Source organism: Burkholderia sp. Bp9099 (assembly GCF_003857805.1).
In the GTDB taxonomy this organism is placed as follows: Bacteria; Pseudomonadota; Gammaproteobacteria; order Burkholderiales; family Burkholderiaceae; genus Burkholderia.
The window spans coordinates 113,650-226,870 of sequence record NZ_QTPU01000007.1; the positions used below are offsets into that span (position 1 = coordinate 113,650).

The 113,221-nt window shown below is 67.6% G+C and carries 103 protein-coding genes, 3 tRNA genes and 1 pseudogene (2 of these 107 running past the window's edge); 64 read left to right on the top strand and 43 right to left on the bottom strand.

The window, feature by feature from the left end:
- Together DIE17_RS09690 and ompR are read right to left on the bottom strand one after the other, a co-directional pair.
- A protein-coding gene (locus tag DIE17_RS09690) for an ATP-binding protein (protein WP_044843721.1) crosses the window boundary here: on the bottom strand, positions 1-999 show its 5' portion. Its footprint begins 363 nt before the window's first position; 999 of the gene's 1,362 nt are visible here — the first part of the coding sequence; it begins with the start codon at positions 997-999; its stop codon lies beyond the left edge, outside the window.
- 40 nt (positions 1,000-1,039) lie between these two features.
- The gene (gene ompR, locus DIE17_RS09695) at positions 1,040-1,774 is read right to left on the bottom strand and encodes a two-component system response regulator OmpR (protein WP_004192636.1); all 735 of its coding nucleotides are present in this window, start codon (positions 1,772-1,774) and stop codon (positions 1,040-1,042) included.
- Between the two features lie 258 nt (positions 1,775-2,032).
- Between ompR and DIE17_RS09700 the strand changes: the two genes are divergently transcribed.
- The 3 genes from DIE17_RS09700 to DIE17_RS09710 all read left to right on the top strand — a co-directional run bounded on the left by DIE17_RS09700 (position 2,033) and on the right by DIE17_RS09710 (position 5,234).
- Positions 2,033-2,311, top strand: coding sequence for a hypothetical protein (locus DIE17_RS09700; protein ID WP_124486222.1), 279 nt, complete (start codon positions 2,033-2,035; stop codon positions 2,309-2,311).
- Positions 2,312-2,431: 120 nt separating this feature from the next.
- Positions 2,432-3,937, top strand: coding sequence for a DUF1800 family protein (locus DIE17_RS09705; RefSeq protein ID WP_124520049.1), 1,506 nt, complete (start codon positions 2,432-2,434; stop codon positions 3,935-3,937).
- Positions 3,938-4,013: 76 nt separating this feature from the next.
- Positions 4,014-5,234 (top strand): DUF1501 domain-containing protein, encoded by a 1,221-nt coding sequence (locus DIE17_RS09710; protein ID WP_124486224.1) that lies wholly within the window; start codon positions 4,014-4,016, stop codon positions 5,232-5,234.
- Positions 5,235-5,258: 24 nt separating this feature from the next.
- Here DIE17_RS09710 and hpnD read toward each other — a convergent pair whose 3' ends face one another.
- A complete protein-coding gene (gene hpnD, locus DIE17_RS09715) occupies positions 5,259-6,092 on the bottom strand; it encodes a presqualene diphosphate synthase HpnD (RefSeq protein WP_124520051.1) in 834 nt (277 codons plus the stop codon).
- Positions 6,093-6,337: 245 nt separating this feature from the next.
- Here hpnD and DIE17_RS09720 point away from each other — a divergent pair.
- Positions 6,338-6,424: transfer RNA gene (locus tag DIE17_RS09720), tRNA-Leu, on the top strand.
- A 194-nt stretch (positions 6,425-6,618) separates the two neighbouring features.
- Positions 6,619-6,912 (top strand): hypothetical protein, encoded by a 294-nt coding sequence (locus DIE17_RS09725; RefSeq protein ID WP_124520053.1) that lies wholly within the window; start codon positions 6,619-6,621, stop codon positions 6,910-6,912.
- A gap of 92 nt (positions 6,913-7,004) precedes the next feature.
- Here the strand turns inward: DIE17_RS09725 and DIE17_RS09730 are convergent, their stop codons facing one another.
- From DIE17_RS09730 to DIE17_RS09745, 4 genes are all read right to left on the bottom strand, one after another.
- Complete coding sequence (locus tag DIE17_RS09730; protein ID WP_044843684.1) at positions 7,005-7,235, bottom strand: hypothetical protein; 231 nt, start codon at positions 7,233-7,235, stop codon at positions 7,005-7,007.
- A gap of 97 nt (positions 7,236-7,332) precedes the next feature.
- On the bottom strand, positions 7,333-8,442 hold the full coding sequence (locus tag DIE17_RS09735) for a class II histone deacetylase (protein WP_124520055.1): 1,110 nt from the start codon (positions 8,440-8,442) through the stop codon (positions 7,333-7,335).
- Positions 8,443-8,458: 16 nt separating this feature from the next.
- Positions 8,459-9,679 (bottom strand): MFS transporter, encoded by a 1,221-nt coding sequence (locus DIE17_RS09740; protein WP_124520057.1) that lies wholly within the window; start codon positions 9,677-9,679, stop codon positions 8,459-8,461.
- Positions 9,680-9,701: 22 nt separating this feature from the next.
- Complete coding sequence (locus DIE17_RS09745; RefSeq protein ID WP_124486229.1) at positions 9,702-10,748, bottom strand: porin; 1,047 nt, start codon at positions 10,746-10,748, stop codon at positions 9,702-9,704.
- A gap of 302 nt (positions 10,749-11,050) precedes the next feature.
- Here DIE17_RS09745 and DIE17_RS09750 point away from each other — a divergent pair, with 302 nt between their 5' ends.
- Together DIE17_RS09750 and DIE17_RS09755 are read left to right on the top strand one after the other, a co-directional pair.
- Entirely contained in the window at positions 11,051-12,196 is a 1,146-nt protein-coding gene (locus DIE17_RS09750) for a helix-turn-helix transcriptional regulator (RefSeq protein ID WP_124486230.1), read from the top strand.
- 101 nt (positions 12,197-12,297) lie between these two features.
- The gene (locus DIE17_RS09755; protein ID WP_124520059.1) at positions 12,298-13,296 is read left to right on the top strand and encodes a 2-dehydropantoate 2-reductase; all 999 of its coding nucleotides are present in this window, start codon (positions 12,298-12,300) and stop codon (positions 13,294-13,296) included.
- Positions 13,297-13,525: 229 nt separating this feature from the next.
- On the opposite strand, the gene DIE17_RS09760 is transcribed toward DIE17_RS09755, so the two are convergent.
- Together DIE17_RS09760 and DIE17_RS09765 are read right to left on the bottom strand one after the other, a co-directional pair.
- Positions 13,526-13,975 (bottom strand): MarR family winged helix-turn-helix transcriptional regulator, encoded by a 450-nt coding sequence (locus DIE17_RS09760; RefSeq protein WP_124486232.1) that lies wholly within the window; start codon positions 13,973-13,975, stop codon positions 13,526-13,528.
- A 62-nt stretch (positions 13,976-14,037) separates the two neighbouring features.
- Complete coding sequence (locus DIE17_RS09765; RefSeq protein ID WP_124520061.1) at positions 14,038-15,183, bottom strand: glycerate kinase; 1,146 nt, start codon at positions 15,181-15,183, stop codon at positions 14,038-14,040.
- Between the two features lie 375 nt (positions 15,184-15,558).
- Here DIE17_RS09765 and tig point away from each other — a divergent pair, with 375 nt between their 5' ends.
- The 7 genes from tig (at position 15,559) to DIE17_RS09805 (ending at position 24,392) form a co-directional block, all read left to right on the top strand.
- Complete coding sequence (gene tig / locus DIE17_RS09770; RefSeq protein ID WP_044843676.1) at positions 15,559-16,905, top strand: trigger factor; 1,347 nt, start codon at positions 15,559-15,561, stop codon at positions 16,903-16,905.
- A gap of 140 nt (positions 16,906-17,045) precedes the next feature.
- Complete coding sequence (gene clpP, locus DIE17_RS09775) at positions 17,046-17,699, top strand: ATP-dependent Clp endopeptidase proteolytic subunit ClpP (protein ID WP_006496351.1); 654 nt, start codon at positions 17,046-17,048, stop codon at positions 17,697-17,699.
- Positions 17,700-17,863: 164 nt separating this feature from the next.
- The gene (clpX, locus tag DIE17_RS09780) at positions 17,864-19,135 is read left to right on the top strand and encodes an ATP-dependent Clp protease ATP-binding subunit ClpX (protein ID WP_006754177.1); all 1,272 of its coding nucleotides are present in this window, start codon (positions 17,864-17,866) and stop codon (positions 19,133-19,135) included.
- 197 nt (positions 19,136-19,332) lie between these two features.
- A complete protein-coding gene (lon, locus tag DIE17_RS09785; protein ID WP_044843675.1) occupies positions 19,333-21,756 on the top strand; it encodes an endopeptidase La in 2,424 nt (807 codons plus the stop codon).
- Between the two features lie 205 nt (positions 21,757-21,961).
- Positions 21,962-22,037: transfer RNA gene (locus DIE17_RS09790), tRNA-Val, on the top strand.
- A 23-nt stretch (positions 22,038-22,060) separates the two neighbouring features.
- Positions 22,061-22,137, top strand: a tRNA-Asp gene (locus DIE17_RS09795).
- Between the two features lie 320 nt (positions 22,138-22,457).
- The gene (locus DIE17_RS09805; protein WP_124520064.1) at positions 22,458-24,392 is read left to right on the top strand and encodes a SurA N-terminal domain-containing protein; all 1,935 of its coding nucleotides are present in this window, start codon (positions 22,458-22,460) and stop codon (positions 24,390-24,392) included.
- 112 nt (positions 24,393-24,504) lie between these two features.
- Here DIE17_RS09805 and DIE17_RS09810 read toward each other — a convergent pair whose 3' ends face one another.
- The gene (locus tag DIE17_RS09810) at positions 24,505-25,179 is read right to left on the bottom strand and encodes an arylesterase (RefSeq protein ID WP_044843673.1); all 675 of its coding nucleotides are present in this window, start codon (positions 25,177-25,179) and stop codon (positions 24,505-24,507) included.
- Between DIE17_RS09810 and DIE17_RS09815 the strand changes: the two genes are divergently transcribed.
- Positions 25,178-25,879 (top strand): ABC transporter ATP-binding protein, encoded by a 702-nt coding sequence (locus tag DIE17_RS09815; RefSeq protein WP_044843672.1) that lies wholly within the window; start codon positions 25,178-25,180, stop codon positions 25,877-25,879. The genes DIE17_RS09810 and DIE17_RS09815 overlap by 2 nt on opposite strands.
- Positions 25,880-25,960: 81 nt before the next feature.
- On the opposite strand, the gene pgi is transcribed toward DIE17_RS09815, so the two are convergent.
- The 3 genes from pgi to DIE17_RS09830 all read right to left on the bottom strand — a co-directional run bounded on the left by pgi (position 25,961) and on the right by DIE17_RS09830 (position 30,592).
- Positions 25,961-27,583, bottom strand: coding sequence for a glucose-6-phosphate isomerase (gene pgi, locus DIE17_RS09820; protein WP_124520066.1), 1,623 nt, complete (start codon positions 27,581-27,583; stop codon positions 25,961-25,963).
- Positions 27,584-27,695: 112 nt separating this feature from the next.
- Positions 27,696-29,240, bottom strand: a complete 1,545-nt coding sequence (locus DIE17_RS09825) for an NAD(P)H-hydrate dehydratase (RefSeq protein ID WP_124520068.1) — start codon at positions 29,238-29,240, stop codon at positions 27,696-27,698.
- A gap of 50 nt (positions 29,241-29,290) precedes the next feature.
- Positions 29,291-30,592, bottom strand: a complete 1,302-nt coding sequence (locus DIE17_RS09830; protein WP_124520070.1) for an FAD-dependent oxidoreductase — start codon at positions 30,590-30,592, stop codon at positions 29,291-29,293.
- 342 nt (positions 30,593-30,934) lie between these two features.
- Between DIE17_RS09830 and purL the strand changes: the two genes are divergently transcribed.
- The 3 genes from purL (at position 30,935) to DIE17_RS09845 (ending at position 36,938) form a co-directional block, all read left to right on the top strand.
- Entirely contained in the window at positions 30,935-34,999 is a 4,065-nt protein-coding gene (gene purL / locus DIE17_RS09835; protein WP_124520072.1) for a phosphoribosylformylglycinamidine synthase, read from the top strand.
- Positions 34,999-35,541, top strand: coding sequence for a GNAT family N-acetyltransferase (locus DIE17_RS09840; RefSeq protein ID WP_124520074.1), 543 nt, complete (start codon positions 34,999-35,001; stop codon positions 35,539-35,541). The genes purL and DIE17_RS09840 overlap by 1 nt, the downstream gene beginning before the upstream one ends.
- A 227-nt stretch (positions 35,542-35,768) precedes the next feature.
- Entirely contained in the window at positions 35,769-36,938 is a 1,170-nt protein-coding gene (locus DIE17_RS09845; protein WP_124520076.1) for an acyltransferase, read from the top strand.
- 182 nt (positions 36,939-37,120) lie between these two features.
- Here DIE17_RS09845 and DIE17_RS09850 read toward each other — a convergent pair whose 3' ends face one another.
- The 5 genes from DIE17_RS09850 to DIE17_RS09870 form a co-directional block, all read right to left on the bottom strand.
- The gene (locus DIE17_RS09850) at positions 37,121-37,903 is read right to left on the bottom strand and encodes a peptidylprolyl isomerase (protein ID WP_044843666.1); all 783 of its coding nucleotides are present in this window, start codon (positions 37,901-37,903) and stop codon (positions 37,121-37,123) included.
- Between the two features lie 18 nt (positions 37,904-37,921).
- Positions 37,922-38,230 (bottom strand): BolA family transcriptional regulator, encoded by a 309-nt coding sequence (locus tag DIE17_RS09855; protein ID WP_124486242.1) that lies wholly within the window; start codon positions 38,228-38,230, stop codon positions 37,922-37,924.
- A gap of 1 nt (position 38,231) precedes the next feature.
- A complete protein-coding gene (locus DIE17_RS09860; protein ID WP_006753406.1) occupies positions 38,232-38,762 on the bottom strand; it encodes a septation protein A in 531 nt (176 codons plus the stop codon).
- Positions 38,763-38,886: 124 nt separating this feature from the next.
- Positions 38,887-39,318 (bottom strand): peptide-methionine (R)-S-oxide reductase MsrB, encoded by a 432-nt coding sequence (gene msrB, locus DIE17_RS09865; RefSeq protein ID WP_059529717.1) that lies wholly within the window; start codon positions 39,316-39,318, stop codon positions 38,887-38,889.
- 29 nt (positions 39,319-39,347) lie between these two features.
- On the bottom strand, positions 39,348-40,916 hold the full coding sequence (locus DIE17_RS09870) for a protein adenylyltransferase SelO (RefSeq protein ID WP_124520078.1): 1,569 nt from the start codon (positions 40,914-40,916) through the stop codon (positions 39,348-39,350).
- A 164-nt stretch (positions 40,917-41,080) separates the two neighbouring features.
- Here DIE17_RS09870 and DIE17_RS09875 point away from each other — a divergent pair, with 164 nt between their 5' ends.
- From DIE17_RS09875 to DIE17_RS09895, 5 genes are all read left to right on the top strand, one after another.
- Positions 41,081-42,724, top strand: coding sequence for a 3-(methylthio)propionyl-CoA ligase (locus DIE17_RS09875; RefSeq protein WP_124520080.1), 1,644 nt, complete (start codon positions 41,081-41,083; stop codon positions 42,722-42,724).
- A 183-nt stretch (positions 42,725-42,907) separates the two neighbouring features.
- Positions 42,908-44,992 (top strand): 3-hydroxyacyl-CoA dehydrogenase NAD-binding domain-containing protein, encoded by a 2,085-nt coding sequence (locus tag DIE17_RS09880; RefSeq protein WP_124920790.1) that lies wholly within the window; start codon positions 42,908-42,910, stop codon positions 44,990-44,992.
- A gap of 43 nt (positions 44,993-45,035) precedes the next feature.
- On the top strand, positions 45,036-45,668 hold the full coding sequence (gene pncA, locus DIE17_RS09885; protein WP_124920791.1) for a bifunctional nicotinamidase/pyrazinamidase: 633 nt from the start codon (positions 45,036-45,038) through the stop codon (positions 45,666-45,668).
- 49 nt (positions 45,669-45,717) lie between these two features.
- On the top strand, positions 45,718-46,896 hold the full coding sequence (locus DIE17_RS09890; RefSeq protein ID WP_124520084.1) for an acetyl-CoA C-acyltransferase: 1,179 nt from the start codon (positions 45,718-45,720) through the stop codon (positions 46,894-46,896).
- 318 nt (positions 46,897-47,214) lie between these two features.
- Positions 47,215-48,615, top strand: a complete 1,401-nt coding sequence (locus DIE17_RS09895) for a sensor domain-containing diguanylate cyclase (RefSeq protein ID WP_124486247.1) — start codon at positions 47,215-47,217, stop codon at positions 48,613-48,615.
- Positions 48,616-48,745: 130 nt separating this feature from the next.
- On the opposite strand, the gene DIE17_RS09900 is transcribed toward DIE17_RS09895, so the two are convergent.
- On the bottom strand, positions 48,746-50,905 hold the full coding sequence (locus DIE17_RS09900; RefSeq protein ID WP_124520231.1) for a hypothetical protein: 2,160 nt from the start codon (positions 50,903-50,905) through the stop codon (positions 48,746-48,748).
- Between the two features lie 859 nt (positions 50,906-51,764).
- On the opposite strand from DIE17_RS09900, the gene DIE17_RS09905 reads away from it, so the two are divergent.
- From DIE17_RS09905 to DIE17_RS09925, 5 genes are all read left to right on the top strand, one after another.
- Positions 51,765-52,886: a sensor histidine kinase gene (locus DIE17_RS09905; protein ID WP_124520232.1), complete on the top strand. Its 1,122-nt coding sequence runs from the start codon at positions 51,765-51,767 to the stop codon at positions 52,884-52,886.
- A 400-nt stretch (positions 52,887-53,286) separates the two neighbouring features.
- Positions 53,287-53,601: a Dabb family protein gene (locus DIE17_RS09910; protein ID WP_121858954.1), complete on the top strand. Its 315-nt coding sequence runs from the start codon at positions 53,287-53,289 to the stop codon at positions 53,599-53,601.
- Complete coding sequence (locus tag DIE17_RS09915; protein ID WP_124520185.1) at positions 53,598-54,077, top strand: PaaI family thioesterase; 480 nt, start codon at positions 53,598-53,600, stop codon at positions 54,075-54,077. Before DIE17_RS09910 ends, DIE17_RS09915 begins: the two co-directional genes overlap by 4 nt.
- Positions 54,078-54,202: 125 nt before the next feature.
- The gene (locus DIE17_RS09920) at positions 54,203-55,162 is read left to right on the top strand and encodes an alpha/beta hydrolase (protein WP_044843656.1); all 960 of its coding nucleotides are present in this window, start codon (positions 54,203-54,205) and stop codon (positions 55,160-55,162) included.
- A 34-nt stretch (positions 55,163-55,196) separates the two neighbouring features.
- Positions 55,197-55,637: a GNAT family N-acetyltransferase gene (locus DIE17_RS09925; RefSeq protein WP_124520187.1), complete on the top strand. Its 441-nt coding sequence runs from the start codon at positions 55,197-55,199 to the stop codon at positions 55,635-55,637.
- A 28-nt stretch (positions 55,638-55,665) separates the two neighbouring features.
- Here DIE17_RS09925 and DIE17_RS09930 read toward each other — a convergent pair whose 3' ends face one another.
- Both DIE17_RS09930 and DIE17_RS09935 read right to left on the bottom strand, forming a co-directional pair.
- Positions 55,666-56,511: an NRDE family protein gene (locus DIE17_RS09930; RefSeq protein WP_124520189.1), complete on the bottom strand. Its 846-nt coding sequence runs from the start codon at positions 56,509-56,511 to the stop codon at positions 55,666-55,668.
- Positions 56,512-56,587: 76 nt separating this feature from the next.
- On the bottom strand, positions 56,588-57,622 hold the full coding sequence (locus DIE17_RS09935) for a folate-binding protein YgfZ (RefSeq protein WP_124520191.1): 1,035 nt from the start codon (positions 57,620-57,622) through the stop codon (positions 56,588-56,590).
- Positions 57,623-57,699: 77 nt separating this feature from the next.
- Here DIE17_RS09935 and mltG point away from each other — a divergent pair, with 77 nt between their 5' ends.
- The 9 genes from mltG to DIE17_RS09980 all read left to right on the top strand — a co-directional run bounded on the left by mltG (position 57,700) and on the right by DIE17_RS09980 (position 66,262).
- Positions 57,700-58,719 (top strand): endolytic transglycosylase MltG, encoded by a 1,020-nt coding sequence (gene mltG, locus DIE17_RS09940; RefSeq protein WP_124486261.1) that lies wholly within the window; start codon positions 57,700-57,702, stop codon positions 58,717-58,719.
- Entirely contained in the window at positions 58,719-59,339 is a 621-nt protein-coding gene (gene tmk, locus DIE17_RS09945; RefSeq protein ID WP_044843651.1) for a dTMP kinase, read from the top strand. The genes mltG and tmk overlap by 1 nt, the downstream gene beginning before the upstream one ends.
- Positions 59,340-59,357: 18 nt before the next feature.
- Positions 59,358-60,386: a DNA polymerase III subunit delta' gene (locus tag DIE17_RS09950; RefSeq protein ID WP_044843650.1), complete on the top strand. Its 1,029-nt coding sequence runs from the start codon at positions 59,358-59,360 to the stop codon at positions 60,384-60,386.
- 79 nt (positions 60,387-60,465) lie between these two features.
- Positions 60,466-61,245 (top strand): TatD family hydrolase, encoded by a 780-nt coding sequence (locus DIE17_RS09955; protein WP_124486262.1) that lies wholly within the window; start codon positions 60,466-60,468, stop codon positions 61,243-61,245.
- 43 nt (positions 61,246-61,288) lie between these two features.
- Entirely contained in the window at positions 61,289-61,999 is a 711-nt protein-coding gene (locus DIE17_RS09960) for an ankyrin repeat domain-containing protein (RefSeq protein WP_124486263.1), read from the top strand.
- A gap of 119 nt (positions 62,000-62,118) precedes the next feature.
- Positions 62,119-62,475: a Rap1a/Tai family immunity protein gene (locus DIE17_RS09965; RefSeq protein ID WP_044843647.1), complete on the top strand. Its 357-nt coding sequence runs from the start codon at positions 62,119-62,121 to the stop codon at positions 62,473-62,475.
- A gap of 94 nt (positions 62,476-62,569) precedes the next feature.
- Positions 62,570-63,742: a mechanosensitive ion channel family protein gene (locus tag DIE17_RS09970; RefSeq protein ID WP_124486264.1), complete on the top strand. Its 1,173-nt coding sequence runs from the start codon at positions 62,570-62,572 to the stop codon at positions 63,740-63,742.
- A 31-nt stretch (positions 63,743-63,773) separates the two neighbouring features.
- Positions 63,774-64,952 (top strand): AAA family ATPase, encoded by a 1,179-nt coding sequence (locus tag DIE17_RS09975; protein WP_124520193.1) that lies wholly within the window; start codon positions 63,774-63,776, stop codon positions 64,950-64,952.
- A 245-nt stretch (positions 64,953-65,197) separates the two neighbouring features.
- Positions 65,198-66,262, top strand: coding sequence for a glycosyltransferase family 4 protein (locus tag DIE17_RS09980; protein WP_044843644.1), 1,065 nt, complete (start codon positions 65,198-65,200; stop codon positions 66,260-66,262).
- A gap of 99 nt (positions 66,263-66,361) precedes the next feature.
- Here DIE17_RS09980 and DIE17_RS09985 read toward each other — a convergent pair whose 3' ends face one another.
- From DIE17_RS09985 to DIE17_RS09995, 3 genes are all read right to left on the bottom strand, one after another.
- Positions 66,362-66,949 carry a YSC84-related protein gene (locus DIE17_RS09985; protein WP_044843643.1) on the bottom strand — a complete coding sequence of 196 codons (588 nt, stop codon included), beginning with the start codon at positions 66,947-66,949 and terminating at the stop codon, positions 66,362-66,364.
- A gap of 231 nt (positions 66,950-67,180) precedes the next feature.
- Positions 67,181-67,639, bottom strand: coding sequence for a membrane protein (locus tag DIE17_RS09990; protein ID WP_044843642.1), 459 nt, complete (start codon positions 67,637-67,639; stop codon positions 67,181-67,183).
- A 320-nt stretch (positions 67,640-67,959) separates the two neighbouring features.
- Positions 67,960-68,250 (bottom strand): PsiF family protein, encoded by a 291-nt coding sequence (locus DIE17_RS09995; RefSeq protein WP_044843641.1) that lies wholly within the window; start codon positions 68,248-68,250, stop codon positions 67,960-67,962.
- 263 nt (positions 68,251-68,513) lie between these two features.
- Here DIE17_RS09995 and DIE17_RS10000 point away from each other — a divergent pair, with 263 nt between their 5' ends.
- Positions 68,514-69,536 carry an asparaginase gene (locus DIE17_RS10000; RefSeq protein ID WP_124520196.1) on the top strand — a complete coding sequence of 341 codons (1,023 nt, stop codon included), beginning with the start codon at positions 68,514-68,516 and terminating at the stop codon, positions 69,534-69,536.
- A 211-nt stretch (positions 69,537-69,747) separates the two neighbouring features.
- Here DIE17_RS10000 and lysM read toward each other — a convergent pair whose 3' ends face one another.
- From lysM to gcl, 4 genes are all read right to left on the bottom strand, one after another.
- Positions 69,748-70,218, bottom strand: coding sequence for a peptidoglycan-binding protein LysM (lysM, locus tag DIE17_RS10005; RefSeq protein WP_044843639.1), 471 nt, complete (start codon positions 70,216-70,218; stop codon positions 69,748-69,750).
- Between the two features lie 460 nt (positions 70,219-70,678).
- On the bottom strand, positions 70,679-71,572 hold the full coding sequence (locus DIE17_RS10010) for a 2-hydroxy-3-oxopropionate reductase (RefSeq protein WP_124486267.1): 894 nt from the start codon (positions 71,570-71,572) through the stop codon (positions 70,679-70,681).
- 39 nt (positions 71,573-71,611) lie between these two features.
- Entirely contained in the window at positions 71,612-72,421 is an 810-nt protein-coding gene (gene hyi / locus DIE17_RS10015) for a hydroxypyruvate isomerase (RefSeq protein WP_124920792.1), read from the bottom strand.
- A 44-nt stretch (positions 72,422-72,465) separates the two neighbouring features.
- On the bottom strand, positions 72,466-74,241 hold the full coding sequence (gene gcl / locus DIE17_RS10020; RefSeq protein ID WP_124520200.1) for a glyoxylate carboligase: 1,776 nt from the start codon (positions 74,239-74,241) through the stop codon (positions 72,466-72,468).
- A gap of 171 nt (positions 74,242-74,412) precedes the next feature.
- Here gcl and DIE17_RS10025 point away from each other — a divergent pair, with 171 nt between their 5' ends.
- From DIE17_RS10025 to DIE17_RS10070, 10 genes are all read left to right on the top strand, one after another.
- Positions 74,413-75,324, top strand: coding sequence for a LysR family transcriptional regulator (locus DIE17_RS10025; protein WP_124520202.1), 912 nt, complete (start codon positions 74,413-74,415; stop codon positions 75,322-75,324).
- Positions 75,325-75,486: 162 nt separating this feature from the next.
- Positions 75,487-76,128, top strand: a complete 642-nt coding sequence (locus tag DIE17_RS10030) for an RNA polymerase sigma factor (RefSeq protein ID WP_044843634.1) — start codon at positions 75,487-75,489, stop codon at positions 76,126-76,128.
- A complete protein-coding gene (locus tag DIE17_RS10035) occupies positions 76,118-77,026 on the top strand; it encodes a zf-HC2 domain-containing protein (protein WP_124520204.1) in 909 nt (302 codons plus the stop codon). The genes DIE17_RS10030 and DIE17_RS10035 overlap by 11 nt, the downstream gene beginning before the upstream one ends.
- A gap of 241 nt (positions 77,027-77,267) precedes the next feature.
- Positions 77,268-77,642 carry a 30S ribosomal protein S6 gene (gene rpsF / locus DIE17_RS10040; protein ID WP_006755436.1) on the top strand — a complete coding sequence of 125 codons (375 nt, stop codon included), beginning with the start codon at positions 77,268-77,270 and terminating at the stop codon, positions 77,640-77,642.
- A 40-nt stretch (positions 77,643-77,682) separates the two neighbouring features.
- Complete coding sequence (priB, locus tag DIE17_RS10045) at positions 77,683-77,982, top strand: primosomal replication protein N (RefSeq protein WP_031399239.1); 300 nt, start codon at positions 77,683-77,685, stop codon at positions 77,980-77,982.
- A 4-nt stretch (positions 77,983-77,986) separates the two neighbouring features.
- Positions 77,987-78,262 (top strand): 30S ribosomal protein S18, encoded by a 276-nt coding sequence (gene rpsR / locus DIE17_RS10050; RefSeq protein WP_004193360.1) that lies wholly within the window; start codon positions 77,987-77,989, stop codon positions 78,260-78,262.
- A 27-nt stretch (positions 78,263-78,289) separates the two neighbouring features.
- Positions 78,290-78,742 carry a 50S ribosomal protein L9 gene (gene rplI, locus DIE17_RS10055; RefSeq protein ID WP_059449913.1) on the top strand — a complete coding sequence of 151 codons (453 nt, stop codon included), beginning with the start codon at positions 78,290-78,292 and terminating at the stop codon, positions 78,740-78,742.
- A gap of 135 nt (positions 78,743-78,877) precedes the next feature.
- Positions 78,878-80,260 (top strand): replicative DNA helicase, encoded by a 1,383-nt coding sequence (locus DIE17_RS10060; RefSeq protein WP_044847233.1) that lies wholly within the window; start codon positions 78,878-78,880, stop codon positions 80,258-80,260.
- A gap of 146 nt (positions 80,261-80,406) precedes the next feature.
- On the top strand, positions 80,407-81,033 hold the full coding sequence (locus DIE17_RS10065; protein ID WP_044847234.1) for a DUF47 domain-containing protein: 627 nt from the start codon (positions 80,407-80,409) through the stop codon (positions 81,031-81,033).
- A gap of 10 nt (positions 81,034-81,043) precedes the next feature.
- Positions 81,044-82,054: an inorganic phosphate transporter gene (locus tag DIE17_RS10070; protein WP_044847235.1), complete on the top strand. Its 1,011-nt coding sequence runs from the start codon at positions 81,044-81,046 to the stop codon at positions 82,052-82,054.
- A gap of 120 nt (positions 82,055-82,174) precedes the next feature.
- Here DIE17_RS10070 and DIE17_RS10075 read toward each other — a convergent pair whose 3' ends face one another.
- Together DIE17_RS10075 and DIE17_RS10080 are read right to left on the bottom strand one after the other, a co-directional pair.
- A complete protein-coding gene (locus DIE17_RS10075; RefSeq protein WP_124486271.1) occupies positions 82,175-83,248 on the bottom strand; it encodes a C40 family peptidase in 1,074 nt (357 codons plus the stop codon).
- Positions 83,249-83,487: 239 nt separating this feature from the next.
- On the bottom strand, positions 83,488-85,308 hold the full coding sequence (locus DIE17_RS10080; protein ID WP_124486272.1) for a PhoH family protein: 1,821 nt from the start codon (positions 85,306-85,308) through the stop codon (positions 83,488-83,490).
- Between DIE17_RS10080 and DIE17_RS38310 the strand changes: the two are divergent.
- Positions 85,258-85,451: pseudogene (locus DIE17_RS38310) on the top strand (hypothetical protein). The gene DIE17_RS10080 and the pseudogene DIE17_RS38310 overlap by 51 nt on opposite strands.
- A 193-nt stretch (positions 85,452-85,644) precedes the next feature.
- Here the strand turns inward: DIE17_RS38310 and DIE17_RS10090 are convergent.
- From DIE17_RS10090 to DIE17_RS10125, 8 genes are all read right to left on the bottom strand, one after another.
- The gene (locus DIE17_RS10090; RefSeq protein WP_006756046.1) at positions 85,645-86,106 is read right to left on the bottom strand and encodes a peroxiredoxin; all 462 of its coding nucleotides are present in this window, start codon (positions 86,104-86,106) and stop codon (positions 85,645-85,647) included.
- Positions 86,107-86,214: 108 nt separating this feature from the next.
- Positions 86,215-87,111 (bottom strand): polysaccharide deacetylase family protein, encoded by an 897-nt coding sequence (locus DIE17_RS10095; protein WP_059529808.1) that lies wholly within the window; start codon positions 87,109-87,111, stop codon positions 86,215-86,217.
- A 12-nt stretch (positions 87,112-87,123) separates the two neighbouring features.
- The gene (locus tag DIE17_RS10100; RefSeq protein WP_124486274.1) at positions 87,124-88,179 is read right to left on the bottom strand and encodes a bifunctional UDP-4-keto-pentose/UDP-xylose synthase; all 1,056 of its coding nucleotides are present in this window, start codon (positions 88,177-88,179) and stop codon (positions 87,124-87,126) included.
- Complete coding sequence (locus DIE17_RS10105) at positions 88,176-89,123, bottom strand: formyltransferase (protein WP_124486275.1); 948 nt, start codon at positions 89,121-89,123, stop codon at positions 88,176-88,178. The genes DIE17_RS10100 and DIE17_RS10105 overlap by 4 nt, the downstream gene beginning before the upstream one ends.
- Positions 89,120-90,142: a glycosyltransferase gene (locus DIE17_RS10110; RefSeq protein WP_124520206.1), complete on the bottom strand. Its 1,023-nt coding sequence runs from the start codon at positions 90,140-90,142 to the stop codon at positions 89,120-89,122. The genes DIE17_RS10105 and DIE17_RS10110 overlap by 4 nt, the downstream gene beginning before the upstream one ends.
- Positions 90,143-90,148: 6 nt before the next feature.
- Positions 90,149-91,300 carry a DegT/DnrJ/EryC1/StrS family aminotransferase gene (locus DIE17_RS10115; RefSeq protein ID WP_044847241.1) on the bottom strand — a complete coding sequence of 384 codons (1,152 nt, stop codon included), beginning with the start codon at positions 91,298-91,300 and terminating at the stop codon, positions 90,149-90,151.
- Positions 91,301-91,439: 139 nt separating this feature from the next.
- Entirely contained in the window at positions 91,440-91,811 is a 372-nt protein-coding gene (locus DIE17_RS10120) for an EamA family transporter (protein ID WP_044847242.1), read from the bottom strand.
- Between the two features lie 13 nt (positions 91,812-91,824).
- Positions 91,825-93,501 carry a glycosyltransferase family 39 protein gene (locus DIE17_RS10125; RefSeq protein WP_124520207.1) on the bottom strand — a complete coding sequence of 559 codons (1,677 nt, stop codon included), beginning with the start codon at positions 93,499-93,501 and terminating at the stop codon, positions 91,825-91,827.
- On the opposite strand from DIE17_RS10125, the gene DIE17_RS37330 reads away from it, so the two are divergent.
- Positions 93,500-93,640, top strand: coding sequence for a hypothetical protein (locus tag DIE17_RS37330; RefSeq protein ID WP_185640961.1), 141 nt, complete (start codon positions 93,500-93,502; stop codon positions 93,638-93,640). The genes DIE17_RS10125 and DIE17_RS37330 overlap by 2 nt on opposite strands.
- On the opposite strand, the gene DIE17_RS10130 is transcribed toward DIE17_RS37330, so the two are convergent.
- Positions 93,637-94,011, bottom strand: coding sequence for an Mth938-like domain-containing protein (locus tag DIE17_RS10130; protein ID WP_006754746.1), 375 nt, complete (start codon positions 94,009-94,011; stop codon positions 93,637-93,639). The two genes, DIE17_RS37330 and DIE17_RS10130, sit on opposite strands and share 4 nt — an antisense overlap.
- Positions 94,012-94,326: 315 nt before the next feature.
- Here DIE17_RS10130 and DIE17_RS10135 point away from each other — a divergent pair, with 315 nt between their 5' ends.
- The 6 genes from DIE17_RS10135 (at position 94,327) to DIE17_RS10160 (ending at position 100,816) form a co-directional block, all read left to right on the top strand.
- Positions 94,327-95,565 carry a pyridoxal phosphate-dependent aminotransferase gene (locus tag DIE17_RS10135; RefSeq protein WP_124486277.1) on the top strand — a complete coding sequence of 413 codons (1,239 nt, stop codon included), beginning with the start codon at positions 94,327-94,329 and terminating at the stop codon, positions 95,563-95,565.
- Positions 95,566-95,619: 54 nt separating this feature from the next.
- A complete protein-coding gene (locus tag DIE17_RS10140) occupies positions 95,620-96,948 on the top strand; it encodes a homoserine dehydrogenase (RefSeq protein ID WP_124486278.1) in 1,329 nt (442 codons plus the stop codon).
- Between the two features lie 14 nt (positions 96,949-96,962).
- Complete coding sequence (gene thrC, locus DIE17_RS10145) at positions 96,963-98,414, top strand: threonine synthase (RefSeq protein ID WP_124520208.1); 1,452 nt, start codon at positions 96,963-96,965, stop codon at positions 98,412-98,414.
- A 292-nt stretch (positions 98,415-98,706) separates the two neighbouring features.
- Positions 98,707-99,954, top strand: coding sequence for a gephyrin-like molybdotransferase Glp (gene glp / locus DIE17_RS10150; protein WP_124520209.1), 1,248 nt, complete (start codon positions 98,707-98,709; stop codon positions 99,952-99,954).
- A 19-nt stretch (positions 99,955-99,973) separates the two neighbouring features.
- On the top strand, positions 99,974-100,231 hold the full coding sequence (gene moaD, locus DIE17_RS10155) for a molybdopterin converting factor subunit 1 (RefSeq protein WP_006758354.1): 258 nt from the start codon (positions 99,974-99,976) through the stop codon (positions 100,229-100,231).
- 108 nt (positions 100,232-100,339) lie between these two features.
- Positions 100,340-100,816 (top strand): molybdenum cofactor biosynthesis protein MoaE, encoded by a 477-nt coding sequence (locus DIE17_RS10160; protein ID WP_124486280.1) that lies wholly within the window; start codon positions 100,340-100,342, stop codon positions 100,814-100,816.
- A 60-nt stretch (positions 100,817-100,876) separates the two neighbouring features.
- Here the strand turns inward: DIE17_RS10160 and DIE17_RS10165 are convergent, their stop codons facing one another.
- Complete coding sequence (locus DIE17_RS10165; RefSeq protein WP_124520210.1) at positions 100,877-101,437, bottom strand: group III truncated hemoglobin; 561 nt, start codon at positions 101,435-101,437, stop codon at positions 100,877-100,879.
- Positions 101,438-101,702: 265 nt separating this feature from the next.
- Between DIE17_RS10165 and DIE17_RS10170 the strand changes: the two genes are divergently transcribed.
- The gene (locus DIE17_RS10170; RefSeq protein WP_124486281.1) at positions 101,703-102,221 is read left to right on the top strand and encodes an Rrf2 family transcriptional regulator; all 519 of its coding nucleotides are present in this window, start codon (positions 101,703-101,705) and stop codon (positions 102,219-102,221) included.
- Positions 102,222-102,377: 156 nt separating this feature from the next.
- The gene (gene clpB, locus DIE17_RS10175) at positions 102,378-104,975 is read left to right on the top strand and encodes an ATP-dependent chaperone ClpB (RefSeq protein WP_044847251.1); all 2,598 of its coding nucleotides are present in this window, start codon (positions 102,378-102,380) and stop codon (positions 104,973-104,975) included.
- Between the two features lie 122 nt (positions 104,976-105,097).
- Here the strand turns inward: clpB and DIE17_RS10180 are convergent, their stop codons facing one another.
- Positions 105,098-105,529: a YidB family protein gene (locus tag DIE17_RS10180; RefSeq protein WP_124486282.1), complete on the bottom strand. Its 432-nt coding sequence runs from the start codon at positions 105,527-105,529 to the stop codon at positions 105,098-105,100.
- Between the two features lie 88 nt (positions 105,530-105,617).
- Positions 105,618-106,229, bottom strand: a complete 612-nt coding sequence (locus tag DIE17_RS10185) for a helix-hairpin-helix domain-containing protein (protein WP_124486283.1) — start codon at positions 106,227-106,229, stop codon at positions 105,618-105,620.
- Positions 106,230-106,515: 286 nt separating this feature from the next.
- Between DIE17_RS10185 and DIE17_RS10190 the strand changes: the two genes are divergently transcribed.
- Together DIE17_RS10190 and DIE17_RS10195 are read left to right on the top strand one after the other, a co-directional pair.
- Positions 106,516-106,977, top strand: coding sequence for a MerR family transcriptional regulator (locus DIE17_RS10190; RefSeq protein WP_124520211.1), 462 nt, complete (start codon positions 106,516-106,518; stop codon positions 106,975-106,977).
- The gene (locus tag DIE17_RS10195) at positions 106,961-107,395 is read left to right on the top strand and encodes a carboxymuconolactone decarboxylase family protein (protein ID WP_124486285.1); all 435 of its coding nucleotides are present in this window, start codon (positions 106,961-106,963) and stop codon (positions 107,393-107,395) included. Before DIE17_RS10190 ends, DIE17_RS10195 begins: the two co-directional genes overlap by 17 nt.
- A 46-nt stretch (positions 107,396-107,441) precedes the next feature.
- Here DIE17_RS10195 and DIE17_RS10200 read toward each other — a convergent pair whose 3' ends face one another.
- A complete protein-coding gene (locus DIE17_RS10200; RefSeq protein ID WP_124520212.1) occupies positions 107,442-109,373 on the bottom strand; it encodes a sigma-54-dependent Fis family transcriptional regulator in 1,932 nt (643 codons plus the stop codon).
- Between the two features lie 523 nt (positions 109,374-109,896).
- Here DIE17_RS10200 and DIE17_RS10205 point away from each other — a divergent pair.
- From DIE17_RS10205 to DIE17_RS10215, 4 genes are all read left to right on the top strand, one after another.
- A complete protein-coding gene (locus tag DIE17_RS10205; protein ID WP_124486287.1) occupies positions 109,897-110,955 on the top strand; it encodes an ATP-NAD kinase family protein in 1,059 nt (352 codons plus the stop codon).
- Positions 110,943-111,095 carry a hypothetical protein gene (locus DIE17_RS37335; RefSeq protein ID WP_185500396.1) on the top strand — a complete coding sequence of 51 codons (153 nt, stop codon included), beginning with the start codon at positions 110,943-110,945 and terminating at the stop codon, positions 111,093-111,095. Before DIE17_RS10205 ends, DIE17_RS37335 begins: the two co-directional genes overlap by 13 nt.
- 81 nt (positions 111,096-111,176) lie before the next feature.
- Positions 111,177-112,160 carry a thiamine pyrophosphate-dependent dehydrogenase E1 component subunit alpha gene (locus DIE17_RS10210; protein WP_044847260.1) on the top strand — a complete coding sequence of 328 codons (984 nt, stop codon included), beginning with the start codon at positions 111,177-111,179 and terminating at the stop codon, positions 112,158-112,160.
- A 70-nt stretch (positions 112,161-112,230) separates the two neighbouring features.
- Positions 112,231-113,221, top strand: partial view of an alpha-ketoacid dehydrogenase subunit beta gene (locus DIE17_RS10215; RefSeq protein WP_044847261.1) — the 5' portion only. It continues 14 nt past the right edge of the window; 991 of the gene's 1,005 nt are visible here — the first part of the coding sequence; it begins with the start codon at positions 112,231-112,233; its stop codon lies off the right edge, out of view.

Here is a 113,221-nt window from a genome sequence, read left to right on the forward strand (position 1 = left end):
CTCGTCGGCTTCGATCACGGCGGTCGGCGCGAGCCGCGTGCGGATCTCGACGCCGTCCTCGCCCGACACGCGCGCGGCGACTTCGTGCGCGATCGACGACAGGTCGACCGGCTCCGGCTTGCGCTGGGTCGGACGCGCGTAGTCGATGAAGGCCGCGATGATGCGGTCCATCTGCTCGATGTCGTCGACCATCGCGTCCTTGGTCGCCTGGTCGGACGGGCTCATCTCGGTCTCGAGCCGCAGCCGCGCGAGCGGCGTGCGCAGGTCGTGCGAGATGCCCGCGAGCATCAGCGCGCGGTCGGCCTCGAGCTGTTCGAGGTCGCGCACCATCTGGTTGAAGCTGCGGTTGGTGTCGGCCGCGACGCCCATCCCGCGCTCGGGCAGCAGCTCGGGCGTCTGGCCCGAGCCGATCTGCCGCGCGGCGAGCGCGAGCCGCGAGAACGGCCGGTTCACGAGGCTCGTGATGAACGCCGAGCCGAACAGCGACAGCGCGAGCGCGAACAGGCCCCAGCCGGCCCACTGCAGGCCCGTGACGCTGTCGAGCTGGTCGCGGTCGAGCGCGACCCAGTAATCGTCGTCGTCGATCTTGAAGCTGATCCACACGCCCGGGATGTCGTTGACCGACTGCGCGATCACGGTATCGTCGCCGAGCCGGCTGCGGATGTCGTGTTCGATCAGGCGGTTCAGCGATTCGTCGGGCTGCAGCTTGAACTTGTCGGTCTTTTCGCGCGGGTACACGCGCACGCCCTCGTTGCTCTCGAGATCCTGCAGCAGCGCGCGCCGCAGATCGGGATCGGAATAGAGCAGGGCGGTGCGCGTGAGCTTCACGATCGCGACGAGCTGGAGCGCGACGCGCTGCGCGCGCGGCTCGCGCTCGATCACGCGAAAGCTCTGGAACCACGCGGCGAGACTGACCGAGATCAGCAGCGCGATCAGCAGGAAGGTGCGCCAGAACAGCCCGCCGAACGCGAGCTGCAGGAGGCGCCGGTCGATACGCATGGGACGGGCCGTGGACGGGCGAAACCGGAAAGAGAAAAGATCAGGCGGCGCCGTCCGGAATGAACACGTAGCCGAGGCCCCAGACGGTCTGGATGAAACGCGGGCTGCCCGGATCCGGTTCGATCAGCTTGCGCAGGCGCGAGATCTGCACGTCGAGGCTGCGGTCGAACACTTCGTATTCACGGCCGCGCGCGAGCTCCATCAGCTTTTCGCGCGACAGCGGCTGGCGCGGATGGCGCGCGAACACCTTCAGCACCGAGAATTCGCCGGTCGTCAGCGGAATTTCCTGGCCCGACTTCGTCAGCGTGCGCGTCGCGAGGTTCAGCGAGAACTCGCCGAACTCGAACACCTCGGTGGTTTCCGACGGTGCGCCAGGCAGTTCGGCCGGCGCCTGGCGGCGCAGCACCGCGTGAATGCGCGCGACGAGTTCGCGCGGGTTGAACGGTTTCGGCAGGTAGTCGTCGGCGCCCATCTCGAGGCCGACGATGCGGTCGACGTCCTCGCCCTTCGCGGTGAGCATGATGATCGGCGTGCGGTCGTTGCTGCCGCGCAGGCGGCGGCAGATCGACAGGCCGTCTTCACCCGGCAGCATCAGGTCGAGCACCAGCAGGTCGAAGCGCTCGCGCACCCAGAGCTTGTTCATCGCGGTCGCGTTCTCCGCGACGTACACGTTGAAACCCTGCTCGCCGAGATAGCGGCGCAGCAGATCGCGCAGGCGCGGGTCGTCGTCGACGACGAGAATCTTGGAGGGGTTTTTCGTTTCCATGAGCGGCATCTTATCGCGAATGGGAAATCACGCACGGTCGCGTATTTTCGCGCGTTACAGTCCGTTACAAAATTTACCCGTAGTGTCGCGCGGAGTAAAGGCAGGCTATAGAGATTCCTTTACTCGAAGCTGAAATTCGGTAGATACTCCCCTGCACTCCATCTTTCATCTTTGTACACCCGAATTCCGCAGGGTTTTTCAAGTACCAGAGGTAACCGGTTGCCGCGTGACGAAGGGAACAAATCGACCAAAGAAGCGAGGACGGTCATGCGATCTGCCCGGATTGCACTGATGCTGACGATCGCACTTGCCGGTCCATATGCGTCGAACTTCGCGTATGCGCAGCGCCCCGAGCAGGGCGCCTCGTCGCGCAAGCTGCCGCGCGGCAAAGCGCCGCAGCCCGACCGCGCCGCCGACACGGCGGTCCGTTCCGCCGTGCCTCCCGATCTCGATCAGCACCGTCGCGACGGGCACATGACGCCCGAGGAGCGCCACCTGCTGCGCCAGCACATCGAGGACGCCGTTCGCGAGCTGTACAAGCGCTGACACGCACGCGCGTTCGCACGGCGCGGAAAGATTCCGTAGCAATTTTTCGGTCAACTTTCGGATGCGTGCCGCCGTTGAACCGGCATCCGCACCGCCGGTGCGCTCCGGGAGTCCACGACGATGAAAGCGAACGCTGCCGCCCCGGCGCCGTCGCCTGCCATGCAGTCGCCGCTCGATGCCGACGACGCACTGTTTTTCCTCAGCCGCACCGGGTTCTCTCCCGCGCCCGCCGACGTCGCGCGCGTCGTCGGCATGACGCGCGCGCAGGTCGTGGCCGACACGCTCGACAGCGTGCGGCGCGAGCCCGTGACGACGTGGCCCGACTGGATCGCCGAGCTGCCGCCGACGCGCGCGCAGCGTCAGGCGCTGACGCCCGACATGCGCCGCGACGAGCAGCGCGAGCGCAATGTCCGCTACGATGCGCTGCGCGCCGCCTGGGTCAACGAGATGATCGTCACGCCGTCGCCGCTCACCGAGCGCATGACGCTGTTCTGGCACGGGCACTTCACGTCCGGGCAGGACAAGGTCCCGTATCCGCAGACGATGGCCGCGCAGAATGCATTGTTTCGGCGCGAGGCGCTCGGCAACTTCGGCACGCTGCTGCATGCGGTCGCGAAGGATCCGGCGATGCTCCAGTATCTCGACGGCGCGAGCAACCGCAAGGGCCGCCCGAACGAGAATTTCGCGCGCGAGGTGATGGAGCTGTTCACGCTCGGCGAAGGGCATTACTCGCAGCGGGACGTGACCGAAGCCGCGCGCGCGATGACCGGCTGGAGCGTCGATCCCGATACGCTGCGCTTCGAGGTGCGGCCCGACTGGCACGACGCGGGCGACAAGACGATCCTCGGCGAGACCGGCGCGTTCGACGGCGACGGGTTTCTCGACATCCTGTTGAAGCGGCCCGAGACGGCAAGCTTCATCGCCGGCAAGCTGTGGCACGAATTCGTGTCCGATACGCCCGACGCCGGCGCGCTCGATGCCGTGGCCGAGCGGTTTCGCGCCAGCGGCTACGACATACGCGCGGCGCTCGCCGCGCTCTGGTCGACCGACGCGTTCTGGGATCCGCGCAATCGCGGCGTGCTCGTGAAGTCGCCGGCCGAGTTCGTCGTCGGGTCGGTGCGGCTGTTCGACGTCGCGTACGGCGATCCGCAGACGCTCGCGAACACCGTGCGCACGCTCGGGCAGAACCTGTTCTATCCGCCGAACGTGAAGGGCTGGCCGGGCGGCGCGATGTGGATCAACAGCACCACGCTGCTGGCGCGCAAGCAGTTCGTCGAGCAGTTGTTCCGCGCGACCGAGACGGCCGGCATGCGCTCGCCCGCGCATGCGATGGCGCCGCCGTCGCCGAATGCGCGGGCGCAGGCGATACCGGTTGCGGACGCCGCGTCGGTTGCCGGCATGCGCGGCGCGCTGGTCAAACTCGCGCGCGGCGGCCTGCGATTCGACCTCGAACGCTGGCTCGCGCAGTATCGTGCGCGGCCGCAGGCGATTGCGGGATTGTCGACCGAGCTCCAGCTGCAGCATGCGGTGCTGCCGGTGTCGCCGGTCGCGGCGATCGATACGGACTCGACCGGCAGCGCGTATCTCGAGGCGCTACTGATGGATCCGGCCTATCAACTGAAATGACTGAAACGACCGAAACGACGACGAACAGGCACGCTGCCGCGGTGGCCATGCCGCACGGCGAGCCGAAGGATGCACGATGAACCGACGTGATTTTCTGACGCTGACGGGCGCCGCGGCCGCGGCGGGCGTGTCGTTGTGGCAGCCGCCCGCGCAGGCGGCATCGATGGTCGCGGTCAGGCGCCAGCCGGCGACCGGTTATGCGAACGTGCTGATCCTCGTCGAACTGAAGGGCGGCAACGACGGCCTCAACACGGTGGTGCCCTATGCGGATCCGCTCTACTACCAGTTCCGCCGCAGCATCGGCATCAAGCGCGACCAGGTGCTGCAGCTCGACGCGCAGACGGGGCTGCACCCGTCGCTCGCGCCGTTGATGCCGCTGTGGCGCGACGGACAGGTCGCGATCGTGCAGGGCGTCGGTTATCCGCAGCCGAACCTGTCGCATTTCCGCTCGATCGAGATCTGGGACACCGCGTCGCGCTCGGACCAGTACCTGCACGAAGGCTGGCTCACGCGCACGTTCGCGCAGGCGCCGGTGCCGCCCGGCTTCGCGGCGGACGGCGTCGTGCTCGGCAGTGCGGAGATGGGACCGCTCGCGAACGGCGCGCGCGCGATCGCGCTCGTCAATCCCGCGCAGTTCATCCGCGCGGCGCGGTTGGCCGAACCGTCGTCGCTGCGCGAACGGAACCCGGCGCTCGCGCACATCATCGAGGTCGAGAACGACATCGTGAAGGCGGCCGACCGGCTGCGCCCGCGCGGCGGGATGCGCGAGTTCAGGACGGCCTTTCCGGCCGGTACGTTCGGGACCTCGGTGAAGACCGCGATGCAGGTGCTCGCGGCATGCGAGGCGTCCGGGCCCGGCGCGCAGGACGGCGTCGCGGTGCTGCGGCTCACGCTCAACGGTTTCGATACGCACCAGAACCAGCCGGGGCAGCAGGCGGCGCTGCTCAGGCAGTTCGCGGAAGGGATGAGTGCGATGCGCGGCGCGCTGGTCGAGCTCGGGCGCTGGAACCAGACGCTCGTGATGACGTATGCGGAATTCGGGCGGCGCGTGCGCGAGAACCAGAGCAACGGCACCGATCACGGTACCGCCGCGCCGCATTTCGTGATGGGCGGCCGCGTGGCCGGCGGGCTGTACGGCGCGACGCCGGCACTCGGGCATCTCGACGGCAACGGCAACCTGCCGGTCGCCGTCGATTTCCGCCAGCTCTATGCGACCGTGCTCGGGCCGTGGTGGGGGCTCGATGCGACGCACGTGCTGCAGCAGCGCTTCGAGACGCTGCCGCTGCTGAAGGTGTGAGGCGGTCGTGCGTGACGGGGCGGATCAGCGGCCGCGTGCGGCGCGCCACGCGATCCACAGCTTGCGGATCGGCGTCAGCGCGATACGCTGGTGCAGCACCTGGTAGCCGTCGCGCTCGATTTCGTCGAGCAGCGCGCCGGCCAGTGCGATCTGCGCACGCAGCGTGCGTTGCGCGCGGCGTTCGGACGCGGGGATCGCCGCGTCGGCGGCGGCGAGCGCTTCGCGCGCGCGGGCCGTCTGAAACTGCAGCAGCTCGCTGAAGGCCGGGCTGTAGCGGCGATTCAGCAGGTCGGCGGCGGTCACGTTGTAGCGTTGCAGTTCGTCGATCGGCAGATAGATGCGGCCGTGGCGCGCATCGTTGCCGAGTTCCTGCACGAATTGCGCGAGCATCAGCGCGTGGCCGGCCTGCGCGGCCCACGGTTGCGGTTCGGCCGGATTCGCGGCGCTTGCGCGCGCGACCAGCGACGCAAAGGTGCCGCCGACCTGCGCGATGTAGCGCTGCAGGTTCGCGAAATCCAGGTAACGCGCCTGTTCCAGATCCATCCCGTAACCGTTGACGAGCGTGCGCAGCGCGTTGGTTTCTGCGCCGATCGCCGGGTGGTGCTGCGCGAGCGCCTTCGTGACCGGGTGCGACGGTTCGCCGGCGGCGAGCGCCGCGAGTTCCTTGTGCCACCACGCGAGTTTCGTGTGTCCGACGGTCGGATCGCTGGTTTCCTTGACGGTTTCCTCGAGTTCGCGGCGCAGCGCGAACAGGGCCGTCAGGCGCGGTGCGGCGGCGAGCGGCGCCTGGCGCAGCGCGTAGTAGACGCTGGAGCCCGCGGGGGCGGCCTTTTGCTGACAGTAGTCGTCGAAGTTCACGGGTGGGGTCGTGGCGGAGGCGGGTTCGGGGGGGCGCGTGCCGGCGCGTGGCCGGCACGTCGAGCGCGGCATTCTAGCACCGCTGTCCGACGGGCGCCGGCGGGGCGAGACAATGCTGCGCGGATCGGGTAGAATCTCGCGCTCGCCTGATCGGGCGTGCCGGTTTTCGGGTTTTCGGGCCGGCATGACGCCCGGGCGCGTGGAGCACGCTTCTTGCGTGCCGCGCGGTCAGGCGACAGGAATGCGCGTGAGTGGCGAAATTGGTAGACGCACCAGGTTTAGGTCCTGACGCCCGCAAGGGTGTGCCGGTTCGAGTCCGGCCTCACGCACCATGAAGTCGAACGGGCTCCGCCCAGGACCGTTCAAAAAAAGCGCTGCCGGTCGGCTGACCGGCAGCGCTTTTTTGTTGATGACGATTTTCGCCGATACACGGCTCCTGTCCAGCGCACGGGAATTCGGGTCGCGTAGCGCGTATCATCTCTTCATTACAGTTCCCGTACGCAGTGCTCCCTGCCGAGGATCGTCCATGAAGAAGAACATCGCACACACATCGATTGCCGTACTCACGCTCGCGCTGGCCGTACCGGCATCTGCCACGACGGCCGCCGACAACGTCGCGTGGAGCGCCAGGTCCGTGCAGACCGGCGCAGCCTCCCCGGAGTGTTCGGCCTATTCGGGCCGGCTGATTTCGAGCGGGGTGTCGCTGTCGGGCGAAACCGTCCTGAAATCGATCGGCACGGCGCTGCTCGGTTCCGCACTGGGTTTCGCCAGCGGGTATCAGGGCGCGGTTCCCAACCCGTGTCGGCACGCGGGCTTGTGAGCGGCCGGGAGCGGACCGCCAATATTGCTACCGCATTTGATGAAAGGCGCCGCGCGTCGACCGACCGCGGCGCTTTGTCGTTCGGCGCGCGCCTAGTCCCAGAAACTCCGCACCGCGACCGCCACGATCACCGGCACCGAAAACACCAGCGGAATCGCGAAATACTGCGCTTCGCGATCGACGATCCAGCTATAGATCAACCACGCGACGCCGATCGCGAACGTGACGAGGCCGACCAGCACCGCGGCGATATTCAGGGCGAGCTTCGAAGGCTGGCGGCGCGCTTTGTCGTTGGTGTCGGGTTCGCGCGGAGACGATTTCATCTGAAGAGGGGCCCGGGCCTGGCAGGTATAAAAGCACAGGAAACCCCATCCGCACCGATCGCGCAAGGGCCGGCCCCATCTCGTTGGTGAGCGCGCGTTACAACCCGAACGACGCGGCCAGTTCGTCGAGCAGCTCGCGCTGGAACGTGACGAACCGCTCGCCCGGCTGCTGCGCGATCGCGAGGTCGAGCATCGGATCGGCGACCTCGGTGCGGATGCCGGCCAGTTCCTCGACGATCGCGAGTCCGCAGAACGGCACGTAAGCCTCCGAATAGCCGCCTTCGTGCACGATCACGAGCCGTCCGCCGCAGTGGCGCCGTGCCGCCTCCTTCACCGCCCGCGTCATGTACCGGTAACTGTCGGTATGCAACTGCATGCGCGCGAGCGGGTCGACCGCGCTGGCATCGAGACCGCTCGCGACGACGATCAGCTCCGGCCGGAACCGTTCCAGCGCCGGCAGCACGATCCGCTCGAACGCATGGCGATACGCGTCGTCGCCGCTGCCCGCGAGCAGCGGCACGTTCAGGTTCGCGCCGACGCCCGCGCCTTCGCCGCGCTCGTCGCCGCCGCTGTAGCCGGGCGGAAAGCAGCGGTCCTGGTGCAGCGAGATCGTCAGCGTGTCCGGATCGTCGTAGTAGATCGACTGCGTGCCGTTGCCGTGATGCACGTCCCAGTCGATCACCGCGACGCGCTCGATCGCATGCTTCGCGCGCGCGGCCTCGATCGCGATCGGGATGTTCGCGAGCAGGCAGAAGCCCATCGGGCGATCGCGCAGGCAGTGATGGCCGGGCGGGCGCGACAGCGAGAACGCGTTGGCCGCATGCCCGCCGACGACCGTGTCGACTGCCGCGATCGCGAGGCCGGCGGACAGCGCGGCGATCTCGTAGCTCCCTTTGCCGAACGGCGCGAGATCGCCGAGGTCGCCGCCGTTCGCATCGCTGAGCGCGCGGAACGCGTCGAGATAGCTCGCCGGATGAATCCGCAGCAGATCGCCGGTGGTGGCCGGCGCGGCACCGCGCAGGTCGAGGTGAGCGGCAAGGCCCGACGCCTGCACGAGCGACAGGAAGCGGCGCTTCGAATCGGGCGATTCCGCGTAGCCGGTGCTCGATGGCGGCTGGACCCAGCCGCCGACCGGGAAGAACAGCGCGTGCGTGCCGCCGGTGTGCCAGAACGTGCGTTCGTCGGTGAAGAAGGCAGTGCGATTCATGGATGTGCTTGACCTGTCACGGTTGGGAGGAAATGGCAGCCGCGGCAATCCGCGCGCGGCGATCGATATGGCGCAGCGCGGCGAACGACGCGATCGCGACGGCAGTGGCGGCCGCGAACAGCGCGTGCATCGTGCCGCCGGCATCGAGCAACAGCCCGGCGAGCAGCGGGCCGGCCGCGAGGCCCGTACCGATCACGAAATTGAGCGTCGCGACGAGGCGCCCGGACGTATCGATCTGTGCGACGGTCGCGAGAATGAACGGCAGTACGAACGTCCACGCGAACTTGAACGCGAAGATCGCGGCGCTGTAGCCGCGCGCATGCGGCAGCGCGGCGAGTGCGACGAGCGACGCCGCGAGCAGCGCGTAACCGGTGGCCAGCATCGTGCGCCGCGCAAGCCGGCCGCCCGCGCAGGATGCGAGCGCCGCGCCGGCAATCCCCATCACGCTCGCGATCGCGAGCACGTTGCCGGTCGCTTGCGGATCGAGTCCGGCTTCCGCTGCCGCGCGGCTCGCGAAGGTCCACACGCTGCCGATCGCGAGATAGAAGGTCAGCACCGCACCGATCGCGAGCGCGACGAAGCGCTGCGGCGTATTCGTCGCAGCGCCGCGCGCGGCCCGCGCCGACGCGCTCCGCGCACCGAGCGTCGCCGGAAAGCCGCGCGACAGCGGCGCGGCAAGCAGCGCGAGCACGGCCAGCGCGACGTACAGCGCGCGCAGCCCGAACCCGGCGAACACGTGTGGCAGCACGAACAGGCCGATCGCGCCGGCGATCAACTGGCCGACAACCCAGAGGCCGTACACGCGATCGCTGTTCTCGCTCGTGGCCGCACTGGTCATGCAGAGCACCATCAGCGAGCCGCCGCCGAGCGCGGTGACGGCACGCAACGCGAGCAGCGTGACGAAGCCGGGCATCCAAAGCGCGGTCAGGAGATTGCCCGCGCCGAACAGCGCGATCGCGCAGGCGGCAACGCGGCGCGCATCGACACGGCCGAGCCACAGGTACGACGGCACGGTCGCGAGGCTGAACGCACCGAGTTCGACGAAGAAGTAGGTGCCGATCTGCGACGCGGACAGCCCGAGCTGTGTCGCCAACTGACCGGCGACGGCCGGCGCGACGAGCAGCAGCAGCGGCGTGATGGCCGCGAACACGACGAGGGCGACGAGCGTCGAGCGCGCGAACCGCGACGCGCGGCCGTCGGACGGCAGTGCTGCATCGGTGGAGCAAAGGGTTTTCATGGCGGAATCTCGCTGGACGGAATCAGAACAGGTGGTACATGCCGACCATCGCGCCGAACTGCGATGCGCCGGCGAGCGGTGTCGGGTCGTATTCGTAGACGGTCTGCGAACTCTGGCCGCTGTTGCGCGCATAACCGAGGTTCAGGTAGGCGACGGTGCGTTTCGACAGCGCGTAGGTGGTGCTCGCGATGAACAGCGTCGGGCGGCCGATCGTCGGCGTGTGCGAATCGGTGTGGTAGACGCCCGCGTTCAGCCCGATTCCGCCCGACGTCAGGTAGCGCGCGCCGCCCCAGACGATCGTGCGCGCCGCATCGAGGTCGCCGGTCAGGCGTTCGACGCCCGCGTAGACGGTGAGCGGCAGCGTCGCGAACGCATAACGCGCGGCGAGCGTGCCGAGCTCGCGGCGGCGCGCGGACGCGTCGCCCGCCGCCGACGCGTCGCCGTGCGCCTGATGCAGCACCGCGCTGACCGACAGCCCGTTGCTCGTGTACTGGCCGCCGAGTTCGAGCACGCGCCCCGCGCGCGTATTGCCCGCGACGCCGGCCGTCGCGGCGAGGGCCTCGACATCGAAGCCGGCGAACGCCGGCGACTGGTACTTGATCGAGTGGTCGATGAAGTTCGCGTTCATCGGCACGACCACACCCTGGCCGCTGTACGACGCGTACCACAGCGGGTCGTAGAACAGCGTCTTGTCGAACAGCACGCTGAACTGCCGGCCGAGCGTGACGGTGCCGACGGGCCCCGCGATGCCGACGTACGCGCCGCGGAAGAACGCGTAGCCGGGGACGGTCGCGGTGCCGTCGTTGATGTTGAGACCCTGTTCGAGCTTGAACAGCGCGCGCCAGCCGCCGCCGAGATCCTCGGTGCCCTTGAGCCCGACCTGCGACGGCAGGATGCCGTAGTTCTGCAACTGCACGGCCGCGTGCCGTCCGTCGGCATGCGTCAGGTACTGCACGCCGGCGTCGAGCGCGCCGTACAGCGTGAGGGTCGATTGCGCGTGTGCGGCGAAGCTGCACGCAGCGAGCGCAGCGGCGGCCGTCGCCGTGCGGATGAAGCGGGGTGTCATCACGTGGGGTTCTCCATACCGTCCTGCATCGTTTGTCGTTGGTGTTGTCGCGACGCAGTGTCCGCAGCGGGAAAACCGGCGAACAGTCGTGCAGATGAACGGTATGGAAAACCCGCGGTGCACGGCATGGACGCGCCGCGACGCCGCGGCGCGGCGTGCTGCGCGGCAGCAACGGGCGGCGTCCCGTTCAAATGGATGGGGCTGTCGTGTACTCCGGCGGCGGCGCCCGCCAAAAATGCCGGTCGCTATAATCGGCCGGTCTGCGTTGCGCGCATCAGCGGCCCGATCGGGCAGGGGAGCGGAAGGTGAGGATCACGACGGATATCGGGCAGGATCTCGACGCGTTGCGCGACGTGCCGGCCGCGATCGTGCTCGAGGAATCCGCCTGGCCGCCGCTGCCGCCGCGCCGCGCCGATTTCGACGGCGTGACCCGCGGCGACGCGGCGCGGCGCGAACTCGGCCTGATGCTGCTCGATCTGTACGCGCTCGCCGCGCAGTCGGGCATCGGCGAATTCGAGTGCCGCTTCTTTTCGCTGCTGCAGGGGCTCATCCCGTTCGACGCCGCGTGGACCGGCGTCGCGACGCACGTGCCGACCGGCCCCGTGATGCACAACAGTTTCCTCTACCGTCTGCCGCATGCGTTCTTCAGCGACTGGAAACGCGTGCGCGACTGCGATCCGCTCGCGCAGCGCACGCTGCTCGGCGCGCACGGTCGCGCGGTGCGATTGTCGGTCGTCGAGCCCGGGTTCGACGCGCGGTTTCGCGACTGGTGCGTGAAGTACGGGCTGGCGCAACTGATGTGCGTGTGTACGCTCGACCGCCGCTTCGGGCTGACGACGTTCATGTCGATCTACCGCCAGGGCCTGAACCGTCCGTTCAGCGACGACGACGCGAGCCGCTTCGAGGAAGTGATCCCGCATCTGGCGGCCGCGCTGACGATCAATCGCGCGGCGCAGCTCACGCGCGAGCGCGGCGACGCGGTGGCGCCGGCGGCGCGCGCGCTGTGCGACAACTTCGGCGTGCTGCATCACGCCGATCACGGCTTCGACGACGTGCTGCGCACCGAATGGCCGGCGTGGACGGGCCCGCGCGTACCGGAGCCGCTGGTCGCGCACGTGCGGCGCCAGTCGGGCCAGCCGTTCATCGGCGATGCGTTGCGCATCCAGTGCGTGCCCGTCGCGGGACTGTTCCAGATCGAGGCGCGGCCGCGCTCGCTGCTCGACCGGCTGAGTCCGCGAGAGCTGGCGGCGATCCGCTATTACGGTGCCGGCCGTTCGCACAAGGAGGTCGCGCAGCAGATGGCGATTTCGCCGACGACCGTGCGTCACTACCTGCGCTGCGCGTACCGCAAGCTCGGCATGCACGACAAGAGCCAGATCGCCGGCGTGCTCGGCGCGACGGGCGGCCCGACCGACGACGAGCCGGTGGAGGCAGGTGGCGCGGCGCGCTGAATCGTTCGTGCCGGCACAGGCATGCGGGTGCTGGCACGAATGGTTGTATCCGCAACCATTGAGCGTTATGCTCGTCAGCTCCCGGTAGACGGATTTCCATCATGAACGACACGAATTCAGGGTCGGTGCGCGTGGCGGTGGTCGGTGTCGGCGCGATCGGCGGGTTGCTCGCGGCCGCGCTGTCGCGGGCCGGCATGACGGTGAGCGCATTCGCGCGCGGTGCGACGCTCGATGCACTGGACACGCACGGCGTGCGCGTGATCGACGAGGCGGGCGTCATGTCGTCGGTCCCGGTGCGCGCGAGCGACGACGCGGTTGCGCTCGGCGTGCAGGACTACGTGGTGATCGCGCTGAAGGCGCAGGCGCTGCCGGCGCTGGCCGCGCGCATCGCGCCGCTGGTCGGGCCCGGCACGGTGATCGTCGCCGCGATGAACGGGCTGCCGTGGTGGTTCACGCACGGGCTCGCGGGCCCGCTCGACGGCGTGCCGCTCGACGCGGTCGACCCGGCGGGTGCAGTCTCGGCGGCGTTGCCGCCCGCACAGGCGATCGGCTGCGTCGTGCACCTGTCGTCGAGCACCGATGCACCGGGTGTCGTGCGCCGCGGCCGCGGCAACCGCCTGATCGTCGGCTCGCCCGACCATCGGCTCGCCGCGCCGACCGCGCGGTTCGCGGCGGCGCTTGCCGCGGGCGGCTTCGACGTCGAGTCGACGCCGGCGATCCGCACCGAGATCTGGGCGAAGCTGTGGGGCAACATGAACATGAATCCGTTGAGCGCGCTGACGGGGTCGACCGCCGAGCAGCTGCTCGACGATCCGTTCACGCGGGATCTCGCGTTGCGGATGATGGAGGAGGCGGCCGCGATCGGCGCGAAGCTCGGCCTCGATGCGGGGATGAGCGGGCCGGAGCGGATTGCCGTGACGCGCAAGCTCGGCGCGTTCAAGACATCGATGCTGCAGGATTTCGAGGCCGGGCGGCCGCTGGAAATCGGGCCGATCCTCGGCGTGTTTCCTGAACTGGGGCGCAAGCTCGGCGTGCCGACGCCGTATTGCGACGCGGTGCTGGGGTTGCTGCGTCAGCGTGCGGCGAACAGCGGGCTGTAGCGGAGGGAGAGCGCGGCGGCGATGGCCGGCATGCAGGGAAGAATGACGAAACGGCGAGCGGTCGCCCGGGCCGCCGCCCACGCTTGCGCGACTCGGGCGGCCCGCGGGATTCATCCGAATAAATCCGGGTAAAGCGGCAGGCGCCTGAAACATGTGCGCGGCCGCAGCGATTGCAGCCCATGCCGCACCTTCGCGATAGGGGCGGCGCCGACTACGCCCGCCAAGCGGTTCAGTCGTCGCGTTCGATCGCGCTCGCGACCACCTTGTCGAGCAGCCGCTCGAACGTCTGGCGCTCGCTGTCGGACAGGCACGCGAGCAAGCCTTCATTCCACTTGCGCACGATCGGCATGATCTTGCGATGCAGCGCGCGGCCGTCGGTGGTCAGCGCGATCAGCACGATCCGGCCATCCTCCTCGCTCGCGCTTCGCTCGAGCAGCCCCTGGCGCAGCAGCGCTTCCGCCGCGCGGCTCGCCTGGCTCTTGTCGAGATTGGTGTGGCGCGCGAGATCCATGATCGAAAACGGACCGAAGGCGCCGACGGCGGCGATCACGCGCGCCTCGGGCAGCGAGATGTCCAGCTTGTGCCGGTACACGTCGGCGATCCCGCGGTCGGATCGCTTCGCGAGCGCATGGAGGCGATAGGTCAGAAACTGGTCGAGCCCGGCTTGTCGGCCTTTCATGTCGAATCCTGAAGAAAAAGGGCGGGCCCGATTGTTCCTGTATCGCGCGCTCGGGTCAACGGTCAGTGTGCGCCGTACTTCAGCCGTGTCAACTGTTCCGCTTCGTTCGCGAGCAGGTTCGCCGCGTCGCGGATCGCGACGTCGAGCGTGATCGGGCCGGGCGCCGGCGAGAAGCAGCCGGAAAAGTGTTCGGACAGGCGCGGCAGTGCGGCCGGGTCGACCGCGCCCGACAGCAGCGACGCGGGCACGCCCGCGACCCGCGCGTGGCGGCACGCGATGAACGGCGCCTTGCCGTGCAGCGTCTGCACGTCGGAGCGGCCTTCGCCGGTGATCAGCCAGTCGGCGCCGGCCAGTGCCGCATCGAGCCCGACCTGCCGCGCGACGACTTCCGCGCCGGCTTCGAACTGCGCGCCGAGCATGTGCAGCGCGAAGCCGAGGCCGCCCGCGGCGCCGGCACCGGCCAGGTCGCGGCAGCGCCGGTCGAGCGCGGTCTCGAGCAGGTCGGCGAAATGGCCGAGCGCGGCGTCGAGGGTCGCGACCTGCGCGGGCGTCACGCCCTTTTGCGGACCGAACACCGCGGTTGCGCCATGCGCGCCCGTCAGCGGGTTGTCGACGTCGGACATGCCGATGAATTCCGCGTCCTGCAGGCGCGGATCGAGCCCCGCCGCGTCGATCCGCGCGATGTCGGCGAGTCGTGCCGGCACGGGTTCGACCGGCTGGCCGGCCGCGTCGAAGCATTGCAGGCCGAGGCCCGCGAGCAACCCTGCGCCCGCGTCGTTGGTGCTGCTGCCGCCGAGCGCGACGAAGAAGCGGCGCACGCCCTCGTCGAGCAGCGTGCGGATCGCTTCGCCCATGCCGCGCGTGCTGCGCGCGTCGACCGGCACGCTCATGCCGACCGCATCGGTAATGCCGACGATCTCGGCAGTCTCGACGATCGCGGTGCGCGCGTCGATCACGCCGACCGCCGCATCGCGTGCGGCGAGCGACGCGCCGGCCACCTGCAGCGTGCGCCGCGTGCCGCCGCCCGCCAGCATCGCGTCGAGCGTGCCTTCGCCGCCGTCGGCCATCGGGCAGCGGCGCACGACCGCATCGGGCCGGGCGCGGCGGATGCCGGTGGCGATCGCGTCCGCGACCTGCTCGGCGGAAAGCGAGCCTTTGAACGAATCGGGCGCGATGACGACGACAGGCGCGGACGGGTGTTGCGGCATGGTGTCTCCGGAAGGCGTGATTGGTGTGAAGAATGGCGGCCGCGGCCGCGGCGTACCTTCAATCGGAGCTTACAGGATGGTGGGCCCGCGGTGGATACGGCGTTCGGCATAGCGGCGATCCGCGCGCGGGAGCGGGCGGCACCGCGGGTGCGCACGGTTGTCGTGCCGATCTGGCGGTATGAGGAAGATTGTTTGCTAGAATAGTCGATTCTTCCGGCCAAAGCCGTGCTCCGAGCCGCTTGCGCTAGCCATCCGGCGCGTGCAGGGATGGCGTGGCGCTCCGGCGCGGCGTGTGCGTGAGACGCACCTCACGCCGCAGGCAGGCACGGCAAGGAAAACCCGATTCGCTCGAATAATTTTAGGACGATTGAAGCCATGGCTAACGTTGTTGAGAACCTCGGCAAGCTTGAACGCCGCGTGACGATTTCCCTGCCGAAGGACACCGTGCAGAAGGAAATCGACGCCCGTATCCAGAAACTCGCGAAGAACGTTCGCATGCCGGGTTTCCGCCCGGGCAAGGTGCCGCTGAAGATGGTCGCCCAGCAATACTCGGGTCAGGTCGAGGCGGAAGTGCTGAGCGACAAGATCGGCCAGGAATTCTTCACGATCAGCCGCGCGGAAAACCTGCGCGTCGCCGGCCAGCCGAGCTTCGAGCCGAAGCAGGAACAGGCTGAAGATGCGTACGCGTTCGACGCGACGTTCGAGGTCTACCCGGAAGTGAAGATCGGCGATCTGGCGACGGCTGAAGTCGAGCGCTCGACGACGTCGATCGGCGACGCCGAAATCGACCGCACGCTGGACATCCTGCGCAAGCAGCGCGTGCACTACCACGCTCGTGGCGAAGCCGGCGAGCACGGCGACGGCGGTGAGGACACCGCAGCGAAGAACGGCGACCGCGTGACGGTCGACTTCGTCGGCAAGATCGACGACGTCGCGTTCCAGGGCGGCACGGCCGAAGACTTCCCGTTCGTGCTCGGCGAAGGCCGCATGCTGCCGGAATTCGAAACGGCGGCGCTCGGCCTGAAGGCCGGCGAACAGCGCACGTTCGAGCTGAAGTTCCCGGACGACTACCACGGCAAGGACGTGGCGGGCAAGACGGCGCAATTCACGGTCACGATGAAGAAGATCGAATGGCCGCACCTGCCGGAAATCGACGCCGAATTCGCGAAGTCGCTCGGCATCGAAGACGGCGACCTGACGAAGATGCGCGCCGAAATCAAGGAAAACCTCGAGCGCGAAGCGAAGCGTCGCACGCAAGCCATCGTCAAGAACCAGGTGATGGACGCGCTGCTGAAGATTTCCGAACTCGACGTGCCGAAGGCCCTGATCGAACAAGACCAGCAACGTCTCGTCGAAATGGCTCGCCAGGATCTGGCGCAGCGCGGCGTGCCGAACGCGAAGGACGCACCGATCCCGGCCGAGATGTTCGCCGAGCAGGCGGAGCGTCGCGTGAAGCTGGGCCTCGTGCTGGCCGAGCTCGTGAAGTCGAACGGCCTCGAAGCGAAGCCGGAACAGATCCGCGCGGAAGTCGACGAGTTCGCGAAGAGCTACGAAGACCCGAAGGAAGTGGTCCGCTGGTATTATTCGAACCAGCAGCGCCTCGCCGAGATGGAAGCGTTCGTCGTTGAAAGCAACGTCGTCGACTTCGTGCTGGGCAAGGCAAAGGTGACGGACAAGGAAGTGAGCTTCGAGGCACTCGCGAGCGCATCGGCGCAAGCGTAAGTGTTGCTCTAGCGGCGTGCCGGCTGTCGGAGCGACGGCCCGCACGCCGTTTTTACGTCAAGCGCACGGTTGCCATTAATATGGCGATTGAGCGGGCGGCTTCCCTCCGTTCAATTTTCCATTCGAACAAGGTTCATTGAATGATCACTCGCGCTGAATTGCTGGACATGCTTGCTTCGAACGCGCCGCAGGGTTTCGAGGCGCAAGCGCTGGGGCTGGTGCCGATCGTCGTCGAAACGAGCGGCCGCGGCGAGCGTTCGTACGATATCTATTCGCGTCTCCTGAAGGAGCGCCTGGTGTTCATGGTCGGCGAAGTGAACGACCAGACCGCCAACCTCGTGGTCGCGCAATTGCTGTTCCTCGAGAGCGAGAATCCCGACAAGGACATCAGCCTCTACATCAACAGCCCGGGCGGCTCGGTGTCGGCCGGCATGGCGATCTACGACACGATGCAGTTCATCAAGCCGGACGTGTCGACGCTGTGCATGGGTCTCGCGGCCAGCATGGGCGCATTCCTGCTCGCGTCGGGCGCGAAGGGCAAGCGCTTCGCGCTGCCGAACTCGCGCGTGATGATTCACCAGCCGCTCGGCGGCGCACGCGGCCAGGCGTCCGACATCGAGATCCAGGCACGCGAGATCCTCTACCTGAAGGAACGGCTGAACAACCTGCTCGCGCAGCATACGGGCCAGGACGTGGAGCGCATCGCGCGCGACACCGACCGTGATAACTTCATGTCGAGCGAGGACGCGAAGGCTTACGGGCTGATCGATCAGGTGCTGCTGAAGCGCCCGTGAGCTTAAGTGGGGTGCCGCCCCGATTTGCGCGGCGCCCCTGCAACGTCCCGAGTGCCCTGAGCATCTGCGGCAAGCGCATCCAGCCGACTCCGGTCGCGCCCTAGGCGCGGCGTTCGGAGCATTCGGCGTATCATGTCATCTACCTGTCCGGAGGCTCTACATTCATGGCGGACAAAAAAGGTTCGAACAGCGAGAAGCTGTTGTATTGCTCGTTTTGCGGGAAGAGCCAGCATGAGGTGAAGAAACTCATCGCGGGCCCGTCGGTATTCATCTGCGATGAGTGCATCGACCTCTGCAACGAGATCATTCGCGACGAGGCGGCTGCCGCCGGCGTCGAGGCCAGCCTGTCCCGGTCGGATCTGCCGAGCCCGCAGGAAATTCGCGACATCCTCGATCAGTACGTGATCGGCCAGGAGCGTGCGAAGAAGATCCTCGCGGTGGCCGTGTACAACCACTACAAGCGCCTGAAGCATCTCGACAAGAAGGACGACGTCGAGCTGTCGAAGAGCAACATCCTGCTGATCGGCCCGACGGGCTCCGGCAAGACGCTGCTCGCGCAGACGCTCGCGCGGTTGCTGAACGTGCCGTTCGTGATCGCCGATGCGACGACGCTGACCGAAGCCGGCTACGTCGGCGAGGACGTCGAGAACATCATCCAGAAGCTGTTGCAGAACTGCAACTACGAGGTCGACAAGGCCCAGCGCGGGATCGTCTACATCGACGAAATCGACAAGATCAGCCGCAAGTCGGACAACCCGTCGATCACGCGCGACGTGTCGGGCGAGGGCGTCCAGCAGGCGCTGCTGAAGCTCGTCGAGGGCACGATGGCGTCGGTGCCGCCGCAGGGTGGCCGCAAGCATCCGAACCAGGATTTCATCCAGGTCGACACGACCAACATCCTGTTCATCTGCGGCGGCGCGTTCGACGGCCTCGAGAAGGTGATCACCGATCGCACCGAAAAGACGGGCATCGGCTTCGGCGCGACGGTCAAGAGCAAGCAGGAACGCGACGCGGGCGAAGTGCTGCGCGAAACGGAACCGGAAGACCTGATCAAATTCGGTCTGATCCCCGAATTGATCGGCCGTCTGCCGGTGGTCGCGACGCTCGGCAAGCTCGATGAAGCCGCGCTGATGAAGATCCTGGTCGAGCCGAAGAACGCGCTCGTCAAGCAGTATCACAAGCTGTTCGCGATGGAGCGCGTCGAGCTGGAAATCCGGCCGGGCGCGTTGCAGGCAGTCGCCCGCAAGGCGATCCGCCGCAAGACCGGCGCGCGCGGCTTGCGTTCGATCATCGAACAGGCGCTGCTCGACGTGATGTACGAGCTGCCGGCGATGAAAGGGGTCAGCAAGGTCATCATCGACGAGAACGTGATCGATGGCGACGGCAAACCCCTGCTGATCTATGAGGACACGCCGAAGGTGGCGGGTTCGAACTGACCGGCTTGCCGACGATGTTCTGCGAAAAAGGCCGTTCATGAGATCGTGGGCGGCTTTTTTTCGTTTATCTTGTGGGTAACTCTGACTCGACACGCGGTGGTTACTTTCTTACCGAATATTTCCCGCACTTGAAGGCTTGCAATTCGTTGTGGCGGCCTCAATTACCGAACAATTGATTCCACTCATGGGGAAATGAAATGTCAGGCACCCAACTTCTCCCGCCGGAACGCATCACGCTCCCGCTGCTGCCGCTGCGGGACGTCGTCGTTTTCCCGCACATGGTCATTCCGCTCTTCGTGGGCCGGCCGAAATCGATCAAGGCCCTCGAAGCAGCGATGGAAGGCGGCAAGCACATCATGCTCGTCGCCCAGAAAACCGCGGCCAAGGACGAACCGACCGAAAAGGACATGTACGAGGTCGGCTGTATCGCCAACATCCTGCAGATGCTGAAGCTGCCGGACGGCACCGTGAAGGTGCTCGTCGAGGGCCTGCAGCGCGCGAAGGCGTTGTCGATCGAAGAACAGGAGACGCAGTTCTCCTGCGAAGTGATGCCGCTCGAGCCCGATCACGCCGACAGCGCTGAAACGGAAGCGCTGCGCCGCGCGATCGTGTCGCAGTTCGACCAGTACGTGAAGCTGAACAAGAAGATCCCGCCGGAGATTCTCACGTCGCTGTCCGGCATCGACGAAGCCGGCCGTCTCGCGGACATGATCGCCGAGCGTCTGCCGCTGAAGCTCGACCAGAAGCAGCACATCCTCGAGATGTTCCCGGTCATCGAGCGCCTCGAGCACCTGCTCGCGCAGCTCGAAGCCGAGATCGACATCCTGCAGGTCGAGAAGCGCATCCGCGGGCGCGTGAAGCGCCAGATGGAAAAGAGCCAGCGCGAGTACTACCTGAACGAACAGGTCAAGGCGATCCAGAAGGAACTGGGCGAAGGCGAAGAGGGCGCGGATCTCGAGGAACTCGAGAAGCGCATCAACGCCGCGCGCATGCCGAAGGAAGCGAAGAAGAAGGCCGACGCCGAGCTCAAGAAGCTGAAGCTGATGTCGCCGATGTCGGCGGAAGCGACCGTCGTGCGCAACTACATCGACACGCTGATCGGCCTGCCGTGGCGCAAGAAGAGCAAGGTCAACAACGATCTGTCGAACGCCGAGCAGGTGCTCGACGAGGATCACTTCGGCCTCGAGAAGGTGAAGGAACGCATTCTCGAGTACCTCGCGGTGCAACAGCGCGTGGACAAGGTCAAGGCGCCGATCCTGTGCCTCGTCGGGCCTCCGGGCGTCGGCAAGACCTCGCTCGGCCAGTCGATCGCTCGCGCGACGAACCGCAAGTTCGTCCGGATGGCGCTCGGCGGCGTGCGTGACGAAGCCGAGATCCGCGGTCACCGCCGCACGTACATCGGCTCGATGCCGGGCAAGATCCTGCAGAGCCTCGCGAAGGTCGGCGTGCGCAATCCGCTCTTCCTGCTCGACGAAGTCGACAAGATGGGCATGGATTTCCGCGGCGATCCGTCGTCGGCGCTGCTCGAAGTGCTCGATCCGGAACAGAACCACACGTTCGCCGACCACTACATCGAGGTCGACTTCGACCTGTCGGACGTGATGTTCGTCGCGACGTCGAACTCGCTGAACATCCCGCCGCCGCTGCTCGACCGGATGGAAGTGATTCGTCTGTCGGGCTACACGGAAGACGAGAAGGTCAGCATCGCGCAGCGTTACCTGCTGCCGAAGCAGAAGAAGAACAACGGTCTGAAGGACGGCGAGATCGAGGTCACCGAGCAGGCGATCCGCGACATCATCCGCTACTACACGCGCGAAGCCGGTGTGCGTTCGCTCGAGCGGGAAGTGTCGAAGATCTGCCGCAAGGTCGTGAAGATGCTGCTGCTGAAGAAGGCATCGGGCGCGATCAAGGTCGACGGCGAGAACCTCGATACGTTCCTCGGCGTGCGCAAGTACGACTTCGGCCTCGCGGCGAAGGAAAACCAGGTCGGTCAGGTGACGGGCCTCGCGTGGACGGAAGTCGGCGGCGACCTGCTGACGATCGAAGCCGCGGTGATGCCGGGCAAGGGCAACGTGATTCGCACGGGTTCGCTCGGCGACGTGATGAAGGAGTCGGTCGAGGCCGCACGTTCGGTCGTGCGCTCGCGTTCGCGGCGTCTGGGCATCAAGGACGAAGCGTTCGAGAAGCAGGACATCCACATCCACGTGCCGGAAGGCGCGACGCCGAAGGACGGTCCGTCCGCCGGCGGTGCGATGACGACCGCGCTGGTGTCGGTGCTGACGGGCATTCCCGTGCGTGCCGATGTCGCGATGACGGGCGAGATCACGCTGCGTGGCGAAGTGCTGCCGATCGGCGGGCTGAAGGAAAAGCTGCTGGCTGCGCATCGCGGCGGCATCAAGCTCGTGCTGATCCCGGAAGAGAACGTGAAGGATCTCGCGGACATTCCGGACAACGTGAAGAACGCGATCGAGATCGTGCCGGTCCGCTGGATCGACAAGGTGCTCGAGCTCGCGCTCGAACGTACGCCGACCCCGCTGCCGCCGGAAGAAGAGGCGAAGGCTGCGGCACCGGTCGGCGAGGCGGCCAAGGATGCCGGTTCGACGGAAGTCGTGAAGCACTGAGAACCTGAACGCCGTCGCTGACGGTGGTTCGCGAAACCCGCGGCGAGTCCGCGGGTTTTTTTATGCGCGTCGGGATCGTGTGTAGCGTCGCGCGTTAAAAATTTTTGCGCATGGGCTTGGCAAAATGATCGGGGATGAATTAAACTTGCGGGCTCGCTGGTTGTTGATGCCGAAACGCAGATCGCAGCCAGAACGAATCGGAAACGGGTGCTTAGCTCAGCTGGTAGAGCGGCGCCCTTACAAGGCGTAGGTCGGGGGTTCGAACCCCTCAGCACCCACCAGTTTCACGATTCAGCCAGACCAAGGAGCGGTAGTTCAGTCGGTTAGAATACCGGCCTGTCACGCCGGGGGTCGCGGGTTCGAGTCCCGTCCGCTCCGCCAGAAAATGAAGAAGCCCGCCTCGTGCGGGCTTTTTCATTTGCGTCGTTGATCGCGCCCGCTCGCGGGCGCGTGACTGCGGAGTGGAGGAAGCCGCCTGCGCGGCTTCCGGCGGGACGCGAAGGGCTGCGCGTGCACGCGCAGCCGCGGCCTGCAGGATGTAGGCGAGTCCCGTCCGCTCCGCCAGAAAATGAAGAAGCCCGCCTCGTGCGGGCTTTTTCATTTGCGTCGTTGATCGCGCCCGCGCGTTGCGCACCTGCTTTTCTCCCGTGCCACCCCGTATGTTGTAATATCGGACGTTTTGTCCAATTTTCCCGTCACGCATGCTCGATTTCTTCCGTAATCACCAGCGCCTGATGATGGCGCTCCTGCTCCTGATCGTGTTGCCGGGGCTGGGTTTCGTCGGGATCCAAGGTTTCCGCGGCTTCTTCGACGACAGCGCGAACGTCGCGGCGATCAACGGGCACAAGATCACGCGGGTCGAATTCGACGGCGCGTTCCGTCAGCAGGTCGACCAGGCGCGCCAGGCGCTCGGCGGGCAGTTCGACATCAAGGCGTTCGACACGCCCGAACATCGCAAGCAAGTACTCGACGGCCTGATCCAGCAACGCGTGCTGGCCGACGAGACGCAACGCCTGCACCTGACCGCATCCGACAACGCCGTGCGCGATGCGCTGATGAGCGACCCGATGATCGCGTCGCTGAAGAAGCCCGACGGTTCGATCGACGTCGAACGCTACGCGCAGCTGCTGTCGTTCCAGGGGATGACGCCCGAGCAGTATCAGGAGCGCGTGCGCTACAGCCTCGCGCTGCAGCAGATTCCGGCGAGCATCATCGCGAGCGCGTTCACGCCGAAGGGCCCGGCGCAACGCCTGTCGGAGCTGGCCGCGCAGCAGCGCGAAGTGCAGGCGCTGCTGCTGAAGACGAGCGACTACGCGGCGAAGGTACAGCCGACCGACGCACAGCTCGCCGCGTACTATGACGCGCGCAAGCAAAGCTTCGCGACGCCGGAAACCGCGACGATCCAGTATCTCGTCTATTCGCCGGCCGCCGCTGCCGCGAGCGCGCAGCCGACCGAGGCGGACATCAAGAAGTTCTATGACGACAACCCGACGCACTTCCGCTCGGAAGCGCAGGTGCGCGTGAGCCACATCTTCATCGCCGCGGCGAGCAGCGCGAGCGCGGCCGACAAGGCAGCCGCGAAGGCGAAGGCCGAGCAGTTGCTGGCGGACGTGAAGGCGCATCCGGACCAGTTCGCGCAGATCGCGCAGAAGAGCTCGCAGGATGCGCCGTCGGCTGCGAAGGGCGGCGATCTCGGCTTCATCACGCGCGGCTCGACGGCGGGCGGCAAGGCGTTCGACGATGCGGCGTTCGCGCTGAAGCAGGGCGACGTGAGCGGTGTCGTGCAGTCGGATCTCGGCTTCCACATCCTGAAGGCGACGGAAGTGAAGCCGTCGGTGGTCAAGCCGTTCGCGGACGTGAAGGACCAGATCGCAATCGACCTGAAGCAGCAGTACGCAGCGAAGGCATTCACGGACAACGCGGAAGGCTTCACGTCGACCGTGTATGAAAAGGCGAAGACGCTGCAGCCGGCCGCCGACAAGTACAAGCTGACGATCCAGACGGCCACCGTCACGCCGACGCCGAATCCGCAACTGCCGCCGACGAGCCCGCTGAACAATCCGAAGTTCCTCGCTGCCGTGTTCGCGAACGATTCGGTGAAGAGCCAGAACAACACGCAGGCGATCGACGTGGGCAACAACACGCTGATCTCGGCGCGCGTGACCGACTACAAGCCGGCTGCCGTGCCCGCGCTCGACGCGATCAAGGACGTCGTGCGTCAGAAGGTCGTTGCCGAGCAGGCTGCGGAACTCGCGAAGAAGGACGGTGCGGCGAAGCTGGCCGAGCTGCAGAAGTCGAAGTCGGCCGACGGCTTCGCGGCTGCGCAGAAGGTGTCGCGCACGCAGTCGCAGGGTCTGACGCCGGCCGCGCTGAGCGCCGTCTACAAGGTCGATGCTAAGACGCTGCCGGCGTACGTCGGTGTCGACCTCGGTGCGGACGGCTATGCGATCTATCGCGTGAACACGGTGATCGCGGGTACGGCCGTCGATCCGCAACAGCTCGCGGCCGCGCAGCAGCAGATGGCGCAGGTCGAAGCGCAAAGCGAAGGTGAAGCATATCTCGCCGCGCTGCGCGACCGCTCGAAGGTGAAGGTGTACGGCACCACGCAGAGCCAGTCGCAGGACGGCGGCAACTAAGCCACGACCCAGCGCCAACCAAGCGAAGCGCCGTTCACGGTTTCGCATGCAGCAACAAGAAGCCCCGCTCGAAGCGGGGCTTTTTGCATTGCGGCGGTGGCGAGTCGCGAGGTCAGCCGCGCGGCTTGCCGAGCAGCGGTTTCAACGCCGGCCAGACGTTGTCGAGCAGGATGCCCTGCGCCTGCTGCGCGGGATGCATCTGGTCCGGCTGGAACATCTCGGGCTTGTTCTCGATGCCGGCGAGCAGGAACGGCACGAGCGGTACGCCGAGTTCCTTCGACAGGCGCGTATAGACCGCATGGAACTTCTGCGTGTAGTCGGGCCCGTAGTTGGGCGGCACGTACATGCCGACCAGCACGACCTTCGCGCGCGCCTGCCGCGCATCGGCGATGATGTCGCGCAGGTTCTGCTCGGTCGTCGCGAGCGGCACGCCGCGCAGCGCATCGTTCGAGCCGAGCTCGACGACCACGATCGACGGCTTGAGCCGTTGCAGCACCGCGGGCAGCCGTGCGCGGCCGCCGCTCGTGGTGTCGCCGCTGACGCTTGCATTCGCGACGCTATAATCGATTCGCTCGGTCGCGAGCCGTTGCCGCAGCAGCGCAACCCAGCCGGTGTCGCGCGGCAGCCCGTATTCGGCCGACAGGCTGTCGCCGAGCACGACGAGCGCGGGCTGGCCCGAGGTCGGGGCCGCCGCCGTCGCGGCGCGTGCGGGCATGCTTGTTGCGGCCAGGGTTCCCAGCAGTGCGGCGAGTGCCGCGCGCCTTTTCCAGCGGAATGTCGTGTCCATGTTCAAGATTACCGATCCGATCATCGAAGTCCATGACGTGTGCAAGCGGGTTGCCGATGCAACGGGCGAGCTGACGATCCTCGACGGCATCACGCTCGCCGTGCGGCCCGGCAGCAGCCTCGCGATCGTCGGCGCATCGGGGTCGGGAAAATCGACGCTGCTCGGCCTGCTTGCCGGGTTGGACAGCGCGACGAGCGGCACGGTTCGCCTGCTTGGCCGCGCGCTCGACCAGCTCGACGAGGACGAGCGTGCCGCGCTGCGCAACGGCGCGGTCGGGTTCGTGTTCCAGTCGTTCCAGTTGATGCCGCACCTGACGGCGCTCGAGAACGTGATGCTGCCGCTCGAACTGCAGGGCGGCATCAGTGCGCGCGACGCGGCCGATCGTGCCCGCGCGCTGCTCGTGCAGGTCGGTCTCGGCGAGCGTACCGCGCATTATCCGAAACTGCTGTCGGGCGGCGAGCAGCAGCGCGTCGCGCTCGCGCGCGCGTTCGTCACGCATCCGGCGATCCTGTTCGCCGACGAACCGACCGGCAGCCTCGATGCGGCCACGGGCCACGCGGTCATCGACCTGATGTTCGAGCTGAATCGCACGCACGGTGCGACGCTCGTGCTCGTCACGCACGATCCCGAGCTCGCGCGGCGCTGCGCGACGATGGTCACCATCGACGCCGGACGCATCGTCGCACCGCACGCGGCATAGCGCGGGACCGGATTTTTGCCGGCCGCGCCAGGTGCCAGGTGGATCGCCCGGTGCGGCCGGCATGCGTTCGACGCCGTCGCGTCAGCGCTTGAGCGCTGCCCGCGCGCGCTCGATCAGCGCGGTCGTCGACGAATCGTGCTTCGCGGGATCGACCGACTCGGCCGACAGGTCGGCTTCGACGACCTTGCCGAGAATCTTGCCGAGCTCCACGCCCCACTGGTCGAACGGATTGATGTCCCACACCGTCGCCTGCACCAGCACCTTGTGCTCGTAGAGCGCGATCAGCGCGCCGAGCGTGCGCGGCGTCAGCGCGTCCACCAGCAGCGTCGTCGTCGGGCGGTTGCCGGGGAACGTCAGGTGCGGCGCGAGCGCTTCCTTGCCGGGGCCGGCGACCTGGCGCGCCTCGTCGAGCGTGCGGCCGAGCATCAGTGCTTCACTTTGCGCGAAGCAGTTCGCGAGCAGCTTCGGATGATGGCTCGCGAGCGGATGCTCGGGCGTCAGCACCGCGATGAAGTCGATCGGCACGATCGTCGGGCCCTGGTGCAGCATCTGGAAAAACGCGTGCTGGCCGTTGGTGCCCGGCTCGCCCCACGTGACGGCCGACGTCGGGTAATCGACGAACGTGCCGTCGAGACGCGCGGACTTGCCGTTGCTTTCCATCTCGAGCTGCTGGAGATACGACGGCAGGTAGTGCAGCGCTTCCGAATACGGCGCGACGAGGTAGCTCTGCGAGCCGAAGAAGTTGCGATACCAGATGCCGATCAGGCCGAGCAGCACCGGCAGGTTGCGCTCGAGCGGCGCTTCACGGAAATGGCGATCCATGTCGTTCGCGCCGGCGAGCAGTTCGTCGAACTGCTCGGGCCCGACCGCGATCATGATCGACAGGCCGACCGCCGACCACAGCGAATAGCGGCCACCGACCCAGTCCCACATTTCGAACACGTTGTCCGCGGCGATGCCGAACTTCACGACTTCGGCCGGGTTCGCCGACACGCCGACGAAGTGCTTCGCGAGCGCGTCCTCGGGGCAGCCGCGCGCGACGAACCAGTCGCGCAGCGAGCGTGCGTTCGTCATCGTCTCGAGCGTCGTGAAGGTCTTCGACACGATGATCGCGAGCGTTTCTTCCGGGTCGACCTGTTCGAGCACGCGCGCGAGATCGGCGCCGTCGACGTTCGACACGAAGTGCGTCGAGATGTCGGGCGTCGCGACATGGTGCAGCGCGTGCACGACCATCTTCGGCCCGAGATCCGAGCCGCCGATGCCGATGTTGATCACGTGGCGGATGCGCTTGCCGGTATAGCCGGTCCACGCGCCGCTGCGCACGGCGCGCGCGAAGGTCGCCATCTTCGCGCGCTCGGCGTTGACCTGCGCATGGAACGGCGCGTGCGGGTCCGTCGCGCGCAGCGCGGTGTGCAATGCGGCGCGGCCTTCGGTCGGGTTGACGATCTCGCCGGCGAACATCGCGTCGCGGCGCGCTTCGACGCCCGCTTCGCGGGCCAGCTGCACGAGCAGGCGCAGCGTGTCGTCGTTGATGCGGTTCTTCGAGAAGTCGGCCGCAAGGCCGCCGCCCGGGACCGTGAAGCGTTCGGCGCGGGTGGGCGCGCGGTCGTTTTCCGGCGCGAACCAGTCGCGCAGCCGTGCATGGCGGATTTGTTCGAAGTGGGATTGAAGGGCAGTCCAGGCGGGGAGCGAATTCAGCGTCATGGCGGTTCGAGTGAAGCGTGAATCGGGAGGAATGCCGCGCCGGCGCCTCGGGATCGGAAGGCCGGCGGACGAGCGGGCCCGCCGTGCGGCGGGGGCACTCAGTATAGCGGCGTTACATGTCGGCGCGCGGCGACGGGTAAAAAAGGCGATTGATCAGCGTGCGCACCATCGGCGCGAGTTCGCCCGCGGTGAGGCCGGCCGGCCCGGTGCCGTGCGCGGTCAGCGTATCGGCCGCGAGGCCATGCAGGTAGACGCCCGCGAGTGCGGCTTCGTACGGCGCGACGCGTTGCGCGAGCAACGCGCCGATCAGGCCGCCGAGCACGTCGCCGGTGCCGCCGGTGGCGAGCGCCGCATTGCCGGTCGGGTTGATCGTCAGGCGGCCGTCGGGCGCGGCGATCACCGTGCCCGAACCCTTCAGTACGACGACGCTCGCGTAACGCGTGGCGAGCGCCTGGGCCGCGGCCAGTCGATCGTGCTGTACCGACGCCGTGTCGCTGCCGAGCAGCCGCGCTGCCTCGAGCGGATGCGGTGTCAGCACGCACGCATTGCCGCGTGTGCCGCGGGCGGCCACGGCGGCCGCGAGGTCGGCGTGCGTCGCGACGAGGTTCAGCGCGTCGGCGTCGAGCAGCGTCACGGCATCGTGCGCGAGCACGTCGCGCACGAGGGTGGCTGCGGCCTCGCGCGTGCCGAGGCCGCAGCCTGCCGCGATCGCGGACATCGCGTCGAGGTCGAGGCCGTCCGCGGGATGCAGCATCAGTTCGGGAAACGGCGGGTCGTACGGCGGCGCGCCGGCGCCGAGAAAACCGACATGCACCTTGCCGGCGCCCGCGAACAGCGCGGCGCGCGCGGCGAGGATCGGCGCGCCGCACATGCCCGTGTCGCCGCCGAGCACCGCGAGGCTGCCGAACGTGCCCTTGTGCGACGCGAACGCGCGGGCGGGCAATGCGGCGGCGAATCGTGCCGGTGCATTCAGCACGATGGCCGGCGCGGCGGGTGGGGCGACGTCGAGCGACGCGATGTCGATCTGGCCGGCGAGGTCGCGGCCGTCACCGGTGTAAAGGCCCGGTTTCGCGCCGATGAAGGTGAGCGTGTGGGTCGCGGCGACCGCGACGCCCGCGCCGACGATCCGGCCCGTGTCGCTGTCCAGTCCGCTCGGCACGTCGAGCGCGAGCACGCGGCCGCCGCGTCGGGCATGCGCGGCGATGCGCGCGGCCTGGGTGGCGAACGGACCGTCGAGCGCGCGACCGAGGCCGATGCCGAACAGTCCGTCGACGACCCAGGCGTAATCGTCGAGCGAGGCGGGCGGTTCGGTCGACAGCGGCACGCCGGCCGTGCGCGCGAGGCCGAGCGCCCATTGCGCATCGTCCGGCTTGACCGGCACGGGCATCCAGGCCTGCGTCGCGACACCGAGCTGCTGCAGCTGCGCGGCGGCCACCAGCGCGTCGCCGCCGTTGTTGCCGGGGCCGACCGCGAACCAGACCGGGCGATCGTCGCCGGCGACCCGTTCGGACAGCCAGCGCGCGGCGGCGGCGCCCGCGCGGCCCATCAGCGTGTGCGGCGGCAGTTCGGCGGTCGCGGCGGCCTCGGCCGCGCGCAGGTCGGCGACGCGCAGCAGCGCGAGCGGGACGGAATCGGGAAGCGGGCGGGTATTCGTCATCGCGGGGTCATGGCGGCGGGAGGAAGCGCCCCGGGACGGGCCCGCGGCGGTCAGGTCGTGAAGCGCGCGGCGCTGAGCGCGGCGAGCGCGTCGGCGGGCCACTGCTGCGTGTCGCCGGCCAGACAGTCTGTCACCACTTTAGCAGACCCGCACGCGAGGCCCCAACCGGCAGGGCCGTGACCGAAATTGACGAACACGCGCGGATGCGGGGTCGGACCGACGACCGGCAGGCCGTCCGGCGACAGCAGTTGCGTGCCTTGCCACGACAGCGCGGCGGAAATCTTCGCGGCGCCCGGCACCCAGTCGTGGACGGCCTGGCCGAGCAGCGCGAGGGCGGCTTCGGACAGCGGCTCGGGGAGCGGCTTCGCGGTGTCGGCGAGGCTTTGCAGCACGGCGCCGCCGCCGATGCGCAGCCGCTGGTGGGTGCGCGTGATCGAGATCCGCTTGATCGAATCGACGACGCTCAGGTGCGGCGCATGTTCTTCGTACGCGACCGGCGCGGTCAGCGTATGCGCGCGGACCGGGTGCAGCGGCAGCCGCCAGCCGAGCCGCTCTAGCAGCGGCAGGCTGCCGGCGCCGGCAGCGACCACGATCGCGTCGGCCGCCATCACGTCGACCTCGTGCGCCTTCTTCGCGTGCCGGCCGCCGGCCGGTGCGAGCTCGATCGCGGCGCGGCCGGTGTCGACGCGGATCGCCGCGACGTCCGCGCCGAAGCGGAACTGCACGCCGTGCTCGTCGAGCGTCTGCTTGACCAGTTTCGCGAACAGCGGGCAGTTTCCGGTGCGCTCGCTCTCGAGCAGCACGCCGCCGGCGAAGCCGGGCTCGGCCGGCACCGACGGCTCGAGCGCCGCGCATTCGTCGGCGGTGAGCACGCGGTACGGCTGGTCGAGCGCGCGCAGCAGGTCGAGCGCCGGCTGCAGCGCTTCCCAGTCGCGCGGGTCGCGCACGACGTGCAGGATCCCGGCTTTCTGCTCGAATTCGAGCTGGAAGCGCGCCTCGATGTCGGCGAGCGACTCGCGCGATGCGTCGATCAGCGGGCGCAGCCGTGCATACTGCGCGGTGAATGCATCGGGTTCGCGCAGCGCGGCGAGCTGCTTGACGAAGCGGCGCACGCCGCCGTTGAAGCCCGGCTTGTAGACGATGCCGGTGTCGCGCGGCTGGCGCTGGCGCATGAAGGTCGGGCCGAACCAGACGTCGAGCGGGCTCGGCAGCAGCGTGCCGCCGTCGCCGTAGGTCGCGCCCTGCGCGACGGTCGCGTGGCGTTCGACCACGCACACGCGATGGCCGGCCGCGCGCAGCTGGTAGGCGGTGGCGACGCCGCTGATTCCGCCGCCGATGACGATGACATCCATGGATTGCTTCGATGACGGGCGGCGCGCACGCCGCCCGGTGAGAATTCGCTGACGGGCCCCCGGCCCGGTGAACCGGGAATGATAGCGCCAAAATCGCGCGAACCGGTGCCACGCAACCCCATCCGATTCCGCCGTCTTGCGGTCACAGGCCACCGCGGCCGCGCACGCCGGCCCGGCGGCCGGCCGGGCGCCGTGGATGCCGGTGCACCGTCGCGGTGCGTGACGGGTGCCGATCAGGGTGCCGATCAGCCGGTCTGGGATGACCGACTTCCGGGTATAATTACGGCCTTCCTTTCGCCCCACGTCGCCACCTCGCGCGACTCATCGACGTCAGTCCAGCCCATGGCTCACTTCTCGTGTTTTCCCGGCGCTTCGGCCCTCTCCGATTTCCGTCAAACCCGTCTGCTCGACACGCTCAGGCAAATCGACGCCAACATCGTCGCGGTACGCGGCCAGTTCCTGCACTTCGTCAATGCGGCCGAGCCGCTGTCGGCCGACGACAGCGCCCGCATCGACGCGCTGATGCACTACGGCGCGCCGTTCGAGCCGGCGGCCGAGAAGGGCACGACCGAGACCTTCGTCGTGCTGCCGCGCTTCGGCACCGTTTCGCCGTGGGCGAGCAAGGCGACCGACATCGCGCAGCACTGCGGCCTCACGCAGGTGCGCCGCATCGAGCGCGGCGTCGAATTCACGGTCACGCTGAAGTCGGGCCTGCTCGGCGGCAAGAAGGCGCTGTCCGACGACGCGCGCGCCGCGGTTGCAGCCGCGCTGCATGACCGGATGACCGAAAGCGTGGTTGCCGCGCGCGACGACGCGAAGCACCTGTTCGACGAGCTGCCGGCCAAGCCGCTCGCGACCGTCGACGTGCTGGGCGTCGGCCGCGCCGCGCTCGAGCGCGCGAACGTCGAGCTGGGCCTCGCGCTCGCCGACGACGAGATCGACTACCTGGTCGACGCGTTCCGCAAGCTCGAACGCAACCCGACCGACGTCGAGCTGATGATGTTCGCGCAGGCGAACAGCGAGCACTGCCGCCACAAGATCTTCAACGCGAACTGGACGATCGACGGCGAAGCGCAGGACATGTCGCTGTTCGCGATGATCCGCAACACCGAGAAGCTGAGCCCGCAAGGCACGATCGTCGCGTATTCGGACAACTCGTCGATCATGGTCGGCGCCGAAGCCGAGCGCTGGTTCCCGCGCAACGCAGGCGCGGCCGGCGAGCCGGGCGAGCGCTACGGGCGCCACACCGAGCTCACGCACACGCTGATGAAGGTCGAGACGCACAACCACCCGACGGCGATCTCGCCGTTCCCGGGCGCGGCGACCGGCGCGGGCGGCGAGATCCGCGACGAAGGCGCGACGGGCCGCGGTGCGCGTCCCAAGGCCGGCCTCACGGGCTTCACGGTGTCGAACCTCGACCTGCCGGACGCACGCCAGTCGTGGGAGAACGCACGCGACGCGGCGCAGCCGGTCGCCGAGCGCAACCCGAACGAGCAGCACGGCCCGTATGGCCGTCCGGACCGCATCGCGTCGCCGCTGCAGATCATGATCGACGGCCCGCTCGGCGGCGCCGCGTTCAACAACGAATTCGGCCGCCCGAACCTCGGCGGCTATTTCCGCGTGTACGAGCAGAACGTCGGCGGGAAGGTGCACGGCTATCACAAGCCGATCATGATCGCGGGCGGCCTCGGCAACATCGCGGATCAGCACACGCACAAGCACGACGTGCCGGCCGGCTCGCTGCTGATCCAGATCGGCGGCCCCGGCATGCGGATCGGCATGGGCGGCGGCGCGGCGAGCTCGATGGCGACCGGCGCGAACACGGCCGAACTCGACTTCGACTCGGTGCAGCGCGGCAACCCGGAAATCGAGCGGCGCGCGCAGGAAGTGATCAACGGCTGCTGGCAGCTCGGCGCGGAAAACCCGATCCTGAGCATCCACGACGTCGGCGCGGGCGGCCTGTCGAACGCGTTCCCCGAGATCGTCGACGGCGCGGGCAAGGGCGCGCGTTTCGAACTGCGCAAGGTCGCGCTCGAGGAATCGGGCCTGTCGCCGCGCGAAATCTGGTCGAACGAGGCGCAGGAGCGCTACGTGCTGGCGATCGCGCCGGCTGACCTGCCGCGCTTCGAGGCGATCTGCGCACGCGAGCGCTGCCCGTTCGCGGTGGTCGGTATCGCGACCGACGAACGCCAGCTGAAGCTCGTCGACGACGAAGCGACGGGCGTCGAGGAATACCCGGTCGACATGCCGATGGAAGTGCTGCTCGGCAAGCCGCCGCGCATGCACCGCGACGTCACGCGTGTCGCGACCGAGCGCGCGCCGGTCGACGTGACGGGCGTCGCCCTGTCGGAAATCGCGGTCGACGTGCTGAAGCACCCGACGGTCGGCAGCAAGTCGTTCCTGATCACGATCGGCGACCGTTCGGTCGGCGGCACGTCGGTGCGCGACCAGATGGTCGGCCCGTGGCAGGTGCCGGTGGCCGACTGCGCGGTGACCGCGCTCGACTACGCGGGCTTCAAGGGCGAGGCGATGACGATGGCCGAGCGCACGCCGCTCGCGGTGATCGACGCGCCGGCCTCGGGCCGCATGGCGGTCGGCGAGGCGATCACGAACATCGCGAGCGCGCCGATCGCGTCGCTCGACAAGCTGAAGCTGTCGGCGAACTGGATGGCCGCGTGCGGCACGGCCGGCGAGGACGCCGCGCTGTTCGACACGGTCAAGGCGATCGGCATGGAGCTGTGCCCGGCGCTCGGGATCGGCATCCCGGTCGGCAAGGACTCGTTGTCGATGAAGACCAAGTGGGACGAGCAGGGCGTCGCGAAGGAAGTCGTGTCGCCGGTGTCGCTGATCATCTCCGCGTTCGCGCCGGTCGAAGACGTGCGCCGTCACCTGACGCCGCAACTGCGCCGCATCGCCGACGCAGGCGACAGCGTGCTGATCGCGATCGATCTCGGCCGCGGCAAGAACCGCATGGGCGGCAGCATCTTCGCGCAGGTCACGCAGCAGGTCGGTGACACGACGCCGGACGTCGACGATCCGGAAGACCTGAAGCGCTTCTTCAACGCGATCCAGTCGCTCAACGCGCAAGGCAAGCTGCTCGCGTACCACGACCGCTCGGACGGCGGCCTGTGGGCGACGGTGTGCGAAATGGCGTTCGCGGGTCACGCGGGCGTGTCGCTGAACGTCGACATGCTGACCCTCGACCCGAATCACGAATCCGACTACGGCGACGCGAAGGACTGGGCGAAGCAGACGAGCGGCCGTCGCGAGGATCGCACGCTGCGCGCGCTGTTCTCGGAAGAACTCGGTGCCGTCGTGCAGGTGCGCGCGGCCGATCGCGACGCGGTGCTCGGCGCGCTGCGCGAGTTCGGCCTGTCGGCGTGCTCGCACGTGATCGGCACGGTCAACGATCGCGACGTGATCGAGGTGTACCGCGACGCGAAGAAGGTGTTCGACGCGCCGCGCGCGGAACTCCATCGCGCATGGGGCGAAGTGAGCTGGCGCATCGCGCGCCTGCGCGACAACCCCGCCTGCGCGGACGCCGAATACGACGCGCTGCTCGATGCGGCCGACCCGGGCATCTCGCCGGTGCTCACGTTCGATCCGGCCGACGACATCGCAGCACCCTTCATCGCGACGGGCGCGCGCCCGCGCGTCGCGATCCTGCGCGAGCAGGGCGTGAACTCGCACCTCGAAACGGCATACGCATTCGACCGTGCGGGCTTCGACGCGCACGACGTGCACATGAGCGACCTGCTGGCCGGCCGCGCGACGCTCGCCGATTTCGCGGGCGCGGTGGCATGCGGCGGCTTCTCGTACGGCGACGTGCTGGGCGCGGGCGAAGGCTGGGCGAAGACGATCCGCTTCAACGCGAATCTCGCCGACATGTTCTCGGCCTTCTTCGCGCGCCCCGACACGTTCGCGCTCGGCATCTGCAACGGCTGCCAGATGCTGTCGAGCCTCGCATCGATGATCCCGGGCGCCGAAGCATGGCCGAAGTTCACGCGCAACAAGTCCGAGCAGTTCGAGGCGCGCTTCTCGTTCGTCGAAGTGGAGAAGTCGCCGTCGATCTTCTTCGCGGGGATGGAAGGCTCGCGGATTCCGGTGGCGGTCGCGCACGGCGAAGGCTATGCGGACTTCTCGCAGCAGGGCGACATCGATCGCGTCGCGGTCGCGATGCGCTACGTCGACCACCGCGGCGAAGCGACCGAGCGTTATCCGTTCAACCCGAACGGGTCGCCGGCCGGCATCACGTCGGTCACGACGGCCGACGGCCGCTTCTCGGTGCTGATGCCGCACATGGAGCGCGTGCACCGCACGGTCACGATGAGCTGGCATCCGGAAGGCTGGGGCGAGGCGAGCCCGTGGATGCGCGTGTTCCGCAACGCACGCCGCTGGATCGGCTGATGTTCGATCCGCACGCGCCGGTCGAGATCGTCACGCTGCGCGATGAGCGCGCGAGCGACGTCGAGGAGATCGGTCGCGTGATCGTGGCCGCGTTCGCGGACGCGCCGCAGCACGGCGCGTTCGAGCGGCGGATCGTCGACGCGTTGCGCGCGGATGGCGCGCTCGGCGTGTCGCTCGTCGCGGAGCGCGACGAGCGCGTGATCGGCCATGCCGCGTTCTCGCCGGTCTCGATCGGCGGCGAGCCGGCAGGCAGCCAGCAGTGGTACGGGCTCGCGCCGCTCGCGGTACTGCCCGAATGCCGGCGCCAGAGCATCGGCGCGGGGCTCGTGCGTGCGGGGCTCGACGCGTTGCGCCGGCTCGGCGCGCGCGGCTGCGTCGTGCTCGGTGATCCCGGGTACTACGCGCGTTTCGGTTTCGTGCCGTCCGGCGATCTCGTGTTCGTGGATGCGCCGCCCGAGCATTTCCTCGCCTTGGCATTCGATGACACCGCGCCGCGGCCATCGGGCGACGTCCGCTATCACGACGTGTTCCATCCGGTGTAACGGTTCGGTGCGCCGGCCGTGTGCGATCTCGCCGGACTCGACCGAATGAACTGAAAAGCCGCTTCGACGCGGCTTTTTCTTTGCGTAGCGCCGTTTTCGTCATCCATTCTTCCTGTCCCGCCCGCCGACCGGCGCAATCGCGCCGGCCAATCGCGTTTCAGTGATCCGGCACACGCAGCGGATCGTCCGCCCTTGCTACGGTGTCCGCGTCAACGGGAGTCATCGAAATGAATTCGGACAGCAACAGCGGCCGCGCAGGCGAGGCGCGCGCGCAACTGCACTCGATCCAGATCCTGCGGGCCGTTGCGGCGCTGCTGGTGGCGTTCTGGCATTTCGCCGCCGCGATGCCGCTCTATCACCATGCGCCCGCATGGATCAACACGGGCAATTTCGCGGCGATCGGCAATGCGGGCGTCGACCTGTTCTTCGTGATCAGCGGCTTCATCATCTTGCATACGCATCGCCGCGATGCGGCCGGATGGGCCGCGGCCGGCCGGTTCCTGAAGCGGCGGGTGCTGCGGATCTATCCGTTGTACTGGATGTGGACCACCGCGCTCGTGGCGATGTGGAGCGCGCATCTCGTGCTGAAGAGTCATCACGCGACGCTCCATTACCTGATCTGCTCGTACCTGTTGTGGCCGGCGGCGAATCCGGACGGTATCTGGCGGCCGTTTCTGGAGCAGGGCTGGACGCTCGGCTACGAGATCTACTTTTATCTCGCATTCGCCATGGCGATCGCGCTCGGCTTGCGCCGCCTGCTGCTGCCGTTTCTCGCGTCCGCCTTCCTGACGGTCGGCGTGGCCTGCCACCTGCTCGGTGCGCCGACGTCGGTCACGATGCTGACCGGCGCGCAACTGATCGGCGAATTCCTGCTCGGCATCGTCGCGGCGACGGCGTATGCGGTCGTGCGCGATCGCTGGACGCCCGCCGCGATGCTGGCCGCCGGCCGGATGCTGGTCGTCGCGGGTGTGCTCGGGCTGCTCGGCGCGGCGCTGGCCGGCGCGGACGGTGTGGGCAATCCGCCGATGGAGCTGTTCGTGGGTCATGCGCCGCGTGCGCTCGTCTACGGCGGTCCGGCGTTCCTGCTGGTGCTGGGCGCGGTGCTGATCGACCACGTGCGACCGGTCGCGGACAGCGCGCTGGTGTTGCTGGGCAACGCGTCGTATTCGATCTACCTGACGCACAACTTCGTCGTGGCGGCCGTCGCGACGGCGCTCAAGCACGGCGTGGGGCAGCAGGTCGGTGCGGACTGGATCGTCGCGGGCGGTCTCGCGCTCGTCGCCGTGGTTGGGGCAGGTGCGTATCGGCTGATCGAGCAGCCGGTACTCGGCGTGCTCGCGAGGACGTTCGCAACCGACCGGGCGCGTGCGCAATCGGCGGCGCCGGCGAAGGCGTAGCGCGATGTGCATGCGCTGGCGTTGACGTCGGGATCGGCGCGAGTGCGAGTGCCGGCACGGGCCGGCGATCGCGATACGTGTGACGATGGCGACGCGTTGGTTGCGCTTCGGCGCGCACTGCAAGCGCGCATGAAAAAGGCCGCTCCAGGGAGCGGCCTTCGCGTGGGCGATCGTCGCCGACGTTACTGGATTTTCGCCTGCTGGCGCAGGCCTTCCTCGAACGCCTGCAGCTTCTGCTGCACGAGCTGCTGCGCGATCTGCGCCTTCACCTGGTCGAACGGCGGCGGGGCGATGTCGCGGACGTCGTCGACACGGATGATGTGCCAGCCGAACTGCGTCTTCACCGGCGCGTCGGTCATCTGGCCTTTCTGCAGCTTCTGCGCCGCGGCCGCGAACTCCGGCACGTACGCCTTCGGGTCGGACCAGTCGAGGTCGCCGCCGTTCTTGCCCGAGCCCGGATCCTTCGAGTATTGCTTCGCCAGGTCCTCGAACTTCGCGCCGCCCTTGATCTTCGCGATCAGGTCCTTCGCCTGCTGCTCGCTGTCGACGAGGATGTGGTGCAGGTGATACTCGCGATTGCCGCCGGCACCCTTCACGAGGTCGTCATAACGCGCCTTCACTTCCGCGTCGGTCGGCTGGTTCTTCTTCAGGAAGCTCTCGATCATCGAGCGCAGCACGACCGTCTGCTGCGCGACGGCGACCTGCGCCTTCACGTCCGGGCGGTTCGGGATGCCTTCGCGGATCGCTTCCTGCATCAGGATTTCGCGGTTCACGAGTTCCTGGCGCACGGCCTGCTGCAGTTGCGGGCTGTCGGTCTGGCCTTGCTGGACGAGTTGCGCGACCATCGCATCGGCGCGCGACTTCGGAATCGGCGTGCCGTTGACGACGGCGATGTTCTGGGCGAATGCCGGTGCCGCTGCAAAAGCAGCCGCCGCGACCCACAGGCGGGGGGATTTCAGGATCATCGGGAATTCCTGTTGAGACTAGATTGAAGATTCGTTGAATTCTTCGGGCGTGTAAGCCACGATCGCGAGCGCGTGAATGCCGCGCTGCATCGCATCAGCGAGCGCATCATACACCAGCCGGTGCCGCGCGACGCGCGGCTTGCCCGCGAACGCGGCCGACACGATCGTGACCGTGAAGTGGCCGCCGGCAGCGGCGCCGGCGTGACCCGCGTGCTGCGCGCTGTCGTCGCGCACCGCGAGCGACAGCGGCGCGAGCGCGGCGGTCAGGCGCGCTTCGATCAGCGCGATGCGTTCGTCGGGCGAGGCGTCGAGGAAAGCGTCGGTCATGTCATTCGTCCTTCAGGTACTTCGTGAGCCACAGGCTCTGCAGGATGATGAACACGACCATCGCGCCCGTCGTGCCGAACAGCTTGAAGTTCACCCACTGCGATTCGGTGTAGTTGTGCACCACGTACAGGTTCGCGACGCCGAGCACCGCGAAGAACAGCGCCCATGCGACGTTCAGCTTGTCCCACACGGGGTGCGGCAGCGTGAGCTGCTTGCCCATCATCTTCTCGATCAGGTTGTTGCCGAACGCATAGCGCGCGGCGAGCAGCCCGATCGCAAACAGCCAGTACAGCACAGTCGGTTTCCATTGAATGAATTTCTCGTCATGCAGGACGAGGGTAGCGCCGCCGAACACGACGATCACGCCGAGACTGACCCACAGCATCGTGTCGACCTTCCGGTGCCGGAAGGCGACCCACGCGACCTGGGCCAGCGTCGCGACGATCGCGACGGCGGTGGCGGTGAAGATGCCCCAGACCTTGAAGGCGGCGAAAAACAGGATGATCGGAAACAGATCGAACAGGAATTTCATGGCGCTCGCAGCTGCGTGAAAGGCCGCATCGCGCGGCCTTTCACCGTTGTGGGGACCCGCCGGGCGCCACCGTCCGGGATCGGGGCAGCCGAGCAGGCTGTCCGACCGATCCGTCCGGTGCCGCTCATTCGTTTTCGGGTCGGGACTCGAAGTTTAACGCAGCCGAATTGATGCAGTACCGCAAACCGGTCTTGTCGCGCGGGCCGTCCTCGAACACGTGGCCGAGATGCGCGCCGCAATGGTTGCAGCGGACCTCGACGCGCACCATTCCGTGCGAGCGGTCGATCTTCTCGTCGATCACCTCGCCGTTGAGCGGCTTGAAGTAGCTGGGCCAGCCGCAGCCCGAATGGAACTTGGCGCCGGATTCGAACAGCGGCGTGCTGCAGACGACGCACTTGTAGATGCCGGCGTCCTCGGTGTCGGTGTATTCACCGGTGAAGGCGCGCTCGGTCGCCGCATGCTGCGTGACCTCGTACTGCATCGGCGTGAGCCGGCGGCGCAGTTCGGCGTCGTCCTTCTGGTACGGGAAGGTCTTGTCGTCGGAATCGTGTGACATGTGGGAGTTCTCCTGATCGGTCGGTCGGGTCACGACGAGCAGCTCACTTCGAGCGACCCGGCCCAGTCGGGCGGCAATGCCGCATAAGCTTCATGTTCCGGTTGTTCGTCGAACGGGCGGCGCAGCACCTGCGCGAGTCGTTCGACTTCGGAAAAATCCTTTTCCTTCGCGCGCCGGATCGCGACTTCGGCCAGATGGTTGCGCAGCACGTATTTCGGGTTCACGCGATTCATCGCGGCCGCGCGGGCCGCGTCGTCGCGCGTTTCCTCGGACAGCCGCGCGCGGTAGAGGTTCGCCCATGCGTCGAACGCGTCGCGATCGATGAACAGGTCGCGCACCGGCGCGTCGCGGCTCGCGTCGTGCTTCGAGATCTGCGCGAGCCGGCGGAACGTCAGCGTGAAGTCCGCATGGCTCGCGTGCATCGTTTCGAGCAGCTTGTTCGCGAGCTCGGCGTCGTTCTCGCGTTCGAGCTCGAGGCCGAGCTTCGCGCGCATCGCGCGCTCGAGCGCCGGACCGAAGCGTTCGGGAAACTTCGCGAGCACGGCCTGCGCGTCGTCGACCGCGCGCTCGGCGCGCGCATCGTCGTCGGCGATGCCGTGCTGCAGCCCGATCAGCGGCAGCAGCGCCTGCGCGAGGCAGTAGCAGTTCCAGTGCGCGATGCGCGGCTGCATCCGGTACGCGTAGCGGCCGCTCGTGTCGGAGTGGTTGCAGATGTGGTTCGCGTCGAACGCGTCGACGAAGCCGAACGGGCCGTAGTCGATCGTCACGCCGAGGATCGACATGTTGTCGGTGTTCATCACGCCGTGGCAGAAGCCGACGGCCTGCCACTGCGCGACGAGGTCGGCCGTGCGCAGCGTCGCGGCTTCGAGCAGCGCGAGGTACGGATCGTCGGCGTCGCGGCATGCGGGATAGAAGCGCTCGATCACGTGATCGGCGAGCTGGCGCAGCAGGTCCGGGCGATCGTTCGAGAAGAAGTGCTCGAAGTGGCCGAAGCGCACGAAGCTCTCCGACACGCGCGTGACGACGGCCGACGTCTCGATCTCCTCGCGCACCACCGGCTGGTCGGAGCCGATCACCGTGAGCGCGCGGGTGGTCGGAATGCCGAGGTGATGCATCGCTTCCGAACACAGGAATTCGCGGATCGACGAACGCAGCACCGCGCGGCCGTCACCCATCCGCGAATACGGCGTGCGGCCGCCGCCCTTGATCTGCAGTTCGTAGCGCTGGCCGTCGCTGCCGGCGAGTTCGCCGATCGTCAGCGCGCGGCCGTCGCCGAGCTGGCCGGCCCATACGCCGAACTGGTGGCCGGAATACACCGACGCGTACGGCATCGCGCTCGCGGGCCAGTCGCGCGTCGGGTTGCCGGCGAACAGCTCGGCGAATCCGGGTTGGGCGGCGAGCGACGCCGGCAAGCCGAGCAGGCGCGCGACTTCGTCGGAAAAGCCGACGACGTACGGCGCGGGCAGGGGTGCTGCCGGCAGCCGCGTATGAAACGCGTCGCCGAGTGCGACGAACGCGCCGACGGCCGGCGCGCCGAGCGTGGCGGCGAGGTCGGGGAGAGTGTCAGCCGTAGCGGCTGCGCTTCGGGAAAACGACATGTTGAGCGCCTCTGGGTAAGCCGATATTGTAAGGCGGCGCCGCGCCGCCCGCATGGCGGCCCGCGCGCCTTGCGCCAGGCCGGTCCGGGCCGTGGACGGGTTGCAGGCTGGCGCATCGCTTCGAGGCTGGTCACCGATTCGCGTCCTTCCGGGAGAACAAGACGATGGGTAAGCCGTTGCTGGGCCAGATGATGGACATGCCGTTGCTGGTGTCGTCGCTGATCGCGCATGCCGCGCGTTATGCGGGCGACACGGAGATCGTGTCGCGGCGCGTGGAAGGCGACCTGCATCGCTACACGTACCGCGACTGCGAGCAGCGCGCGAAGCGCCTCGCGCAGGCGCTCGCACGGCTCGGCGTCGAAGCGGGCGATCGTGTCGGCACGCTGGCCTGGAACGGCTACCGGCATCTGGAGGCGTACTACGGAATCGGCGGGATGGGCGCCGTGTGCCACACGATCAACCCGCGGCTCTTTCCCGAGCAGATCGCCTACATCGTCAATCACGCGGAAGACCGCTACGTCTTCTTCGACATCAATTTCGCGCCGCTCGTCGACGCGATCGCGCCGCAGTGCCCGAACGTGAAGGGCTGGATCGCGATGACGGATGCCGCGCACCTGCCGTCCGGCGCGACGCCGTACCTGTGCTACGAAACGCTCGTCGACGCCGAGGACGGCCGCTACGACTGGCCGCGCCTCGACGAACTGCAGGCGTCCGGCCTGTGCTACACGTCGGGCACGACCGGCAATCCGAAGGGCGTGCTGTATTCACATCGCTCGACGGTGCTGCACGCCTACGGCGCCGCGCTGCCCGACGCGATGAACCTGTCGGCGCTGGACGCGGTGCTGCCCGTCGTGCCGATGTTCCATGTGAACGCGTGGGGGCTGCCGTACGCGGTGCCGCTCACCGGCGGCAAGCTGGTGCTGCCCGGCAAGGACCTCGACGGCAAGTCGCTGTACGAACTGATGGAGGCCGAACGCGTGACGTTCTCCGCGGGCGTGCCGACCGTGTGGCTCGGGCTGCTGAACTATATGCGCGAGGCCGGCGTGCGCTTCTCGACGCTGAACCGCACGGTGATCGGCGGTTCGGCGTGCCCGCCCGCGATGCTGCGCACGTTCGAGGACGAATACGGCGTGCGCGTGATCCACGCGTGGGGAATGACCGAGCTGTCGCCGCTCGGCACGCTCGCGAAGCTCAACTGGGCGCAGTCGCAGCGGCCGCTCGACGTGCAGCGCCGGTTGCTGGAGAAGCAGGGGCGCGTGATCTGCGGTGTCGACATGCGGATCGTCGGCGACGACGGCCGCGAACTGCCGTGGGACGGCGTCGCGTTCGGCGAGCTGCAGGTGCGCGGGCCCTGGGTGATCGATCACTACTTCAAGGGCGATACGTCGCCGCTGTCGGACGGCTGGTTCCCGACCGGCGACGTCGCGACGATCGACCCAGACGGCTTCCTGCAGATCACCGACCGCAGCAAGGACGTGATCAAGTCCGGCGGCGAGTGGATCAGCTCGATCGACATCGAGAACGTCGCGATCGCGCACCCGGGCGTCGCCGAAGCCGCGTGCATCGCGTGCGCGCACCCGAAATGGACCGAGCGTCCGCTGCTCGTCGTGGTGCCGCGGGAGGGGGCGAACCTGACCCGCGACGCGCTGCTCGCGTTCTACGAAGGCAAGGTCGCGAAGTGGTGGGTGCCCGACGATGTCGTGTTCGTCGAATCGCTGCCGCACACCGCGACCGGCAAGCTGCAGAAGCTGAAGCTGCGCGAGACGTTCCGCGACTACGTGCTGCCGACGGCGCGCTGCGCACCGTAAGCCGCGGCCGCCGACGGCCCGCCGCGCGGTCGCCCGATCCGGCCCCCGGATCGTGAACAAATTCAAATTGAACGACCGTGCTTTTTCGTTGTATGCTGCCTCCGTTCGATCCGGACATGCGGCCGTTCGACCGCGCACAATGAAGCGCAGCCACCCCGGCGCGCGATGCATGGAGGCAGGCAGATGGCAGTGGATTACTCGACTCGCGACGGCGTGGCCGTCATCACGCTCAACAATCCGCCGGTCAACGGGCTTGGCCTGTCGACGCGCCAGGGCGTCATGGACGCGCTCGATCGTGCCGCGCAGGATCCGTCGGTCACGGCGATCGTGCTGACCGGCGCGGGCCGCGCGTTCTCGGGCGGCGCCGACATCACCGAATTCAATACCCCGAAGGCCTTGCAGGAGCCGACGCTGCACACCGTGATCCGCGCGGTGGAGGCGAGCGCGAAGCCGGTCGTCGCGGCGCTGCACAGCGTCGTGATGGGCGGCGGCCTGGAACTCGCGCTCGGCGCGCACTATCGCGTCGCGGCGCCCGGTGCGCAGGTCGCGCTGCCCGAAGTGAAGCTCGGCCTGTTGCCGGGCGCGGGCGGCACGCAGCGCCTGCCGCGTGCGGTGGGCCTCGAAACCGCGCTGAACATGATCGTGTCGGGCGCGCCGGTGCCGTCGGAACAGCTCGCGAACAGCGGGCTGTTCGACGCGATGGCCGACGGCGACCTGCTCGACGCAGCCATCGCGTTCGCGCGCAAGGTCGGCGCGCAGCAGGGGCCGCATCCGCGCGTGCGCGATCGCAAGATCGTCCACGAGAATGCTGCGGGCTTCATCCAGTTCGCGCGCAATTCCGCGCGGGCCGCCGCCCCGAATTTCCCCGCGCCGCACAAGTGCATCGACGCGATCGAGGCCGGCGTGCTGAACGGCTTCGACAAGGGCAGCGTCGCCGAACGCGACGGTTTCGTCGCGCTGATGATGACGCCGGAAAGCCGTGCGCTGCGGCACGCGTTCTTCGGCGAGCGCGCGGCGAGCAAGATTCCCGACGTGCCGGCCGATACGCCGGTGCGCGAGATCCGCCGCGTCGGCGTGATCGGCGCGGGCACGATGGGCGGCGGGATCGCGATGAACTTCGTCAACGCGGGCCTGCCCGTCACGCTGCTCGAGACGAAGCAGGACGCGCTCGACCGCGGCCTCGCCACGATCCGCAAGAACTACGACGCGCAGGTGAAGAAGGGCAAGCTCACGCAGCAGAAGCTCGACGCGCGCATGGCGCTGATCACGCCGACGCTGTCCTACGACGACCTGAAGGACGCGGACCTGATCGTCGAGGCCGTGTTCGAGGAACTCGGCGTGAAGGAGCAGGTGTTCGGCCGGCTCGACGCGGTGGCGAAGCCCGGTGCGATCCTCGCGTCGAACACGTCGACGCTCGATGTCGACAAGATCGCCGCGTTCACGAAGCGTCCGCAGGACGTGGTCGGCATGCACTTCTTCAGCCCGGCGAACGTGATGAAGCTGCTCGAGGTCGTGCGCGGCGCGCAGACCGCGAAGGACGTGCTCGCGACCGTGATGGCGGTCGCCAAGAAGATCCGCAAGACGGCGGTGGTGTCGGGCGTGTGCGACGGCTTCATCGGCAACCGGATGATCGAGCAGTACATCCGCCAGGCGCTCTTCATGCTCGAGGAAGGCGCGCTGCCCGCGCAGGTCGATCGCGCGATCGAGAAGTTCGGTTTCGCGATGGGCCCGTTCCGGATGAGCGACCTCGCCGGCAACGACATCGGCTGGGCGATCCGCAAGCGCCGCTACGTCGAGAAACCCGATCTGCACTACTCGAAGATCGCCGACCGCCTGTGCGAGCAGGGCCGTTTCGGCCAGAAGACGGGCGGCGGCTGGTACGACTACGTGCCGGGCGAGCGCAACGCGAAGCCGTCGGCGCTCGTCGACGAGATGGTTGTCGCGTATTCGAAGGAGCGCGGCGTCGAGCGGCGCAAGATCGGCGACGACGAGATCGTCGAGCGGCTCGTGTTCGCGCTCGTCAACGAAGGCGCGAAGATCCTCGAGGAGAAGATCGCGTCGAAGGCATCCGACATCGACATGGTCTACCTGACCGGTTACGGGTTCCCGCTGTGGCGGGGCGGCCCGATGCTGTATGCGGACATGGTCGGCCTCTACAACGTCGAGCGCGCGATCCGCCGCTATGCGGCCGCACCGAACGGCGACGCGTGGCAGCTCGCGCCGTCGATCGTCGAGCTCGCCAGGGCCGGGCGCGGGTTCAACGGCTGACGGCCGGCGTGACCGCGCGGCCAGGCTTGCAAGGAGAAATGCAATGAAACGCACTGACGACGTGTTGCTCGTGATCGACGTGCAGTACGACTTCATGCCGGGCGGCGCACTCGCGGTGCCGGACGGCGACGCGGTCGTGCCGGTGATCAACGCGCTCGCGCAACGCTTCGACCAGGTCGTGCTGACGCAGGACTGGCACCCGCGCGAACACGTGTCGTTCGCGGCGAACCATCCCGGCCGCGAGCCGTTTTCCACGCTCGCGCTGCCGTACGGCGAGCAGGTGCTGTGGCCCGTGCACTGCGTGCAGGACACCGAGGGCGCGGCGCTGCATCGCGACCTCGACATTCCGCACGCGCGGCTCGTGATCCGCAAGGGCGACGACGCCCAGGTCGACAGCTATTCCGCGTTCGTCGAAGCCGATCGCACGACGCGCACGGGGCTCGCCGGCTATCTGCGCGAGCTCGGCGCGAAGCGCGTGTGGTGCTGCGGGCTCGCGACCGACTATTGCGTCGCGTGGTCCGCGCTCGATGCGCGCGCGGCCGGCTTCGAGGCGGCCGTGATCAACGACGCATGCCGTGCGATCGACCTGAACGGGTCGCTCGCGCACGCATGGCAACAGATGCAGGCGGCGGGCGTCGCACATGTGACGTCCGCGGGCGCGCGCCCGACGGCGTAGCGCATTCCTATCCGACGCAGAACATCAAGCAGGACCGAAGGAGACTCGCATGACCGAAGCCGTAATCGTATCGACCGCACGCACGCCGCTCGCGAAATCGTGGCGCGGAGCATTCAACATGACGCACGGCGCGACGCTCGGCGGCCACGTGGTCGCGGCCGCGCTCGAACGCGCGAAGCTGGACCCCGCGCGCATCGAGGACGTGATCATGGGCTGCGCGAACCCCGAAGGCGCGACCGGCGCGAACATCGCGCGGCAGATCGCGCTGCGCGCCGGGCTGCCGGTGAGCGTGCCGGGGATGACGGTGAACCGTTTCTGCTCGTCCGGGCTGCAGACCATCGCGCTCGCCGCACAGCGGATCATCGCGGGCGAGGGCGACGTGTATGTCGCGGGCGGCGTCGAATCGATCTCGTGCGTGCAGAACGAGATGAACCGGCACATGATCCAGGAGGGCTGGCTCGTCGAGCACAAGCCGGAGATCTACTGGAACATGCTCCAGACGGCCGAGAACGTCGCAAAGCGCTACGGGATCGCGAAGGAGCGGCAGGACGAGTACGGCGTGCGCTCGCAACTGCGCGCCGCGGCCGCGCAGGAAGCCGGGCGCTTCAACGACGAGATCGTGCCGATCACCGTGCGGGCAGGCATCGCCGACAAGGCGACGGGCCGGCTGTTCACGCAGGACGTGACGGTGTCGGCCGACGAGGGCATCCGGCCCGACACGACGCTCGAGGGCGTAGCGAAGATCCGTTCGGCCGTGCCGGGCGGCGTGATCACCGCGGGCAACGCGAGCCAGTTCTCGGACGGCGCGTCGGCGTGCGTGGTGATGAACGCGGATGTCGCACAGCGCGAGGGGCTGCAGCCGCTCGGCGTGTTCCGCGGTTTCGCGGTCGCCGGTTGCGAGCCGGACGAGATGGGCATCGGCCCGGTGTTCGCGGTGCCGAAGCTGCTGAAGCAGGCGGGGCTGAAGGTCGACGACATCGGCCTGTGGGAGCTCAACGAAGCGTTCGCGGTGCAAGTGCTGTACTGCCGCGACACGCTCGGGATTCCTGACGAGCGCCTGAACGTGAACGGCGGCGCGATCGCGGTCGGCCATCCGTACGGCGTGTCGGGTGCGCGCCTGACCGGCCATGCGCTGATCGAAGGCAAGCGGCGCGGCGTGAAATACGTGGTCGTCACGATGTGCATCGGCGGCGGGCAGGGGGCTGCCGGCCTGTTCGAAATCGTCTGATATTTGTGCGCGGGCGGGGCGGCCGCGGCTTTCGGGGGACCGAAGCTGCGGCCGCAATGCGAATCGGCGAAATCCGTGGGCGATTCGTAAGGGAAAGGAAGCAAACGCCATGCATTCGATGCTGCCGTTTCCCCTTACTTGTCAAACGATTTGCCGCACCTATACTTGCTCTGACATTTGCCTTTCGGCGGGATGGGCCAACGCGTGCGTCGTACCGGCGCACGTAACGCGTTTCCGGTAGCCGGCGAAGACGATGCATCGCGCGTTTCCGGCACCGTGGGCGTTCGAACCACGCAGCAGACCGAAACGGGGACCAAATTGAGCACGACCTATGCAGCCGGGGAACCGCCGCGCGTCGTCAGCGCGGCCGCGAGGCTCTACGCGAAATGCCTGCTGGTCGGTTTTGCATTGCTGCCGGCCTATCTGATTGCCTATCTGTGGTTCTTCAGCGACCCGCACGTCGTGTTCGAGAACCACGCATTCCATGAAATCGCGATCGCGGCCGCGACCCTCGAAGGTGCGTTCGTCACCTACGTGACGTGGGTGTGCTACCGATCGTCCGGCGAGCCGCTGCTGCGCTGGCTGACGCTCGGCTTTCTCGGCTTCGCGATGATCTACGCGCTGCACGGTCTGTTCACCGGGATGGCGCACCACAACATCTGGCTGTTCCTGCTGTACGGGCCCGCCTCGCGCCTCGTGATGTCGATCCTGCTGCTCACGGGCCTGCTGTCGTATTCGCAGCCGCCCGATCGGGTGGAGAAGCGTACGCGCGCGCGCACGTGGCTGCCGTGGGTCGGGTTGTTCGTGACCATCAACGTGGCGGTTGCGTACATCGCCTATTCGCCGGTCGCCGGCGCGCCGGGTACGCGGCTGTCGATGGAAGGCGGCGCGCTGGTGTTTTCGCTGCTGAACGTCGGCGTGCTGCTCGCGCGGCGCATCCGCTCGCCGCTGATGGTGATCTACGGCGTGTCGATCATGGCGTTCGCGCTGTCGTCGCTCGCGTTCATCCTCGGCAAGCCGTGGAATCACATGTGGTGGCTCGCGCATGCCATCTTCGCGGGCGGGTTCTTCCTGCTCAGCTACGGCGTCGTGCAGGCGCTGCAGACGACGCGCTCGTTCTCGGCGATCTACAGCCAGGAAGACCTGATGAGCCGGCTGTCGGAATCGATGGCGCGCACCGAGAGTGCGTTGCAGGAACTGCGCCGCACGAACCAGAAGCTCGAATACATGGCCGCGACCGATCCGATGACGGGCGCGTCCAACCGTCGCCAGTTCATCGCGCAAGTCGAGCGCGAGATCGTGCGCGCGGAACGCGACGGCACGCCGTTTTGCCTGCTCGCGCTCGATCTCGACAACTTCAAGAACATCAACGATGCATACGGGCACCAGATCGGCGACGAGGTGCTGCGCGGCGTCGTGCGCCAGTGTCTCGAGGCGATACGTCCGGCCGGTGCGCTCGCGCGAGTCGGCGGCGAGGAGTTCATGGCGCTGTTGCCCGAGATGCCGCTCGAGGGCGCGCGCATGACGGCCGAGCGCGTGCGTTCGTCGATCGCGAGTTCGCCGTTCGGGCTGGATTTCAAGCGCGTGCAGGTGACGGTCAGCGTCGGCGTCGCGCAGTATGGGGTCGACGGCGGGACGGTCGATGCGTTGTTGCGCGCGGTCGATGAACGCTTGTATCAGGCGAAGCGGGACGGGCGCAATCGCGTGGTCGCGCACTGACGGACGAGCGGGCATCCGGCGGCGTGGTGGGCGCGGATGCAGCGCAATGGCGGCGCGATGCGATGTCCGCGCGGTTTGCGTCCGGCCTGAATGAAGCCCCGTACGCGAATATGCGTGCGGGGCTTTCGTTTCATTGGCGCATCGTCTGGCGAGCCGCGATGGCCGCCGCCTGCTGTGGCTGCACATCCTTCATCCGCTCCATCGCCTGCCACCAGTACTTGCCGGTCCGCAGTTGCGGATCACGAATCGCGAGATACGTCGTACTCCACAGCTGCGCCGCATTGGCCTCGGTCGCGTCCGCGCTGCGCGTGCCGAACGCGTCGGTCTGATACCGGCCGTTCACGTACGACCACGTCCACATCTCCGACGTGCGCATGTCGCGCCCGTTCGAGATCACTTGCCAGATCGTCTGCCGTGCCTGCGTCAGCAGCGCGCGCGTCGTGTCCGACAGATCCTGGCGCGCGAGTTGCCGATCGAGCCCGGCGACCCACATCGCCTGCTGCCACGACCAGATCACGGTGCCGTGATACGCGGAACTCGTGAACTTCGGCCACAGTTCCTGGCTCGCATACGCGGGATTCGCGATCACCATCCCGACATCGGTGACGAGCCCGGTCGGGAAGGGCCGCGTGACGTCGGCGACGATGCGCTGGAGTTCGTCGTCCGGCGGCGTGCCGAACAGCAGCGCGAAGCCGCCGTCGGAATTCATCACCGGAACCGGCGTGCCCTGCTGGTCGAGCGACAACGCGTAGAACGTGAGCGGCGCGCCCGGCGCGGTGCCGGCCGGTACGCCGGCCGACGGCGCATACGCCGACACGTCGGTCGTCGCCTGTGCGGCCGGCACGCTCACCTGGAACAGCGGTGGCGCTTGCTGTTCCCACGTGGCCGCTTCGGCCGCCGTGTTCGCGAGTGCCGCGCGTTGCCCGGCGTCCAGGTACGGATCGAGCAGGCCGCGCGTGAGGAACGCGTTCGCCGCGCGCAGCGCGGCCGGCACGAGCACCGCGTTCACGTCGTACGGATAGACGCCGCCGCCGAGCCCGTCGGTGCTGTCGCGCCAGTTGCCGACGATCTCGCCGGGCCGCAGGTGGATCAGGTTCGCAACCGACGGCTGCTGCGCGAACGGCTGCGCGGTCGCCGCGACGTGCAGCAGGTTGACGACGAGCCGGCTGCCATTGGTGTGACCGTCGCCGCCGCGCTGCGCGAGATAGGCGGCCGCGCGCGCCTGGCCGCGCGTGTCGTCGATCAGCCACGCCGCCGCGATCGGCGCGAGCAGGTAGTCGCTGTCGATCATCTTGTAGTCGTAGGTCGGCGTCGCATCGTTCGGCCGGCCGTGCTTCGTGTTGTCGACCAGTGCGAATTCGCCGATGCCTTCCTCGTGCGCGACCTTGCCGTCGTTCGACAGGCGGTTCAGTACCGACGTCAGGCCGGCCTCGATCGCCGCCGGTTCGAGCACCGGCATCAGCATGCGCACCGAAATCAGCGTGTCGCGGCCGAAATAGGTGTCGTACTGCCACGAGCCGGCCAGCAGCTTGTCGTGGAAGCTCAGGAATTCGAGCACGTTCTGGCTGACCGGGTCCGGATTCGCGGACGGGGCGAGCAGGTCGGCGCGCGTGATCGGCGACATCGGCGTCTCACCCGACAGCGCGTCGACATGCAGCTTCAGCGTGCGCGTACCGGCCGCCGCGCGCAGCACCAGCTTGCCGTCCGCGGCCGTCGCGATGCTGCCGCCGTCACGCAGCGTGATGCGCAGTGCGTAGCCGGGGGCGCCGTCGAGCCGGTCGCGCTGCCATTGCGCGGCGCTGCCCTGGATCGTCGGGGCGGTGACGATCTCCGGCGGGATCGTTGCGCCGCCGTTGAAGTCGCGCAGGAAGCGCACGTTGCTGAGCACGCCCTGGCGGATCGTCAGCGTGTCGGTGTCGACCGACACGTCGGCGCCGATGCCGTACAGCGGGCGGCCGTGCGGGTCGGGTGCCGACAGTGCGGACGGTGGCGTGTCGAGGCTCCAGTTCACCGGCTGCGCAGTGTCGTCGAACCACAGCCCGGTGCCGCTGTTGCCGGCCGGAAACACGACAAGCAGGCGCGGCTTCGTCGACGAGCGCACCAGCAGATGGGCGGCGACCTTGTCCTGTCGGTAGAAAGCGTTGATCTGCCCGCCGGCGTCCATGCGGAACGACAGTGCAGCGCTGGAAGAGGGCGGCGTGTCGTTCGAATGGACGTCGTCGTCGTTGCAGGCGGCCAGCAGGCCGGCGCAGACGAATCCCAGACACAGCGATTTCGTGAAGCGATGCACGTTCATGACGACCCTCCTGACGACTGCGATTTTTTTATCGAAATGCCCGGATGAGCGGACGGCTCGATCCGCTTCGTTCTGCGTCGCAGGCATTCTGAAAATGCCCGGATTAATCGTGATGTGATGCTTGCGGGGCGAATTGAACCGTTTCTTAATCGGGGGGCGATAAAGGCTGAATATGGAAAACGATAGCCCACACCACCCGTTACGAAACGGGTGAAGTCGATGGAGAGCGCTTTCGGCAGGCGAAGGATGAGGCTCTGCCGGTGCTGGAAAAATCAGATGAAAGATGTTGTAGGGGATTCTAGATTTTCATGAAAGCCAAAGTCAATCAGGTTCGATCAATTTCGATGTGTTTTATTTGATTTTCGTAATTATTACCCGGTGAGCCGGTAAAAGATGCAATTCCGTCGAAATGAATAATGAATCTGGATAACGACCGGTCGATTGATCCGAAATGGCGCTTCAAATCGAAGATTAATCGGCAATGCTGGAACGCATGGCGACTGCAGTGTCGTCCGTCATGACCGTTGTGCGAAGGGATCGGTGGCGGGCGCGGCAATGGCCGATTCGAAGAATCGCGAAGCACAGGTCGTGAAAGTTGCTTTGATGGCCAGGCGTAGCCGCGCCTTTGACGGGTAACCACGAAGTTCGCGTTACCACGAGTTGTTGCACATTAGCGATTGCGGCTTCGCGCGCTGGCCCGTCTTGGGGCCGGGCAAATCACCATACGATAGAGGGCACCTGACGACGGCTTTGCGCGCGGCGTGCCATGCAAGCGCCTTCGATCGGTGGTATTCGCGTGATCTCGTGCGGTATCACAAGAGCATCCACCGTTCATTTCGTTATGTGGGGCGACATGCGACTAGCTGATTTCATCGTGCGGAACATGGAGTCGATCCTGGTGCAGTGGGAAGCGTTTGCCGCCACGCTGTTACCAGCCGCAAGGGGCATGGACTCGTTCGCGCTACGCGACCATTCACGGCAGATCCTGGAGGCCGTGGCCAAGGACATCGGCACCCCGCAAACGCGGGACGAGCAACACGAAAAATCGCTCGGGCGCGCGCCCGAGCCGGTGAACGCCACGGAAACCGCCGCGCAGACGCATGCCGTGCTGCGCGCCCGACGAGGTTTCAACATCAATCAGCTGGCGGCCGAGTATCGGGCGCTGCGTGCGAGTGTGCTGCGCCTGTGGATCGACGAGTGCCAGCCGGGGCTGCCTCACATGGACGACATGATTCGTTTCAACGAGGCGATCGATCAGGCGCTCGCGGAATCAGTCGCTTTCTTTACCGAGCAGGTCGAGCAGGCTCGCAACTTGTTGTTGGGCATGCTGGGTCACGACATGCGCACGCCGCTGCAGACCATTCAGATCACGGCGACTTATCTGGCGGCGCTCAATGCGGGAGAGGAAGTATCGGAGGCCGCGGCCCGGCTGATCAGAAGCGGGGGGCGCATGCAAGGGCTCCTTGACGATCTCTGCGATTTCAATCGAACCCAGCTCGGGCTGGGCATCAACGTTGTTCCGCGCAATGTCGATCTCGCACGTGTGCTCGCCAATGTGGTCGACGAACTGCGGGCGGCTCATCCGGATCGGGAAATCGAGGTCGACGTAAGCGGCGACCTCCGGGGGGACTGGGACGATCAGCGCATGCAGCAATTGCTGAGTAATTTGGTGAGCAACGCGATCAAGTATGGCGCGTCCAAAACGCCGGTACGGGTGACGGCGGTATCGGCTGACAAGGAAGTGCTCATCGAGGTTGGGAATAGAGGGCCGGCGATGGACCGACTCACGCTTGAGCGCATTTTCGACCCCCTTCAGCGCGGAGCCGACCAATCGGCAAGTGCGAGTGACGATGTCGGGTTGGGGCTCGGCTTGTACATCGCCAGCGAAATCGCCAAGGCACATCACGGCCGTATTGACGCGCGGTCCGATCCGACGGAAACAGTATTCGAGGTGCGCCTGCCAAGAGGCGCGTGAACCGTGGTTCGCGATGGCGGCCAGCCATGGGGGCTTACAACCGGAATGCGGAGGGCGATTCGCCGATCGCGAGTACGATCCCCTTTCCGGCAATCCCGTATCGATACCGCCAGCGCTTCTAGCCAGATGGGTGCATCTCAAGATGCCGTCCATTCGCGCCGGTGAGTTTGGTACGCTTGTTGCCTGCTTTCGCTAGCGGATCGTGACATCCGCAAGTGGCACGGTGAAAAAGCGGGTATCGTGGTTGGCGTCTTGAACTCGTCCCGGCTTGGATACCCGCTTTTTTCCCGGCCGGACGCGATTTCGACGAACGCGAGCGAACGATGAACGGGCTGTGTAACGCCCGGCTGACAAGGGTTCTGGGCGAACCGCCGAACCAACACGAACAGGAGCAACGGAAGTGATCAGACATATCGTCATGTGGAAGCTGAAGGAATCGGCCGAAGGCGGCACGCGCGCGCAGAACGCGCTGAAGCTGAAGGAAAAGCTCGAAGGCTGCCGCGACCTCGTGCCGGGCATCCTGCAACTCGACGTCGGCATCGCGACGCCGGGCCTCGAAGCGACGTCCGACGTCGTGCTCGTGTCCGATTTCACGGACCAGGCCGCGCTCGATGCGTATCAGGTGCACCCGGTTCACCAGGAAGTGAAGAAGTTCATCGTGGCGGTGGCCGAATCGCGCCAGTGCGTCGACTACCTGTCCGACAGCGCACGATGAGCGACGCGACATCCCCGGCGGACGGTCCGTCGATCGAAAGCCCGTTCGTCGACCTGCTCGGCGTGCGGCTCGTGTCCGCGAAGGATGGTGCGAGCGAGATCGTGCTGCCGCTCGACGAGCGGCACATGAACACGTGGAGCATCGCGCACGGCGGCGTGACGATGACGCTGTCTGACATCGCGCTCGCGATGGCCGCGCGCAGCCTGACCGACGACGGCGTCGGCGTCGTCACGGTCGAGATGAAGGTGAACTTCATGCAGCCCGGGCGCGGCGAGTTGCGCGCATACGGACGCGTGATGCATCGTTCGACGACGATGGCGTATTGCGAAGGCGAAGTGCGCGACAGCGACGGCAACTTCGTCGCGAAGGCGCTCGGCACGTTCAAGTACATGCGGCGGCTCGCGGTGGGCCGCGACATCAAGCGGCAACGCACCCGCACCGCGCCGGATGCGCAGCCCGGCCCGAGTGACGCGTAAGCGCCCTCGACGAACGGCCCTGCCTTTTCACCGGCAGGGCCGTTTTGCGTGGCGGCCCGGCACCGCGCGGCGTGGCATCATGTGACGCTTGTCCGCTCACGGCGCCGCCCGCGCCGTCCTCACCGATGCCGCTGAATCCGAAGATTGCCCAGGTGCTCGACATGGTCGAGCGCGCGAAACGTCCGTCCTATCACCACCAGACGGCGCAGCAGGCGCGCGCCGCGTACGAGAAGAGCGCGCCGATCCTCGACGTCGCGCCGGCGCCGATGCATTCGGTCGAGGCCTGCGTCGTGCCGACGCGCGACGGCCGCTCGATCGGCGCGCGGCTGTACCTTCCGGTCGAGCCGAGCCTCGCCGAACCGCTGCCGGCGCTCGTCTATTACCACGGCGGCGGCTTCACGGTCGGCAGCGTCGATACGCACGACGCGCTGTGCCGGATGTTCGCGCGCGACGCGCAATGCGCGGTGCTGTCGGTCGACTACCGGCTTGCGCCCGAACACCGGTTCCCGACCGCGGTGAACGACGCCGACGACGCATTGCGCTGGCTGCATCGCGAGGCCGCCGCATTCGGCATCGATGCGACGCGGCTCGCGGTCGGCGGCGACAGCGCGGGCGGCACGCTCGCGACGGTCTGCGCGGTGCTCGCGCGCGACGCGGGCATCGGGCTTGCGCTGCAACTGCTGATCTATCCGGGCGTGACGGGGCACCAGGACACCGAATCCCACGGACGGCTCGCGAACGGCTACCTGCTGACGCAGGACACGATCCAGTGGTTCTTCACGCAATACTTGCGCGATCGGTCCGACCGCGACGACTGGCGCTTCGCGCCGCTCGACGGCACGCGCGACGCGCCGTCGTTCGCCGGTGTCGCGCCGGCCTGGATCGCGACGGCCGAATACGATCCGCTGAGCGACGAGGGCGCCGCGTACGCGGACAAGCTGCGCGCGGCCGGCAATACGGTTACGCTGGTCTGCTATCCGGGGATGATCCACGAGTTCTTCAAGATGGGCGGCTACGTGCCGGAGGTGCGGGCCGCGCATGCCGACGCGGTGGCGGCGCTCAGGGCCGCATTCGACGACGTTTGACGGCGGCGGCGCCCGGCGCCGCGCGGAGGAAGCGATGACCGACGGCTGGGTGGAAACGGGCGACTGGGCCGTGCTGGGTGGCGATGCCGCACGGATTCGCGATGCGGTGTTCGTGCGCGAGCAGCGGATTCCGCCGGAATGGGAACTGGACGACGAGGATCCGCTGTCGTTGCACGCGGTTGCCTACCGGGTCGATGCGGCGACCGGCTCACGCCGCGCGGTCGCGACGGGACGGTTGCTGCGCACCGGCACGATCGGCCGCGTCGCGGTGCTGGCCGACGCGCGCGGGCAGGGCGCCGGATCGGCCGTGCTGCATGCGTTGCTGGACGCGGCGCGGCATCGCGGCGAGCCGGTCGTGCGGCTTTACGCGCAGGATGCCGCGGTGTCGTTCTACGTGCGGCACGGCTTCGCGGCGATCGGCGAGCCGTTCGTCGAAATCGGCGTGCCGCACGTCGAGATGGCGCGCGCGCCGTAGCGCCGCCCGCGCCGCCCCCGCCGCTGGCTCAGCGCGGCGGCGTCGCGTCGATGTCGAACGTGAACGCGCGCTCGAAACTGCCCGGGCGAACGGTGCGGTGCGAGCCGTCGTCGTCGCAGCGTTCCTTGATGTCGACCGTCAAGCGCACGCCTTCCTTCATCGTCACGCGCAGCGCGGTCGTGCCGCGCGTGCCGTATTCGGGTGTCTCGATGAACGCGGCCGACAGCGCACGCTCGCGCTCGATCGGAATGCCGGTGTGCGGCAGCGCGTCGTCGTCCGCGACATGCGGATCGCGCATCAGCTCGATCAGCTCGTCGAGCGACGGGGCTGGGTTGTCGGTCAGCAGCGTGCCGAGTTCCGCGCGCTTGCGCACGACTTTCGGCCAGGGCGTATCGAGCCGGGCATTCGACAGCGCATGCACGCCGGCGGCGATCGCGACCGGCGCGGCGACGCGGGTTTCGCCTTCGGCCGCGCGGTTGCAGAACCACGCGAGCTCGCGCCGCTTCCAGTCGCCGACCAGCAGGTTGAAGCCGTTGTACACGGCCGCGTGCTCGGCCAGCTCGCCGAGATAGTCGAGCGGCGCGACGGACGGGCCGCGGAGGAAATCGGACACGAGCTTGCCGCGGGTCGGCGCGCCCGCGCGAATGTCGAACGGCGCGCGGTAATTGGTCAGCGCCGCGAAGCGGCCGTCGCGCGATACGCCGAGCCACGTGCCGCCCGCTTCGAGATCGCGGCCGGCCAGCACGCCCGGCACATCCTCCCACCACGAAAGCGGCGCACTCGTACGGCGAAAGAATTCATCGCGGTTGGCGGTCAGGGTAAAGACGGGACCGGCGGCGGCATCGGGCTGCCAGTCGAAGGCAATCAGACACATCGGGGGAATCTCTCGCAGGAAACATCGGGCGCCGGCTGCATCGTGCGAGCCGGCGTGCGACCGGGTTGTCAGTGCGTCACGCTTCCGTCGGCCACGCGTACGGCAGCGCGTCGAACGCGAGTGCCGGACCGTCGGCCGAACCGAGGTGCACGGTGCCGCTGTCGAGCGCGGCCAGCTTGATCTCGACCAGCGCGTCGACGCCGCCCGCGGGCGCGGCCGCCGCGTTGACGATCATCCCGCACGGCTGGCCCGGGTCGTCGCTGTGGAACAGCTCGACGCCGGCATGCACGGTGTCGGTCTCGCCGGCGACGTGCGCGAGCGCGGTACGGCGCTTGATCGTGCCGCGGTACTGGCTGCGCGCGACGATTTCCTGGCCCGGGTAGCACCCCTTCCTGAAGTTAACGGCGCCGATCACGTCGAAGTTGACCATTTGCGGCACGAACTGTTCGACGGCCGGCTGCGTGATGCGCGGCTCGCCCGCGCGCACGTCGAGCCAGTCCCATACGGCCGGCGACACGACCGGCAGCGTGTCGGCGAGCGCGGCGAGACGCGCGTCGACTTCCGCGCGCGGCCCGATCCACAGGTAGCGCTTGCGGCCGGCCGCGTCCGGGACGCGGATCAGCGCCCCGGCCGGGCCGTCGACCTTCACGTGCACGCCGTCCGGCAGCGCGTCGAAGATGCCCGACAGCGCTTCGCGCACGTCGCCCGCGAAGCCGACCACCGCGAGCGTGTCGCTCGCGTCCGTCAGTTTCGCCTTCGCGCGCAGCACGAACATCGACAGCCGTTTCTGCACGGCGGCCTGGACGTCCTTCGAGACCAGCAGGCGCACGCCGTGACCGGCGCGCCAGGCGAGGAACGACGCGAGCAGGCGGCCCTTCGGCGAGCAATAGCCGGACAGGCGCGCGCTCGCGGCATCGAGATGCTCGATGTCGTTGGTGAGCTGGGTGTGCAGGAACGTCGCGGCGTCGTCGCCGGCCACGTCGATCACGCCGAACTGCGCAAGCGGCATGCAGGCGCCCGGCGCGTCGAAATCGGCGGTGGACGGGCGGGGGAAAACGGGGAGCGAGACGGGTGCGGGCTGGGCAGCCGGTGAAGCGAATGGTGTGCTCATGGAATGAGGGAACAGTCAACCCTGACTTTGACGGAGGCGAGCAAGTATTATATGGGTCTTACCTGAGTCTCGTTTCCATGTCCCTACTGAAGAAATGCGCCGCGACGGTCGTGGCGCTGGCCGTCGTTGTGGCCGCTGCCGGCGCGGGCGGCGGGTATTACTGGGCGACCCGGCCGCTGCTGCTGGGCGCCGCAACGCTCGACGTCACGATCAAGCCGCGCAGCAGCGTGAAGAGCGTCGCGCTGCAGCTCAAGCACGGCGGCGTGCCGGTCGAGCCGTTCGGCTTCGTCGCGATGACGCGCCTGCTCGGGCTGTCGAGCCGGCTGAAGTCCGGAAACTACGAATTCAAGACCGGCATCACGCCGTACGACGTGCTGCAGAAGATCGCGCGCGGCGACGTGAACGAGTACGTCGCGACGGTGATCGAGGGCTGGACCTTCAAGCGGATGCGCGCGGAACTCGACGGCAATCCCGATCTCGCGCACGCGACGGCCGGCATGAGCGACGCCGAGCTGCTGCGCGCGATCGGCGCCCCCGACAACGCGATCCAGCGCGGCAGTGGCGAGGGACTGTTCTTCCCCGACACCTACCTGTTCGACAAGGGCACGAGCGACCTGAACATCTACCGGCGTGCCTACCAGCTGATGCAGACGCGCCTCGACGAAGCATGGGCCGCGCGCGCGCCGGGGCTGCCGTACAAGACGCCTTACGAAGCGCTGACCGTCGCGTCGATCGTCGAAAAGGAAACGGGCCATGCGGCCGACCGCGCGTTCGTCGCGGCGGTGTTCGCGAACCGGCTGCGCATCGGGATGCCGCTGCAGACCGATCCATCGGTGATCTACGGGCTCGGCGACGCGTACGACGGCCGCCTGCGCAAGCGCGACCTGCAGGCCGACACTCCTTACAATACCTATACGCGCCGCGGCCTGCCGCCGACACCGATCGCGCTGCCGGGCGTCGCCTCGCTGCAGGCGGCGATCAATCCGGCGCCGACGAGCGCGCTCTATTTCGTCGCGAAGGGCGATGGCACGAGCGTGTTCTCGGACACGCTCGGCGATCACAACAAGGCCGTGGACAAGTACATACGAGGTCAATAATGCCGAGCGGTAAATTCATCACCTTCGAAGGCATCGACGGGGCCGGGAAGACCACCCACCTGCAATGGTTCTGCGAACGCCTCCAGGCGAGGCTGGCCGCGAGCGGCCGGCAGGTCGTCGTCACCCGCGAGCCGGGCGGCACGCAGCTCGGTGAGAAGCTGCGCGAGATCCTGCTGAACCAGCCGATGGATCTCGAGACGGAGGCGCTACTGATGTTCGCCGCGCGTCGCGAGCACCTCGCGCTCGTGATCGAGCCGGCGCTCGCGCGCGGCGACTGGGTCGTGTCCGACCGCTTCACCGACGCGACCTTCGCCTACCAGGGCGGCGGCCGCGGGCTGCCGCGCGACAAGCTCGAGACGCTCGAGCGCTGGGTGCAGGGCGGTTTCCAGCCCGACCTGACGGTGCTGTTCGACGTCGCGCCGCAGGTGGCGAGCGAGCGCCGCGGCGCCGCGCGCATGCCCGACAAGTTCGAAAGCGAATCGGACGCGTTTTTCTCGCGTACCCGCGGCGAATACCTGCGGCGCGCGGAAGAGGCGCCGCACCGCTTCGCGATCGTTGACGCGACGCAGACGATTCCCGAGATCCGCCAGCAGCTCGAACGCGTGCTGGCCGCGCTGTAACACGAAGGAACGCACCACATGATCTATCCGTGGCAGACCGACGACTGGAACCGCTTGCAGCAACTGCGCGCGCAGTGGCCGCATGCGCTGCTGCTGCACGGCCAGGCCGGGATCGGCAAGCTGCAGTTCGCGCAGCATCTCGCGCAGGGCTTCCTGTGCGAGGCGCCGCAGCCGAACGGCGAGCCGTGCGGCACCTGCGCGGCCTGCACGTGGTTCGCGCAGGGCAACCATCCGGACTACCGGATCGTGCTGCCCGAGGCGCTCGCGGGCGAAGCGCCGGGCGCCGCCGACGACGCGAAGCCGGCCGACGCGGACGACGGCGGCAAGAAGACGCGCGCGCCGAGCAAGGAAATCAAGATCGAGCAGGTGCGTGCGCTGCTCGACTTCTGCGGGGTCGGTTCGCACCGCGGCGGCGCGCGCGTCGTCGTGCTGTATCCGGCCGAGGCGCTGAACGTCGCCGCGTCGAACGCGCTGCTGAAGACGCTGGAGGAGCCGCCGTCAGGCGTCGTGTTCCTGCTGGTGTCGGCGCGCATCGACCGGCTGCTGCCGACCATCATCAGCCGCTGCCGGCAGTGGCCGATGACCGTGCCGGCGCCCGACGCGGCCGCGGCGTGGCTGGCGGCGCAGGGCGTCGACGATGCGCGCGCGCTGCTCGCCGAAGCCGGCGGCGCGCCGCTCGCCGCGCTGGCGCTCGCGAGCGACGAGAACCGCCCGCTGCGCGATTTCACGCTCGGCCAGCTCGCCGCCGGCGCCGCGTGCGATCCGTTCGCGTGCGGCGAGACGCTGCAGAAGCTGCCGGTGCCGCTGGTGCTCGGCTGGCTGCAGCGCTGGCTGTACGATCTGCTCGCACAACGGATGGCGGGCGCGCCGCGCTACTTCCCGATGCAGGCGGCCGCGCTCGCGCGTTGCGCGGAAGCCGTCGACGCGAATGCGTTCGCGCGCTTCATGAAGGCCGTGACGCGCCAGCGGACGGTCGAGAACCATCCGCTCAACGCCCGGCTCGTCTTCGAGGAACTGTTTCTCGGTTATCGGGAAATGTTCGCGTGAGCGCGTATTGTTTCCTTGAAGAGGGGAAACGGCTGCCGGCGAGCGCATGAGCGCCCGCCTCACGTATTCAGGAAACACGATGTTCGTCGATTCTCACTGCCACATCAATTTCAAGGGTCTCGCCGACCGCCTGCCGGCCGTGCTGGAGAACATGCGCGAGCACGACGTCACGCATGCGCTGTGCGTGTCGGTCGACTTCGAGACGCTGCCCGACGTGCTCGCGATCGCGCAGGCGCACGACAACGTGTACGCGTCGGTCGGCGTGCATCCGGATCACGAGGACGCACGCGAGCCGACGCTCGCGGAACTGATCGAGCTGGCCGCGCACCCGAAAGTCGTCGCGATCGGCGAGACGGGCCTCGACTACTACCGCCTCGAAGGCCGCTCGATCGCCGACATGGAATGGCAGCGCGAACGCTTTCGCACGCATATCCGCGCGGCGACCGCGACGATGAAGCCGCTGATCATCCATACGCGCTCGTCGTCGGAAGACACGCTGCGGATCATGGCCGAGGAACGCGCGGACGTGCCGGGCGGCGTGATGCACTGCTTCACCGAGCCTTGGCCCGTCGCCGAGCAGGCGCTCGCGCAGAACTTCCATATCTCGCTGTCGGGGATCGTCACGTTCAAGAACGCGACCGACGTGCAGGACGTCGCGCGGCGGGTGCCGCTCGAGCGGCTGCTGATCGAGACCGACTCGCCGTACCTCGCGCCGGTGCCGTATCGCGGCAAGCCGAATGAACCTGCGTACGTCAGCCATGTCGGACGCTTTATCGCATCCGAGCGCGGCATCCCCGTCGAGGCGCTGGCCGATGCGACGACCCAGAACTTTTTCCGGCTGTTCAAGATCGCCCGCTAACGACGCGCGCCCAGCCGACAACCCAGGGAAGGAGCCCACAACAATGACGAAGCCGACCACATACCTGCCCAAGCGCGCCCTCGTCGCCGCCGCGCTCGTCGCGAGCGGCCTGTTTGCCGCCGCCGGCGCGCATGCCGAGTCGCTCGACGCGGTCGTCAAGGCGGTCAAGTTCGACGACATCGCCGACATCGGCAAGCAGCTCAAGAGCGGCAAGCTCGATCCGAACACGATCGCGCCGAACGGCGACCCGCTGATCGTGATCGCCGCGCGCGAGAAGTCCGACAAGGTCGCCGCGGCGCTCGCCACGACGCCGAACATCGACCTCGAGAAGGAAGACAAGGCCGGCGAGAACGCGCTGATGCTCGCGTCGCTGAACGGCGACGTCGGGCTCGTCAAGCTGCTGATCGACAAGGGTGCGGAAGTCAGCAAGAAGGGCTGGGCGCCGCTGCACTACGCGGCCACCAACGGCCAGGACGAGGTCGTCAAGGTCCTGCTCGACCATGACGCGTATATCGACACCGCGTCGCCGAACGGCACGACGCCGCTGATGATGGCCGCGCGCGGCAACCACGCGTCGACGGTCAACCTGCTGCTCGACCAGGGCGCCGATCCGCAGGTGAAGAACCAGCTCGGCATCACCGCGCTCGAGTTCGCGCAGCACTACAAGGCGCCGGATGCGATCGACATCCTGAGCAAGCGGACGGTGCGCGTCGGTGCATCGGCGCCGGCAGATGCGCAAAAGAGTGCAAAATGACGGTTTCGGCGCGGTGGCGCAGCGCCCGGCCGGCCGGAATCCGGCCGGCAGCGGGCGTCCGGCCGCCGCGCCGGTCAGCGCAGCAAGCGGCCCGAGGCCGCATTGACATAAGGAACACCATGTTGCGGGCTATGTTTTGTGCCGCGGCGTTTGCCGTGCCGTTGTCGGCGGCGGCTTTCACGGGCGCGGATCTCGACCGGCTGTGCGCGAAGACGGACGTCAAGTCGCGGGCGTCGTGCGCGGCCTACATCGAAGGCGCTGCCGATGGCGTCTACAACACGATCGACGCGATCGGCGGCACCACCGGGCCGCGCGTCGGGCAGTATTTCTGCCTGCCACCCGACATCCGGGCGCAGCAGATGACCGACGCGGTGCGCAAGTACATCGCGGAGAACCCGAAGCTGGCCGACTACAACGCGAGCACCGCGGTGTCGCTCGGTCTCGGCAAGGCATTCCCGTGCAAGGGCGGCAGTTGATCTGACACCGGGTCCGGGCGCGCGCTGCCCGGACGTCGCCGACGCATCCAGGACGAGGCCACCGCGCCTCATAACCGAAGCATCCCGGGCGCCGATGATTTCAATCGAGGAACTGCAGCGCATCGCCGATGCGCCGTTGCATTCGTGGTCCGGCACGCTGATCGTGTCGGTCATGGTCGTGCTGGTCGTCGTGATCGTGCACCGTCTCGGCGCACGCATCGTCAAGCGCATCGCGCAGCCGTATCCGCTGATGAGCGTGATCCTGCGCTACATCGACAAACCTTCGCTCGTCACGCTCGCGCTGCTTGCGCTCGAATTCCTGTGGATCCAGACGGACGAAGGCATGTCGTTCGTGGGCGGGATGCGCGCCGCGGCCGCGGTCGGCTCCATCGTATCGCTGACCTGGCTGCTGGTGCGGCTCGCGGCCGGCGTCGGCGACGCGATCATCCAGGCCCATCCGATGGATGCGGCCGACAACCTCCACGCGCGGCGCGTCCACACGCAGGCCAAGGTGCTCGTGCGGACCGTCATGGTGCTGATCGTGATCATCGGCACGGGCGCCGCGCTGATGACGTTCCCGAACGTGCGCCAGGTCGGCGCGAGCCTGCTGGCGTCGGCCGGCGTCGCCGGCCTCGTCGCCGGTATCGCCGCGCGGCCGGTGCTCGGCAACCTGATCGCCGGGCTGCAGATCGCGCTCACGCAGCCGATCCGGCTCGACGACGTCGTCGTGATCCAGGGCGAGTGGGGCCGCATCGAGGAAATCACCGGCTCGTTCGTGTCGGTGCGGCTGTGGGACCAGCGCAGGCTGGTCGTCCCGTTGCAGTGGATCATCGAAAACCCGTTCACGAACTGGACGCGCCACAGCTCGGAGATCATCGGCACGGTCTACCTGTCGGTCGACTACCGCACGCCGCTCGCGCCGCTGCGCGAGGAACTCGCGCGGCTCGTCCATGCGGCGCCCGAGTGGGACGGCCGCGTGCAGGTGCTGCAGGTGACCGATGCCACCGAGCGCACGATGCAGTTGCGCGCGCTCGTCAGCGCGGCCGACTCGTCGGCGTGCTGGGATCTGCGTTGCCGCGTGCGCGAGGGCTTGATCGCGTACCTGCAGGCGCGTTTTCCGCAATGCCTGCCGCGCAGCCGGATGGAACTGTATCCGCACGATTCGGCGCCGGGCGAGCCTAGCCCCGAACGGCCGCACGCGCGGCCGCCCGCCGCCAGCACGGCGGCCAACACCGCGGCCGATCCGAAGGCCGCCGAAGGCCGCTGAACGCGCGCCGGTGCCTGCTGCCATCCCCTCCATGACCGCGCTGAAGACGCTTGCCATCGCCAACTACCGCTCGCTGCGCGAGCTGATCGTGCCGCTCGCGGCGCTCACCGTCGTCACCGGGCCGAACGGCAGCGGCAAGTCGAGCGTGTACCGCGCGCTGCGGCTGCTTGCCGACACCGCGCAGGGCCGCGTGATTCCGTCGCTCGCGCGCGAAGGCGGGCTGCCGTCGACGCTGTGGGCCGGCCCCGAGCGCTTTTCGCGCGCGATGCTGAGCGGCGACACGCCGGTGACCGGCACGGTGCGCAACGGACCGGTGAGCCTCAAGCTCGGTTTCGCCGGCGACGATTTCGGTTACGCGATCGATCTCGGCCTGCCGGTGAAGAACGATGCGTCGATGTTTCGTCTCGATCCGGTCGTGAAGCGCGAATGCATCTGGGGCGGCGCGCTGCTGCGGCCGTCGACGCTGCTGGTCGACCGGCAGGGCGCGCAGATTCGCGCGCGCAGCGGGTCGGGCGACTGGCACACGGTGCCGCAGCCGGTGGCGAGCTTCGACAGCATGATGACCGAGTTCGCCGATCCGGTCGGCGCGCCGGAGATGATCGCGGTGCGCGAGCGGATCCGGTCGTGGCGTTTCTACGATCATTTCCGGACCGATGCGCAGGCGCCGGCCCGGCAGTCGCAGATCGGCACCCACACGCCGGTGCTGGCGGACGACGGCGCCGACCTGGCCGCCGCGCTGCAGACGATCCGCGAAATCGGGGATGCGGCCGCGCTCGATGCCGCGATCGACGACGCGTTCCCCGGCGCATCGATCGACATCGACAATCCGGGCGGGCGCGGCCGCTTCGACGTGCTGATGCGCCAGCCGGGGCTGCTGCGGCCGCTGTCGGCGGCCGAGCTGTCGGACGGCACGCTGCGCTACCTGCTGCTCGCGGCCGCGCTGCTGACGCCGCGGCCGCCCGCACTGATGGTGCTGAACGAACCGGAAACGAGCCTCCACCCCGATCTGCTGCCGGCGCTCGGCCGCCTGATCGCGCAGGCCGCGCAGCGTTCGCAGGTGCTGGTCGTGTCGCATGCGGCGCGGCTCATCGCGACGCTCGAACGCGAGGCCGGCTGCGAGTCGCTGGTGCTCGACAAGCAGCTCGGCGCGACCGTGCTCGTCGATGCGGACACGCGCGACCTGCCGCCGTGGAAGTGGCCGTCGCGCTGACGGGCAAAGCGGTGCGCGCGCGGCCGCGTCGGCGGCATGCCACGGGCAGCCCGCCGTCGGGCCTGCGGCGCGAATGTATCCTGTCTGTAACAACACCCATAAAATGAAAGCCCGGTGCTTCCGGGCATCGGGATCGCGAATAATAATGAGATATCCGGCCGGCGCGATGCCGGCCGTGTGCTGCACGGAGGGGATTGTGCGCCAGCCCCCGTGCCGGCCGACCGAGGACACAGGAGACGTGGACCATGAGAATTGCCCAGATCGCCCCGCTGACCGAATCCGTGCCGCCGAAGCTGTACGGCGGCACGGAGCGCGTCGTGTCCTACATCACCGAGGCGCTCGTCGACCTCGGCCATGACGTGACGCTGTTCGCCAGCGGCGATTCGACGACCCGGGCCAGGCTCGAACCGGTATGGCCGCGCGCGCTGCGGCTCGATGCGTCGATCCGCGACCGCGTCGCACCGCACATGCTGCTGATGGAGACGGTCGCGCGCCGCGCGAAGGACTTCGACGTGCTCCATTTCCACATGGACTACTACTCGTTTTCGGTCTTCAACCGGCAGGACACGCCGTTCGTGACGACGCTGCACGGCCGGCTCGACCTGCCCGAGCAGCAGCCGGTGTTCGACACGTTCAACACCGCGCCGGTGATCTCGATCTCGAATTCGCAGCGCCAGCCGCTGCCGCAGGCGAAATGGCAGACGACCGTGTACCACGGGCTGCCCGACACGCTGTACCTGCCGCAACCCGTCGAGCCGCGCTATCTCGCGTTCCTCGGCCGCATCTCGCCGGAGAAGCGGGTCGACACCGCGATCCGCATCGCGCACCAGTGCGGGCTGCCGATCAGGATCGCCGCGAAGATCGACGCGGCGGACCAGGAGTACTTCGAGCGGGAGATCAAGCCGCTGTTCGCACTGCCGCACGTCGAATACATCGGCGAGATCGCCGACCACGAGAAGGCAGAATTCCTGTCGGGCGCGCATGCGCTGCTGTTTCCGATCGACTGGCCGGAGCCGTTCGGGCTGGTGATGATCGAGGCGATGTCGTGCGGCACGCCGGTGATCGCGTTCAATCGCGGCGCGGTGCCGGAGGTGGTGGACGAGGGCGTGTCGGGCTTCATCGTCGAGGACGAGATCAGCGCGGTGGCCGCCGTGAACCGGCTGCACCTGCTGCCGCGCGCACGCGTGCGGCGGCGCTTCGAGGAGCGCTTCACGTCGCGGCGGATGGCGCAGCAGTACGTCGACGTGTACCAGTCGCTGATTCGTGCGCAAAAGCGCTCGCGCTTCAAGGTGATCGATTCGACGACCTGACGCGCGGCGGGTGCGGATAAAAGAACGGCGATGTCCGCAAGGACATCGCCGTTTGCACATCGCCCGCGCGCGGTGCGCACGGACGAGGACGCCGCAGCGTCAGATCTTCAGCTTCGTGACCTTCGTGCCGTTGATCGACACGTCGCCCATCAGGCCGGCGTTGGTCAGCACGATGACCTGGACCGGCGCGGTAGCCGTGTTGGAGTCGACCGCGCCGTTCGCGCCCATCTTCACGAGCGCGACCGATGCGCCGGCGCCGGCTGCCCAGCCGTCCGAGCCGCGGAATTCGTCGAGCGCTTCCTGCGTCATGAACAGGAACACGATCGCCTTCGACTGCGCACCGGCCTGCAGGCCGACCGACAGCGACGACGTGTTGTAGTAGCCGACCGTGCTGCCGCCGACGCGCAGCGCGCCGTTGCCCGACTGGCCGCCGACGATGAAGCCGGCCTGCAGCACGTCCGGGAACACGAGCACGCCGCGCGACTTCGCGACGAGTTCACGCGAACCCTTGACCGTGGAATACATGCGCGACAGCGTGGCGTCGACGCTGGAATCGATCGCCTGACGCTTCGACGCGTTGGTCGCGGCGTTGTCGGGCTTGTCGGGGGTAGTGGTGCAACCGGTGAGCGCAAGGCTGCCGACGACGAGCGCAGCGGCGGCTTTCAGCACGAGGTTCCGTTTTTGCATCGTTCTTCTCCATCGGATGACGTTCGGAGTGAGTCTCGCTCACGGAGCGGATCACGTCGGCAGTTATATCACAACGGATTACAACCCCATTTCGTGCGCGCATGAAAAGGCGCCGAATCGGTTTGCGGTGTCGCGGCGCACCAACGGACGGATCGGCGCGCGCACGGCGATATGTCGCTACATCGCGCGACGGCCGGGGCGGGCGGGAACGGCGGGGCCGGCAGGTGCAGGTCAGTGCGTGACGGGCGGCGCCGGCGGGGTCGGCGGCTTGATCGGCGGGCGCCGCAACGCGCGGCGGATCAGCGCGATCACGACCCCGCACGCGAACAGGAACGCGGCCGGCACGACCCAGTAGCCGACGAACGCGTGCCACAGATAACCGGCGAGCGTGTTGCGGCGCACGACGTATTCGTCGCGGGCCGCCTGCTGGCGTGCCGCGTTGGCGGCCAGCACGTCGGCCGGGCAGCCGGCCGCGCGCGCCGCGTCAGGATCGCCGTGGCACTTCGTGGCGGCGCCGGCCGCCTGCTGCGCATCGGTGAGCTGCCAGGTGGTCAGCGCGAGTTGCAGGTCGGCCTTGTTGTACGCCATTTCCTCGCGGATCTCGCGCACGGCGACGATCGCGACGGGCACGGCCCAGAACACGATCACGATCAGCCAGCGGCGGAACCAGCGGTGTTGTCTCCATGCCATCCATGCCTCCGTTTGACGCGGCGTGCGCGTCCGTCTCGAGGGCGGCCCGATGGCGCTTCTTGTACTTGGGTGGGCCGCGTTGCAGCCATCATAGAAGAAATCGCGGCGAATTGCCGCACCATGTGGCGGCATTTGTACGGCGTGCTGGGGAAGCGGGGCGGGCAGGCGGCGCAGCAGGTCGCGACGACGGCAGCGACGGTGCCGCCGGCCGGCGCGGCGACGCATTCGGCGTCATCGCGTGCGTCGATGCGCGTGCAACGAAAACAAAAATGCCGCGCCCGCCGAAGCGGTGCGCGGCATTCGCGCGGGAGCGCCGGAACTCAGGCGGCCGGCTGGCTGCTCAGGCAGCTCTTCATGAACGCCTTGCGGTCGTCGCCCTTCTTGTCGGCGGCCTGCGTGTTGCACGCCTTCATCTTTTCCTGCTGCGACATCTTCTTCGCGGGCTTGGCCGACAGGCAGTCCTTCATGAACGCCTTGCGTTCATCGCCCGTCTTGCCGGCGGCCTGCGTGTTACAGGCCTTCATCTTGTCCTGCTGGCTGTTCGCCGCGAAAGCGGGGGAAGCCAGCATGCCGCCGAGAAGCACTGCGGCTACGAGCGATTGGATTTTCATTTCGACACTCCCATGGGGTGAATTGCGTTTTATATCGACGCCGTCACGAAGCCCGGCGCAACGGGAACAGGGCCACATCACGCCGCGCGCTCCGATTATGGCAAATCAATGTGAAAACACCAAAACGGCATTCCTATAACGCGGCGGGCGACGTGGCCGTTGACGGCGTGCGTCCCGCGGTGATCGGGACTAACCATGATGCGTGGCGGCCGGCGGCGGCCGTATCTACCGGATGCCGGCCGCGAGCCATTACAATCGCGGCCATGAATACTCCGAACTCCGCATCCCCTTCGTCCGCGCCGGCCCTGCCGCGCATCGCCGTACTTGCCACCGGCGGCACGATCGCCGGCGCCGCGCCCGACGCCGCCAGCACGGCCGGCTATCAGGCCGGCGCGCTCGGCGTCAATTTCCTGCTCGACGCGGTGCCGGCGCTCGCGTCGGTCGCACGCATCGATGCCGAGCAGGTCGCCAGCATCGACAGCAAGGATCTCGCGCTGCCGCTGTGGAATACGCTCGCCGCGCGCATCGACGCGCTGATGGCCGATCCGGCGATCGACGGCATCGTGATCACCCACGGCACCGACACGCTCGAGGAAACCGCCTACGCGCTGCATCTGGTCGTGACCGGCGACAAGCCGGTCGTGCTGACGGCCGCGATGCGGCCGGCCACCGCGCTGTCGTCCGACGGCCCGCTGAACCTGCTGAACGCGGTGACCGTCGCCGCTCACCCGGCCGCGCGCGGCCAGGGCGTGCTCGTCGCATTCAACAACCGGATCCACGGCGCGCGCGACGTCGTGAAGACGAGCACCTACGCGGTCGATGCGTTCCAGTCGCCGGAACTGGGCGCGCTCGGCTGGGTGCAGGACGGCCGCGTCGAATTCGCGCGCCGCGTGACGCGCTCGCGCGATGCGCGACTGGCGATCGCCGCGGCGTGGCCGCCGGTCGAAGTCGTCGCGAGCTATGCGGGCGTGACGCGCACGGCCGTCGATGCGCTCGTCGCGGCCGGCGTGCGCGGCCTCGTCGTCGCGGGCACCGGCAACGGGTCGATCCATGCGACGCTGCAGGCGGCGCTCGCCGATGCGGTGAAGGCGGGCGTCGCCGTGGTGCGTGCGTCGCGCGTCGGCTCGGGGCACGTGATGCGCAACGGCGCCGCGAACGACGACGCGCTCGGTTTCGTGAGCGCCGGGTCGCTGAGCCCGTTCAAGGCACGCGTGCTGCTGATGCTCGCGCTCGCGAACGGGATTCACGAGCGCGACGCGCTGCAACGCGCATTCGACACGCTGTGACCGCTGGCCGCCGATCGGGCGGCGCGCGGCGTGCATGAAAAAGCGGCGCCTCGTGAACGGTTTGCGCGGCGGATTCGACTGCTTGCCCCGCGGCAAGCCTGCAACTCTGATGCCAAAAAGACGAAACCCCACGCTCCGAAAAGCGTGGGGTTCGTCAGCAGTCCGGGCAGGCCGTTGGCCTGCCTTTTTTGCGTCAGTGCCGCGCGAATGCTCAGGACTGCGGCGGAATCACGAGCTTCTGGCCCGGATAGATCCGGTCCGGGCTCGACAGCATCGGCTTGTTCGCCTCGAAGATCGCCGGGTACTTGTTCGCGTCGCCGTACACTTCCTTGGCGATCGCCGACAGCGTGTCGCCCGGCTTCACGTCGTGGTACTGAACTTCCTGATCGTCCGGCTGCAGGTCGTCGTCGTTGACGCCCGCGACGCCTTGCACGTTGCCGGCCGCGACCTTGACCTTCGCCTTCGTGTCGAGATCGGCGACGCTGCCCGACAGCGTGACGGTGCGCGACGCGCCGTCGAACGCGACGCTCAGGTTCGACGTGTCGAGACCTTGCGTGCCGATGTAGTTCTTGATCGCGTCGGCCGCGGTCTGGTTCGCGGCATTCGGATCTTCCGCTGCTTGCGCATCGGCGTGACCCAGCAGTTTTTCACCCGCCTCTTTGATAAACGAAAGAAGACCCATCGCTGCACTCCCTAGGTGGTTGAAAAGAAAACGCGCCGTGAAGTGGCGAAAAAAACACCGCGCTGGGCGCGCTCACCGGAGCGAGCGCCAAGCGCGGCGGTTTTCTCGAAAGGCGTGGCGAAAGTGTAGGCGTTCAACGCGACGATTGCATGAAAAATCGCACGCGTGAACGTAAAGAAATGTAATACGCGAAATCCGACAGGCGGACACCCGACGACGACGTCTGACCGACCAAGGCTTCCCCGGCGCCGCCGGGTGCCGCTGCGGACCCCACCACGCCGCTCTCAGCCCAGAGCGGCGTTTTTCGCCCCGTCGCGCACGCGTTTCGGCGATACGCGGCGGGGCGCCCCACCGTGATGCGCGCATCGTCGCGCATCGATGCGACCGGCCGTGACCGGACCGCTTGTATTCGTCGCGCGCGTTCCGCCGTTGCAGCGAAACGCGCGTCGTTGCGTCCGCGTTACGCGGCCGGCGTCTGGCCGATCTCGAAGTTCGACATGATCTCGAGCGCACGCACGAGTGCCGAGTGATCCCATGCCTTGCCGCCGTGCGAGGCGCACACGCTGAACAGCTGCTGCGCGCTCGCCGTGTGCGGCAGCGCGAGGCCGAGCTTGCGTGCGCCGTCGAGCGCGAGGTTCAGGTCCTTCTGGTGCAGCTCGATGCGAAAGCCGGGATCGAACGTCCGCTTGGTCATGCGCGCGCCGTGCACTTCGAGGATGCGCGAGGCGGCGAAGCCGCCCATCAGCGCCTGGCGCACGCGCTCCGGATCGGCGCCCGAGCGTGCGGCGAACAGCAGCGCTTCGCCGACCGCCTCGATGTTCAGCGCGACGATGATCTGGTTCGCGACCTTGCAGGTCTGGCCCGCGCCGTTCTCGCCGACGAGCGTGATGTTCTTGCCCATCTTCTCGAACAGCGGCTTCGCGCGTTCGAACGCCTTCTCCGGGCCGCCGACCATGATCGTCAGCGTCGCTTCGCGCGCGCCGACTTCGCCGCCGGACACCGGCGCGTCGAGGTAGTCGCAGCCGAGCGCATTGATCTGCTTCGCGAACTCCTGCGTGTCGAGCGGCGAGATCGAGCTCATGTCGATCACGAGCTTGCCGGCGCTCAGGCCCTTCGCGACGCCGTCGTCGGCGAACAGCACGTTACGCACGTCGGGCGTGTCCGGCACCATCGAGATGATGATGTCGGCGTGCTGCGCGACTTCGGTCGAGTTCGCGACGACCTTCGCGCTCGCGCGCAGGTCGTCGGGAATCGGGAACGCACCGTTCACGACGAGCTGATGATCGCCCTTGAGCAGGTTGCGCGCCATGTGCGCGCCCATGATGCCGAGGCCGATGAAACCGATGGTTGCCATGTGAAAGTCTCCTATAGGGGCGAAAGGGAAGAGCGGATCTCAGGCGGCGCGACGCGCCGAGCCCGGTGCGCAGCCGGCGACGCTTTGCAACCAGCCGAGCCCTTCCGTCGTGGTGGTGCGGGGCTTGTATTCGCAGCCGACGTAGCCGGCGTAGCCGAGCCGGTCGAGCAGCGCGAACAGGAACGCGTAGTTGATCTCGCCCGTGCCCGGCTCGTTGCGGCCCGGGTTGTCCGCGAGCTGGACGTGGCCGATCGAGGCGAGGTTGCGTTTGATCGTCGCGGCCAGTTCGCCTTCCATGCGCTGCATGTGATAGATGTCGTACTGCAGGAACAGGTTGTCTGAGCCGACCGCGCGGATCACGTCGAGCCCTTCGGACGAGCGGTTCAGCGCGAAGCCCGGGATGTCGAAGCCGTTGCACGGCTCGACCAGCAGGCGGATGCCTTCGCGCTTCAGCGCATCGGCGGCGAAGCGCAGGTTGTCGACGATCGTGACGAAGGTCTTGTCGCGCGCGGTGCTCGCCGACGGGATGCCGACGAGGCAGTTCAGTTGCGGCACCTTGAGCGCCTTCGCGTACTCGATCGCACGGCCGACACCTTCCTGGAACTCGCCGACACGATCGGGCAGGCACGCGATGCCGCGCTCGCCCTGGTCCCAGTTGCCGGCCGGCAGGTTGTGCAGCACGAGGCGCAGGCGGTGCGTCTCGAGCCGCTCGGCGAGTTCCTCTTTCGCGTACGGGTACGGGAACAGGAACTCGACGGCGTCGAAGCCCGCGTCCGCGGCCGCCTTGAAGCGGTCGAGGAACGGCACTTCGTTGAACAGCATGGTCAGGTTTGCAGCAAACTTCGGCATGAGCTAAGCCTCTTCGGTCGGTCAGTCAAAAAATGGCGTGCGGATCAGTCGAGCATCGAGATCGCGGTCGGCGCGTGCTCGGCCTTTTCGGCGAGCTCTTCGAATTCGTTGATCGCGTCGATTTCGGTGCCCATCGAGATGTTCGTCACGCGCTCGAGGATCACTTCGACGACCACCGGCACGCTGAATTCTTCCGCGAGCGTTTGCGCCTGGCGCAGCGCCGGCTCGATCTCTTCCGGCTTGAACACGCGCAGCGCCTTGCAGCCGAGGCCTTCGGCCACCGCCACGTGATCGACGCCATAGCCGTTCAGCTCCGGTGCGTTGACGTTGTCGAACGCGAGCTGCACGCAGTAGTCCATGTCGAACGCGCGCTGGGCCTGGCGGATCAGGCCGAGGTACGAGTTGTTCACGACGACGTGCACGTACGGCAGCTTGAATTGCGCGCCGGCGGCCAGTTCCTCGATCATGAACTGGAAGTCGTAGTCGCCGGACAGCGCGACGATCGGACGGCGCGGGTCGGCCGCACGCACGCCGAGCGCGGCGGGGATCGTCCAGCCGAGCGGGCCGGCCTGGCCACAGTTGATCCAGTTGCGTGCCTTGAACACGTGCAGGAACTGCGCGGCGGCGATCTGCGACAGGCCGATCGTGCTGACGTAGCAGGTATCGCGGCCGAACACCTTGTTCATCTCTTCGTACACGCGCTGCGGCTTGACCGGCACGTTGTCGAAATGGGTCTTGCGCTGCAGCGTCCGCTTGCGTTCCTGGCACTCGGACACCCAGGCGCTGCGGTCCTTCAGCTTGCCGGCGGCCTTCCATTCCTGCGCGACCGCGACGAACAGCTCGAGTGCGGCCTTCGCGTCGGACACGATGCCGAGATCCGGGCCGAACACGCGGCCGATCTGCGTCGGTTCGATGTCGACGTGCACGAACTTGCGGCCCTTCGTGTAGACCTCGACGCTGCCCGTGTGGCGGTTCGCCCAGCGGTTGCCGATGCCGAGCACGAAGTCGGACGCGAGCATCGTCGCGTTGCCGTAGCGATGCGACGTCTGCAGGCCGACCATGCCGGCCATCAGCGGGTGGTCGTCCGGAATCGCGCCCCACGACATCAGCGTCGGGATCACCGGCACGCCGATCGTTTCGGCGAATTGCACGAGCAGGTCTTCGGCCGCTGCGTTGAGCACGCCGCCGCCCGACACGATCAGCGGCTTGTCCGCGTCGTTGAGCATCGCGAGCGCCTTCTCGATCTGCGCGCGGGTCGCCGCGGGCTTGTAGACCGGCAGCGGTTCGTACGTGTCGATATCGAACTCGATTTCGGCGAGCTGCACGTCGATCGGCAGGTCGACCAGCACCGGGCCCGGACGGCCCGAGCGCATCAGGTGGAACGCCTGCTGGAACACGCGCGGCACGAGCGCCGGCTCGCGCACGGTGACGGCCCACTTGGTGACGGGCTTCGCGATCGACTCGATGTCGACGGCCTGGAAGTCTTCCTTGTACAGGCGCGCACGCGGCGCTTGGCCCGTGATCGCGAGGATCGGAGTCGAGTCGGCCGATGCCGAGTAGAGGCCGGTGATCATGTCGGTGCCGGCGGGGCCCGACGTGCCGATGCACACGCCGATGTTGCCCGGTGCGGCACGCGTGAAGCCTTCGGCCATGTGCGACGCGCCTTCGACGTGGCGCGCCAGCACGTGGCTGATGCCGCCCGACTTGCGCATCGCGGAATAGAACGGGTTGATTGCTGCGCCCGGCACGCCGAACGCGGTCTGGATGCCTTCCTTCTCGAGCACGAGTACGGCTGCGTCGACGGCTCTCATCTTGGCCATGAATGTCTCCTTGGATAGTTGGATCTTGCGAATCGGTCTGTTGGGAACACTTTAGGGACGCAAGAAAGGTTTGATAAGATCAGCCGAAGTCGCTTATTTCGAAACTAAAAGTATGGAATGACGGCCGGACGGGGCTTCCCGCCGGTGTCGGAGCCGGGACGGAGACGGGAAATGGATCGTTTCAAGCAGATCGAGACGTTCGTGCGGGTCGCGGACGCGGGCAGCCTCGCGGCGGCCGCGCTCGAGGAGGGCGTGTCGCCGGTGGTGCTCGGGCGGCGCATCGACGCGCTCGAGAAGCGCCTCGGCGTGAAGCTGATGTATCGCTCGACGCGCCGGCTGGTGGTCAGCGAGGAGGGCGCCGCGTTCCTCGAGCGCTGCCGCGGGCTGCTGTCCGAATGGGACCAGGCCGAGAACGAGCTGGCCGCCGGGCGGCGCGCGGTCAGCGGGCACCTGATCGTGTCCGCGCCGGCCGCGTTCGGCCGCAAGCACGTCGCGCCGCACGCGCCCGGTTTCCTCGTCGACAAGCCGGAAATGCAGCTGTCGTTCAACCTGACCGACCGCGTCGTGGATCTCGTGCGCGAAGGCTACGACCTGTCGATCCGGATCGGCGGCTCGGTCGATCCGAACTTCGTCGCGGTGAAGCTCGCGTCGAACCGGCGCGTCGTGTGCGGCACGCCCGCGTATTTCCGCAAGCACGGCCGGCCGAAGTCGCTCGACGACCTGCTGAAGCACAACTGTCTCGCGTTCAACCTGCAGGGCGGCCAGAACCGCGGCTGGTATTTCCAGCGCCACGGCAAGATCGTGACGATGCGGGTGGCCGGCAATCTCGACTGCAACGACGGCGAGCTGCTGCATCGCTGGGTCGCGGAAAGCCTCGGGCTCGGCTGGCGCTCGACCTGGGAAATCGCCGCGCAGCTCGAAACGGGCGAACTCGAAACCGTGCTCGACGAATACGCGCTGCCGGACTACGACATCCTCGCGGTCTATCCGCAGCAGCGCTACGTGCCCGCGCGCGTGCGCTACTTCATCGACTACCTGCGCGAAGCGTATGCGCGCCCCGGCTACTGGAACAGCACGCCGTAACGGGCGCGGCGGTTTCCGGCATTTTTTTGCGCATCATCGGCTTCGTGCGGGAATAAACTCGACGCAGCGGCGGTAAGGTGATCGAGAGCGCCCGCTGCCGGTCTGTCCGGGCACCGGACGCGGAACGGGCGCGGCTTCGGCCGCCGGGACCAGGGAGGTCATGTGGGGCAAGCCGGACAGGCGGTCGACGAACGGGCGGAGGACGACGCGGTCGCGCGCGGCGAACGGTTTCGCGTGCTCGTGCTGCCGCATCTCGACGCCGCGTACAACCTCGCACGCTGGCTGAGCGGCAATGCGGGCGACGCGGACGATGTCGTCCAGGACGCGTGCATGCGCGCGCTGCGCTTCGTCGACTCGTGCCGCGGCGACAACGCGCGGCCGTGGCTGCTGACGATCGTGCGCCACACCTGGTACACCGAGTGGCGCCGCCGCGCCCACGCGCACGAGGTCGCGCTGCCCGACACGCTCGACGACACGGAGGTGCCGGACGACTGGCAGCCGGCGACGGAGGATCCGCTCACGCACCTGTTGCGCGGCGAGAACGTGCGGCTGGTGAACGCGGCGCTCGCGAAGCTGCCGCCCGAATACCGCGAGGTGCTGGTGCTGCGCGAGATGGAGGATCTGAGCTATCGCGAGATCGCGGCGATCGCCGACGTACCGGTCGGCACCGTGATGTCGCGACTCGCGCGCGGCCGGCGTCGGCTCGCCGCGCTGCTGGCCGGCACGCAGGCGCCGGCACCCGAACCCGCGCCGGGACGTGCGTCGGCAAGCGGAACCGCATCGGAGGCGATCGATGGACTGTAACGAAGCGCGCGCATTGCTGGACGCGGACGTCGACCGCGAGCTGTCGGCGCCCGATGCGTTGCGCGTCCAGCGGCATGTCGAAGGCTGCGACGCGTGCCGCCGCGAACGCGAGCGGATCGTCGCGCTCGGGCGCGCCGTGCGGCAGGCCGATTATCACCGCGCGCCGGAGGCGCTGCGCGCGAGCATCCTCGCGGCGCTGCCGGCGGCGGCCGGCGCGAACGCGCGCGGCCAGGCCCGCGTGGAACCGGCGCCGGACGACGCTGCGGCGCGACCGCGGGCCCAGCCTCGGCCGACCGCTCGCCGCTGGTTCGCGTGGCTGGGCGGGCGCGGCGCAGCGGCTCGCCCGGCGTCGACCGGACCGGGGGCGGGCGTCGCCGCGCTGCCCGGGCTCGGATGGGGCGTCGCGCTGCTGGTCGCGCTCGCGGCGGCGGCCGGGATGGCGCTGTCCGCCCGCCACGCCGCAACCGACCAGACGGTCGATGAACTGGTCGCGAGCCACGTGCGGGCCGGCCTGTCGGCGCGCGACATCGACGTGATCTCGACCGACCGGCATACGGTCAAGCCGTGGTTCAACGGCCGGCTCGACTATGCGCCGCCGGTCGAGGACCTGTCGGCGAGCGGCTTCCCGCTCGCGGGCGGCCGGCTCGACTACGTCGGGCGGCGCCGCGTCGCGGTGCTCGTGTACCGATACCGGCAGCACGTGATCGACGTGTACGTGCAGCCGGCAGGCGTCGGGCGGGAGGCCGCGCCGTACGCGACCGTGTCGCAGGGCTACGCGCTCGACCGCTGGGAGGCGGCCGGGATGACGTGGTGGGCCGTGACCGACGCCGAGCCGTCGGCGCTGGTCGCGTTCAGGACGGCGCTCGACGCGCGGCTGGGCGAGGCGCGCGGCGAGTGACGGCGGGCCGCGTCGCCGGCCCGCAAGCGCGCGCTCGAGACTCCGCCCCCATTTCAGAACGGTCGCGCCGACAGCGGCTTCAGCTGCCGGCGCCATTCAAGTCGTTGAAAACATGGCCGAATCCGGTCGGGAATCGTCGATCGGTGTTGCATGCGCCCCGTATCCGGGTTAGAATCTTCGGCTTCTCACTTGCCACACCGGTTCAGACGCCCGGGTGGCTTTAATCCACAAGGAGTGTGTAATGCGTCATTACGAAATCGTATTCATCGTGCACCCCGATCAGAGCGAGCAAGTGCCCGCGATGATCGAGCGTTACAAGACCACGATCACGACGCACGGCGGCCAGATCCACCGTGTCGAAGACTGGGGCCGTCGCCAGCTGGCCTACATGATCGAGAAACTCGCGAAGGCTCACTACGTCTGCATGAACATCGAGTGCGACCAGACGACGCTCGACGAACTCGAACACGCGTTCAAGTTCAACGACGCCGTGCTGCGCCACCTCATCGTCAAGATGAAGAAGGCCGAGACCGGCCCGTCGCCGATGATGAAGGAAGTTCAGCGCGAAGAAGCCAAGAAGGCGGCTGCAGCTCAGCCGACCGAAGCGCAGGCTTAAGTTCGTCACTCATTAAGCCATCAAGGAGCGCGTCACTCACGTGAACAGGTTGCAATTGACGGCGAGCGTCGTCGAACGCGCACCGGTGCGATATACGCCGGCGGGTGTTCCGATCGCAAGCGCCACGTTGCATCACCGCACGGAAGTCGTCGAAGCAGGCATTCCCCGTCAGGTCGAAATGACGATCGAGGCGGTGGCGGCCGGTGAGGCGAGCGGCAAGCTGGAGCGTCGTGAAATGGGCGTCGAAACGCTGTTCACGGGCTTCCTGGCAAAGAAGAGCCGCAACGCGAGAACCTTGGTGTTTCACATCACTGCATTGCAGGACATAGGAAAGGACTGAAATCATGGCCCGCCCGACTGGTAAGAAATTCGACAAGCGTCGTCAGCAACAAAACCCGCTCTTCAAGCGCAAGAAGTTCTGCCGTTTCACGGCTGCCGGCGTCGAGCAGATCGACTACAAGGACACGGAAACGCTGAAGGACTTCATCGGCGAAAACGGCAAGATCACGCCGGCGCGTCTGACGGGTACGAAGGCGCACTATCAGCGTCAGCTCGACACGGCAATCAAGCGTGCGCGTTTCCTCGCGCTGCTGCCGTACACCGATCAGCACAAGGCGTAACTCGGCGACGCCATAAGGAGAATTCGAATGCAAATCATTCTGTTGGAAAAAGTCGCCAATCTGGGCAACCTCGGCGATATCGTCAAGGTCAAGGACGGTTACGCTCGCAACTTCCTGATCCCGAACCGCAAGGCTCGCCGTGCAACGAAGGAAGCGATCGCCGAATTCGAAGTTCGCCGCGCTGAACTCGAAAAGATCGCCGCTGAAAAGCTGGCAGCATCGCAGGCAGTCGGCGAGAAGCTGAACGGCCAGTCGTTCGAAATCACGCAGAAGTCGGGCGTCGACGGCCGTCTGTTCGGCTCGGTCACGAACGGCGACGTCGCGGAACTGCTGAAGAAGGCAGGTTTCGAAGTCGAGAAGCTGCAAGTTCGCATGCCGGAAGGCCCGCTGAAGATGATCGGCGAGCACGTCGTTCAGATCGCGCTGCACACGGACGTCGTCGTCGACGTCACGATCAACGTGATCGGCGACCACGCGTAAGCGTATGCAAGCTTTCCGGGCGGCTTCCGCCGTCCGGACAAGGGCAGGCGCCCGGGCAACCGGGGCCTGCCTTTTTTATTGCCCGATCGCCGGAGCGGTAGCGCTGCTGCGATCTATTCGCGATAATCCCAACCCATGAACGCGCCGCAAGATCCTCAAATCGAATCGCTGAAAGTCCCGCCGCATTCGGTCGAAGCCGAGCAGTCGGTGCTCGGCGGCCTGTTGCTCGACAACGCGGCATGGGACCGGATTGCCGACTTCCTGTCGCAGGGCGACTTCTATCGCTACGACCACCGGATCATCTACGAGCACATCGGCCGGCTGATCGCGTCGACGCGCCCGGCCGACGTCGTGACCGTGTACGAAGCGCTGACCACGTCCGGCAAGGCCGACGACGTCGGCGGCCTCGCGTACCTGAACGCCCTCGCGCAGAACACGCCGAGCGCCGCGAACATTCGCCGCTACGCGGAAATCGTGCGCGACCGCGCGGTGCTGCGCCGGCTCGTGTCGGTCGCGGACGAAATCTCGGCCGACGCGTTCAATCCGCAGGGCAAGGAAGTTCGCCAGCTGCTCGACGAGGCCGAGTCGAAGGTGTTCTCGATCGCCGAAGAGGGCGCGCGCGGCAACCAGGGCTTCCTCGAGATCGGGCCGCTGCTCACGCAGGTCGTCGAGCGCATCGACACGCTGTATCACACCGCGAACCCGAGTGACGTCACGGGCACGCCGACGGGCTTCGTCGACCTCGACCGGATGACGTCCGGGATGCACGGCGGCGAACTGATCATCGTGGCCGGAAGACCGTCAATGGGGAAAACGGCCTTTTCCATGAACATCGGCGAATACGTCGCCGTCGAGTACGGGCTGCCGGTCGCGGTGTTCTCGATGGAAATGCCGGGCACCCAGCTCGTGATGCGTATGCTCGGCTCGATCGGCCGGCTCGACCAGCACCGGATGCGTACCGGCCGGCTGACGGACGAGGACTGGCCGAAGCTGACGCACGCGGTGCAGAAGATGAGCGAGGCGCAGCTCTTCATCGACGAGACGGGCGGCCTGAACCCGATGGAATTGCGCTCGCGCGCGCGGCGTCTCGCACGTCAGTGCGGCAAGCTCGGCCTGATCATCGTCGACTACCTGCAGCTGATGTCGGGTTCGTCGCAGGGCGAGAACCGTGCGACCGAAATTTCCGAAATCTCGCGATCGCTGAAGAGTCTGGCAAAGGAGCTGGACGTGCCGGTGATCGCGCTGTCGCAGCTGAATCGCGGGCTGGAGCAGCGTCCGAACAAGCGTCCGGTGATGTCGGATTTGCGTGAATCGGGCGCAATCGAACAGGATGCGGACGTGATCCTGTTCATCTACCGTGACGAGGTCTACAACCCGGACAGCCCGGACAAGGGCACGGCCGAAATCATCATCGGCAAGCAGCGTAACGGCCCGATCGGACCCGTTCGGCTCACGTTTCTGGGTCAATACACGAAGTTCGACAACTTTGCGGGGGCGCAGAACTTCTACGGCGAGTAACACTTCTACGCCGGTTGTAAACCCTTATTTCGCCAAGCGTTGTATCCAATCCCGGCGCGCGCATATGCGCGCGTCGCGGCGCAACCGAAAACGGTACAATATCGCCCGTTTTCGTGACAGTCGTTTGACAATCTCTCAGGAATCCCATGTTCGGTCGATTCATGCCCACCGAGGGCAAGTTCTTTGAACTCTTCAACGCGCACGCGAAGCACATCGTTTCCGGTGGCCGCGAGCTCGAACTGCTGATCGACAATCTCGCCGACGCCGAGATTCACAAGCAAAACGTGCAGACCGCCGAGAAGGCCGCTGACAAGCTGACGCATGAAGCGATCGATCTGCTGCACAAGACCTTCATCACGCCGCTCGATCGCGACGAGATCCACAAGCTGATCACGACGATGGACGACATCCTCGACCTGATGGAAGACGTCGCGACGGCCGTGTCGCTGTACGACGTGCAGTCCGTTACGTCCGAGGCGAGCCAGCTCGCGCACATCGTCACGCAGTCGGCGCAGCACGTGCAGCAGGCCGTCGGATTGCTGTCCGACATGAAGCAGTCGGCGCAGATCCTCAAGCAGTGCGAGGAGATCGACCGCTGGGAGTCGGAGGCCGATCGCGTGCTGCGCGCGGCGATGTCGAAGCTGTTCCGCGAGGAAGACGACGTGAAGACGCTCATCAAGCTGAAGGCGATCTACGAACTGCTCGAAGAGATCACCGACAAGTGCGAGGACGTCGCGAACATCATCGAAGGCATCGTGCTGGAAAACGCCTGAGCGGACCACGATGCATTCGATACAACTCGCCCTATGGATGGTCGCGACGCTGGTGCTCGTCGCGCTCGTATTCGACTTCATGAACGGCTTCCACGACGCGGCGAACTCGATCGCTACCGTCGTGTCGACCGGGGTGCTGAAGCCCCAGCAGGCCGTGGTATTCGCGGCCGCGTTCAACGTCATCGCGTATTTCATCTTCCACCTGAAAGTCGCCCAGACTGTCGGTAAAGGCACGATCGATCCCGAGATCGTCGACCACTATGTCGTGTTCGGCGCGCTGGTCGGTGCGATCGGCTGGAACGTGATCACGTGGTACTACGGGATTCCGTCGAGCTCGTCGCACGCGCTGATCGGCGGCCTCGTCGGCGCGGCGCTCGCGAAGTCGGGCTGGAGCTCGCTGAACATCGACGGGCTGCTGAAGACGATCGCGTTCATCTTCATTTCGCCGCTGCTCGGCTTCATCCTCGGCTCGCTGTTCATGCTCGGCGTGTCGTGGCTGTATTTCCGCACCGCACCCAGCAAGGTCGATCGCCGCTTCCGGCGGCTCCAGCTGCTGTCGGCCGGCCTGTACAGCCTGGGCCACGGCGGCAACGACGCACAGAAGACGATCGGCATCATCTGGATGCTGCTGATCGCGTCGGGCTATGCGTCGGCGACGTCCGATGCGCCGCCCGCGTGGGTGATCGGCGCGTGCTACCTGTCGATGGGGCTCGGCACGCTGTTCGGCGGCTGGCGCATCGTGCGCACGATGGGCCAGAAGATCACGAAGCTCAAGCCGGTCGGCGGTTTCTGTGCCGAAAGCGGCGGGGCGATCACGCTGTTCATCGCGTCGTTCCTCGGCATTCCGGTGTCGACCACGCACACGATCACCGGTGCGATCGTCGGTGTCGGCGCCACGCAGAAGCTGTCGGCCGTCCGCTGGGGCGTCGCCGGCAACATCGTCTGGGCGTGGGTGCTGACGCTGCCGGCGGCCGCGCTGTTCGCGGCCGGCGGATGGTGGCTCGGGCACCAGATCTTCTGATATCGACGCTGCCGGATCGATACGCGCAATGCGCCGCACACCGAAAGGTTGCGGCGCATTTTCTTTGCGCGGTCGGGAAAGTGCGACGACGGGCGGCGGCGCTGCGGCGGATGACGTGGATCAGTAACTGCCGTTCGCGAAGCGGGCGATCGGATCGTCGGCGGTGGCGGTGCGCGGGCTGATCGGTGCGGATTGCGTCGACGCCCGCAGCACCTGCACGGGCTCGGTGTCGCGCAGCGACGGCGCGGCGGCCGCGGGCGGCGGTTCCGCGTCGAACGCGGCAGCCTGGGCGGCCGTCAGCGCGGTGGTCGGAATCTGCGTGCCGGTCTCGGTGGGGCCTGCCGGCCCCGGATTCGCCGTCGTAGCGATCATGTCGCCATTCACGGACGTTGCCTGCTGCTGCGCGGTCAGCACGCGCGGCGGCGGTTCGTACGGATCGGCGGCGGGGGCGATTGCCGCGGCCGTCGGGGCAACTGCCGCGGTCGACACGACCGGAGCGGCTTGCGTGACCGGCGCGGGCGACGGCGCGACGCCCGCCTGAGACGCGGCATACGCAGAGGCAGGCCGTCGCGACGCGGCTGCCGCGACGACAGGCGCTGCCGCCGGCACATCGCGCCGCGCCTCGTAGGTCGGCGCATCGAACGGCCCGGGCGCACCGCGCGGCGGCGCGACGCGGCGAATGCCGTCGAAGCGCTTGGCCCAGTACGGGTTCGTCAGGTAGTCGAGCCGCACGGTGCCGCCGGTCGACGGCGCGTTGACGAAACGCAGCTTGCCGACATAGATGCCGACGTGCGAATGCGGGCGGCCGGTCGTATTGAAGAAGATCAGGTCGCCCGGCGCGACCTGTTCGGGGTCGATCGACACGCCGCGGCTGCTCATGTCGGCGGTCGTGCGCGGCAGGTCCACGTCGGCCGCGCGGCCGATCACGTAGCGCACCAGGCCGCTGCAGTCGAAGCCGCTCGTCGGCGTGTTGCCGCCCCAGCGGTACGGCACGCCGACGAGGCTCATCGCCTGGATCGAGATCTCTTCCTGGCCGACGCTGTGGTCGACGAATTTCGGGAAATTGGCGGGTGCCGGGAAGGCGCGCGGCGTCGTGATCTTCATGCCGGAGGTGCGCGAGGCCGACTGCGGCGGCACGCTGGAGCAGGCCGCGAGCAGTGAAACGACGGCGACGGGAACCCAGATTCGAAGCATGACAAGGCGGACGAGCGCGGCGCGCTCGCGAATCGTATGACAACAGACAGACCCGATGGTAGACGTTCCGGCGGGGCTTAGGCAACCATTCCTGAGAATTTACTTGAAGTTTCGCGTGTAAGTGAGGTTGTTGCGTAACGAAGCATGACCAACGTTTTCGACCCCAAAAATGAAAACGGCGCTCCGGAAACCGGAGCGCCGCGTGGCGTCGGAGGCCGGCGGGCAGCCGGCGTATCGCGTTACAGGATGTCCGACGCGTAGTCGGCGAGCCGCGAGCGTTCGCCGCGCGCGAGCGTCACGTGGCCGCTGTGGCCCCAGCCCTTGAAGCGGTCGACGACGTAGGTCAGGCCCGAGCTGCCTTCGGTCAGGTAAGGCGTGTCGATCTGCGCGATGTTGCCGAGGCACACGATCTTCGTGCCGGGGCCTGCGCGCGTCACGAGCGTCTTCATCTGCTTCGGCGTCAGGTTCTGCGCTTCGTCGATGATCAGGTACTTGTCGACGAACGTGCGTCCGCGCATGAAGTTCATGCTCTTCACCTTCAGGCGCGAACGGATCAGCTCCTGCGTCGCCGCACGGCCCCATTCGCCGGCTGCGTCGTCGGTCTTCTGCAGCACTTCGAGGTTGTCGTCGAATGCACCCATCCACGGCTGCATCTTCTCTTCCTCGGTGCCGGGCAGGAAACCGATGTCCTCGCCGACGGGCACGGTCGCGCGCGTCACGATGATCTCGTTGTAGCGCTTGTCGTCGAGCACCTGCGCGAGGCCGGCCGCGAGCGCGACGAGCGTCTTGCCGGTGCCGGCCTGGCCGAGCAGCGTGACGAAGTCGATCTCGGGGTTCATCAGCAGGTTCAGCGCGAAGTTCTGCTCGCGGTTGCGCGCGGTGATGCCCCACACGTTGTTCTTGTGGTGGCTGTAGTCGCGCAGCGTCTGCAGCAGCGCCGTCTTGCCGTTCAGCTCGCGCACGATCGCGTGGAACGTCGGCTCGCCGTTCTGCGGCTCGAGATAGACGAACTCGTTGACGAGCATCGACCCGCAGAGCGGGCCCGTCACGCGGTAGTACGTGGTGCCCGTCTTCGTGTCCTGCCAGCTCTCCATCCCCTTCGCGTGTTTCGTCCAGAAGTCCTGCGGCAATTCGCGCACGCCGCTATAGAGGAGATCCTTGTCCTCGAGGACCTGGTCGTTGAAGTAGTCTTCCGCGGGCAGGCCGAGCGCATGCGCCTTGATGCGCATGTTGATGTCTTTCGACACCAGCACGACCTGGCGGTCCGGCCGGTCGCGCTGCAGCGCGCGCACGACGCCGAGGATCTGGTTGTCGGCCTTGCCTGCGGGCAGGCCTTCGACCGGCGCGATGTCCGCGAGCCTGGTCTGGAAGTAGAGGCGGCCGAGCGCCTCGCGGCTGCCGAGACGCGACAGCGGAATGCCGTCGGAGATCGGGCCGCCGTCGGCGACCAGCGCGTCGAGCGTGCGGCTCACCTGGCGCGCGTTGCGCGCGACTTCGGACATCCCCTTCTTGTGGTTGTCGAGTTCCTCGAGCGTCATCATCGGCAGATAGACGTCGTGTTCCTCGAAGCGGAAGAGGCTGCTCGGGTCGTGCATCAGCACGTTCGTGTCGAGCACGAACAGCTTCTGCAATTCGGCTTCGGCCGGCTTGCGGCTGCGCGACTTCGTCGCGGCACCGGCATCGCGTGCGCTCGCGGTGGTCGGCTTGCCGGCCCCGGGCTTGTCGTTGCGTGCGACGACCGGCGCGGCGGGGGCGGCAGGGGCCGCCGGTTCGACCGGTGCCGGCATCGGCTGCAGCAGCGCGGCCGTCTGTCTGGTCTTGCGACCGCGTGCGGGCGTGCCCGCGGCTTCTTGCGTCGACGCCGCGACGGCGCGCAGCGGCGCGGCCGTGTTCGCGGCTTCGGTCATCGGTTGGGCCACGCTGGCCGGGCCATATTCTCCGGCTGTGGAGGCGTCCCCTTCGGCGGATTTCTTCGCGGCTTTCGCGGGCCGCGCTTTCGCCTTGTATTCATCGGGCGGCAGCAGGCTGCCGAGCTTGCTGGGGGCAGTAGGCAAAGGCATGGTGTCCCTCGGGAGGAATCGTGTCGCATGGCGTGCGCCGCTGATCGCATCCTGCGTGACGTGGAAGGTGCATGCAGTTTGCGCGCGGTGGCGCACAGGAAATTCGTCTAGCCGGTTCGCCTAAGTGTCGATCAGCTCCTTGACGGGGTGAGGGGCCGGACCGAGAGCCGGCGCGCAGTCCATAAAAAAAGCCGCTGCCCCGGGGACCGGGACATGCGGCTCGGCTGATACCGTCGTGATGCGCGTCAGGTGCCGGAAAGCATCGCAACGGGCACCGGCGCAGCTACGAGAAATATGGGGCGAACTGGCATTCATTGCGGCCCAATATAACGCGGCTCAAAGCGCTTGTACAGCACTTAGCACGTCGTCCACGTGACCGGGCACCTTGATGCCGCGCCATGCCTGGCGAAGCACGCCGTCGGCGTCGATCAGGAACGTCGAACGCTCGATTCCGCGCACTTCCTTGCCATACATTTTCTTCATCTTGATGACATCGAACAGCGCGCACAGCGCCTCGTCGGCATCGGAAATCAGCGGGAACGGCAGTTCGAGCTTCGCCTTGAAATTGTCATGCGAGCGCAGGCTGTCGCGCGACACGCCGATCACTTCGGCGCCGGCCTTCTTGAACTTCGGATAGAGATCGCGGAACTGCAGGCCTTCGGTGGTGCAGCCCGGCGTGTTGTCCTTCGGATAGAAATACAGGACGAGCTTCTTGCCCTTGAGGTCGGACAGCGAAATGTCGCCGCCCGTCGCCGGTGCGGTGAAATCGGGAACTTGACGGTCAACTTCGACGGACACGTGTTTCTCCTGTTGTTATGGAAAGGCGCCGCTCGGGCGGCGCGGTTCGGCGGGGCGTCGCGGCGGCACGCCGCAAGGGCAGGGCAGGCGGCGCGGGTGCGCGCGAACTCAGTCGGGCTGGACGATCAGCTCGCCGGAGCGGCCGGGAATCTCGCCCCACGTGACAGGGTACGATGGCAGCGAGTCGCGGTCCAGCGTCGCGTGGTAGTCGCCCATCGTCGCAAACGTATGGCCCTGTGCGCGCCAGCCGGCGAGCAGCTGCTCGAATACCGGCGCGAGCTTCTGGCCTTCCAGTTCCGCATGCAGCGTGAACACCTGGTCGTGCGGATTGGTTTCCGTGAACTTCAGGATGTGCGCGGCGACGTTGTGCGTGTCGATGCCGTCGATGCCGAGCACTTCGTCGAGGGTCGGCAGCGTGGTCGGCATCTGCACGTGCGACAGCGTGCGGCCGCCGACCACGGGCAGATACGGCGAATGGCCGCGGCCGTCGGATGCGTAGCGCATCCCCCACGCGTCGATCTGCTCGAACGCCGCGTCGTTCATCTGCCAGCCGGCCGCGCCGTGCGTGACGGGTGGCGCGCCGAAGACGTCGACGAAGCGCGCATGGCTCTTCTGCATTTCACGCGCGGTCCAGTCGCGATCGCGCACGCGCACGTTGTCCTGCCAGTACACGTGATCCCACGTATGGATCCCGCATTCGAAGCCGGCCTCGTGGATCGCGCGCATGTCGGCGATCGCGCGGCGGCCGATGTCGGGGCCCGGCAGCAGTACCCCGTACATCAGCTGTTTCACGCCGTAGTGCTCGACCACCGACGTGCGCGACACCTTCTTCAGGAAGCCAGGGCGGAACACGCGCCGCAGCGCCCAGCCCGTGTGATCGGGCCCGAGGCTGAAGAGGAAGGTCGCGCGCGCGCTGAAGCGGTCGAAGATGCGCGCGAGGTTCGGCACGCCTTCGCGCGTGCCGCGCAGCGTGTCGACGTCGATCTTGAGGACGATACGAGCCAAGCGAGCGTCCCGTCAGTTCTGCTGCTCGACCAGCGCGCGCGCATCGGCGACATGGCCGCGATACGCTTCGAAGATCTTGCGCAGCGCGTCGTCGAACGTCGATTGCGGCGCCCAGGCGAGCTCCTGCATCGTGTTGTCGATCTTCGGCACGCGGTTCTGCACGTCCTGGTAGCCATTGCCGTAGTAGGCGCCCGACGTCGTTTCGACGAGTTGCACCTGCTTCGCGGAGCCGGCGTATTCCGGGTATTCGGCGGCCAGTTCGAGCATCTTGTGCGCGAGTTCGCGAACCGAGAAATTATTCTTCGGATTCCCGATGTTGTAGATCTTGCCCGATGCGACGCCGTTCTTGTTGTCGATGATCTTCATCAGCGCGCTGATGCCGTCGTCGATGTCGGTGAACGCGCGCTTCTGCGAGCCGCCGTCGACGAGGCTGATGTTCTCGCCGCGCACGATGTGGCCGAGGAACTGCGTGACGACGCGCGAGCTGCCTTCCTTCGGCGTGTAGATCGAGTCGAGGCCCGGGCCGATCCAGTTGAACGGACGGAACAGCGTGAAGTTCAGGCCTTCCATCCCGTAGCCCCAGATCACGCGGTCCATCAGCTGCTTCGAGCAGGCGTAGATCCAGCGCGGCTTGTTGATCGGGCCGTACGTGAGCGCCGATGCATCCGGGTCGAACTGCTCGTCCGAGCACATGCCGTAGACCTCGGAGGTCGACGGGAACACGAGGTGCTTGCCGTACTTGACGGCCGAACGCACGATCGGCAGGTTCGCCTCGAAGTCGAGCTCGAACACGCGCAGCGGCTGCTGGACGTAGGTCGCGGGCGTCGCGATCGCGACGAGCGGCAGGATCACGTCGCACTTCTTCACGTGATACTCGACCCACTCCTTGTTGATCGTGATGTCGCCTTCGAAGAAGTGCATCCGCTCGTGGTTGACGAGGTCGCCCAGCCGATCGGTCTGCATGTCCATGCCGAACACTTCCCAATCGGTGGTTTCAAGAATGCGCTTCGACAGGTGATGGCCGATGAAGCCGTTCACACCCAGGATCAGGACTTTTTTTGCTTTCATGAATGACGGGAAGAATGAATGAACTGCGCGAATTCCGCGGGCGTCACGACGGTTTCGCTGCCGTCGCGCTGCTGCCACAGCTCGAGAATGGATAGGGCGCGGCTGTCGCCGCAGACGCCGAATAGCGCATTATCGCTTACGTGCAGGCCGGGCGGCAAATCCGCTGCGGCCGCGGCGGCGGCGCTGCCGGGCGCCGCGAGGCGCGCGCGGGCGATCACGAAACGCGTGCCGGCGACGTCGGTGAACGCGCCCGGATACGGGGGCGCGACCGCGCGTACCAGGTTGTAGACCTGCGCGGCCGGCTTCGACCAGTCGACGCGGCCGTCCTCCGGCTTGCGCCCGCCGTAGTAGCTGCCGTTCGCGAGATCGTTCGGCAGGTGCGGCGCCTCGCCCGCGAGCAGCGCGGGCAGCACGCGCCAGAGCGTCTGCTCGGCGGCGACCGTCACCTTGTCGAACACCTGCGCGGCCGTGTCGTCCGGCAGGATCGGCACGGCGGTCTGGCCGATGATCGCGCCCGCATCGGGCTTCGCGGCCATCTCGTGCAGCGTCGCGCCGGTTTCCGTTTCGCCGTTCAGCACGGCCCAGTTGGTCGGTACCCGACCCCGGTATTTCGGCAGCAGCGAACCGTGCATGTTGTACGCGCCGCGCGGAGCGATCGCGAGCAGGTCCACCGGCAGCATGTGGCGGTAGTAGAACGAGAAGATGAACTCGGGCCGCGCGTCGGATACCGCGCGGCGCAGTGCCGGCTCGGCGGGGTCGGCCGGCGTGACGACCGGGATCCCGTGCTCGGCGGCCACCGATGCGACGCTGCCGAACCAGATGTTCTCGTTCGGGTTGTCCTCGTGCGTGACGACGAGCGCGACGTCGACGCCGCGTGCCAGCAGCACCTGCAGGCAGCGCACGCCGACGTTGTGATACGCGAAGACGACGGCGCGCGGCTTCATTGCGACGTCCCCGTGCGGCTCGCGGGGGCCGGCACCGCCGGCATGCCGTCGTGCTGTTCGAGCACGGCCTGGATCAGGTAGCGCGGCCGTGCACGCACTTGCTGGTAGATGCGGCCGACGTATTCGCCGAGCAGGCCGAGCGCGAAGATGATCACGCCGAGCAGGAAGAACGTGATCGCGAACAGCGTGAACACGCCTTGCACTTCCGCGCCGACGATGAAGCGGCGCACGAGCAGCAGCACGAACAGCGCGGCGGAGCCGAGCGACAGGATCACGCCGATGAACGACAGCCACTGCAGCGGCACGACCGAGAAGCCCGTCACGAGGTCGAAGTTCAGCCGGATCAGGCTGTACAGCGAGTACTTCGACTCGCCCGCGAAGCGTTCCTCGTGCGCGACCTCGATTTCGGTCGGTTTCTGCGCGAACGTGTAGGCCAGCGCGGGGATGAACGTGTTGACTTCGCCGCACACGTTGATCGTGTCGATGATGCGGCGGCTGTACGCGCGCAGCATGCAGCCCTGGTCGGTCATCTTGATTCGGGTGATGCGCTCGCGCAGCCGGTTCATCATCTGCGACGCCTTGCGGCGCCACAGGCTGTCCTGACGCTGCTTGCGGATCGAGCCGACGTAGTCGTAGCCTTCGCGCATCTTCGCGATCAGCTTGCCGATTTCCTCGGGCGGGTTCTGCAGGTCGGCGTCGAGCGTGATGACGATCTCGCCGCGCGACTGCGCGAAGCCGGCGAGGATCGCCATGTGCTGGCCGTAGTTGCCGTTGAGCAGCACGACACGCGTCGTGTCGGGGCGCACGTGGAACTGGTCCGCCAGCATCGCGGCCGAGCGGTCGCGGCTGCCGTCGTTGATCAGGATCACTTCGTACGACGTGCCGAGTGCGTCGAGTGCCGGGTAGAGCCGCGCGAACAGCGCGGCCAGGCCGTCTTCCTCGTTGTACACGGGGATGATGACCGATACCTCCGGGGTCGCGGCGCCCGGATGCCCGGCGCGTGCTTCAAGGTGATTCATGTACGCTTATTTTCCGTATTGTTCGCAAATCTGGTTGATGGCGTCGGCCACGCGACGCACGTCGTCTTCCGTCATCTGCGTGAAGAGCGGCAGCGTGACGGTCGATGCGCCGTATCGTTCGGCGTGGGGGAACATGCCCTCCTTGAAGCCGCGCGCACGATACAGCGTGAAAAGATGGATGGCCGGGTAGTGGACGCCCGTGCCGATGCCGCGCTCCTTCATCTGCGCCATGAAATCGGCGCGCGAGATCGACAGCCGGTCGAGCGGCAGCGTGACCTGGAACATGTGCCAGTTGCTGTTCTCGAAATCGGCGACGGGCAGGCCGAGCCCGAGCTGCACGGCCGCACCGCCGTCGAGCGCGGCGAAATACGCGCGCGCGAGTGCGCGGCGCTGCGCGGTGAAGCGCTCGAGGTGCGGCAGCTGGCCGAGGCCGACGCGCGCGGCGACGTCGGTCAGGTTGTACTTGCCGCCGAGCACGTCGCAGTCCATCCCGTCGAAGCCGGTGCGCGTGATGCCCTGCAGCCGGTACTTCTGCGCGAGCGTCGCCTCGTCCTCGTTGTTCAGCACGAGCGCGCCGCCTTCGATCGTCGTCAGGTTCTTGTTCGCGTGGAAGCTGAACGACACGATGTCGCCGATCGCGCCGATGCGCTTGCCTTGCCACGTCGAGCCGAGCGCCTGCGCGGCGTCCTCGATCACGCGCAGGTTGTGTGCGCGCGCAATCGCGTACAGGCGGTCCATGTCGACCGGCAGGCCGGCCAGGTAGACCGGGATGAGCGCCTTCGTGCGCGGCGTGATCGCCTGCTCGAGCTTGTCGAGGTCGATGTTGCGCGTGACGGGGTCGATGTCGGCGAACACGGGCGTCGCGCCCGTCTCGAGGATCACGTTGCTGGTCGATACCCACGACGCCGGCGTCGTGATCACCTCGTCGCCGGGGCCGACGCCCGCGATGCGCAGGCCGATCTCGAGCGTGCAGGTGCCCGAATTGAACGCGCGGACCGGACGGCCGCCGCAGTACTCGGACAGCGCGGCTTCGAACTTCTGGCTCTGCGGGCCGGTGGTGATCCAGCCCGAGCGCAGTACGTCGACGACGCCCTGGATGGTTTCCTCGTCGATCTCGGGGCGGGTGAACGGCAGGAACGGAGCGGTAGTCTGGCTCATGAACACTTTGCCTGTAATGGCGTGTAATAAAGGGGTCGGGCGATCCGGCCCGAAACCGGCATTAAACACCGGTTGCCGGATTCGTACCGTGATTTTTTGTAGGCGGACGCTTAATGCCCGCCGGGCCGGCGGGGCGCGCTCAACTGCGCGCGAGCACGAGCACGCCGATCAGGATGATGCCGATGCCGACCAGCCGCTGGACCGACAGCACCTCGCCGAACAGGTACCAGGCGGCGAACGCGTTGACCACGTAGCCGAGCGACAGCATCGGATAGGCGATCGACACGTCGACCCGCGACAGCCCGACAATCCAGACGACGACGCTCAGCACGTAGCAGCCGAGGCCGCCGATGATCGGCAGCTGGGTCGCGATCTTCAGGCCGACCGGCAGGATGTTCGCACGGCTGAATTCGAAGTGTCCAACGGCGTTGACGCCGGCTTTCAGCAGAAGTTGCGCACAGGCGTTGAGCATCACGCCGGTGATGATGCAGACGAACGAAACGGGATTCATGCGGCGGGCGTCCTTACGATTGCGGTTTCTCGACGATCACGCGGCGGTTGTCGCGCGCGATCACGCGCATCGGCACGCCTTGCCTGACCAGCGTGTCGTACTGGCCGGGCGGCATGATCGCGAGCGCATGGGTGTCCTGCTTCCAGCGTTCGATCCATTGGTCGACGGTCGGGATCCACTTGTCCGGCTCGACCGAGATGCCGAATGCGAGCTCGTCCTGGCGCTGGACCATGATCGTCGTGTGGCCCATATAGAACGGGAACGTGTGATCGAGCATCTCGATCGAGTAGAACGGCGTGTCAGGCGGCAGCTTCGCCAGTTCGGCGCGCACGGCGGGCGCGAGCAGCGCGCCCGAGCTGTAGCGGCCGAATTCGTCGTGACCGGTGCCGCCGATCGTGCCGAACGCGAGCCACGCGGCGCCGAACGCGGTGATCGCGGCCGCGACGCCCACGCGGCGGTTCAGCCAGGCGGCCGCGAGCGTCAGCGCGCCCGCGACCGCGAGGCCCGCGTACAGCCACACCTGGAACGCACGATACAGCGCGTTCGGCGTGCGGGCGTCGCCCTGATACGCGAGGAAGATGATCCCGAACGCCGCGACGACGAAGAACACGAGGTAGCCGAGCAGGTGGCGACGGAACCGGTCGGCGCTCATCAGCGGCAGGTACGCGCCGATGATCAGCGCGAGCGCCGGCGCGACCGGCAGCACGTACGAGATCAGCTTCGAGTGCGACGTGCTGAAGAACAGGAAGATGAACGCGCTCCAGATCAGCAGCACGAGCATCGGCGAGAAGCCGTTCGGCTGGCGCGGCATGCGCAGCGCATGGCGGATGCTCTGCCACGCGACCGACAGCCACGGCAGGAAGCCGACCAGCAGCACCGGCACGAAATAGTAGAACGGGCCCGGGCGGTTCTGCTCCGGGGTCAGGTAACGGCGGAACTGCTGGACGATGAAGAAGAAATTGAAGAACTCGGGGTTGCGCTGCTGGACGAGCACGAACCACGGCGTGACGATCGCGAAGAAGATCACGAGGCCGCTGACCAGGTAGAGTCGCTTCCACAGTGCCCAGTCGCGGGCGATCAGCGTATAGAGCACCAGTACGGCGCCGGGCAGGATCAGGCCGACGAGGCCCTTGGACAGCACGGCGAACGCCATCGCGGCCCAGCACGCCCACATCCAGCCGCGCACCGCGCCCGCCGGCAGCCCGGGCCGCTGCGCGAGCAGCAGCGAGCAGAGCGACAGCGCCATCCAGAACGCGAGCCCCATGTCGAGGGCGTTGAAGTGGCCCATCAGGTTCCAGTACGGCGAGCACGCGAGCACGACGGCCGCGAGCAAGCCGGACAGCGGGTTGAACAGGCGCGCGCCCGTGAAGCCGACCAGCAGCACGCCGGCGAAGCTGGCGAGGCCCGTGTACAGGCGCGCCTGCCATTCGCCGATGCCGAACCAGGCGAACGTCAGCGCGTTCAGCCAGGTCTGCAGCGGCGGCTTCTCGAAATACTTGTAGCCGTTGTAGCGCGGCGTGATCCAGTCGCCGGTGACGAACATTTCCCGCGCCATTTCCGCGTAGCGGCCTTCGTCGCTCGGGATCAGGTGGCGCAGCCCGAGCGGCGCGAACCAGACGATCGCGAGCGCGACGAGCAGGAGGACGAGCGTGATGCGATTGAGCGGTAGCCTCGACGGCGTATCGTTCATGAATTTTCAGCCTGTTGGTTGTTGTAAGCGCCGCCAGCGGGTCGCGCCGGCGGCGGCCGGCTTGCCGGTTGCCGATCCGCGTGATGATCCGGGGATCGACCCGGTGTGCCGGCCCGAGTTTTACCGCATCGGGGATTAACGTTCAATTAAGAGCGCGGCGGCCACTTTGCGGCCCTCAGCCATCAGGATGTTGTAGGTCCGGCAGGCGGCCTGGAAATCCATCGTCTCGACGCCGATCCGCTTGGCCGTCAGCGCGGCCACGAGGCGCGGGTGCGGGAAGCGCAGCCGCGCGCCGCTGCCGAAGATCACGAGTTCGGGGGCCGGGTCGAGCAGCATCGCGAAATGCTCGGGCGCGAGCGCGTCGAACGACGATACGGGCCAGTCCCGCACCGGCGCGCCGGGCAGCACGATGACGCTCCCTTCGTGGCGTTGGAGGTTGACGTCGACATAATCGGGGCCGTAGCCGGTGACGGTGTTGAGCGCGCCGCTCGTGTCCTGGTGCAGTTTCAAATCGGTATTCCGCGGTTCCGTGGAGGGAAGGTCTGGCAAGGGCCGCACGGGCCCGGGCGGCCGTTTCGCGACCGGCGCACGCGGGACGCCTGACGGCGCGGGCCCGGAGCGGCCATGGTGCATTGCGAAAGGTGGCCAAAATCCGCTAAATTATAACTTTTTGGTCGCCCCCGGGCGCCACTTGCATCGTGCGTCGCCACAAGCCGCGTCCGACTGCCCGCATTTTCCCCAGTCTAGACAGCGCGCATAGACCAGCCGCTCTCCAGTTTTGATCCCGTCCCCCGGCCGCAAGGCCAACCCAGGAACCGTGTCGTCGTGAAACCGATTCAGAAGTCGAACAAGCTGCTCAACGTCTGCTACGACATCCGTGGCCCGGTGCTCGAGCACGCGAAGCGCCTCGAGGAAGAAGGCCACCGCATCATCAAGCTGAACATCGGCAACCTCGCGCCGTTCGGTTTCGACGCGCCGGACGAAATCATCCAGGACATGATCCGCAACCTGCCGGCGTCGTCCGGCTATTCGGATTCGAAGGGCGTGTTCTCGGCCCGCAAGGCCGTGATGCACTACACGCAGCAAAAGGGCGTCGTCGGTGTCGGCCTCGACGACATCTACATCGGCAACGGCGCGTCCGAGCTGATCGTGATGGCGACCCAGGCGCTGCTGAACGACGGCGACGAAGTGCTGCTGCCGGCGCCCGACTACCCGCTGTGGACGGCCGCCGTGAGCCTGTCGGGCGGCACGCCCGTGCACTACGTGTGCGACGAGCAGAACGCGTGGATGCCCGACCTCGACGACATCCGCCGCAAGATCACGCCGAACACCAAGGCGATCGTCGTGATCAACCCGAACAACCCGACCGGCGCGCTTTATTCCGACGAATTGCTGCTCGAATTGCTCGAGATCGCGCGTCAGCACGGGCTGATCGTGTTCGCCGACGAGGTCTACGACAAGATCGTCTACGACGGGCTCGAGCACACGGCGCTGGGCTCGCTGTCGGAAGACGTGATCACCGTCACGTTCAACAGCCTGTCGAAAAGCTATCGCTCGTGCGGCTACCGCGCGGGCTGGATGGCCGTGTCGGGCCTCGGCGGCGACAACCGCCGGCGCGCGAAGGATTACCTGGAAGGCCTCGGGATCCTGTCGTCGATGCGCCTGTGCGCGAACGTGCCCGGGCAGTTCGCGATCCAGACCGCGCTCGGCGGCTACCAGAGCATCAACGAGCTGATCGTGCCGAGCGGGCGCCTCTTCAAGCAGCGCGAGCTCGCGTACGACATGCTCACGTCGATTCCCGGCGTGACCTGCGTGAAGCCACAGGCCGCGCTGTACATGTTCCCGCGCCTCGATCCGAAGCTTTATCCGATCCAGAACGACCAGCAGTTCATCCTCGACCTGTTGCTCGAGGAACGCGTGCTGCTCGTGCAGGGGACGGGCTTCAACTGGGCGGCGCCGGATCACTTCCGCGTGGTCTTCCTGCCGAACCTCGACGACCTGACCGATTCGATCAACCGGATCGCGCGCTTCCTCGACGGCTACCGCAAGCGTCATTCGGTCTGAGCGGACAGCGTCCCCCGGCATTCATTCAATTCTTACTCATCGATCACACGCAGCATGGAACCGATCAAAGTTGGCCTGTTGGGCTTCGGCACCGTCGGCAGCGGCACCTTCACGGTGCTGCACCGCAACCAGGAAGAAATCAAGCGACGCGCGGGGCGCGGCATCGAGATCGCGCGCATTGCCGTGCGCAATCCGGCCAAGGCGCAGGCCGCGCTCGGCGGTAACGCCGGCGCCGCGCAGATCACCGACGATTTCAACGCGGTCGTCGACGATCCGTCGATCTCGATCATCGCCGAGATGATCGGCGGCACGGGCATCGCACGCGAGCTCGTGCTGCGCGCGATCGCGAACGGCAAGCACGTCGTGACGGCGAACAAGGCGCTGCTCGCGGTACACGGCACCGAGATCTTCGAGGCCGCGCGCGAGAAGGGCGTGATGGTCGCGTTCGAGGCGGCCGTCGCCGGCGGCATCCCGATCATCAAGGCGCTGCGCGAAGGCCTGACCGCGAACCGCATCCAGTACATCGCCGGCATCATCAACGGCACGACGAACTACATCCTGTCGGAAATGCGCGACCGCGGCCTCGACTTCGCGACCGCGCTGAAGGCCGCGCAGGAGCTCGGCTATGCGGAAGCCGATCCGACCTTCGACATCGAAGGCGTCGACGCCGCGCACAAGGCGACCATCATGAGCGCGATCGCGTTCGGCGTGCCGGTCCAGTTCGACCGTGCCTACGTCGAAGGCATCAGCAAGCTCGACGCGACCGACATCCGCTACGCGGAAGAGCTCGGCTACCGGATCAAGCTGCTCGGCATCGCGCGCCGCGCCGAAAACGGCATCGAGCTGCGCGTGCACCCGACGCTGATTCCGGAGAAGCGCCTGCTCGCGAACGTCGAGGGCGCGATGAACGCGGTCGTCGTGCACGGCGACGCGGTCGGCACGACGCTGTACTACGGCAAGGGCGCGGGCGCGGAACCGACCGCGTCGGCGGTCGTCGCGGATCTCGTCGACGTCACGCGCCTGCACACGGCCGACCCCGAGCATCGCGTGCCGCATCTCGCGTTCCAGCCGGACAGCCTGTCGAACACGCCGATCCTGCCGATCGAGGAAGTGACGAGCGGCTACTACCTGCGCCTGCGCGTGGCCGACCAGACCGGCGTGCTCGCGGACATCACGCGCATCCTCGCCGCCACGGGCATCTCGATCGACGCGCTGCTGCAGAAGGAATCGGAGCAGGTCGACGACGCGAACGGCGAAACCGACATCATCCTGATCACGCACGAGACGCTCGAGAAGCACGTGAACGCGGCGATCGCGCAGATCGAGAGCCTCGCGACGGTGGTCTCGAAGGTGACGAAGCTGCGTATGGAAGCGCTGAACTGAGGACCAGGAACGACATGAACTACATCTCCACGCGCGGCGCCGGCATCGGCGAGCGCCACACGTTCTCCGACATCCTGCTCGGCGGCCTTGCGAAGGACGGCGGGCTGTACCTGCCGGCCGAATACCCGCAGGTGTCGGCCGACGAACTCGCGCGCTGGCGCACGCTGCCGTACGCGGATCTCGCGTTCGAGATCCTGTCGAAGTTCTGCGACGACGTGCCGGCCGACGACCTGCACGCGATCACGCGCCGCACCTATACGGCCGCCGTATACAGCAACACGCGTCACGGCGAGAACGCGTCCGACATCACGCCGCTGAAGACGCTCGGCACCGAGAACGGCGCGGCGCTGTCGCTGCTCGAACTGTCGAACGGCCCGACGCTCGCGTTCAAGGACATGGCGATGCAGCTGCTCGGCAACCTGTTCGAGTACACGCTCGCGAAGCACGGCGAAGCGCTGAACATCCTCGGCGCGACGTCGGGCGACACCGGCAGCGCGGCCGAGTACGCGATGCGCGGCAAGGCAGGCGTGCGCGTGTTCATGCTGTCGCCGCACAAGAAGATGAGCGCGTTCCAGACCGCCCAGATGTTCAGCCTGCAGGATCCGAACATCTTCAACCTCGCGGTCGAAGGCGTGTTCGACGACTGCCAGGACATCGTGAAGGCTGTCTCGAACGATCACGCGTTCAAGGCGCAGCAGAAGATCGGCACGGTCAACTCGATCAACTGGGCGCGCGTCGTCGCGCAGGTCGTGTACTACTTCAAGGGCTATTTCGCGGCGACGACGTCGAACGACGAGCGCGTGTCGTTTACGGTGCCGTCGGGCAACTTCGGCAACGTCTGCGCGGGTCACATCGCGCGGATGATGGGCCTGCCCATCGCGAAGCTCGTGGTCGCGACCAACGAGAACGACGTGCTCGACGAGTTCTTCCGCACCGGCGCATACCGCGTGCGCAGCGCGGAAAACACCTATCACACGAGCAGCCCGAGCATGGACATCTCGAAGGCATCGAACTTCGAGCGCTTCGTGTTCGACCTGCTCGGCCGCGATCCGGCCCGCGTGATGCAGCTGTTCCGCGACGTCGAGGAGAAGGGTGGTTTCGATCTCGCGGCGAGCGGCGATTTCGCGCGCGTCGCCGAGTTCGGCTTCGTGTCGGGCCGCAGCAGCCACACGGACCGTATCGCGACGATCCGCGACGTGTTCTCGCGCTACGACACGATGATCGATACGCACACGGCCGACGGCGTGAAGGTCGCGCGCGAGCATCTCGACGCGGGCGTGCCGATGGTCGTGCTCGAGACGGCCCAGCCGATCAAGTTCGGCGAGACGATCCGCGAAGCGCTCGATCGCGAGGCCGAGCGGCCGGCTGCATTCGACGGGCTCGAGGCGCTGCCGCAGCGTTTCGAGGTCGTGAAGGCCGACGCGCAGCAGGTGAAGGACTTCATCGTCGCGCATACGGGCGCATGACGTAGCACCGGGGTAGCACCGTGCCGCGGGGTCGCAAGCCCGTCGGCGCAGCACGGCCGGAATGCCGATTCGTCGCACGGATCGGGGTTCCGGCCGTTTTGTTTGGGTTGGGCCGCGGCCGCGTACGGGCGCGCCGTCCGACGGCGCGCGAATCGAAACAAGTAAATCGAAACGAGTGCCAGTGCCGCGTGTTCGCGCCGATCACAGTTGCCGCATGTCCGGCATATCGCGCGTGGGCGCGACGGCGTCGCTACAATGACGTATTGACTCCAACGTTTCCCCGATTCCATCGATGTCGAACCCGAATCCCGCGGCGCCGCGCGCGCCGATGCTGTCGACCGCCGAGGCGCTCGCCGCGCTGCTCGAAGCCGCGAAGCCGTTGCCCGGCGCCGAAACCGTCGCCACGCTCGACGCGCTCGGCCGCGTGCTGGCGGCCGACGTGAGTTCGCCGCTCGACGTGCCGCCGATGCATACGAGCGCGATGGACGGCTACGCGGTGCGCGTCGCCGACCTGCTGCACGGCGAGCGGCGCCTGCCGGTGTCGCAGCGGATTCCGGCCGGCCATCCGGCCGCGCCGCTCGCGGCGGGCACGGCCGCGCGGATCTTCACCGGCGCGACGGTGCCGCCCGGCGCCGACGCCGTCGTGATGCAGGAACAGACGTCGGCCGACGGCGATGCGGTCGAGATCCTGCACACGCCGAAGGCCGGTGAATGGATCACCGCGCAGGGCGCGGACATCCGCCAGGGTTCGGTGATCCTGCCGTCCGGCACGCGGCTCACGCCGCAGGCGCTCGGGCTGGCCGCGTCGGTCGGCTGCGCGCAGCTGTCGGTCGCGCGGCGGATTCGCGTCGCGGTGTTCTTCACCGGCGACGAACTGACGATGCCGGGCGAGCCGCTGAAGCCCGGCGCGATCTACAACTCGAACCGCTTCACGCTGCGCGGGCTGCTCGAGCGGCTCGGTTGCCACGTGACCGATTACGGGATCGTGCCCGACTCGCTCGCGGCGACCCGCGACACGCTGCGCGAGGCCGCGCGCGATCACGACGTGATCCTGACAAGCGGCGGCGTATCGGTCGGCGACGAGGATCACGTGAAGCCGGCCGTCGAGGCCGAAGGGCGGCTCGCGCTGTGGCAGATCGCGATGAAGCCGGGCAAGCCGCTCGCGTTCGGCGCGGTGCGCCGCGGCGACGCGCGTCCCGACGCCCATTTCATCGGGCTGCCGGGCAACCCCGTGTCGAGCTTCGTCACGTTTCTGCTGTTCGTGCGGCCGTTCCTGCTGCGCCTGTCCGGCGTGCGCGACGTCACGCCGCGCGCGCTGTCGCTGCGCGCGGACTTCTCGCAAGGCAAGGGTGACCGGCGCAACGAATTCCTGCGCGCGCGCGTCAACGCGGCCGGCGGCCTCGACCTGTTCCCGAACCAGAGCTCGGCGGTGCTGACGTCGACGGTCTGGGGCGACGGACTGATCGACAATCCGCCGCAGCACGCGATCAGCGCGGGCGAGACCGTGCGTTTCATTCCGTTTTCCGAACTGCTGTCGTAATACGACGGCTTCCCGACTTATGAAGATTCAGCTGAAATTCTTTGCAAGCGTGCGCGAGGCGCTGGGCGTGTCCGACGAGCAGGCCGACGTGCCGGACGGCGTGACGACCGTCGGCGACGTGCGCGCGTGGCTGCGCCTGCGCGGCGGCGCGTGGGCCGAAACGCTCGCCGAAGGGCGCGCGTTGCGCATGGCATGCAATCACGAGATGACCGATCCCGATACGCGGCTCACCGACGGTTGCGAGGTCGCGTTCTTTCCGCCGGTGACGGGCGGTTGAGCTTTGGATGGGAGCAGAGTAGGTGCTAAAGCGCTAACTCTGGTCGACCGCAAAGCATGGGACCAGAGTAAGCGCTAAAGCGCCAACTCTGGTCGACAGAGGCAGATGATGGCAACGATACGAATCCAGACCGACGACTTCGACCTGAACACCGAAGTCGCGGCACTGCGCGCGCGCAACCCGAAGATCGGCGCGGTCGCATGCTTCGTCGGCACCGTGCGCGACCTGAACGAAGGCGATTCGGTCGCCGCGATGGAACTCGAGCACTATCCGGGGATGACCGAGAAGGCGCTCGAGAAGATCGCCGCCGAGGCCGGCCGGCGCTGGCCCGGGATCGACGTCGCGATCGTGCACCGCGTCGGCCGGCTGCTGCCGCTCGACCAGATCGTGATGGTCGCGACGGTCGCGTCGCATCGCGGCGACGCGTTCGCGTCGTGCGAATTCGTGATGGACTACCTGAAGACCGAGGCGCCGTTCTGGAAGAAGGAAACAACGCCGGACGGCGAGCGCTGGGTCGATGCCCGCAGTACCGACGATGCGGCGCTCGCGCGCTGGGGCGTCGAATCGGGCAACACGCCGCGTTGAGCGCGTCGTGCGGCGATGTGCCGCAGGCGCTCGAGGGTTCGAGCGCTGCGAATCGTCGTATCAGGCGTCCGGATCCGTGCCGCGTCCGATGATCCTCGCCGGAAACGGTTCGCCGCGGGCGCGTGACGGCAGCGCATGCGGATCGTCGCCCGTGTCGCGGCGGCGCGGCGCGATCGCGTCGAGCAGCGCCTGCTGCTCGGGCGGAATCGGGTAATCCCAGCCGAAGCGGCTCAGCTGCAGGCTCTGCGCGATCCGCAGCGCGGGCTCCATGAAGCGGATGGCCGCGGGCGGCGTGTAGCGGCCCTCGACGGTCTTCAGGAACAGCGACAGCCAGCGGCTGAAATGCGCGGGCTCGATCCCGTCGAGCGGCTGGTGCGCCTGCTGCACGTTGCCGCGATAGCTCTTGGTGCCGAGCACGAGGCTCGACCAGAAGCTCACCATCTTCGGCAGATGCTCGTCCCAGCGGCCGTCCAGCTTCGCGTCGAACACGGGGCCCAGCAGCGGATCGGCGCGCACGCGGTCGTAGAACGCGTACACGAGGTCGCGGATGTTGTCTTCGGTCGGTTCGGCGTCGCGCGGGCGGGCCGGGGCGGTATCGGGTGTGGCGGGCAGGGCGGTCATGGCAAAAAAGGGCCGGGAAATTCAGGGCATCGGTGACATGTCGGCGGAACGGCGGCGGGGGCAACGCGCAGGACGCCGACGGAATTTTGACGCAAAATAGCGTCCACCCCTGCCTGAAAAATGCGCAGATTCCATGCATCTTATTGCGCGCAGGCCGTCCCGGCAACCCGGCGTCGTCGGTGGCCTCGACAGCCGCCCCCGCGCGCGTTCCGATCGACCCGCTTCGCCCGAGCGGGGCACGATCGACGATTTTCCGTATCTGCTCATGAGACTCACCGACTACACCGACTACTCGCTGCGCGTCATGTTGTATCTCGCCGTGCGCGGCGAGGGGCTCGCGACGATCCAGGAGATCTCGGACGCCTACGGCATCTCGAAGAACCATCTGATGAAAGTCGTGCAGCAGCTCGGCGAGCTCGGCTGGGTCGACACCGTGCGCGGCCGCAACGGCGGGCTGCGGCTGTTCCCCGAATCGCTGAAGCTGACGGTCGGCCAGGTGGTGCGCGCGACCGAAAACGATTTCGCGCTGGTCGGCTGCTTCGTGGCCGACGGCGACGAGGCGCGCGGCTGCGTGATCGAGCCGCAGTGCCGCCTGAAAGGTGTGCTGGCGGCCGCGCGCGACGCATTCTTCGCCGAGCTCGACCGCCACACGCTCGGCGAGCTGAGCGTGCCCGCGTCGCCGCTCGCCGCGCTGCTGGGCATTCGTCCGATCGCGCGGGTGCGCGCCGAACCGTCCGGGGATGACGCGCCGGCGGCCGCCGAATCGTCGTCGAGGGGCGACTGACACGCCGGCGCCATCCCCGCCGTCCGCGCTGCGGCCCGCCCACAGGCCGGCGGGTCGCCGCCCGGCGATTTTTGCGTTGAATCAACCCGAATTCCGCTTGAAACCCGTATAACCATCCTCATCTTGGTGTTAATCGAAAATTGGAGGTCTCACCAAATGAGAATCGACAAGCTCACCACCAAGTTCCAGGAAGCACTCTCTGACGCGCAAAGCCTCGCGGCAGGCCGCGACAATCAATACATCGAACCCGTTCACGTGCTGGCGGCGCTGGTCGCGCAGCAGGACGGCTCCGCCCGCTCGCTGATGTCGCGCGCGGGCGTTCACGTGCAGGCGCTGCAAGGCGCGCTGAACGAAGCCATTTCGCGCCTGCCGCAAGTGACGGGAACGGGCGGCGACATCCAGATCGGCCGGGAGCTGGCCGGGCTGCTGAACCAGGCCGACAAGGAAGCGCAGAAGCTCAACGACACGTTCATCGCGAGCGAGATGTTCCTGCTCGCCGTGTCCGACGACAAGGGCGAAGCCGGCAAGCTGGCCCGCCAGCACGGCCTCACGCGCAAGGCGCTCGAAGCCGCGATCGCCGCGGTGCGCGGCGGCTCGCAGGTGCACAGCCAGGACGCGGAAAGCCAGCGCGAGGCGCTGAAGAAATACACGGTCGACCTGACCGAGCGCGCCCGCGCGGGCAAGCTCGATCCGGTGATCGGCCGCGACGACGAAATCCGCCGTTCGATCCAGATCCTGCAGCGCCGCACCAAGAACAACCCGGTGCTGATCGGCGAGCCGGGCGTCGGCAAGACCGCGATCGTCGAAGGGCTCGCGCAGCGGATCGTCAACGGCGAAGTGCCGGAGACGCTGAAGGGCAAGCGCGTGCTGTCGCTCGACATGGCCGCGCTGCTCGCCGGCGCGAAGTATCGCGGCGAGTTCGAGGAGCGCCTGAAGGCCGTGCTCAACGACATCGCGAAGGACGAAGGCCAGACGATCGTGTTCATCGACGAGATTCACACGATGGTCGGTGCCGGCAAGGCCGAAGGCGCGATGGACGCGGGCAACATGCTGAAGCCGGCGCTGTCGCGCGGCGAGCTGCACTGCATCGGCGCGACCACGCTCGACGAATACCGCAAGTACATCGAGAAGGATGCCGCGCTCGAGCGCCGCTTCCAGAAGGTGCTCGTCGACGAGCCGAGCGTCGAGGCGACGATCGCGATCCTGCGCGGGCTGCAGGAGAAGTACGAACTGCACCACGGCGTCGACATCACCGACCCGGCGATCGTCGCCGCGGCCGAGCTGTCGCATCGCTACATCACCGATCGTTTCCTGCCGGACAAGGCAATCGACCTGATCGACGAGGCTGCGTCGAAGATCAAGATGGAAATCGATTCGAAGCCCGAAGAGATGGACAAGCTCGATCGCCGGCTGATCCAGCTGAAGATCGAGCGCGAGGCCGTGAAGAAGGAGCAGGACGAAGCGTCGCAGAAGCGCCTGCAGCTGATCGAGGAAGAGATCGAGCGGCTCGGCCGCGAATATGCTGACCTGGAAGAGATCTGGACCGCCGAGAAGGCCGCGGTGCAGGGCAGCGCGCAGCTCAAGGAAGAGATCGAGAAGGTGCGCGCCGACATCGCGCGTCTGCAGCGGGAAGGCAAGCTGGAGAAGGTCGCCGAGCTGCAGTACGGCAAGCTGCCGCAACTCGAGTCGCGACTGAAGCAGGTCACGCAGGCCGAAGAGCAGGAGCAGCACAACCCGACGCGTCCGCGGCTGCTCCGCACGCAGGTCGGCGCCGAAGAAATCGCGGAAGTCGTGTCGCGCGCAACCGGGATTCCGGTGTCGCGGATGATGCAGGGCGAACGCGAGAAGCTGCTGCACATCGAGGAGAAGCTGCACGAGCGCGTGGTCGGCCAGGACGAGGCGATCAGCGCGGTCGCGGATGCGATCCGTCGTTCGCGCGCGGGTCTCGCCGATCCGAACCGTCCGTACGGCTCGTTCCTGTTCCTCGGCCCGACGGGGGTCGGCAAGACCGAGCTGTGCAAGGCGCTGGCGTCGTTCCTGTTCGATTCCGAAGAGCACCTGATCCGCATCGACATGAGCGAGTTCATGGAGAAGCACAGCGTCGCGCGGCTGATCGGCGCGCCGCCGGGCTACGTCGGCTACGAGGAAGGCGGCTACCTGACGGAAGCCGTGCGCCGCAAGCCGTACAGCGTGATCCTGCTCGACGAGATCGAGAAGGCGCATCCGGACGTGTTCAACGTGCTGCTGCAGGTGCTCGACGACGGCCGCATGACCGACGGGCAGGGGCGTACGGTCGACTTCAAGAACACGGTGATCGTGATGACGTCGAACCTCGGCTCGCAGGTGATCCAGGCGATGACGGGTTCGCCGCAGGAAGAGATCAAGGACGCCGTGTGGCTCGAAGTGAAGCAGCACTTCCGTCCGGAGTTCCTGAACCGGATCGACGACGTCGTCGTGTTCCACGCGCTCGATCGCAGCAACATCGAGTCGATCGCGAAGATCCAGCTCGCGCGCCTGCACGACCGGCTCGCGAAGCTCGACATGGCGCTCGACGTGTCGCCGGCGGCGCTCGAGCAGATCGCGAAGGTCGGCTACGATCCGGTGTTCGGCGCGCGGCCGCTGAAGCGCGCGATCCAGCAGGAGATCGAGAACCCGGTCGCGAAGCTGATCCTCGCGGGCCGCTTCGGTCCGAAGGACGTGATCCCGGTCGACGTCAACGACGGCCAGTTCGTGTTCGACCGCGTCGTGCACTGATCGCCGGCAATCGGCCGCGTGTCCGGTTCGCGCCGGGCACGCAAAAACAAACACCCCGCTCAGGCGGGGTGTTTGCATATGGGGCGGCCGAAACCGCCGCCGAGGCCGTCAGCCGGCGCGGCTCAGGCCTGCTTGTTGCCGCCGAACATGCCGGCGAGCTGCGTGAGCGTGCCGAGCACGTTCGACGTGTCGATCTGGCCGCCGGCCGGCACTTCGCCGTTCGGCGTCGCGCTGTTGACGACGTGCGGCAGCACCTGCGCGAGGATCGACGAGGCCTGGCCCGGATCGATGCCGATCTTGCTGGCGAGCGAACCGACGACGTCCGAGCCGAGCACGTTCTGCAGCGTGTCGGGCGAGATCGGCTGGTTTTCGCCGGTGCCGACCCACGAGCCGATCACGTCGCCGGCGCCGCCTTTCTGGAACTTCTCGATCAGGCCGTTCAGCCCGCCCGGCTGGTTGTTGATGAATTCGAGCGCGGTCGCGATCAGCGCGCTTTGCGAGTTGCCGCCGGCCTGGCCGCCGAGCAGACCGCCAACGATATCGAGGAGACCCATGGTTCTTCACCTTTACTGAAAAGGGCGCCGTGACGACGGCGCCCGTTGATCGAATGCCGCGCGCACGCCATCGCGCACGCGGCGCACATCAGGCGCCCGACGCCGCGGCGGCGGAGGCTGCCTTGTCCTTCTTGCTCTTCTTCTTCGAACCCTTCGTCGCCTTCGTGGACGACGCTGCGGCCGGCGCGCTCGCGCCCGCGTCGGCGGAGGCCGCCGCGGCTGCGGCCGCCTTCTCCTTCTTCGAGGCGCGCTTGCCCTTGGCCGGCTTGGTCGCCGCTTCCGGAGCGCTCGCGGCCGGTGCAGGTGCCGCAGCCGTCGTGCCGGCCGTCGCGGTCGTCGACGTCGGAGCGGTGCCTGCCGGCGTCGTGGCCGACGTGGTCGACGAGGTCGTCGCGGCCGGCTTCGACAGCTTCACGCCCTTCGGCGGCGTCGACGAGCCGCCGATCGTCAGGCCGTTTTCCTCCAGATGCCCGACCGACTTCGTGCCGAGACCCTTCACGCGGTTCGCGAGATCGTCCGCGTCCTTGAACGGGCCGTTCTTGGTGCGTTCGTCGATGATCGCCTTCGACTTCACGGGGCCGAGGCCCTTCACCGATTCGAGCGCGGCCTGGTCGGCCGTGTTGACTTCGACGGCCGCGGCGAGGCCGGCGGCAAGCGACAGCGATAGCGCGACGAACAGCATCAGCAGCTTTTTCAGCATGGCAAAGGCTCCCTGGTTCTGACGGATGAATGGCTGTTGCAACGGACGGCGGGGCGAGGCCTGGCCGGGCGTCGCCGTTAAGCATAGGACAAATGCGTGCCCTTTTTGAGACAGGCTGACCGAATCTTGCTGAAGGCTTGCGTCGCTGTAAAGACGGAAAGCCGCGTCGGGTGGCCGTTTTGACCATTCTTTACGGTGTCCGCGGCGGTGATTCCAAATTGTTGTACTTGGCCGTGCGACAACGCTTGACTTAGAGTGAACTCTAACTCCTAACCTTGTTCCTGCCATGTCGAAAACCGTATCCAGATCCTCCACCGCCGGTCCGCTCACGATCGGGCAAGTCGCCGAACTGACCGGCGTGTCGACGCATACGCTGCGGTATTACGAGCAGGCCGGCCTGCTGCGCGCGATTTCGCGCACGGCGGCCGGGCACCGGCTCTACGCGCCGGCCGATCTTGACTGGCTGGGCTTCGTGATGCGCCTGAAGGCGACCGGCATGCCGATCGCGCAGATGCAGCAGTTCGCGGCGCTGCGTGCGCAAGGCGAGTCGACGTTCGGTGCGCGGCGGGACTTGCTGGTCGCGCATCGCGACGCGGTGCGCGCGCATATCGCGGAGTTGCAGGCAAGCCTCGACGCGATCGGCGACAAGATCACGTACTACGAGACGCAGGAACGCGAGACGGAACGACGGGCGAACCCTACTCACTCATTCTCGGAACAGGACGGACACCATGGAACGACTCGTTGAAGATCGCTATGCGCGCGGCTGGAACAAGCTGAAGGAAATCGACGGCGAAGTGGGCGAACGCGTGATCGCGTCGCTTGCGCCGATCGCGCCGGACTTCGGGCGGCTGATCGTCGAATTCGGTTTCGGCGACATCTACAGCCGGCCGCAGCTCGACCTGAAAGCGCGCGAGATCGCGACGATCGCCGCGCTGGCCGCGCTCGGCAACGCGCAGCCGCAACTGAAGGTGCATGTCGAGGCGGCGCTGAACGTCGGCTGCACGCGCGACGAGATCGTCGAGGTGTTCATGCAGATGGCCGTCTACGCGGGTTTTCCGGCCGCCCTCAACGCGTTGTTCGCCGCGCACGAGGTGTTCACGCGGCGCGATGAAGCGGCCGGTCGGGACGCCGGCACGACCGAAGCGGGCGCGCGCGCCGCGTGACGCGACGCGTGCCGGTGCGTCGGATGAACCGGATGCATCAGATGCTTCAGAGGCGGTGCGGCGCGACGATCCGGTGTTTCGCGATCCGCCGGTACAACGTCGCGCGCGAGATGCCGAGCGCCTGCGCGGCAGCGTCCGGCCGCCAGCGATGCGCGGTGAGCGCCGCGACGATGCGGCCGCGTTCGTCGTCCGGCAGCGCGCCGGCCGGGCCCGCGCCGAGCTGCGCGGCGAGATCGGCGGGCAGGTCGCGCCGCGTCACGCGTGCGGCGTCGCACACCGCGCACGCATAGCGCAGCACGTTGCGCAGCTGCCGCACGTTGCCGGGCCACGGATACGCGGCGAGCTGCTCGGCGAGCGTCGCGTCGAGCGTGAGCACATGGCCGGTCGCCTGCGCTTCCTCGGCGAACACCGCGGCGATCACGTCGCGCACGTCCGCGCGCTCGCGCAGCGGCGGCAGTTCGAACGTCGCGCCGCTCAGCCGGTAATACAGATCCTCGCGGAACGTGCCGTCGGCCACCATCCGCGCGAGATCGCGGTGCGTCGCGCAGATCACGTCGAGATCGACGCGCACCGGCGTATCGCTGCCGAGCGGGACGACCTCGCCGTCGGCGAGCACGCGCAGCAGGCGCGTCTGCAGCGTGAGCGGCATGTCGCCGATTTCGTCGAGGAACAGCGTGCCGCCGTCGGCGAGCGCGATCTTGCCGCGCGCGCCGTGCTTGCGCGCACCGGTGAACGCACCGGCCGCATAGCCGAACAGCTCGCTTTCGATCAGCGCCTCGGGCAGCGCGCCGCAGTTGACCGCGACGAACGGCCGTGTGCGTCGCGCACCGGCGTCGTGGATCGCGCGGGCGAACACTTCCTTGCCCGCGCCGGTTTCGCCAAGCACGAGAATCGGCAGCCGCTTGCTCGCGACACGCAGCGCGAGTTCGGCCTGCTGCGCGACCCGCGCGTCGCTGCTGTGCAGGAACGGCGTCAGCGCGCCGACGTGGCGCTGCGCGGTGCCGGGGCGGCGCGATGCCGGGGCGGCTCGTGCCGTGCCGGTTTCGCGGCCGGCGCGCCGTAGCGGCGCGCGCAGCCGTGCGTAGAGCGGGGCGCCCGTCGCGCGCAGCCGCAGCGCGACGATCGCATCGAGCCGCGCGGCGTCGCGCAGCGGCATCTCGGTCGCATCGAAGATCTCGTCGATATGGCGCGGTTCGCGCAGCGCCGGCAGCGCGTCGCGCGCCGTCCGGTTCGCGGCGACGATATTGCCGCATTCGTCGAACGCGATCAGCCATTCGGGTTGCGCCTCGACGTAGTGACGATTCGGATGCCCGAACAATATCCAGTGCTGCGCGGTGCTGTGCACGAAGTAGCCATCCTCGATCAGCGCCGCGCTCTGCCGCACGAGCTGGTACACGAGACGCTGGCTGTCGCGGCCGTCCGGCGACTGGACGGCCGACGCATCGAGCACGCCGATCAGTTCGCCGCCCGGCGCGAAGATCGGGGCCGCGCTGCAGGTGAGCGTGGTGAACGCCGCGCGGAAGTGGTCGGTCTTGTGCACGGTGATCGGCGCGAGATCGGTCAGCACGCTCGCGACGCCGCAGGTGCCTTCCTCGCTTTCCGACCAGCACGAGCCGATGTGCAGCCCCGCATGACGGAAGTCGTTGCGGCGTTCGCGGTCGATCCGGTAATCGATCGTCACGCCGTGCGCGTCGGTCAGCATCACGCAGTAGTCGGCGACGCGAATCATGTCGTGCAGGCGTGTCAGGCACTGGCCCGATGCGCGCAGGAAGGCCTCCTCCTTGTCGCGCACCTCGCGCAGCTCGGCCGCGGTCAGCACGCGCGGGCCGATCGACGACGCCGGGTCGAGCGCGTAGCGCTCGAGCGAGCGCTGCCACGACGACACGAGACGCGCGGAGTCGGCCGGCGCGGGCAGGCGTCCGGCGAGCGCGCCGAGCACACGGTCGGCGTGCTGGGCCTGGGGGACTGCGTAGGGCATGATCGGCTCCGGTTCCGTACGGCGGGGAATTCGATGTTCTTGTAGCACATCCGCTTGCGCGGATCACATTGCATCGCAGCACGCGCGCGGCGTGAGACGGTCGTCTCAGCGGTATCTCAGCCGGTCTCGCGCGGCTGAGACGCGCGGGCAGGCCGCGCGCAACGGTGGGCCGGCGCACGGCGGTGCGCGCCGCGCCGCGAGCCGCGTGGCTTGCCGGCGAAATTGCGGTCCGGATGAAGGCGCCGAAACCGGCGCGCCAGGAGATCGACCGCGTGAGACACACGGGCGGTTTCGCAGGGCGTCGGGCGCTCGCGGCAGCAGATGCCGATGCCTGGCGTACCGGCCGAGCCAGTCCACACGCGGGTTTCGCGGTCATTGCACACACGGTGGCACGCCGCTTGCAGATGTCACGGGCAAGCCGGCGCAATCGCGTCGGCGACGACGATCCGCTGCCCTCGATGACGGCGGACGACACATGCAAGGCCGGCGCGCGAGCGCCGGCCCACTGGATGGAGACAAGCCCGTGACGACGCCCGTGACCGTCGGCGTGATCGCGAACCCCGCATCGGGGCGCGACATTCGCCGCCTGACGACGCATGCATCCGTATTCCCGACGGCGGAAAAGGCCAACATGGTCGTGCGCCTGCTCGCCGGCCTCGGTGCGATGGGCGTCGAGCGCGTGCTGACCTTGCGCGACAAGACGGGCATCGCGACGCTGCTGATGCGTGCGCTCGATACGCATCGCGCGGTCGCGCCGCACGAGCGCTGGCCCGACGTCGAATTCGTCGACCTGCCGATCTCGGACACCGTCGCCGACACGCAGGCCGGTGCCGCCTACATGCGACGGTTGGAAGTCGCGCTGATCGTCGTGCTCGGCGGCGACGGCACGCATCGCGCGGTCGCCGCGCATTGCGGCGCGACGCCGCTCGTCGCGCTGTCCACCGGCACCAACAATGCGTTTCCCGAACATCGCGAAGCGACCGTCGCGGGCGTCGCGGCAGGACTTGCCGCGACCGGCGCCGTGCCGGCGGAGGTCGCGTTCATGCGCAACAAGCGGCTCGTCGTGCGCTGCGCGGCGGGCGCGAACGCGGGGCGCGAGGAGATCGCGCTCGTCGACGTATGCGCGGCCCGCCAGCGCTTCATCGGTGCGCGCGCGATCTCGGGGCCCGACGACATCGACACGCTCTACCTGACGTTTGCGGAGCCGGACGGCATCGGCCTGTCCGCGCTCGGCGGCGCGTGGGCCCCGCTCGAGCGCAGCGCGCCGCACGGGCTCGCGATGCGCTTCGCCGCCGACGGCAAGACCGCCGGCACGCCGCTCGTCGCGCCGATCGCGCCCGGCCGCGTCGATCGTGTCGTGATGCGCAGCTGCGAGCGGCTCGAGCCGAATGCGTGGCAGACGATCCCGTTCGAGCACGGCACGCTCGCGTTCGACGGCGAGCGCGAGATCGAGGTCGCGCGCGGCGAGCGCTACGAGATCGCGCTCGACTGGCGCGGGCCGTTGACGGTCGATGTCGGCCGCACGCTGCGTTACGCGTCGTCGCGGCAGCTGTTGCGCGATGCCGGCGCGTGGCGCTTCTGATCGCGGCTTCGCGACGACATCTCGATCGGATTCCGAACCTTCTACAAGGAGACTTCGCCATGACAGCCCGTTTCGACGAACCGGTCGCCATCGCGCGCATGCGGGCCGCGCGCGTCGACGGGCGCGTCACGTTTCACTGACGGCCGCAGGGCCGCCATGCAATCCGTCGCCGCAGCATTGTCGCGGCGGCATTCGCAGTCAGACCTATCCAGGAGACACACATGACCGTTTCGACACAGCTCAGCAGGGACACGCTGCTGGACGCCTACCGGCTGATGCGCACGATCCGCGAATTCGAGGAGCGCCTGCACGTCGAGTTCGCGACCGGCGAAATCCCCGGCTTCGTTCACCTGTACGCGGGCGAGGAGGCTTCCGCGGTCGGCACGATGCTGCATCTCGGACTTGCGGACTACGTCGCCACCACGCACCGCGGGCACGGCCACTGCATCGCGAAAGGCGTCGACGTGCACGGGATGATGGCCGAGATCTACGGCAAGAAAACGGGCGTCTGCCACGGCAAGGGCGGCTCGATGCACATCGCCGACCTGGCGATGGGGATGCTCGGCGCGAACGGGATCGTCGGCGCGGGCGGCCCGCTCGTGTGCGGCGCGGCGCTCGCGGCCAAGCACAAGAAGACCGGCGGCGTCGGCGTGTGCTTCTTCGGCGACGGCGCGTCGAACCAGGGCGTGATCTTCGAATCGATGAACCTCGCGTCGGTGTGGCGCCTGCCGGCGATCTTCGTGGCGGAGAACAACGGCTATGCGGAAGCGACGTCGTCGAGCTGGTCGGTCGCGACGGACAACATCGCCGACCGCGCGAACGGCTTCGGGATGCCGGGCGTGATCGTCGACGGCTTCGACTTCTTCGCGGTGCACGAGGCGCTCGGCGAGGCCGTCGCGCGCGCGCGCAACGGCGGCGGCCCGACGCTCGTCGAGGTGAAGTTCACGCGCTACTTCGGCCATTTCGAAGGCGATGCGCAGACCTACCGCGCGCCGGGCGAAGTGCAGAAGCTGCGCGACGAGAAGGACTGCCTGAAGCATTTCGAAGCGCGCGTCGTGCGTGCCGAGGTGCTGACGACCGACGATCTGCGCGCGGTCGATGCGCAGGTGAAGGCGCTGATCGACGATGCGGTCGCGCAGGCGAAGGCCGCGCCGCTGCCCGACGCGGCCGACCTGCTGACCGACGTGTACGTGTCGTACCCGTGAGCGCGCTCTGACACAGCTGCCGGCGGCCGGCGCAGCCGGCACGGCGAACCGAATATCCCAGGAGACAGACATGGCAAGGAAGATCACTTATTCGCAGGCGATCAACGAGGCGCTCGCGCAGGAAATGGCGCGCGACGACAGCGTGATCGTGATGGGCGAGGACAACGCGGGCGGCGCGGGTGCGCCGGGCGAGGACGACGCATGGGGCGGCGTGCTCGGCGTGACGAAGGGGCTGTTTCACAAGTTTCCGGGCCGCGTGCTCGATACGCCGCTGTCGGAAGGCGGCTACATCGGCGCGGCGGTCGGCGCGGCCGCATGCGGGATGCGGCCCGTCGCGGAGCTGATGTTCATCGATTTCATGGGCGTGTGCTTCGACCAGATCTTCAACCAGGCCGCGAAATTCCGCTATATGTTCGGCGGCAAGGCCGTGACGCCGGTCGTGATCCGCGCGATGTACGGCGCGGGCCTGCGCGCGGCCGCGCAGCATTCGCAGATGCTCACGTCGCTGTTTACGCACATTCCGGGGCTGAAGGTCGTGTGCCCGTCGACGCCTTACGACGCGAAGGGGCTGCTGATCCAGTCGATCCGCGACAACGATCCCGTGATCTTCCTCGAACACAAGCTGCTCTACACGCGCGAAGGCGATGTACCTGAGGAATCCTATGCGATTCCGTTCGGCGAGGCGAACGTCGTGCGCGAAGGCGACGACGCGACGATCGTCACGTACGGCCGGATGGTGCATCTCGCGACCGACGCGGCCGCGAAGCTCGCGAAGGACGGCATTCACGTCGACGTGATCGACCTGCGTACGACGTCGCCGCTCGACGAGGAAACGATCCTCGAAAGCGCGGCGCGCACCGGGCGCGTGGTGGTGGTCGATGAAGCGAACCCGCGCTGCTCGATCGCGACCGACATCGCCGCGCTCGTCGCACAGCGCGCTTTCCGAACGCTCAAGGCGCCGATCGAGCTCGTCACCGCGCCGCATACGCCCGCGCCGTTCGCCGGCGTGCTGGAAGACCTTTACATCCCGTCCGCCGACGCGATCGCGCAGGCGGTACTCA

Bases quoted from the DNA above. Each gene is read 5' to 3' on its own strand.
- DIE17_RS09870 (WP_124520078.1), bottom strand. From the start codon at position 40,916: ATGTCGTTTTCCCGAAGCGCAGCCGCTACGGCTGACACTCTCCCCGAC.
- DIE17_RS10000 (WP_124520196.1), top strand. From the start codon at position 68,514: ATGAATACTCCGAACTCCGCATCCCCTTCGTCCGCGCCGGCCCTGCCG.
- DIE17_RS09960 (WP_124486263.1), top strand. From the start codon at position 61,289: ATGACGAAGCCGACCACATACCTGCCCAAGCGCGCCCTCGTCGCCGCC.
- DIE17_RS09880 (WP_124920790.1), top strand. From the start codon at position 42,908: ATGGCAGTGGATTACTCGACTCGCGACGGCGTGGCCGTCATCACGCTC.
- tmk (WP_044843651.1), top strand. From the start codon at position 58,719: ATGCCGAGCGGTAAATTCATCACCTTCGAAGGCATCGACGGGGCCGGG.
- DIE17_RS09725 (WP_124520053.1), top strand. From the start codon at position 6,619: ATGAAGAAGAACATCGCACACACATCGATTGCCGTACTCACGCTCGCG.
- DIE17_RS09920 (WP_044843656.1), top strand. From the start codon at position 54,203: ATGCCGCTGAATCCGAAGATTGCCCAGGTGCTCGACATGGTCGAGCGC.
- DIE17_RS09985 (WP_044843643.1), bottom strand. From the start codon at position 66,949: ATGCAAAAACGGAACCTCGTGCTGAAAGCCGCCGCTGCGCTCGTCGTC.
- DIE17_RS09930 (WP_124520189.1), bottom strand. From the start codon at position 56,511: ATGTGTCTGATTGCCTTCGACTGGCAGCCCGATGCCGCCGCCGGTCCC.
- DIE17_RS09975 (WP_124520193.1), top strand. From the start codon at position 63,774: ATGACCGCGCTGAAGACGCTTGCCATCGCCAACTACCGCTCGCTGCGC.
- DIE17_RS09705 (WP_124520049.1), top strand. From the start codon at position 2,432: ATGAAAGCGAACGCTGCCGCCCCGGCGCCGTCGCCTGCCATGCAGTCG.
- DIE17_RS09950 (WP_044843650.1), top strand. From the start codon at position 59,358: ATGATCTATCCGTGGCAGACCGACGACTGGAACCGCTTGCAGCAACTG.
- DIE17_RS10110 (WP_124520206.1), bottom strand. From the start codon at position 90,142: ATGAATCACCTTGAAGCACGCGCCGGGCATCCGGGCGCCGCGACCCCG.
- DIE17_RS09875 (WP_124520080.1), top strand. From the start codon at position 41,081: ATGGGTAAGCCGTTGCTGGGCCAGATGATGGACATGCCGTTGCTGGTG.
- hyi (WP_124920792.1), bottom strand. From the start codon at position 72,421: ATGCCGAAGTTTGCTGCAAACCTGACCATGCTGTTCAACGAAGTGCCG.
- DIE17_RS10105 (WP_124486275.1), bottom strand. From the start codon at position 89,123: ATGAAGCCGCGCGCCGTCGTCTTCGCGTATCACAACGTCGGCGTGCGC.
- clpB (WP_044847251.1), top strand. From the start codon at position 102,378: ATGAGAATCGACAAGCTCACCACCAAGTTCCAGGAAGCACTCTCTGAC.
- DIE17_RS10180 (WP_124486282.1), bottom strand. From the start codon at position 105,529: ATGGGTCTCCTCGATATCGTTGGCGGTCTGCTCGGCGGCCAGGCCGGC.
- rpsF (WP_006755436.1), top strand. From the start codon at position 77,268: ATGCGTCATTACGAAATCGTATTCATCGTGCACCCCGATCAGAGCGAG.
- DIE17_RS09810 (WP_044843673.1), bottom strand. From the start codon at position 25,179: ATGGACACGACATTCCGCTGGAAAAGGCGCGCGGCACTCGCCGCACTG.
- lysM (WP_044843639.1), bottom strand. From the start codon at position 70,218: ATGGGTCTTCTTTCGTTTATCAAAGAGGCGGGTGAAAAACTGCTGGGT.
- DIE17_RS09760 (WP_124486232.1), bottom strand. From the start codon at position 13,975: ATGAAAGGCCGACAAGCCGGGCTCGACCAGTTTCTGACCTATCGCCTC.
- DIE17_RS09830 (WP_124520070.1), bottom strand. From the start codon at position 30,592: ATGGATGTCATCGTCATCGGCGGCGGAATCAGCGGCGTCGCCACCGCC.
- DIE17_RS09905 (WP_124520232.1), top strand. From the start codon at position 51,765: ATGCGACTAGCTGATTTCATCGTGCGGAACATGGAGTCGATCCTGGTG.
- DIE17_RS10125 (WP_124520207.1), bottom strand. From the start codon at position 93,501: ATGAACGATACGCCGTCGAGGCTACCGCTCAATCGCATCACGCTCGTC.
- DIE17_RS10065 (WP_044847234.1), top strand. From the start codon at position 80,407: ATGTTCGGTCGATTCATGCCCACCGAGGGCAAGTTCTTTGAACTCTTC.
- DIE17_RS09840 (WP_124520074.1), top strand. From the start codon at position 34,999: ATGTTCGATCCGCACGCGCCGGTCGAGATCGTCACGCTGCGCGATGAG.
- DIE17_RS10200 (WP_124520212.1), bottom strand. From the start codon at position 109,373: ATGCCCTACGCAGTCCCCCAGGCCCAGCACGCCGACCGTGTGCTCGGC.
- glp (WP_124520209.1), top strand. From the start codon at position 98,707: ATGTCGAACCCGAATCCCGCGGCGCCGCGCGCGCCGATGCTGTCGACC.
- DIE17_RS09995 (WP_044843641.1), bottom strand. From the start codon at position 68,250: ATGAAAATCCAATCGCTCGTAGCCGCAGTGCTTCTCGGCGGCATGCTG.
- DIE17_RS10185 (WP_124486283.1), bottom strand. From the start codon at position 106,229: ATGCTGAAAAAGCTGCTGATGCTGTTCGTCGCGCTATCGCTGTCGCTT.
- DIE17_RS09925 (WP_124520187.1), top strand. From the start codon at position 55,197: ATGACCGACGGCTGGGTGGAAACGGGCGACTGGGCCGTGCTGGGTGGC.
- mltG (WP_124486261.1), top strand. From the start codon at position 57,700: ATGTCCCTACTGAAGAAATGCGCCGCGACGGTCGTGGCGCTGGCCGTC.
- DIE17_RS09755 (WP_124520059.1), top strand. From the start codon at position 12,298: ATGAACGACACGAATTCAGGGTCGGTGCGCGTGGCGGTGGTCGGTGTC.
- DIE17_RS10070 (WP_044847235.1), top strand. From the start codon at position 81,044: ATGCATTCGATACAACTCGCCCTATGGATGGTCGCGACGCTGGTGCTC.
- DIE17_RS09805 (WP_124520064.1), top strand. From the start codon at position 22,458: ATGCTCGATTTCTTCCGTAATCACCAGCGCCTGATGATGGCGCTCCTG.
- DIE17_RS10210 (WP_044847260.1), top strand. From the start codon at position 111,177: ATGACCGTTTCGACACAGCTCAGCAGGGACACGCTGCTGGACGCCTAC.
- DIE17_RS09915 (WP_124520185.1), top strand. From the start codon at position 53,598: ATGAGCGACGCGACATCCCCGGCGGACGGTCCGTCGATCGAAAGCCCG.
- DIE17_RS09730 (WP_044843684.1), bottom strand. From the start codon at position 7,235: ATGAAATCGTCTCCGCGCGAACCCGACACCAACGACAAAGCGCGCCGC.
- DIE17_RS10010 (WP_124486267.1), bottom strand. From the start codon at position 71,572: ATGGCAACCATCGGTTTCATCGGCCTCGGCATCATGGGCGCGCACATG.
- DIE17_RS10060 (WP_044847233.1), top strand. From the start codon at position 78,878: ATGAACGCGCCGCAAGATCCTCAAATCGAATCGCTGAAAGTCCCGCCG.
- purL (WP_124520072.1), top strand. From the start codon at position 30,935: ATGGCTCACTTCTCGTGTTTTCCCGGCGCTTCGGCCCTCTCCGATTTC.
- DIE17_RS10140 (WP_124486278.1), top strand. From the start codon at position 95,620: ATGGAACCGATCAAAGTTGGCCTGTTGGGCTTCGGCACCGTCGGCAGC.
- DIE17_RS09980 (WP_044843644.1), top strand. From the start codon at position 65,198: ATGAGAATTGCCCAGATCGCCCCGCTGACCGAATCCGTGCCGCCGAAG.
- DIE17_RS10190 (WP_124520211.1), top strand. From the start codon at position 106,516: ATGTCGAAAACCGTATCCAGATCCTCCACCGCCGGTCCGCTCACGATC.
- DIE17_RS09710 (WP_124486224.1), top strand. From the start codon at position 4,014: ATGAACCGACGTGATTTTCTGACGCTGACGGGCGCCGCGGCCGCGGCG.
- DIE17_RS09990 (WP_044843642.1), bottom strand. From the start codon at position 67,639: ATGGCATGGAGACAACACCGCTGGTTCCGCCGCTGGCTGATCGTGATC.
- DIE17_RS09815 (WP_044843672.1), top strand. From the start codon at position 25,178: ATGTTCAAGATTACCGATCCGATCATCGAAGTCCATGACGTGTGCAAG.
- DIE17_RS10170 (WP_124486281.1), top strand. From the start codon at position 101,703: ATGAGACTCACCGACTACACCGACTACTCGCTGCGCGTCATGTTGTAT.
- DIE17_RS09965 (WP_044843647.1), top strand. From the start codon at position 62,119: ATGTTGCGGGCTATGTTTTGTGCCGCGGCGTTTGCCGTGCCGTTGTCG.
- DIE17_RS09850 (WP_044843666.1), bottom strand. From the start codon at position 37,903: ATGATCCTGAAATCCCCCCGCCTGTGGGTCGCGGCGGCTGCTTTTGCA.
- DIE17_RS09860 (WP_006753406.1), bottom strand. From the start codon at position 38,762: ATGAAATTCCTGTTCGATCTGTTTCCGATCATCCTGTTTTTCGCCGCC.
- DIE17_RS10080 (WP_124486272.1), bottom strand. From the start codon at position 85,308: ATGCCTTTGCCTACTGCCCCCAGCAAGCTCGGCAGCCTGCTGCCGCCC.
- DIE17_RS09845 (WP_124520076.1), top strand. From the start codon at position 35,769: ATGAATTCGGACAGCAACAGCGGCCGCGCAGGCGAGGCGCGCGCGCAA.
- DIE17_RS10035 (WP_124520204.1), top strand. From the start codon at position 76,118: ATGGACTGTAACGAAGCGCGCGCATTGCTGGACGCGGACGTCGACCGC.
- DIE17_RS09855 (WP_124486242.1), bottom strand. From the start codon at position 38,230: ATGACCGACGCTTTCCTCGACGCCTCGCCCGACGAACGCATCGCGCTG.
- gcl (WP_124520200.1), bottom strand. From the start codon at position 74,241: ATGGCCAAGATGAGAGCCGTCGACGCAGCCGTACTCGTGCTCGAGAAG.
- DIE17_RS09700 (WP_124486222.1), top strand. From the start codon at position 2,033: ATGCGATCTGCCCGGATTGCACTGATGCTGACGATCGCACTTGCCGGT.
- DIE17_RS10195 (WP_124486285.1), top strand. From the start codon at position 106,961: ATGGAACGACTCGTTGAAGATCGCTATGCGCGCGGCTGGAACAAGCTG.
- DIE17_RS10115 (WP_044847241.1), bottom strand. From the start codon at position 91,300: ATGAGCCAGACTACCGCTCCGTTCCTGCCGTTCACCCGCCCCGAGATC.
- tig (WP_044843676.1), top strand. From the start codon at position 15,559: ATGGCTAACGTTGTTGAGAACCTCGGCAAGCTTGAACGCCGCGTGACG.
- rplI (WP_059449913.1), top strand. From the start codon at position 78,290: ATGCAAATCATTCTGTTGGAAAAAGTCGCCAATCTGGGCAACCTCGGC.
- DIE17_RS09765 (WP_124520061.1), bottom strand. From the start codon at position 15,183: ATGCCGCAACACCCGTCCGCGCCTGTCGTCGTCATCGCGCCCGATTCG.
- DIE17_RS09825 (WP_124520068.1), bottom strand. From the start codon at position 29,240: ATGACGAATACCCGCCCGCTTCCCGATTCCGTCCCGCTCGCGCTGCTG.
- DIE17_RS09970 (WP_124486264.1), top strand. From the start codon at position 62,570: ATGATTTCAATCGAGGAACTGCAGCGCATCGCCGATGCGCCGTTGCAT.
- clpP (WP_006496351.1), top strand. From the start codon at position 17,046: ATGATCACTCGCGCTGAATTGCTGGACATGCTTGCTTCGAACGCGCCG.
- pncA (WP_124920791.1), top strand. From the start codon at position 45,036: ATGAAACGCACTGACGACGTGTTGCTCGTGATCGACGTGCAGTACGAC.
- moaD (WP_006758354.1), top strand. From the start codon at position 99,974: ATGAAGATTCAGCTGAAATTCTTTGCAAGCGTGCGCGAGGCGCTGGGC.
- DIE17_RS09735 (WP_124520055.1), bottom strand. From the start codon at position 8,442: ATGAATCGCACTGCCTTCTTCACCGACGAACGCACGTTCTGGCACACC.
- DIE17_RS10100 (WP_124486274.1), bottom strand. From the start codon at position 88,179: ATGAAAGCAAAAAAAGTCCTGATCCTGGGTGTGAACGGCTTCATCGGC.
- thrC (WP_124520208.1), top strand. From the start codon at position 96,963: ATGAACTACATCTCCACGCGCGGCGCCGGCATCGGCGAGCGCCACACG.
- DIE17_RS10025 (WP_124520202.1), top strand. From the start codon at position 74,413: ATGGATCGTTTCAAGCAGATCGAGACGTTCGTGCGGGTCGCGGACGCG.
- lon (WP_044843675.1), top strand. From the start codon at position 19,333: ATGTCAGGCACCCAACTTCTCCCGCCGGAACGCATCACGCTCCCGCTG.
- DIE17_RS10160 (WP_124486280.1), top strand. From the start codon at position 100,340: ATGGCAACGATACGAATCCAGACCGACGACTTCGACCTGAACACCGAA.
- pgi (WP_124520066.1), bottom strand. From the start codon at position 27,583: ATGACGCTGAATTCGCTCCCCGCCTGGACTGCCCTTCAATCCCACTTC.
- DIE17_RS10075 (WP_124486271.1), bottom strand. From the start codon at position 83,248: ATGCTTCGAATCTGGGTTCCCGTCGCCGTCGTTTCACTGCTCGCGGCC.
- DIE17_RS10120 (WP_044847242.1), bottom strand. From the start codon at position 91,811: ATGAATCCCGTTTCGTTCGTCTGCATCATCACCGGCGTGATGCTCAAC.
- DIE17_RS09890 (WP_124520084.1), top strand. From the start codon at position 45,718: ATGACCGAAGCCGTAATCGTATCGACCGCACGCACGCCGCTCGCGAAA.
- DIE17_RS10165 (WP_124520210.1), bottom strand. From the start codon at position 101,437: ATGACCGCCCTGCCCGCCACACCCGATACCGCCCCGGCCCGCCCGCGC.
- DIE17_RS09935 (WP_124520191.1), bottom strand. From the start codon at position 57,622: ATGAGCACACCATTCGCTTCACCGGCTGCCCAGCCCGCACCCGTCTCG.
- clpX (WP_006754177.1), top strand. From the start codon at position 17,864: ATGGCGGACAAAAAAGGTTCGAACAGCGAGAAGCTGTTGTATTGCTCG.
- ompR (WP_004192636.1), bottom strand. From the start codon at position 1,774: ATGCCGCTCATGGAAACGAAAAACCCCTCCAAGATTCTCGTCGTCGAC.
- DIE17_RS09740 (WP_124520057.1), bottom strand. From the start codon at position 9,679: ATGAAAACCCTTTGCTCCACCGATGCAGCACTGCCGTCCGACGGCCGC.
- rpsR (WP_004193360.1), top strand. From the start codon at position 77,987: ATGGCCCGCCCGACTGGTAAGAAATTCGACAAGCGTCGTCAGCAACAA.
- msrB (WP_059529717.1), bottom strand. From the start codon at position 39,318: ATGTCACACGATTCCGACGACAAGACCTTCCCGTACCAGAAGGACGAC.
- DIE17_RS09955 (WP_124486262.1), top strand. From the start codon at position 60,466: ATGTTCGTCGATTCTCACTGCCACATCAATTTCAAGGGTCTCGCCGAC.
- DIE17_RS37330 (WP_185640961.1), top strand. From the start codon at position 93,500: ATGAATTTTCAGCCTGTTGGTTGTTGTAAGCGCCGCCAGCGGGTCGCG.